The sequence below is a fragment of the Myxococcus guangdongensis genome (assembly GCF_024198255.1).
Classification (GTDB): Bacteria; Myxococcota; Myxococcia; order Myxococcales; family Myxococcaceae; genus Myxococcus; species Myxococcus guangdongensis.
Genome location: NZ_JAJVKW010000014.1, coordinates 114,660 through 228,794, shown reverse-complemented (window position 1 = coordinate 228,794; position 114,135 = coordinate 114,660). Strand labels below are relative to the sequence as shown.

Below are 114,135 nucleotides of genomic sequence, written 5' to 3'. Positions count from 1 at the left end.
TCACGCTCAAGGTGGATGGCGTGGACGCGGGCGAGCTGCCGGGGGGTGTGGCGCTCCCGGAGGGAAATCGTCGCCTGGGGCTGCACAAGGGCGGCGCGCTGCTCTGGGAGGACACGGTGGTGCTGCGGCCCGGTGAGCGTCGGGCGTTGGACGCGATGCTGCGCGAGCAGGAGGAGGGGCCTCGGCGCACCGTCTCGCTGGACATGGGGGTGCTGGGCTTCCTGGATGCCCGCAGCCGGCGCGAGGTCCTCCCGCGGACGTTGATGGCGGGCGCGGGCTTGCGGTGGCGTGGGGTGCTGCTGGATGAGCGATTGGATGTGGGCGCGGACCTGGCCGTGGGGCAGGGGCGTCAGGCGCTCCAGTTGGACGTGGGTGGGACGGTGCCGGTGCGACACCGGGCGGTGATGGTGGGGGTGACGGTGGGGCCGTCGTGGGAGTGGGGGAGGCTGGGCGTGTCCACGGGGCCGCGTGTGGCCGCTTTGTGGATGGAGCGCTCCTTCCAGTTGGAGCTGTTGAATCAAGATGAGCGCTACTTCACGGTGTGGCCTGGCTGGATGGCGGGAGTGTCATGGCGGCTGGCGACGCGGTGGGTGCTGGAGGCCAAGGGGCAGCTGCTCTGGGCCTATGTGCCCGTGGACGGGCGCACGCGCGCGGTGGGCTTCGGTGGCTTGTGGCTGAGCGGAGGGTATCGCTTCTGATGCGTGCGCCTGGACAGCCGTGGCTCCTGTCGATGCTCGCCCTGGTCCTCGCGGGGGCCTGCGGCGGCTTCAACAACGGACAACTGGGGGAGGGCTCCGTGCGCGGGCGCATCCTCGGCGCCGACGTGGACGTGGCGTGGGTGGGCGTGTTCGGTGAGTCCGAGCTGATGACCCGCGTGTCGTCGGACGGGCGCTTCGAGCTGGAGGGCGTGCCGGCCAGGACGGTGGAGCTATTCGTGATGGCCTCTCGGACGCGGGCGGCCCGGGTGCGGGCGGTGCCGCAGGGGGCTCGCGTCATCGACGTGGGGGACATCGACGCGCCGCCGGGCGCCTTCATCACCGTGAGGCTGCGGGGGGATGACGGCAACGTGCCCGAGGAGGGCGAGGTGGAGGTGGATGGCACGCCCTTCGATGACCTGCCGGTGGACCCGTCGACGGGCGAGGTGCGCGTCGGGCCCCTGCCCGCGGGCTGCTATGCGGTGGAGGTCGACGCGAAGCAGCACGCGAAGAAGGAGGAGCAGGTCTGCGTCCGCGAGGGCGAGGAGCGCCTGTACGACGTCGTCCTGGCCAAGGTCGACGACGATGACGGTGACGATGACGACGACTAGCGACCTCAGACGCCCGTGACGCCCCGGATGAAGGCGAGCATCTGGTCGCACGTCGCATGCAGGTCCATGCGCTCCTCGGCCATGCGGCGGGCCTCCTGGCCCATGTCGCGCAAGGTGTCGGGGCTCGACACGAGCGAGTCGAGGGTGCGCGCGAGCGCCGGGTAGTCGCCCGCGGTGACGAGCCGCCCGTCCACGCCGTCCCGCACCAGCTCGCCCACGCCGCCGACGGGTGTGGCCACCACCGCGAGGCCCGCGGCCTTCGCCTCCGCGATGGCCCAGGAGGACATGTCCGCCATCGTGGGCAACACGAACAGGTCTGCCGCCTGCGCCAGTCCAATCAGCTCCGGCGAGTTGGGCCTGACGCCAGTGTGAACGCGGACGCCGGGCGGCGCCTCGAAGGTGTCGGAGGTCACCAGGTCCAGCCGCCAGTTCCTCAGCCGCGTCTCCCGGGCCCAGCGCAGGAGCAGGTGTCCGCCCTTGCGGCCCAGATCCCCGCCGACGAAGAGCAGCCGCACCACGCCGTCCCGTGACTTGCGCTCCGGGGCCGGACGCCACAGCCGGGTGTCGACGCTGGGCCAGACGACGTGCACGCGGGAGCGCGGGACGCCGTACTCCTCCACCAGCGAGCGCTTGGTGAACTCCGAGAAGGACAACATGCCCTTCGCGATGGAGTAGGTGCGGCGGTGCAGCGCGTTCTTCGCCTTGCCCACCCAGCCGCCGTGCTGCGAGCGCAGGCCGTAGTACCGGAGATAGTCCTCCAGGCCGCTCGGCGTGGCGTCCGTGGAGACGACGCTGGGCACCCGCCCCATGAAGTCGTGCGCCAGGTGCGCCATGCGCTGCGTGTGGACGACGGCGGCCTGCACCGGAGCCTGCGCGAGCGCCTGATTCAACGCCGAGCGCGTCCTCAGCCCTCCTCGCAGCGACAGGCGCGAGCGGACGAGCGGGAGCTCTTCCCAGAGGTCATCCGCGTGCTCGTCGATGGGCAACCACACCGGCGTGATGTCGGTGCGCGCGGCCATGGCGCTCTTGAGGTTCTGCAGGAAGACGGCGTTGCCGAGCGTCGTCTCGATGGCGAATGCAATGCGTGGGGGCGCCGACATCGCTTGCACGTTCGTCCGTCGCGGCTCGCGGCGACATGCCGCGCACGGCATTCAACTAACTTCAGTCCGAGCGTCTTGTTAAGGCCCATGTTTCGCCAAGGGGTGGTTCTCAACGTGCGAGAAGATGCCCGGCGGATGTCCCGACATCGTCACACCAACCTGAACCGTCCTTCAGTTATCTCCCGACGCACGGTGTCCACCGTGGCGGGTCATCCTGCGCGCGGGTGTCGGGCACCTGACCCTCCGGGAGGGATGCGTCCCTGACGCGCGTCGGCATGGAAGTCATTCCTCCGCCGCCATGACGCAACGATGACCGTCTCGTGGAGGCGGCCATGCCCTGGCTCCGTCCGCGCCGCGTACCTTGATTCGCGAGTGCTCGAGTCGTCGTTCCCCCAGTGGCTCCATCGCGGGGCCAACGCGCGAGGAGGCGCGTCCTGAACCACCATGAACTTCACCCTCATTGGTTTGTGGGGCCACATGGGCCCCTTCGCGAAGCTCATCGTCATCGTGATGGGCGTGATGTCCGTGCTGTCATTGGTCATCCTCGCCGAGCGTGCGCTGGTCTTCCGGGCCGCGCGTCGCAACTCACGCAGGTTCGCCACGGAATTGGCCACGTTGCTCTCCAACGGTGACTTCGACGCCGCCGCCCACGTCAAGCTGGGGCCCGACGTGGGTTACCTCGGCCGCACCATCCGCGCCGGCCTGACGGCCTATCGCACCGCCTCCGATGACGACCGCAACGAAGTCATGGAGTCCGTCGCCCGGAACCTGGAGCGGCAGGCGCAGCGCGAGGTGCAGAGCATGAAGCGCGGCCTGGGGCAGCTGGCGACGGTGGCCTCCACCGCGCCCTTCGTGGGGTTGCTCGGGACGACGATGGGCATCGTCACCGCGTTCCAACAGATGGGCGAGGCGGGCGCGGGCGGCATCGGGAACATCTCCACCGGCATTTCCGAGGCGCTGGTGACGACGGCCTTCGGCCTGCTCGTCGCCATCCCCGCGGTCATGGGCTACAACTCCCTGCAGGGCTGGGTGGACGCGCGCGCCGTGGACCTGGCCGAGGCGAGCAACGAGTTCCTCGACGTCGTGGCCCGAGTCCTCAAGCGCTCCCGCGCCGTGACGGGCTGAGCCCGGCCCCGCGGGCGACTTCCGAATCCTCCGGAAAAAGACGACCGGGAATATCCGAACCCAGGTCCGTTCAGGTTGCCGAGGCCGGGAAACGGAGCGCCTCACGCTCCTTCCCGTCCCCGGCGTGCCATGTGGGCACGCCCTCTTTCGAGGGGGACCTGGACCATGAAGATTCGGACTCAAGACAAGCAGTGGCTGGCAGGCGCGCTCGCGGGCGCCCTGATGCTGCCGGCGGCGGCGGTGGCGAACGAGGCGCATGCCTACGGCGTCGCCAACTTCGGCGGCTCCGGACAGTGCTCGGGCTCGTCGCACTCCGTGCACACCCAGACGGCGTCGGCGTTCGCCAGCTACTTCACGTCGCTGCGCAACCTGGGCCTCTGGTCCGACGTTCGCACGCTCACCAACATGAACGTGACGCGGGACCTCTGGACGGACCCGGCCAAGGGCGCGGTGGGCGAGTCCAACGACGCCGCCCTCAACGCGGGCGTGGACGACGCGGACGTCATCTTCATCCACACGCACGGCAGCCACAACGAGAGCACGCCCCGCAGCTCGCTCGTCATGGGCAGCAGCAGCCCCTCCTGCTCGGCGCGCACGAACGAGCACATGCGGCTGGGCAACGGCAAGCTGGACATCGCCGTCATCAAGGCCTGCCAGTCCGGCAACATCGAGGTCTGGGAGAAGGGCGGCTACCGCCAGCAACTGGTGACGGCCACCAGCGGCTTCAGCGTCTGGAACGCCTTCCACGGTGACTCGTCGTGCGGTGGCTTCGTGAAGGACTACCTCGAGGACTACCTGGAGGGCTCGCGGAACGACGGCGTGGGCGAGAACTGGATTGATGAGGCCTACGACTGGGGCCTCTTCTATGACGACTGCCCGGTCTCCATCGTCTTCGGTGACACGAAGGCGAAGCGCAAGAGCATGTACGAGGCGGGTGGGTGGAGGGACCGCAAGAACACCGGCAACAAGACGGGCTCCACCTACTTCTACGTGAGCGGTTGCAACCCGGACAACGGTCGCAAGCTGCCCTGAGCCTTCCTCACTCCCCACCCTTTCTTTTCGGACATCGAAATCATGAAGACCCAACTCATCCGATTCCTGACGGCCCTTCCTCTCACCGCCCTGCTCGGCTGCGACAACGCGGCGCCCCTGGCGGAGGAGGGCCAGGACATGGCCCCCGCGCAGGTGAGCCAGGCGGCGACCGCCGTCAGCTTCTCCTTCGACTCCACCGGCCTCGCCACGCCGCCCTCGGGCGGGATTCCCACCCAGCTGCTCCCGGCCTCGGCCTTCAACGAGGCCATCGTCCAGCGCGGGCTCATCGGCACCACCGAGCCCTTCACCGTGGCGGAGGAGCTGGGGGCGCGCCGCGATTTGGAATCGCAGACGTGGCGGTACGAGCGGGACAGCTCGTCCGGCCGCGTGCTGGTGGTGAACAAGGTGGAGAGCGGCCCCGCGACGCCGCAGGAGCCCGGGGTGTTGCAGCGCAACGCCGTGGCGCGGCTGCAGCGCTGGGGCGTCCCCTCCGCGGAGATTGGCGAGATTCGCCAGGTGCAGTCCTTCCTCCAGAACGAGGAGGTGGGGGAGGTCGCGCCCGCGGAGCTCCACCGCTACAAGACGTTCGTGCTGCGCGCCATCAATGGCATCCGCGTGCAGGGGCACCGCGCGGTGGTGACGCACGGCGTGGATGGTGGCTTCCAGCGCGCGCTCATCCGCTGGCCGGCGCTGGCGCGTGAGGGGCACCTGCTGCGCACCCGTCTGAGCACGACGGAAATCGAGCGCAAGGCCACCGAGGCGCTCGTGGCCGAGGGCCTGACGACGGGCCGCGTGCGGCTCAACTGGAAGTACGTGCCGCGCCAGCTCACCGACGGCACCTGGGCGCTGACGCTGCAGGTCAACGCCTCGCTGCCCTCCATCACCACGGACACCCACACCGAGGAGCCTCGGGTGATTGACGTGGACGTGAACGCCGTCCCGTAATCGCGGTGTGTCACCTGCCCGCCTCCGGCCTCCCGTGGCCGGGGGCGGTTTCGATTGACGCCGCATCGACTTGAAGGGGCTCAATCCCCTCATGGGGACGGGCCTCTGCTCACATGCCGGGCTGGAGGCGCTACACGGAGGCCCAGCTTCCAGACGGCTGGACTATTCCAGTGTGTGTTGTCCTTGGTCGGTAGTGATTCGGCTTTTTGGACCTGTCACGTCGTTCAGGTTTGGAAGGGCTGGTAGTACCTTGAGTCTGCCTTTGCGCGACCCCTGTTGCGCTGGCACTCGGAGCGTCCAGCCCATGTCCAATCCGTCTGATTCTCGGCCCGCCGGGAGCGCTGTCCTGTTCACCCACGGCGACGCCTCCTGCGAGTCCTTGACGAAGCCGCCGACCGCGTAGCGGCGGCACCTCTTTCCTTCACCACCGTGGAGCCACCACCGGCCCGGCGCGAGTCGCTCGAGCCGACTGGGAGGCGTGTGTTCTTCGTGCCTCATCCCGGGGCGCGCACAGGAGGCGTGTATGCACAGGACGCGAAGCTGTCTGGCCGCCGCGCTGCTGTTGCTGTTGCCGGCGACGGGAGGGGCCTCGGAGCCTTTCGCCACGGAGGAAGAATCAGCCACCGCCTCGGCTGCACCACCCACGCGCAAGTGGCACTACCTGACGCGCGTGGAAGCCACGTCGTTCGCGTTGCGGCCTCGCGCTGGCGCGGGGGAAGACGAGGGCTTCGTGCAGGTGGAGCCCACGTTCATCCTCGACGGTGGCCCCGAGTTCGGCGTCAACCTGGGGGCGCCCGTGCGCTTTCGCCTGTGGGGCGGGAGCGACGGCGGGGCCCTCGTGCGTCGCGAGGACTGGGACACGCTCTCGGACTGGGGGCAGCTCGTTCGCGGCCTCAAGTTGGGTTCCGACGACGCGCCGGTAGGTGTCTGGTTCGGCGCGCTGGAGGAGTACCGACTCCTCTCCGGCCATCTCGTCCGTCGCTACTCCAACCGTACGAACCCCGACTACCACCCGGCCGGGGGCATCTTCACGGGCACGTTGGGCCCGCTCTACACGGAAGCGTTCGCCTCGGATGTGCTCGGCGCGCGGTTGTTGGGCGCGGAGTTCTCCCTGGACCTGGAGCACATCCTCTTCGGGCAGCCCGAGCAGCGGGGCCGGTACACGTTGGCCGTGTCCGCCGCCCACGACTGGGGGAGAGCGGGAGGCACAGCGCCGTCGATGACGTTGGCCCACCTGGATGCCATGGCGGTGAGGGTGGTGCGGCCCGGCATGGAGGCATACGTGAACGCGGGGTGGGGCGGCCGGCCCGGAGAGGGCGGTGCTTGGGGCGCTGTCATGGGCGGCGGGGTGGACTCGCTCTCCGAGAGGTTCAACCTGCGCCTGCGACTGGAGGAGAGGCGCCAGCATGGCGGCTTCCGGCAAGGCTTCTTCGGCGCGGACTACGAGCTGGCGCGCTTCCAGGCGGCGGGCCCCCACGGCGTGTCGCTCGCGGATGCTCGCTTTCCGGACGGCTACTCCGCATTCGCGGAAGCCCTCGTGGAGTGGGACGCCGTCAGCTACGGCGGGCTCTACAAGCACCTGAAGGCGTCGCTGGGCGCGGAGGCGTTCTCCTGGGGCCGCTTCGACCTGGATGGGCGCGTGGCGGTGCAGCTCTTCGAGCGTGCCTTGGAGGTCGCGTTGAAGGGGCTCGCCGTCGGGGCCGGGAAGCCCGGGGCGCGCTACCTGGGCGCGGCAGAGGTCCGCTGGAGGTTCCTCGGCGGGAAGCTCTACGCGATGGGGACGGCCGGCACGCTGCTGTTCCCCACGTCGGAGGGGATGCTGCGACCTGGGGCCTTCGCCTCGGTGGGCCTGGGGGTGGACAATGCGCGCTGACGCCCTGCTTCTGGTCGTGGTCCTTGCCACGGGATGCGCGTCGGTTCCCCATGCTCCCGGGCGTGGCGGAACGTTGAACTACACGCCTCGTGGAGCGACCTCTCCCGAAAGAGCGGACGCGCTGAGTGGCGAGCGTCCTCATGCCTCTGGTTCCCCGCCGCACTCTCTCTCGGGCTCTGGGGCTGGGCAGCGCTTCATCCGGCATGTCGGGCCTCGAGGCGATGCAACGCAGGCAGCACCTGGCACCGCATCAGGAGCTGTCGGAAGTGGGGGTCCGCAAGCCGCCTCGGCCCGTCAAGCGGTCCGCGGCGCCATTGACGAAGTGAAGCGCACCCTGGAGAGAAGCGACGCGACGCGCTCACGGCTCGCTTCGCGTTCATCCTCTTCCGGTACTCGGAGCCTCGATGGTGTCTTCACGCGCTATCTCGACCATGGCTCCAACCAACTGGCGTGGCTACGAGATGCGCTGCGGAGTGCCACCGCGCTGGCGCAAGTCGCGTCGGAAGTGGAGGACTCGGACATGGAGCTGGGCGTCCTGCGCATGGCGGGGCCTCGACTCCAAGGCGCGATGTTCGGAACCCTGCTGTTGGCCACCTGGGTGGACTTCCTCCAGCTTGCTGACGCCCTGCTGCGAGACTGCCCCATGTGCGGCACTGAGAAGCTGTTCGTGGACCTGAATCGCGTCCAGGGCTTGATGGAGCCCGCGTTGAAGGAGTTGGCGTCCAGGGACTCCGAGCGCATCGAAGTGGCGGCGACCGAGATGCCGGAGTTGATGGGGAAGTTGACCCATGAGTTCGACGTGATTCAGCGAGACGCGCGCTCGGCCATGGAGCAGGGCGGCAAGGTCATGGTCGCGGTGCAGGTGATGGAGATGCTGGCCCTGATTTCCACGCTGAAGATGTCACTGCCCCGGCCCCCGCCATCCGCGCCCGCGATGCTCGGCGTGGGGCTCGTGATGAGTTCGGGCGGCGTCATGGCGGGCTCGCGGCTGGTCGTCTCCGCCGAGTGGGTGGAGATGATGCGAAGGCTGGTGCAGGCGGGTGTCATCTCACTTCCCGTCGTGAGCGCTGCGGTCCGCATTCACGGTGGGCAGGTGATGATGGCCCAGGCACACCAGGACTTGCCCGAGGGCGTGCGAGAGGCGCTGGGGGACAGCCCCGAGGTACGCGGCATGCGAGTGACGGGCAGGGCGGGCGCGGGCATGTCCGAGGCCCCGAAGCATCACGTCATGCCGAAGGAACACCGCGAGTGGTTCGAGCAGCGCGGCTTCAAGGGCGACTTGGACATCGACCAGTTCTGCGTGAGGCTGGAACAGGCCCACCACGAGGCGATTCACGGCGGCGGGAACTGGAAGCTGGGGCGCATGTGGCCCGGTGAATGGAACAGGCGGATCATGGAGGCACTGCGCGAAGCTGAAATTGATGCTGGCCGCATGTTGACGCGAAATGAGATCTTGAGCGAGGTCGCGGAGAACATGAATCGCTACGACATCCCGATGAAGTTCACGATGGGGACGAGCCGATGACCGATGGTCGTTCGTGGCAGGGGAATTGGAAGGCTCGCCTGTATGAGCGCGTCCACGAGCGTGGTTGCGACTCGCTCACGGCTTTTGCCGAGGCCCGCCCCACTGCCTCTCTGGTCGAGCTGGCCGAGGCACTAGGTAAGGACGACATCGCGGGGGTGCAGGTGTTCAGCATGCTGGTGGAGGAGGCGGCGCGGAGCAAACAGCTCACGCGATTGGTGCGTGGGCAGTTCGTGCGCGAACTGTACACGCGCCTCCCCAAGGGCTGGCCAGACACCCTGGACGACGCAACCCGTGGTGAGGTTGCGCTGGCGCTCGGCGCGTGGACCTCCTACACCCCAGAAACGCATAAGGGGCGTGTTCGGCAGGCCAGAGCGGTGCTTCGTGCGACCCCGCCTCCAGCAGGCTGGCGCCCGCTCGGTCCTGATGACGAACTGCTGCGCACGCTCCTACCGGACGACGAAGCCTGAACGAAGTGGGCAGCCTCCCGTAACCGAGAGCATCGGGAACTGGCGGCGGGCTTCGGGTTCGATTAATGCTGCGGGGAATCAGTTGGGGGGGAACGCTCGTGAACCTGCAAACCGAGTTCGCCGCGGCGGTTCGACGTCAAGACATCCACTTCGCCGTGCGCACGCTGCTCGACCCGGACGTCCAGCCTCAGACGGCCGCGTTGGACTCCCAATTGCTGGCGTCCCTGCTCGAGCTCTACTGCCAGCCGCTGCTCGTCGACATCGCGGACCGCAACGGCCTGCGCGTCGTCGATTCGCCGCCGGAGGTGTATCCCCACTTCACGCTGCTGAAGGACGAAGGGGCCCGGGAGAAGGTCGCCGTCGACATCGAGGTGAGCTGGTTCACCGGCATGTCCGGGGGCGCGGTGATTCGCGAGCCCCTCGTGAGCAGCCGCTTCCCACTCGATGAGTACACCGAGCACTGGGTGATTGGCTTCTCGCTGGACGTGCGCGGTCTCTCCGAGCGCATCGAGTGGCGCGTCGAGAAGCGCAGGCCCGGTGAGCGCTCCTCCCTGAATGGCTGGTACCCGGAAGCGCCGCCCGCGCCGGAGCTGGCGCCCCGACTCCGATAGTCCTCGTTCCCTATGGCGCGGACCTGGGTGTCGTCGCCTCCCCGCTGGCCGCAGGCGTGGGCGCCGCGGGAGCCTGGGGCTTCGCGGGCTCGGCGGCCGGCGTCTCCGGCTCGTGTCCTCGCAGCGCGATGGCGGGCAACGACACCGACAGCGCACCCACGTCCAGGAAGCCGTGGAACCCCTCCGGGTGCACCTCGGGGAGCATGCGGACACCCACGGACGTCTGGGGGCGAATCTCGACCACCGGGCCCGGGGTGATGCCCATCACGTTGCACGTGATGTCCCCGTTGAGCTCCACGTCACACCCCCAGCGGCGGCCCTGCGCGTAGCCCACCTCCAGGACCTTCACGTCCGGGCGCTTCTCCACGACATGCCGCGACAAGGGCACGAAGTCGTCGTTCCAGTCCGCGTCCCCAAGCCGCGTGTGGGCATTGCCCGCGAGCACCAGGAACACGTCCTGGGGCCGCGCGGCGCGAGGCTTCAACACCTTGCCCGCCATGTGCGCGTCACGCGCCTTCCCCTGGCTCATGTCCGTGTCCATCGCCACCACGGAGATGGCGCGGCCCTGGGCCTTCAGCGCCCGCGCCCGGTCCAGCAACTCCATCATCGCGCGGCTGCCTCGGCCGTCCTGCTGCACCTTGCGCCAGAAGTGCCCCCCGAGCAGCGCGTCCTGGTCCGAGGGCTTGCCCGCGCTCGCCAGGTACGCGTCGACGCGCGCCTGCTCCTTGTCGGGCAGGGTGAGCGCGAGCGTGACCGCATGGCCCGCCTGCGAGGCCTCGCACATCAGGTCCCCCACGCTCGTCGGCACCTCCCGCGTCCCGAGCTGCTCGCCGATGAGCACCGTGAGCCCGGCCTTCAAGAGCGGCTGGAAGCCCGGGACCTTCCGCTCACAGGGCTCCTGCACCGGCTCCTTCCACCGCTTCAGGTAGAAGGTCGGGTCCCTGGCGAACGAGTCGTCCCGCGACAGCTTCAGCGAGCCGGTGAGCGTCTCCAGCGACGGGCGCGACTCCAGAATCAGGGTGAGCCGCCGCTCCAGCTCCAAATCTCGCGTCCCCTGCGTGGCGCCGTCCAGCTCCACCCATCCCGCGGTGTCGCGCTCGCGCTGCGCCAGCTCCACCGGCGCGCCCCGGGCGCGGAATTGCTCCTCGAAGCGCTGCATGCCCACGAAGCGGTTGCTGAGCGCGCCGCTCGCCTCGGGCTTGATTTCGACGTCGTTGCTGAAGGCGACGCGCTTCATCCGGAAGATGCGGAGGATGCACTCGCGCTCGGAGAGCGACTCGCTGGACACCAGGTAGCGCGTGTGGTCGCCGTCGCTCTGGTAGCCCCAGGACTTCGTGCCGATTTGTGCCGCGCGCCACTCGGTCAACAGCAGCCGGGGGTCCTCCATGGGCTGGAGCACCCAGCCCTCGTTCTTCAAGAGCTTCGCGGCCTCGGCGAGCGCGCGCTCGGGGGACATCAGGAAGATGTGCTCATAGCGCGGCTGCTCCGGCTCCACGGGCGGGGCGGCCTGGGTGGCCTCGGCCTGCTCGGGGGGACGGACGTTCCTCGCACAACCCGCGAGCAACAACACCAGACCAGCCAGGGCTCGGTGCATCGATGGCCTCCCTTGTCGCGTTCGGAGAACTCGGTGGCGGGACAGGAACGCTCGGGGGCGGAAAGGATATCGGTGAACCCCGGGCGCCCAGCGCGACGCACCACGTCGAGCACGCCCGCTCCCCGAGGAGAGGGCCCAGGGGCGCGAAGGCCCCGTCGCCCGTCATCGCGGCGAGCGGGCGTGCCCGAGGGGCGTTATCCAGGCGCCCTACCTTCAGTGCAGGAGGAAGCGTTCCATGAGCGGCACCTCGTCACGACCTGTCGAAAAGAGCGGAGTCTTCAAGCTGGGCGGAGAGCTGCCCATCCACCGGCTGGGCTACGGCGCCATGCAGCTCACCGGCCCCGGCATCTGGGGACCGCCGAAGGACCGGGCGGAGGCGGTGCGCGTGCTTCGCCGCGCGGTGGAGCTGGGGGTGGACTTCATCGACACCGCCGACTCGTATGGCCCCTATGTCAGCGAGGACCTCATCGCCGAGGCCCTGCACCCGTACGCCAAGGGCCTGGTCATCGCGACCAAGGCGGGCCTGGTGCGCACCGGCCCCAATCAGTGGCACCCGGTGGGCGCGCCCAAGTACCTCCGCCAGGAGGTGGAGATGTCCCTGCGCCGCCTGAAGCTGGAGCGCATCGACCTGTTCCAGTTGCACCGCATCGACCCGAAGGTCCCCGTCGAGGAGTCGCTGGGCGAGCTGAAGGCGCTCCAGAAGGAGGGGAAGATTCGCCACATCGGCCTGTCGGAGGTCTCCGTCGAGGACATCCAGCGCGCGCGCAAGGTGGTGGACGTGGTGTCGGTGCAGAACCGCTACAACCTCACGGACCGCGTGCATGAGCAGGTGCTGGAGTACTGCGAGAAGGAGCGCCTGGGCTTCATCCCCTGGTTCCCGCTGGCCACCGGTGGGCTGGCGAAGCCGGGCGGCGCGCTCGACTCGGCGGCGCGCAAGCACCAGGCGAGCCCCGCGCAGATTGCCCTCGCGTGGCTGCTGGCCCGCTCGCCGGTGATGCTGCCCATCCCGGGCACATCCTCCGTGAAGCACCTGGAGGAGAACCTCGCGGGCGCGGAGCTCTCGCTGGGCAAGGACGAGCTGGCCGCGGTGGACGCCCAGGCCTCGGGCCACTGAAGACGACGGCGCCCCGGTGGGCGGCCCCCCGTGCTCGGGGCCGACCTCCGGGGCGCCATCACCCTCGAGTCAGGACTCAGGGGTTGGTCCAGATGCCCCAGTTCAGGAAGAAGTTCCGGATGGAGTTGCGCAGGCTGGTGGTCTGCGGCGTGCCCTGCGACGTGCCGTAGGTCCACACGGCGGCGTGGCCATAGGGCCCGTACGGGCACGAGGACTGGCCGTGGATGGCGATGGAGTAGCCATTCGAGACGGACGCCGAGGCGAAGTAGGGGAACGCCGGGGAGTAGGCATACACGTAGCCGTAGGCGTCCACGCGGCCGATGCTGCCGACGTTGGAGGCCACGGACGTGCCACTGATTTGATTGAAGAACCCGCCGTTGCTGGCGGCCGTGTTCAACAGGAACGTGCCGTCCACGCGATAGGAGTCCTGCTCATACGCGGTGGCCGCGCCGGGGCTCGTGTAGGCGGCGAAGGTGGAGCCGCTGATGCGGCCCTGGTGGTCGAAGCGCACCCGGCAGGTCGAGGTGCACGGGACGATGCTCAGGCGGGGGACGAGGATGCCGAAGCGCGGGCCACCCGGCCAGGTGACGACCCACTCGATGTAATAGGTGATGACCCACCGCGAGCAGTTGAGCCGGAGGTTGACCTGGCTGATGCCGTTGAACGCGTGGGAGATGCCGTTGCGCCCCAAGGCCGTGAGCGCGTGCTTGGCGCCCGGGCCATTCGTGCCGCTGACGATGCCCCCGGCGTTGTTGATGTAGACGCTGTACCCGGAGCCCGAGGGGTTCTGCGAGTACACGGCCTGCCACACGCAGGTGCAGGGGCCCTGGACCTGGAGCTTCGAGAGCGCCAGGGAGTAGGCCACCGCCTGGCCACGCAGGTGGGGGTTGATGGCGACGACCTCGTCGAGCAGGTCGACCTCCTTGCCCTCACCGGACTTCTCGGCGATTTGCGTGAGCGCCGCGTCCAGCTCCTCGCTCACGTGCAGCACGTCGCCGTCGGTCCCCACGCCCGGCGCCACGGTGACCTGGCACTCCTTGTCGTCGGGGCACTCGAGGTTGAAGTTGAAGGGCTGGGTGAGGATGGGCTCGCCGCCGTCCTTGTCCGCGAGGACCAGCCGCTGGGACCAGCCCTCCTTCCAGAACTCCTTGGAGGCGCCATGCAGCTCGACTTCCGTCTCCTTGCCGGGCTCCGGGTGCACCCCCACGCTGTCGGTCGGCTCATCCTTGTAGCCATAGGAGGTGAGCACGAGGTCGGAGGGCAGCTCCGCCTTCTCGGCCCACTGGATGCGGACCTTCAGTCCCTCCCCCACCAGGGAGAGACCGGTGATGGTCGCCTGGGCGCCTTTCTCCGCCTGCGGGTCGGGGTCGGGGTCGGCGGCGTGGGCCATCGGGGCCAGCAGCAGCCCTCCGAGCGCGAGCACGGAGAGGGGCAGCGAGCGCAGCGGGTGCAACACGAGGTCCAGGAGACCTCGCGGGGGACGGTAGGACATGGGGAAACCCCTTATGAGACAGGAGGCACGGCCGACAGGGATTGTCGGTCGTGATGTCTGTCAAAGCAGGTCTCGTGCCCATGACATGGATTGTTTGTTTTCCTGGGACGGCTCACCGACCTCCCCGACCCGCCGGGAGGTGGGAGTGTTGACGGGTGGACGAGAGGGTGTGGCCCATTCCGCCACGAATCCGCTGGAGTCGTGGCCTGGCGCGCTACAGCCGGGTGATGGTTTGAATGACAAACTCGTGGTGATGTCTGGCTCAACCCGGGATGAGCATGGATTGCCCCGGGCCCGTGATGAGATGCGGGCCCGGGAGCGGGAGCCTCAAGGCGAGCCGAACGCCTGCGTCCAGTAGTGCTTGTAGGTGCTGGAGGGCGCGTTGTAGTAGCCGACGCCGATGTGCACGAGCTGCGGGTTCATGATGTTCACGCAGTGGCCGCTGCTGGTCATCCAGCCGTTCACCACCGCGGTGGGCGTGGCGTAGCCCGCCGCGACGTTCTCCGCGGCGCGCCGGTAGGAGTAGCCCGCCGCCGTCATGCGCTGCCAGGGCGTGGAGCCGTCCGAGCCCGTGTGGCTCATGAAGTTGTTGACGCCCATGTCCTTCGAGTGGCGCCGCGCCGCGCACCGCAGCTGGTCGTTCATGGTGAGCGGGGGCGCCGCGGCATACGTCGTGCCGCCGCAGACCGCGCCGGCCGCGCGCTTCTGGTTGACGAGCGTGAGGACCTGGTCCTCGAACGCGGCCCAGGCCGGGTCCCACGTCGCCACGTCGCTACAGATGGCGCTGGCGGTGACGGAGCCGGTGCCGGAGGGCGCGCCTCCCGTCTCCACGTGCATGGGAGGAATCAGGGTGCCTTCCTCCTGGGAACCCCCCGGGCCGCCCACGGACGGCGTCTCGGGCCCACCACAGCCGCCCATCAGCGCGGCACCCATCAGGAACACGGGGACGGAGCTCCATCGCATGGCAAATCCTTTCGAGTCAGAGGTGTGGCCATCTCCCGACGAGATGGTCTCCTCATCCTGGCCAGGACCGACGGGATGTCGAGAGGGAACCCGGCGCCCGGCTGCTCGGGCGAGGGGCCATGCGCTCAATGTGATGCAAATCTTACCAGGACATCGTGGCGCTCCTGGCCCCGTTCCTCACACGTGGCTTGTCTTCCTTTGTCGGCCGGAATGTTCCATCACCCCTGTCCACGTGACTTCGTGGGAATGAAGCGCGTGCGGGGCTACCGGGGCCCTTCGCGGAAGATGGCGCCGGCCAGGGTGGCCACGCTCGTCACGGCCGCGAAGGCGACGAGGGCGGCGGAGACGAGGGCGAAAAGGGTGGGCAGGCCCGCGCCGAAGTGCGAGACGGCGAGCCAGCCCAGGCCCGCGGCGATGAGCATGCGCGCGGTGCCACCGACGACGGGCCAGAAGACCCGCGCCACGCCCTGGGAGGCGAACCCCAGCACGAAGCCCAGGCCCAACAGGCCGTAGAACGGCGCGACGATGCGCAGGTACAGCGCCCCGGGCGTCAGCACCGCCGGGTCCTGGCTGAACAGGTGCAGCCAGAGGCCGGGCGCCACCGCCACGACGAGGCCGATGGCGGACGTCACCCCGAAGCCCAGCCAGGCCCCCACCCACGCGGTGCGCCGCGCCCGCTCCATCTGCCCCGCGCCCGCGTTGGTGCCCACCATCGTCAGCACCGCCGTCCCCAGCCCGAAGAGCAGCGGCACCAGCAGGTAGTCCAACCGGGACGCGATGCCGTAGCCCGCGAGCGCCTCGACGCCGAACAGGCCCACCGCGCCGGTGACGACGATGACCGTGAGGTTCGGCTGCACCGCGCTGAACGCCGTGGGCAGTCCCACGCGCAGGATGTCACGGATGAGCCGTCCCTCCAGGCGCGAGGGCGCGAGCCGCAACGAGGTTCGCCCCGACGCCAGGTGCTTGAGGAGCCAGAGCGCGGCGCCCAGGTAGAACAGGTCCATGGCCAGCCCCGCGCCCGCGATGCCCAGCGCCGGCAGCGGCCCCACGCCGAAGATGAGTGCGGGCGAGATGACGAGCAGGACGCCCGCGCCCGCCAGCGTCACCGTCGCCGGCAGCTTCACGTTGCCCGCGCCTCGCAGCGCCGCCGCCAACAGGTTCACCACCCAGAACGGAATGGCCCCGAGGAACAGGACGTTCGAGTACTCCACCGCCGCGTCCAGCGCCCCCGCCTCGCCCCCCAGCGCGCGGTAGAGCGCGGGGCCTCCCAGCCACGCGAGCAGGGTGGAGACGACCCCCAGGCCCACGCCCATCACCACCGCGTGCCACACCAGCGCGTCCGCGTCCTGGCTCCGGTGGGCGCCCACCGCCCGCGCCACCGCGGAGGCCACTCCGCTGCCGATGCCCCCGTTGGACATCATCGTCATCAACATGAAGATGGGGAACACCAGCGACACGCCCGCCAGCGCGTCCGTGCCCAGGAAGCTCACGTACCAGGTCTCCGCCACGCCCACGAAGGACTGCGCCACCAGCACCACCGTGGTGGGCACCGCCAGCTTCAACAGCGTGGGGAGGATGGGCCCGTGCAGCAGCGCCTCCCGGACGCCCGCGGCGCCCGCCTTCTGCTCGCCGCTGGCCCCGGCCTCCGAGCCGAGTGCGCTCTTCACCTGCATGGTTCCCGCTCCTGTGTGACGTATGATGAGCGTAATATGGTGTCGCGCGGGAGACACCGGAAAAATCCGGCGGGGCTCAGGTGAGCAGGAAGCTGTCGTCGGGCCGTGTGGGTGGAGGGAGGGGCTCGCCGGCCAGCTCCAGCACGGCGCGCTCGATGTTGCGCGTCAGGGCGTCGAGGGGCAAGTCATTGGGCTCGGTGCCGAAGGGGTCCTCCAGCTCGGAGGTCACCATGTCGAGCGCGATGAAGGTGTAGCTGACGAAGACGGAGACCAGGGGCGTGGACCAGCCCAGGCTGCCGGCCAGGGCGAAGGGCAACAGCAGGCTGTAGACGTAGACGGTGCGGTGGAGCATCACGCTGTAGACGTACGGGATGGGGGTGCTGGCGATGCGCTCACAGCCGCCGAGCACCTCTGAGAAGCGGTCCAGGTTGGCCTCGAGCGGGGCGACGAGCAGCTCGCCCAGCCGTCCCTCCCGCCGCATCCGGGCCACCCACTCCGCCAGCGCCAGGATGACGCGCGGGGCGCGCTGGCCGGTCTGCTCCACGCGCGCGCGCACCCCTGGGGGCAGGGTGTCGAGCACCAAGGGGGTGCCGCGCAGCTGGTGGTTGAGCGTGAGGGCGAGCGCGCGGAGCAGGTCCGCCACCTCGCGGCGCTCCTCGGGCAGGAGCGCGGGCGTGGGCAGCGAGAGGGCCTGGCGCATGAAGGAGCGCGAGACGATTTGCAGCGAGCCCCACAGCTTGCGCGCCTCCCAGAAGCGGTCGTACGCCGTGCTGTTGCGAAACCCGAGGAAGATGGCGAGCGCCACGCCCAGCAGGCCCAGCGGGCCTTCGCGCAGGTTGAACTTCAGGTTGTAGGGCAGCGGCTGCAGGACGACGGCCAGACACGCCAGCGCGAGGAAGAAGCCGAGCCGGGGGAGGATGCGTGGCATGACCGAGCCACGCCAGACGAAGAGCATCCGAAGCCAATGCATTCGCGGGCGGACAATCATGCCGTCCCTGTAACACGCGAGGCCGGGGACGGGTGGGGGCGCCCCGGCCTCGTCGGAGACGGACTGAAGACGGGCTCATCGGGGGCATCCGCGCGGGCGAGCCCCCGGCCGTCGACTCAGCGCACCTCGGGGCAGTCCCAGGCGCGGCGTTGGGTCAGCGTGGAGAGACGGCAGGTGCAGACGTAATCGCTCCAGATGCCGTCGGTGCAGTTCTGGGTGGCGTTGAGGCTGGTACAGGCCGTGTTGTCCTGCTCCCAGCAGTACTGGAGCAGCGGCGGGATGAGCCGGGCCTCCTCCGTCGACGCGAGCTCCTCGCTGGTGAGCTGCTCGGCGGCTTCGTCACTCCCCGTGTAGTAGTCCTCGGCACTGGCGAGGAACGGCACGCACAGCGCCACGGCCAGCAAGATGCGCTTCATCATCGATGTCGACTCCCTGGGTGGAATCCCCTGTGACAGGGGCTCTCGGTGTGTCCCGAGTAACCTGTAAACGCCACCCGGTGACAGAAGTCTCATCCGTGCCGCGCGGGCCCGTGCGTGGAGCCCGCGCGGCATGGGGGCCTAGTCGTTGTAGTAGGAGGCCTGGGCCGTGATGATTCCGGACCACTGCCCCGTCCAGTTGTCGTAGACGCGCATGCGCATCGTCAGCGTCTGGTTCCTCCCGATGACGCTCATGCAGCTCCAGCCCGTGTCAAGGTAGTAGCCGTGGCCGTAACAGGAGTCGTGGAACTCGATGATGTAACGGTCCGCGGTCTGGTCGATGCCGAGCACGCCCCAGCTGACCACCGAGGAGGCCGCGCTGCCGTTCGCACTGCATGCGTAGGGAGAAAGGTAGTCGAACTCCCACGTGTCCACGAAGCAGGCGGGCATGGCATTGGAGACGTTCAGGGACTGAGGCTCCTCGGCCAGGGCGACGGAGGACAGCGACATCGCGGCGGCGACAGCGACTCCGGCAAGCGAACGGTGCATGGACACCTCTGCTGTGGGGGAGGTGCGAGGGTAGTGATGGGCCTCCAGGATGACAATCATTGGGGGGATGAAAATGTCTGGGTATTCGATGACACCGAACACAGGGCCGGTGTCCGCGGACTTTTCTGCCCGGTGTGTCAGGTCTGTCGTTGGGAGCGACGTGTGGGCTTGTCGTGACGAGGCGGGGCGAGTGTCACCTCGCGCAGCCGGGTGCCCACCCGGATGATGGCGTGGAGCACCGGCACCAGCTCTTCGCCGAGCGGGGACAGGGCGTACTCCACCGAGGGCGGGGACGTGGGGCGCACCTCGCGCGTCACCGCGCCCTTCTCCGTCAGCTCCCGCAGCCGTGTGGTGAGCACCTTGGGCGAGATGCCGGGGATGTCGTGCAGCAGCTCTCCGAAGCGTCGGGGGCCGCCCGACAGCTGCCAGACGACATTGGTGGTCCAGGCTCCGCCCAGCAGCGACATGCAGGCGTGGATGGGACAGCCGGGAGGCGGGGGCGGGGCGTTGCTCTTGCGCAGCTTCAGGGACATGGGGTGGTTACCGCGCGGTGAGTGGAGTTACCGCCAGGTGAGTGGAAAGTGCGCTCACCTTATCCTCGCTACTTTCCAAAGGTAACCCCGCCCCGTTACTGATGCGCCGTCGTTCCCACCCACCACGAGGAAGCCGATGAAGCTCTATTTCGCGCCGGGCGCCTGCTCGCTGTCCCCCCACATCGTCGCGCATGAGGCGGGCCTCACGCTGCAGCTCGAGAAGGTCGACACGCAGACCAAGGTCCTCCAGTCGGGCGGCGACTTCTGGAAGATCAACCCCAAGGGCTATGTGCCCGCGCTGGAGCTGGAACCGGGAGACGTCCTCACCGAGGGCCCCGCGCTGGTGCAGTACCTGGCGGACCTGCGGCCCGAGGCGGGGCTGGTGCCTCCGGCGGGCAGCCTCGAGCGCTACCGCGTGCAGGAGATGCTCGGCTACATCAACTCCGAGCTGCACAAGGCCTATGCCCCGCTCTTCCGCCCCGACACGTCGAGCGAGGTGCGCGCGGAGCGCACGGCGTACCTGTTCAAGCGCTACCAGCTGCTCGAGGAGCGCCTGGCCACGCGCGCCTATCTCTTCGGGGACACCTTCGGCATCGCGGACGCGTACCTGTACACCGTCACCCGCTGGGCGAAGTACGTGAAGGTGGACATGTCCGGCTTCCCGAACCTGCTCGCGTTCATGGAGCGCGTCACCGCGCGTCCGGCCGTGCGCAAGGCGCTCGAGGCCGAGGGGCTGCCCGCCTGACGGCCCGGCTTCACATGCGGGACAGGATTTCGGTCCGCTTCGCCTCGTACTCATCCGGGGTGATGTGACCCGCGTCGACCATGCGGCGCAGGTCCTCCATCGCCTTCACCGGGTCCGCCGACGGGAGCGCGGTGGCGGGCGTCTGGAGCGGGCCCACGACGAACACCTTCTCTGGGTGGTTCGGGTCCAGCTTCACCTGGACCTTGTTGCCCTGGGCCACCCAGCCCGTGGTCAACCGGTGGGCGACGGTGGTCCAGGCGTGGGCCTCGTAGGGCGGGTGTCCCTTGCGGTGCACCCGCAGATGCAGCTTGTACAAGGGCTTCTTCTGGAGGCGGATGGCGGTGTTCGACTGCTCGAGGATGGTGGCCTCGGCGACCTCGCCGTTCGCGAGCACCCGGCTCTTCATCACGAGGTATCCCAGCGGTCCCTCGCCCTTCGCGATGACCCGATAGAAGAGCTGCGCCGCGACGGAGAGGATGACCAGGAGGATGAGCAGGTTCTGGGGCGTGAGCTCGGGCATGGCGGCCCCGAGTCTACCCTGGGGCCTCCCTCCGTGAGGCGGGCCTCAGGCTCGGGCCTGGCCCACCAGGATTCCCCCGGCAATCACCAGGGCGACGCCGATGAAGACGAGCACCAGCTCCTTGCGCGTCTTGTGCTCACCGAGCAGGAAGACGCCACCGAGCGTGGAGATGATGACGCCCATCTGCGAGACGGTGAAGCCGGTGGTGACGCCCACGCGCTCGTCCGCCAAGAGCAACGCCAGGTTGCCTGTCGCCCAGATGAGGCCGGGGAGGATGTTGAGCCAGGTCTTCTTCACGAAGGGCCGGCCCTCGCCGCGCAGCGAGAGCAGGAAGGCCGTCGTCAACAGCCCCACCGACTGGGGGAGGATGGCATCCCAGCCGCTGACGCCGAACCACTTGGGGATGATGACGTAGGCGACCAGCCCCGCGCCGCAGAGCCCCAGCGCCATCAATCCCGCCCGCTGCTCGGACCGGCTCTTGATGTCCCGGACCTCCTTGTAGGACGTCATCGCGACGCCCAGCATCACGATGACGAGCCCCGTCGTCCCCAGCGCCACCTTCGCGCCCGTGGGCCACTCGTGGAACACCAGGACACCCAGCAACGAGGTGCCGAGCAGCTGGAGGCAGACGATGGCGGGCATCGCCGTCGACACGCCGAGCAGCGCGAACGAGCGGAACTGGTTCGTCTGTCCCACCGCGCAGCACGCGCCGGAGGCGAAGCCCGCGAGCAGCACCGTGCGCGACAGGTGGGGTGAGACGACGTTGAGCGCGACCAGGGCCAGCACCAGCGCGCCCATCGTGCTGCCCAGGACCTGCTGCTTGGGGAGGCCGCCCACCTTCGCGACGAGCAGCGGCTGGATGCCCCAGCACAGGGGAGGGATGAGCACGACCCAGTTCTCCAGGCTCATCCCCATGCTCCCCGCCTTCGGCCCCCCGGAATCTAGGCCTGGAGCACGCGGCGGGAATCGGTCCCGTGGGCAAGGGCCCTGTGGGGCGGGGGACAGTGACGACGCGGTCCCTCCGCCCGGGGGCCGCCTACGGGCGGTGGCTGCGGCGCTGCTGGAGCAGCCAGTCGTAGAGCTCGGGCGTGGCGTAGGCCGTGTCCCACGTCGAGCCGTCGTGACGACCGCCCGGGATGACGGTGGCGCGCATCGCGCTGGAGCCCGCGCCGCAGCGGGTGTCGAGCCAGGTCTTGAGGTTGCCGGGGCGGCTCGGCGCGTCGAACTCACCCTGGAAGCCCCAGATGGGCAGGGCCTTCAGGTTGCAGACGTTCGCGTCATTGGTGGGCGTGGAGGTGAAGGCGACGGGGACGATGGCCGCGAGCAGCCCGCTGTCCGTGATGGCCTGCTCGAGGCTCCGGTTGCCGCCGCCGCTCAGGCCGGTGAGGTAGATGCGGTCCGTGTCCACGCGGTAGTCCTTCTTGGCGTCCTCGACCAGGGCCATCACCGCGTCGTTGCTGAACCAGCCCGTGCCCGAGTTGCTGAAGGGCAGCCGCTGATTCGGCGAGATGACGATGGCCTTCATCGTCGTGCGGAAGCTGGCGGAGTTGAACTGCCGCGCCAGGCCCTCGGGGTTGGCCAGCACGCCCGAGCGGTCCGTGGCCAGCGTGGCGCCGCCCAGGCCGTGCAGCGCGATGATGAGCGGCCAGCGGGTGGTGCGGTCCGCGTTGTACTGCTGGGGCAGGAACAGCGCGTAGTCGTAACGCACGTTGCGCACCAGCGTCTGCTGTCCGGCGGAGCACGTGGTGGGCGCCGTCGACGCGACGCCGGGCCGGCCCGACAGCTCCAGCTCTCGCAGCCGGCAGTGGGGCTGGTCCTTGCACACCAACCGGACCTTCGTGGTGGTGACGGGCGCGGTGAAGGTGACCGAGCGCTGCGTGTTGTTGGTGGGGTTGCCCTCCACCACGGAGCCGGGAATCGTCTTCCAGCAGCCGCCGTCCCAGCTCTGCAGCTCGAAGGCCGTCATCGCGTAGGACGACGTCGCGTTGATGGACAGGTGCAGCGTCGCGCCGTGCACCTCGTGGGCGCTCCCGAGCTCGACGTCGAAGTAGTTGTGCGTCTGGAAGTGGTAGCCGGACTCCCAGCGCGTGGAGAGGTTTCCGTCCACGGCGTTGGAGGGCGGCAGGGTGGCGTTGCTGCTGCCGGCGGAGACCGGCTTGCCGAGCGCCACGTTGGTGAGCGCCTGGGGCGCGGGAGCCACCGTCACGCTGACCTCGTCCGTCCCGATGGCGCCGTCGTCATCGGTGGCGGTGAGCCGGAAGACGGCGGTGCCCGCCGTCAAGCCGATGACGCTCAGCGTGGCGGTGCTGGCGCCGGAGAGCGTCGCCGTGGGGCCGCTCACCTGCGTCCACGACAGCGAGACCACCGTGCCGTCCGCGTCGGTGGCGCCGCCGCGCAGGGTGACGCTGTGGGTGGGCAGCGTGATGGCCTGGTCCGGACCGGCGTTGACCACCGGCGGGATGTTCACCTCGGCGCCGTGCGGCGTTCCGAAGACCCACAGCTCCTTCACGCGGCAGTTGTCCGCGAGCGGGTCCTTGCAGGAGAAGCGCACCTTCTTCGCCGTCACCGGCTGGGTGAACGTCGTCGACACCGCGACGCTGGTGTTGTTCGTCTGGCTCGCGCCGGGGACGGGCTTCCAGCCCGTGCCGTCGTCGTAGAACAGCTCGTAGCTCTTGATGGGGCGGTCGGCGCGGAAGCCCGTGTAGAGCTCCATGCGCACCAGGTCGAACGTCCCCTGCAGGTCGATGTCCAGCAGGCGCGTCTCGTTGTAGATGCCGGGGCACCAGCGCGAGTCATCGGTGTTGATGTCCCCATCCACCGCGTACTCCGGGAGGAAGCTGCCCTGTGTGGAGCTGGCGGTGGCGGGTTTGTGGAGCGTGACGTTGATGGGCTCCGCGAGGGCCGTGGCCTGTCGCGAGAGGGCTTCGGGGATGCCAGCTTCGTCGGGGGCGCCACAACCCAGCAGCACGCCCATCACCAAGGTGCACAGTCGAGACGGAATCCTTCGCATGGTGTCCTCCTCCTGAGGCTCATGGGTGAGAACGGAACCACCCCGGACATGTCTCATGGCCTCCGCGATTTGGGCGGGTGTACCGTCCGGGTCACGAGAGGTGGGGACCATGCGCGTCGCAGTCGCTCCGGGATGTCTCGTGGTGTTGCTCGTGTCCGCGTGTGCCCACCGCGCCTCGGAGCGGACGGGGTCCACGGGGTGCTCGGCGCCGGGGACGCTGTGCTGGGACTTCGAGGAGGGGCGACTGCCGGACGGTTGGACACCGTTTCGTGACGAATTCGGCGGGCGACTCCTCGTGGATGACACGCGCGCGCATGGGGGCCGGTATGCGCTGCACGCGAGCCAGCTCGCCGGAGGCCGCGAGGGTGAGCAGGGCGGTCCGAAGAAGACGGTGCGCTTCCAGCTCCCGAAGGACTTCGGCCCCGTGCTGTGGGGGCGTGTTCACGTCTACGTGACACCCGCGCGGCCGGCTTCACACGCGGGGCTCTTCAATGCGCGCTATCCTCGCCCGGAGAGCGAGGACACCGCGTTCGAGGCGCTCGACTGGTACGAGGTGGCGACGTACCAGGAGAAGTACATGGCCATCTGGCATCCACCGGAGCCGCCCGGCTTCCCGGAGTGGGTGCAGGTCTCCGACACGCCGCTCGTGTTGGACCGGTGGACCTGCGTGGAGTGGCTCTTCGACGGCGCGAACGGTGACGCGCCCCAGGCCGCCGAGCCTCGCGTGTGGCTCGACGGCGTGGAGCTGGAATGGCCACGCAGGTTCGTGTTCGCCGACCCGCCCACCCAGACACCGCCGACGCGCGAGAAGGCCGGCGACTTCACGGTGCTGGAGGCGGGGGTGTTCCTCTACCAGGGGCTCTCCGTGCCCACGGACTGGTGGTTGGATGACCTGGCCGTGGGCCCCCGGCGCGTGGGCTGTGAGTGATTGCGAGCCTCAGGCTCCGCCCGTGGGGCCGTGGAGCTTGAGCACGTAGAGGAAGTCCGGAACGGTGAGTCCGCGCGCCACGACGAGCCCGTCACGCAGGATGAGCGTCTCCTCCAGCGAGTCGTGGAAGTGCGCGAGCGGCGTGGTGTCCATGCGGCGATGGAACGCGACGGGCGCGTCGCCGAGGACCTCCCAGTACGCGCGGCGGGTCACCTCTTCGGGCGGCGCATTGCCCTCGAGCACCTCCCTGGGCGCTCCCGTGGCGAGGTCGAAGAAGCGCGTCTTCTGGTCATCCGAGCGGGTGACCAGCACGTCCCCCTCCATGGCCACCTCGAACGGCAGCGCGGGGTGCGGCACCTCGTACAGGAGCCGCCCCGTGTCCGCTTCGTACAGGCGCACCCGGTCATCCAGCGTGCACACCGCCACTCGCGAGCCCTCCGCGGAGAACCGCGCGGCGATGACCGGCTCCTCGGAGACCTGGAGCACGCGCCGGAAGCCCGCGGGCAGGTCGAGCAGCTCGAGCTCACCCGTGGCCCGCCCCACCGCGATGCGCGGCACGCGCTCGGCCGCCGTGAACGCCACCGCGGGCTTCATCAGGGCCTGGGTGTCGAGCACGAGCCGCCCCGTCTTCACGTCGTGCACCTGGAGCCGCGAGAGGGCTTCGTAGCCCGACACGACGTAGGCGCCGTCCGGCGTGAACTCCACCATCGTGACGACGGCCTCGGGGCCCTTCAGCGTGTGGAGCAGACGTCCATCGGCCACGCGCCACACGCGCACCACGCCCAGTTCGAACGTGCCCGCGAGCAGCGTCGAGTCCGGGGAGAAGGTCATCACCTGCTCCATCGTCATCTTCCTGGACGCATCCCGCCCCTCCAGCGGCTTGTCGGTCAGCTCCTTCGCCGGCGCCATGCGCGCCACGTCGAACAGCTGGATGCCCCGCCGCCACCCGTCGTCCAGGTAGCGCGTGACGGGATAGGCGGCCCACGCCTCGTTCGGGCTCAAGCGCCAGGGATGCAGGCCGGAGTCATGGGCCTCGCGAGGCGGCTCGCGCACCTGTCCGTGGGCGTCGATGACGAGCATGCCGTCCATCCGCTTCGCGATGGCCAGCCCGCCCTCGCCCCGTCCCCACAGGTGCTTCACGCGGTGCTGTTCGGCCAGGAGCATCGGTGGAGTGGGCGCGTCGAGCCTGCTCACGAGCACGCCGCCATCGACGGCCGTCAGCGCGAAGTGCTTCAGGTCCGGCGAGAAGGCCGCGCCGCGCTCGTGGCCGTCCGAGGCGTAGGGACGCGACCACACCGTGGCGCCGTCCTTCACGTCCAGCACCTCCAGCCGGTCGTAGCCCAACAGGCCCAGCCGCGAGGTCCCCAGCCACTGCACGTGGGAGTAGCGCGAGCCGCCCTGCAGGCCGCGCACCCGCTGCCAGGTCTTCGTCTCCGCCACGCCGACGTCGTCGAGGTCCGCCCACGCGAGCCACTCGCCGTCCGGACTGAAGGCCAGCGTGCGCACGGAGGTCTGCGCGTCCAGCCGCGCCACCTGCTCGCCCGTGGCCACCTCCCACACGCGCACCGTGTCGTCCGACGCGCCCGACGCGAGCCAGCGACCCGAGGGATGGAACGTCACGCTCAACACCGACTGCTGGTGCCCCTTGAGCGTGGTGACCTTCTCGCCCGTGTCCAGGTCATACAGGTGGATGCGCCAGCCCAGGTTGCCCACCGCGAGCAGCGCGCCGTCCGGGCTGAAGGCCACCGACGTCACCTGTCCCTCCTGGCGTCCGAACGCGTGGAGCTGCTCGCCCGTCTCCACGTCCCAGACGCGCGCGTCGTGGTCTCGCGAGCCCGAGGCCAGTCGCTTTCCGTCCGGGCTCCAGGCAATCCCACGCACCTCGCCCTCGTGGCCCTCCATCGTCTGGAGTCGCTTGCCCGTCGCCACGTCCCAGACCTGGACGTTGCCGCCGTCCTCGTGCGAGCCGGTGGCGAGCCGCGCCCCCGTCGCATCGAACGCCGCGCACAGGACGTGGGACTCGTGCCAGAGGTACGTGTCGGCGCCGTCCAGCGCGCCTCGCAGCGGCAGCAGGGACTCCACCCAGGCCGTGCCGCCGGAGGACTCGCGCTGCCGTCGCCACCACGACGCCAGCTGGTACAGGTGGGCCTCCGGGTCGTTCCAGGGGGCCTGTCCCGACGTGGCGTAGTGGGGCGCGGCGTCCGGCGCGTCGTGCCAGCGCAGCCGGTTGTAGAGGCACTGGAAGAGGGCCTCGGGGTGCTCGCGCAGGAAGTCCGCGTCGAGCGCGACGGCCTTGCGCAGCACGCCGAGCGTCCGGGGGCCCACGGTGGGGCCGTCCTCGTGCAGCACGCGCGTGTCCGCGGGCGTCCGGGCGAGCACGTCGTCGAGCGCGGCGAGCAGTCCGTCCACCCCTTCGGCGGTGATGAGGGCTTCGAGGTTGGAGAGCTCGGTGAGGGATGCGAGGTCTTGGGGCATGGAGGGCCGCATTCTCACGGCGACCCTCCATCGGGTTCAATGGGGGCGGCGTGCCTTCCCCGTGTCGGTGGCGCGCGAGCCCTCGGTCGCGGGGGTGTCGCGAAGGGCGTGGACGGCCTCGACGATGTGCGCCGCGTCGATGCCCGCCGCGCCGAGCAGCTCCTCGGGCTTGCCGGAGCCGGGCAGCTTGCGCACCGCGAGGCGCTTCACGCGGGGCAAGGGCTCGGTCCCGTCCGCGAAGGCCTCCAGCACCGCGTCCGCGAGCCCGCCCTCGGCCCAGTGGTCCTCGACGACGAGGAGCCTTCCTTGGGTCTCCTTCGCGGCCTGCCGCAGCGTCCTCACGTCCACGGGCTTCACCGAGTACAGGTCGATGACGCGCACCGCCACGCCTGCGTCCCGCAAGCGCGCGTGAGCCTCCAGCGCCTCGTGCAGCGTAATCCCGGCGGCGACGATGGTGACGACGTCCCGGTCCGAGCGCCGGAGCACCTTGCTGCCGCCGATGGGGAACTGCTCGGTGGGCGCGTAGAGCACGGGCGTCTTGGCGCGCGTGGTGCGCAGGTAGCTGATGCCGCGCAGGTCCACCAGGGCGGCCATCAGCCGGGCCGTCTGGTTGGCGTCGCTCGGGTAGAGCACGGTGCTGCCGGCGACGGCGCGCATCATCGCCAGGTCCTCGAGCCCCATCTGCGAGGGGCCGTCCTCGCCGATGGACACGCCCGCGTGGCTGCCGCACACGTGCAGCGTCGCGTTGGAGACGGCCGCCATGCGGAGCTGGTCATACGCGCGCGACAGGAACGCGGCGAAGGTGCTGACGAAGACGCGCTTGCCCAGCACCGCCATGCCCACGCCGCTGGACACCATGTTCTGCTCGGCGATGTACATCTCGAAGTACCGGTCCGGGTGCGCCTTGCGCAGCTCCTCCGAGTACGTGGAGTTGGACACCTCCGCGTCCAGCGCGACCAGGTCCGGGTGCGCGTCGCCCAGCGCCGCGAGCGCGTCGCCGTACACCTTGCGCGTGGCGACCTTCTCGTCCGTGGCGTAGGTGGGCAGCTTCAGCGGCCCAGCCGGGGCCTTCGCGGTGGGCTTCGTCACCTCCGGCTTCCTCACGTCGAAGCGCAGGTCGCGCTCACCGCCGAGCTGCTGGATGGCCTCGCGCGACTTGTCCTCGGGCAGGGGCTTGCCGTGCCAGCCGTCCTTGTTCGCGATGAGGGAGTATCCGTGGCCCTTCTCCGTCTTGAAGACGAGGCACGTGGGCTTGCCCTTCGTGGCCTGGGCCTCGGCGAGCGCGCGGTCGATGGCGCCCAGGTCATGTCCGTCCACGGCGAGCGCATGCCAGCCGAAGGCGCGCGCGCGGGCGACGTAGGCCTCGCCGTTCCAGCCCAGCTCCGTCGCGCCGCTCTGGCCCAGGCGGTTCATGTCGATGAGCGCGCACAGGTTGTCGAGCTTGTAGTGGGCGGCCTTGTCGAACGCCTCCCAGACCGAGCCCTCCGCCGTCTCGCTGTCGCCCATCATCACGTACGTGCGGAAGTGGCGCTGGTCCAACCGGGCGACGAGCGCCATGCCCACGCCGATGGCCAGTCCCTGGCCGAGCGAGCCGGTGGCCACGTCCACCAGCGGCAGCACGTGGGGGTTGGGGTGTCCCTCCAGGCGACTGCCGAACTTGCGCAGGGTCAGGAGCTCCGCGTCGTCGATGGCGCCCGCCGCCTTGAACGCGGCGTAGAGGACCGGGCAGGCGTGGCCCTTGGAGAGCACGAAGCGGTCATTGTCCGGTGCGTGCGGGTGCTGGAAGTCGAAGCGCAGGTACTTCTGGAACAGCACCGCGACGATGTCCGCCGCGGACATGGATGAGCTCGGATGTCCGGAGCCCGCCGCCGTCGTCGCGCGGATGCTGTCGACCCGCAGCTGCGCCGCGAGCTCTGCCAGGGTGTCTGCCATCGTCTCTCTCCAGGCTGGGGGACCTCCGTAGGGTGTTGATGGCGGAGCCTTGGGTGAAGCGGCCTGGGCGCTCGAGGTGAGTGGCCGGCCGAGGGGCCTCTCTTCGCAGGGCAGCCCGGCGAGGGGGCTCCCGTGTGCAGGCCCGCTCACGCTCCGGCGCGCGTGGGCAGATTCAGGGACAGGGGGTGTGAACCGCATGAATCCACTGCGTCAGCTCGAGGAATTCGGCCAGGCCGTCTGGGTGGACAACCTCCAGCGGAGCTACATCACCCAGGGCACGCTCCAGAAGCTCATCACCGAGGATGGGCTCAAGGGGCTGACCTCCAACCCCACCATCTTCCAGAAGGCGGTGTCGGGCAGTGAGGACTACGAGGACCTCTTCCGCGCCGCGCGGGGCCAGGGGCGCTCGGCCGGTGACGTCTACGAGCAGCTCGCCGTGCGCGACGTCCAGGGCGCCGCCGACATCCTGCGCTCCGTCTACGACGCGCTGAAGGGGCGCGATGGCTTCGCGTCGCTGGAGGTCTCCCCTCGGCTCGCGAACGACACGAAGGCCACGCTCGACGAGGCGCGCCGACTCTGGAAGATGCTGGACCGGCCCAATGTGATGGTGAAGGTCCCGGGGACGGAGGCCGGAGTGCCCGCCATCGAGCAGCTCACCGCGGAGGGGCTGAACATCAACGTGACGCTCCTGTTCAGCCAGGAGCGCTACCGGCAGGTCACCCACGCGTACCTGACGGGCCTGGAGCGCTTCGCCAAGGCGGGCGGGGATTTGAGCAAGGTGTCCAGCGTGGCCTCGTTCTTCGTCAGCCGCATCGACGTGGCGGTGGACAAGGAAATCGAGCAGCGCCTGAAGGCGGGCGTCACCGCGGAGCAGCGCAAGGTGCTGGAGTCGCTGCACGGCAAGGTGGCCATCGCCAACGCGAAGCTCGCCTATCGCATCTACCAGGAGGTCTTCAGCAGCCCGCGCTGGAAGGCGCTCGCGGCGAAGGGCGCCAAGGTGCAGCGGGTGCTGTGGGCGAGCACCAGCACGAAGAACCCGAAGCTGCGGGACGTGCTCTACATCGAGGAGCTGATTGGCCCCGACACCGTGAACACGATGCCGCCGGCCACCATCGACGCGTTCAGGGACCACGGCCAGGTGCGCACCACGCTGCTGGAGGACCTGGCCGGCGCGAAGGAGATGATGCGCCAGCTGGAGGCCGGTGGCGTGTCGATGAAGAGCGTCACCGAGCGGCTGTCGGTGGACGGCGTGCGGCTCTTCGAGGAGTCGTTCGACGCGCTCCTGAAGGCGGTGGAGGCGCAGCTGAAGAAGACGTAGGTGCCAGGGCCTCGAGGGACTTCCGATGGGGCGTGTCCCGGAGGTAGTCCCAGGCCTCGGTGTCCTCGAGCCGCGTCTCCGTCTGGGACAAGAGCTCCAACAGGAGCTTCACGAGCGAGCCCTCGTCGCGAGGCGCCGCGTGGGAGTTCTTGCGCAGGGCGCGCTGGAGGGCGACGGAGACCTGCCGGGCATGGTGCTCGGACGCGCTGGCCACCCGCGTGAGCGTCGTGGCCCAGCGCTTGAGCTTCACGAGACCCGTGGTGCGCAGCTCGCCCATCGTCGCGCCCAGCTCCTCCGGCGAGAGCCTCCCGGTGGCGAGGGCATCGATGGCCGCGTCCACGCTCACGCCGGACTCTCCGGGCTTCTTCGCCGCGAGCCCGAGCGCGAGCACCAGCCGCCCCATGGGGCCCAGGTGCAGCCAGGGATGGAGCAGTTGCTCGTAGCACGCGGTGTTTCCCCAGCTCGCCTCGAACCAGTCGAGGTTCGCGGCCAGCCCCTCCGCGCGGCTTGCGAAGTAAGCCTCCATGTCTGAGGGCCAGAGCGTCGCCGTCCAGCGCGCGTAGGGCTTCTCCACGCCATCGATTCTCGCCGAGAGCATCCAGCCCGGGAGGTCTTCGCGCGTCGCCTTGAGCTTGGGCTTCGTGGACACGTGCAGGTGGTGGAACGTGTACTCGCCGGACTGCCGGGCCTTGACGGTGAAGGTGTGGACGGAAGGCTCGGTGACGCCCCGGAGCCTGCGCGCCACGGCCAGGAACGCTTCGGGTCCACGAGGCTCCGTGCGTCCGAGCCCCGAGGTCCAGTCGATGAGCTTCAACGTCTCCCCATGGGGCTGGCCCTTGCGCGATGGTGGCTGGGCCGCGCGTGACTTCTCCGCGGGCGCGAGTCGGCTCAGGGCGACGGACAAGTCCGTGTGAGAGGGCTCGGTGGCTCGCGCGAGCACCCGCTCCACCAGTCGCTCCGGCGCAATCCATCCACCCGCGTGCGAGGGGAGCGACAACAGTCCGTCGGTGTGACCCGCGTCGAGCGCGCGAGCGATGTCCAGGAGGCGCGCGTCCAGCAGCGGGAGGAAGACCTTGTGCGCGGGCGAGAGCTCGGTCTTGGGAAGCTCGCGCAGCGCGGCCACGGCCTGTCCGTGAGGCGCGAGCCACGCGAGGGCGAGGCTGGCCAGGCGGAAGGCCATGGGCTCCTGATAGGGCTTCGCGCACGACTTCTTCGCCCGCTTGCCCAGCGCGGAGGTCCGGCGCGCGAAGTCGTCGGGCCGCTGTCCTCCGAGCCGGGCCACGCCATCCAGGAGGCGCTCGACCTCCATCGGGTCGCTCGCGTCCTCGAGGCCCGAGGAGAAGGCCGCGATGAGGGAGTCGAGGTCCTCGATGGGGGACACCGCGAAGCGGGGCTCACACGGCGACACCGGTGCGCTGTCGACCTCATTGGGGGGCGAGGGTGGGACGGGCGCCGCCTTTGACGGGGGCGCGCGGACCGACTCCGCGCCGAGCCAGGTCTGGACCTGCTTCTTCAGCGACGCGGCGACTGCGTCCACGCGCTCTTCGACCGCGGCACGAAGGGTCGCATCGGGAGGGCTCGCCAGGGTCGTCAGGGCCTTGAACACGGCCTTCTGCACATCCACGTCCTCGTGAGAGAGGCCGGTGGCCAGCGTGTGCAGGACGCGCTGACGGGCGTCCGCGGTCTCCCGCTCGGCGAGGGCCAGCAGCCGCTTCGTCGCTTGTTGCGCGGCGGCCTTGTGTCGGGCGAGGAGCACGGGCTCCAGCGCGGGCCGCAAGGTGGACTCGGGGTAGGGGCGGCGCGCGTCCAGCGTGCCCACCACCTCCAGCGCGAGGCTGACCGTCGCCGGGATGGTGCTGCCCAGCAGGCGCAGGTATCGCTCGCGGTGTCGCTCCAGCTCCGCGTGCGTCGGCTCCATCGATTGATGGAAGCGAGAGAACCAGCCCGCCCGGAAGGCCGCGAAGTCGCGCTCCAGGGCGCCCAGCGTGGCGTCCAGCAGCCGCGCGCGGTCGAGGGTCCCCTGGCGCATGTGACGCAGGAACGTCTGGGCCCAGGTCTTCGCGTCGGGGGTGTACTTGTCCCTCGCGGCGAGGCTCAGCTCGCCGCCACCTTCGACCTCGAAGAGGTGCCACACCTCGTCCTCGCGCACGCGCGGGTCGGCGTCGAGCGGGTTCGGGCTGAAGCGCACGTCCACGCCCAGCAGGCTCAGGATGTAGTTGTCGTGGGTGGGGCGCCGCGACACGCCCGCGCGCACCAGGTTTCGGGCCACCGCGCCGAAGGCGGTGTCGAGCTCGACCAGTCGCTCGGCCGCGTCCTCGAGCCCCGGGGCCTCCAGCTTCAGGGCCACCTGGGCGGTCTCCTCGGGCAGGCCCGACAGGAGCCTCCGCTTCCACTCGGAGGGCGGGACGCAGAAGAAGTACAGCAGGGTCAGCGCGTGGAGGCGTGGCGGGAGCGTCTGGGTATAGGGCTCGTCATGGAGCGCCTTGAGTCGGCTCGTCACCTCGGCGCCGAGCTTCCTCCGCTCGGCTTGGGACAGGCGCTCCAGCAGGGCGGTGCTGGCTTCGAGGCTCGGCGCGGCGAGGAGGGGGTCCAGCAAGGAGGCGCTCATTCCGAATCGTCGTCCTCGGCGCGATGGGCGTGCAGCCGCGCCGCGAGAAGGTGTTTGCACGGCCCTCGGTCCAGCGCGTGCCGGGAGAACCAGGGGCAGCCACAGCGCAGCGGCTCCCCCTCTGCGTCCAGGAGCACGTGGTACGTGACGTCCGAGCCGCGCACCCAGAAGGCGCCAGGCTCCTTCGCGTCCGCTTCCACCGCCCCCGCAGCGAGCAAGGCCCGGGCATCCGCGAGGCGCGGCGCGAGGGCCTCGACCTGCGCGAAGTCGAAGGGCAGCTCACGGTGGAAGAACGCGGCCGTCTGCGAGTCGAACCCCACCAGCCCTCGCACGCCGAGCACCTGGAGCCCCTGCCGGACGAGCGCCTCGGGAGTGCCCAGCTTGCGTGCCAGCGCCCGCGGTTCCAGCACGGCCTCCCAGCGCAGCTCCGCGCGCAGCGTGCTCAGCACCTGCTCCACCTGGGCCTGTTGCGCCAGGGCCGTCAGCGCCTGTCCCTCGCCGGAGAAGCCACGCCAGACCTCGCTCGAGAGCGCCAGCGTGAAGCGTGGAGCTCCCAGGTCGAGCACGAAGACGCTGGCCTGTCCTCGCGGGTCCGCGTGCAGGACGAGCCGCTTCGCGAAGGGGACCAGGTCTTCGAGCACCCGAAGTCGCTCCAGGCCGGTGATGCGCATCGCGTCCTTCGCCGCAGTGGAGCTCAATCGCACGCTGCGCCCCTGGGGCACCAGGTAGTGGACGCTCTTGTCGCCGCGAGTCCGGGGGAGGCCTCGGAGGAAGCGCAGGGCCTCCGTCGCGGACAGCTCGGCGAAGGGCGTGAGGCGCGACAGGTAGGCCTGCACCTCGGCGAAGCCCTTGAGCCAGCGCAAGGGGAGGGGGACCTTGCGCTCCACCACGCGCGTGTCGCCTCGCTGGAGCGCGACCTCCGCGTGGCCGACGGACAGGGACAGCGGCTCCTCCTCGCGCACGGTGGACAGGGCCGCGCGCATGGCGGCGTTGAAGTCCACGTTCGTCGTGCCGAAGGACGCGACGTCACCCTCGTAGGCGGCGGGGGTGAGGTCCACGCGGGCGTAGGTGCTGGCGCAGCCGGAGAAACCCTCGAAGCGCAGCATGCCTCGCCCGCACGTCACCACCGGGTCGGCCTCGCGCAGGATGCGATTCAACATGGCGGGCGGGATGAAGAAGCGCGAGCCCACCACGCGCGAGAGGGCCCGCAGCGACAGCGCCGTCAGTCGGGGCTGCAGCAGGCGCCCCTCGAAGAAGTACGGCTGGGGCGCGCCGCCGCCCGACGTCATGAGCCGCAGCGCGTGCCCCTTCTCCACGGGGACGAGCTCGGAGGGGCCCGCGTACAGATAGGTATGGTTCAGCGCAGTCATGGTGTCCGGTGGCCCAGGCTATCGCGGTGATGTGACGGGACCAACCGCGTGGCGCTCGCCTGCTTTGTCTCCTGGGCCCCACGCATCGGGAGCGGGCTTCTGGCATGGTGCCGCGGACATGCGACGACTCTACCTGGCCTGGTTGTTCTGCTGCGTCCCGTCCCTCGTGCTCGCGCAGTCGGTGGTGAAGGAGGAGTGGGTCGTCACCACGGACATGTGGGGCAACGCGCTGTACCAGGGGCTCACGTTGGAGCGCTCGGGGAAGACGCTCGCCGGTACGTTCGACGGTGACGCGCTGGAGGGCGAGCGCACGGGCAATGAGGTCCGCTTCACCGTCACCGACTCACGTCAGGCTCGCTATGTCTACACGGGCAAGGTGCGGGGGGAGCGGCTCGAGGGCACGGCGGATGTGCCGGACACGAACGACAAGAAGGCGCGGGTGAAGCGGGCCTTCACGGCGCGCCGGATTCCGGAGCGGCCTTCGGGCCCGCCGCGTCGGCATGAGTTCACCCCGACGTCGTGGTCGAATGAGTTCTCCGCGGACCGGGCGCCGGTGCTGACACTGTGGTCCGGGGACACGGTGAAGACGACGACGCTCGACTCCGGTGGAATGGATGAGCACGGTGTGTCGCGCGCGCTGTATGGCAATCCTCAGACGGGGCCGTTCTTCATCGCGGATGCACGGCCGGGGGACATGCTGGCGGTCCACTTGAAGCGCCTGCGATTGAACCGGCGGAGCGCGGACAGCCTGGATAGCATCGTCGGACGGGCGATGACGCCGCTGTTGGCGTCGAAGGCGACGGAGCTGGGCAAGCCGGTGCGCTGGACGTTGGATTGGGAGAAGGGCGTGGCGCGGCCGGAGTCGCCCACGGAGAAGCTGAAGGACTTCACGGTGCCGCTGCGGCCGATGCTGGGCGGGCTGGCGGTGGCGCCGGGCTTCGGCTCGCCGCCGGTCTCCACGGGGGACACGGGCCGCTTCGGCGGGAACATGGACTTCAATGAGGTGGTGGAGGGGAACACCGTCTTCCTGCCCGTGTTCCAGCCGGGAGCGCTGCTCTACGTGGGCGACGCGCACGCGGGGCAGGGGGACGGCGAGACGTCGCAGTTCGCGCTGGAGACGTCGATGGAGGTGGAGCTGACGGTGGAGGTCATCCGAGGCAAGGCGCCGTCGATGCCGCGAGTGGAGTCACCCACGCACCTGATGGTGTTGGGACAGGCGGGCTCGCTCGACGATGCCCTGCGCCAGGCGACGAGCGGCCTGACGCAGTGGCTGGCGCAGGACTACGGCCTGTCGCTCTCCGAGAGCGCGCAGGTGATGGGCACGAGCGTGCAGTACGTCGTCGCCAACCTCGCGGGGCGCAGCGTCGGTGTCGCGGCGAAGCTGGACAAGGCCCGGCTGGCCACGATGCGACGCCAGGGTGGGAGTCCGTGAAGTCTGGGCCTCAGAGGTCGTGCTCGCCCTGAATCCTCGCCGGATGTCCCGACATCGCCCGTGACGTCTGCATGCCCGCCATCACGGCCGCCTCGACGCAGCCGACATTCAAGCCGGTCTTGATCCAATCCCCTGTCAGGAACAGGTTCGAGAACCCGGAGGCGTCGGTGGCCAGCCGGTACCGCGAGCTGCCCACCACCGACAGCACATAGCGGTCGGACGGGTCGATGTTGGCGCGCCAGAACTGGCGGTCGAAGCGGGCGGGCCCACTTCCATCCTGAGGGTCGACGACCCAGGACCATGGGAACGCGCCCGCCAGACCCGCGGCCGGCCACAGCGCATGGACGTGCTGCTCCAGATGCTGGATGGCACCTTGCTTCGCCTTCGCGGCACACCGCGCCGGGAAGTCGGTGTCGCTCTCCGGTGGATAGGCATCGACCGGGAACACACTGCAGAAATAGGACACGCCTCGAGGCACGTGTCCCTCCGGCCATGCTTCGCGTTCCACCAGGGAGTCCAGGGGCGCCCAGGTGTCGAAGGGATTCGTGAACGCGGTCAGGACGGGTGCCTGCCCCAGGGGGAAGGCCGGCCAGCCCAGCCTCGAGCTGTCTCGGTCCAGCCACACTTGATAGGCCTGCGTCGCCACGCTCTGGACCTTCTCGGCCGTGGCCTTCAACGCGGGGCTGCGCTCCAGGAGGCGCGGGCACAGGATGGGCAGCGACGCGACTGGAATGCCATACACGACCTTGTCGAAGTCCACGCCTCGCTTCAGGACGGTGGAGGGGAGCGGCGCGCCGAATCGTTCTTCGTACAGGCGAGGCCAGTGGCTCCAGGAGGACTCCAGGTTGACCTGATGTTCGCGCAGCAGCGCCGCTTGCCCCGGGTCGAGCTGGTCGAGCTTCGGCTGGCTTGGCCAGCACTCCAAGCCCTTGACCATCACGAGTGGGTCGTAGCTCTGCTGTGAGGAGGCCAGCTTCACCTGCTCCGTCATCCGGATGGCGCCGATGGTGTCGCCCTCCGGCACCAGCTCGTCCACGCGCTGGAAGAACTTGAACTTCACGCCCCGCTGCTTCAGCACCTGGTAGAGCGGCGTGAAGAGGGTGTCCCCCATCCCCGCCTGCATCTTGAACATGATGCCGCCCTTATAGGCCAACCCGATGCGCGCCATCGAGCGCAGCAGCGTGCCGGCCTCCGCATTGGGCTTGTCGGGATTGCCACCCTCGTAGGCGAACACCAGGTCGTAGACGCCGCGAACCGGCGCCGAGTCGACGCTGAGGGACTCGTCCGCGCCATGCTTGCGGAGCCAGTCCCGCAGGTCGATGTCGTTGATGACGTCGAAGCCACGCGCGATGACGCCATCCTCGAACAGCCCCTTCATGGTGGTGAGGCTCAGGTCGAGTGTCATCAGCAGGCGCCGCACGTCGTCGCTCCGACGGCTCCACTTCCCATAGCGCAGGTGGAGCAATCTTCGGATGCCCCGGAGGGTCGTGGCGATCACCTGATGTCTGATGCCGTCGAGGCTCCTTGCCACTGGCACTTCGTCGCGGACCAGCGCCATCAGGGTTCCGAACTCGAGCGTCACGTCCACGCCGAGCTCGCCCACCCGGTCCATCACCTCATCGGTGATGCTCCCCATCCACCCGGGCCCGTTCCCGTCCGCCACCGCCGACTGTCTGCACACGCGGGTGGCCTGGCGGAGCTGCGCGATCCAGCGTTCGATCCACCCCACCATCAGCACCGCCATCTGCTTGAGGGGCAGTTCCTCGCCGCCCTCTCCCGGGTCTCCAGGCACGCTCGGGAACACGACGGGCCAGTGGCGCCACTGACCGTCGACCTCTTCCGCCACGGCGACATGGTCGTGCTGCTTGAACGCATCCCGCCAGGTTGCCAGCGGCGCGCCGGATGGCCGGTTCAGGTGGGCGTACGCCTGTTGAATCAGCTTGAAGGCGTTGGCGTAGAAGCCGAACCAGATGTGCAGGCCGTGCTCCTCGATTCGCTGACCCAGCTCCGGGTTGCGTCCACTGGCGCCCTTTCCACCCAGACGCCAGCCGAGTTGATACACGGTGATGTCGTAGCGGTTCTCCCATCCGGGCGAGTCGGTCAGGTAGTACGCGGCCGTCATCGAGCCGAGGCCACCTCCGAGGATGGCGATCTTCTCCCCCGGGACGGAGGAGTTGTCGACGCGCTCGACGCCGGGGTGGACGGTGAAGTCGAAGTGGAGGAAGAACGGCAGGATGACGTCCTGAGGGCCCGGCTTCAGTCCCAGTGTCTTCGCGAGCGGGAAGCTGTCGAGCGCGTGCAGCGTGCACACGTAGTCGTGGTCCAACCTGCGTCCACTGTGGAAGCGGTCGATCACCGAGGGCGCCACGACGAGTGCCTGGTACACCGCCTTGACGCCGGCGCTGTCCGGGAACTGCTTGAGGAAGATCTGCTCGAGGCGGGGTCTCCTCAGCAGGGAGAGGGCCTCCGCCCAGAAGGCCCTGTCCAAATCGAAGAGGTCCGGCAGCGTGCGCAGGAGGGCGAAGGACTCGTCGAGCAGGTCGACGAGCCGGGTGAACGGGGGGTGGTTTCCGGACCGCCCGGTGGCATCCACCTCCAGCAGGGGATGCGAGGCGAGCGGCGTCTCGGGCGAGAAGGACTGGAAGGCCTTGACCGACAGCGCGCAGCGCAGGGCCTCGGCGCCGGCCCGTGGCATCTCGTACTCGCACAGGTACTTCGGATAGCCGAACAGCTCGCGCCCGTTGACGAGCGCCATCGTGTCATCGACGAAGATGTGACACGGATACAGGTAGACGTGTTCCAGCTTGCCCGCGGGACTCATTTCGCCCACGAGAATCCAGGTGACGATGTCGACCTCGGTAATCCAACCCTTGCGCTGGTCCGCGGGGTGGAGGGAGCTCGCGTGGCCGACGCGCGTGAAGGTCAGCAGGACGTATGGTGAGAGGGCCTTGAGAGGCATCCGACCGGACGCCACCGCGTTCAGGTTGGCGTCGACGGTCGCCTGCAGGCGGGACAGCTCGCCCTGGACGAAGAAGCCATACATCTCCGCCTGCTGCAGCCGCAAGGGCGAGTGCATCAGGGCCGAGCCGTCATGATGGATGTACGAAGGTCGTACGGGCATGGTCGTCTCTCCCGGTGTTTCAAGACACGCCACGAGGGGCGTGTCCCGGAACAATCTGCGAGGACGATACGGGCGCGGTGCCGCTCACGCTGCGTGGGGAGTTCGCGCGGAGGCTCAATTGACAGACGTCACGGGGGGAGTGTCGGGGAGAGCGCACCCCTCCCCGTACCCGGGTCCAACGCAGGTGACTTGGCGTTCTCCCGCATGCGTCGTGAGTCGTTGGCCGGCGTGATGTCGGACCGGCCTGAGGACCTCTGACCGTCTTCATCCCCCTGGAGGTAGCGCCATGATGAACCGCATGAAGTGGTTGGTCGCGTTTGGCTCCTTGATGCTCGCGGCAGGCTGCGGGCACCATGGAGCTTGAACAAACAGTGAATGCGCCTCGGATGGCCCTTCGGTGCTTCTCGGGAGGCAACCATCCCTGACGGACGCGGACCTACTCCCAGGTGGTCCCGTTCCACGTCCGGGTGACATTCAGCGTGGAGCCGCCCTGGGTCTCCACCCAGCGCAGCACGGGGCGCTCCTGCACATCCCAGCTCAACACGGGCTGCGACGCGACGGAGTCGGGCGCGTCGTTCACGTTGAGCACCCCACCCAGCGGGTGCCACGCCTGTCCATCCCAGCGCGACGCACGCAGCTCGACGTTGCTGAAGTGGGGCGACGTCTTCTTCAGCCACGCGACCGTGGGGAAGCCCCGCTCGTCCAGCGCCAGCGTGAAGGTGTTCACCGCGCTCCCCGGCGGCCCGCCCAGCCGCAGGTCCACCGGACCCACGCCGTCCCCGAGCTTGCGGTACACCGTGTTGTTGAGCACCGGCCCCGAGCGCTTCACATACACGCGATAGACATCCTCCGCGTAGTTCGTGTTCACCTCCAGCGTCTCACCCGTGTCCCCAATCCAGGCAACGACACACCCGTCGAACCCCTGGTTCGAGTAGTACGCCTGGAGCACGTGTGGCGTCAGGTAGTCCTTGTAGAGGCCGCAGTACGGAAGGTTCGACCCCGCGTCCCGGATGGCCTGCAACGTCAGGCCCACGCGGGGCGGCAACGCGGTGAGTGCCTGTGACGACGAAGCCGCGTCACCCGACGGTGACACGACGCCTCCGTCCGCGCAGCCCGCGAACACCACCGCCATCAACAGACCCCGAGCCTTCCTGCTTGGAACGAATGCCGCCAATCGCATGAGAGCCACTCCTGTGGGAGGTGAAGCGGCGTCAAGCTAGGTATGCAAGGATTGCAGGGCTCGTGGGCCGGCTGGGTCTGTTCAGCAGCGGAACCCGTTGCCGATGAGGCCGTCCTGGCCCGCGCCGTTGTCACCCGATTCCACCAGCGAGCGGGCGTATCAGCACATCCCATTTTCGGGCACCCTGCCCCCGGATGTGGGAAGGCGGAGGCGTGCCCCGGGTGGTGTCTCCCCGTGGAAGGCCGGTGGCACCTGCCTTGCTGTCGGGAAGCGGCGAGTCGCTGATTCAGCTTCGGAGAGTGGCATGACGGGCCTGGTCCAGGAGTTCCGCCTCGCGCTGCGCAGGTTGCGCGGCGCACCGGGGTTCACGCTGGTGGCGGTGTTGACGCTGGCGCTCGGCATCGGCGCCAACAGCGCCATCTTCAGCGTGGTGGACGCGGTGCTGCTGAGGCCGTTGCCCATGGCGGAGTCGGAGCGGCTCGTGCGCCTGTATCACTCGGACGGCTCGCCCGGTGACTCGCCTACCTCCGGGCCGGACCTGGTGGACTTCCGCGAGCGCACCCGCTCCTTCTCGGGGATGACGGCGCTGCGCAGCGGCGAGCAGAGCCTGGCCAGTGACGGCGTGGCGCCGGAGCGGCTGCGAGGCACGACCAGCACGGCGGACTTCTTCGACGTGCTGGGCGCGCGGGTGGCGCTGGGCCGCGGCTTCCGTCCCGAGGACGAGCAGCCGGGGCAGGAGCGCGTGGTGGTGCTCGGCCATTCGCTGTGGAAGCGCCGCTTCAACGCGGACCCGGGCGTGCTGGGTCGCTCGCTCTGGTTGGGCGGGGAGCGGCACACGGTGGTGGGCGTGGCGAGCGAGGGCTTCGGCTTCCCGCTGGAGACGCAGCTCTGGGTGCCCTTCGTCTGGGATGAGTCGCTCACCGGTGCCAAGATGCGCTCCACCCACAGCCTGCGCGTCTACGCGCGGCTCAAGCCGGGCGTCACCCTGGCGTCGGCTCGCGAGGACGTGGCCGCGGTGGCCCAGGCGCTCGCGGTGGCCTACCCGGATTCGAACGGTGGATACCGCGCCACGCTGGTGCCCCTGCGCGAGGCGCTGTTGGGCAATGTCCGCCCCGCGCTCCTGTTCCTCCTGGGGGCGGTGGGGCTGGTGCTGCTCATCGCCTGCGCCAACCTCGCCAACCTGCTGCTCGCCCGCGCGGTGAGTCGCCGGGGGGAGCTGTCCGTGCGCATGGCGCTGGGCGCCAGCCGGGGCCGCATCCTGCGTCAGCTCCTGGTGGAGAGCGCGGTGCTGGCGGCGCTGGGCGCGGGGCTCGGGGTGCTCCTGGCCGGGTGGCTCCTGGATGTCCTCGTGGGCCTGGCCCCCCAAGACATCCCAGGGCTCGCGGAGGTGGCCATCGACGCGCGCGTCGTCGCCTTCACGTGCGGCCTGGGGCTCGTCACCGCGCTGCTGTTCGGCCTGTTGCCCGCGCTGCAGGCGTCACGTGAGAGCCCCGCGGTGAGCTTGCGCGAGGTGGGCGCCAAGGGGGGCACGCGGGGTGGTGCGCGCGCGCGTCACCTGCTCATCGTCGGCGAGACGGCGCTGGCGGTGGTGCTGCTCGTGTGCGGTGGGCTCTTGCTCAAGGGCTTCCATCGCCTCTCCGACGTGGACCCGGGCTTCCGTCCGGACGGGGTGCTGAGCTTCGAGCTGGACTTGCCGGAGAGCGCCTATGGCTGGGCCTCGGCGCGGAACCAGCGCTTCTACGACGAGCTGCTGGAGCGGCTGCGCGCGCTGCCGGGAGTGCAGGCCGCGGGCGCCGCGCTGGGTGTGCCGCTGGATGGTCGCTACATGGTGACGGGGATGTGGGACCCGGCGCTGCCGGAGCCCGGGCCGGGACAGGGCTGGGGTGTGCAGGTGGGCGTCATCACCCCGGGCTACGCGGAGGCGCTCGGTCTGCGGCTGGTGTCGGGCCGGTGGCTGACGTCCGCGGATGGCGCGGGCGAGGGCGTGCGCGGGGTGCTGGTCAGCGAGGAGGCCGCGCGGCGCTACTGGCCCGGGGAGAGTCCGCTGGGGCGCACGGTGGAGATGGGCATCAACTTCGGCCTGGGCCGCCTCGGCGGTCAGGTGGTGGGCGTGGTGGGAGACACGCGCAACGACGGGCTGGAGAAGGCCTCCTTCCCCCAGGTGTACGTGCCGTTCTCCCAGGCGCTGTACGGGAAGATGACGGTGGTGGTGCGCACGAAGGACGCGCCGCTCACGCTGATGGGCCAGGTGCGAGACGAGGTGCGCGCCCTGGACGCGGGCCTGCCGCTGGGCAGCGTGCGCACCCTCGAGGACCTGATGGGCGAGGCGCTGTCCCGGCCGCGCTTCTACATGCTGGTGACCACGAGCTTCGCGTTGCTGGCGCTGGTGCTCGCGGCGGTGGGCCTGTCGGGGGTCATCGCCCACGCGGTGAGCCACCGCACCCGGGAGTTCGGCATCCGCATGGCGTTGGGCGCGCGCGGCGCGGAGCTCCTGAAGCTGGTGCTGGGCCAGTACCTGCGGCTGACGCTGGTGGGGCTCGGCGTGGGGCTCGTGCTGGCGCTGGTCGTCAGCCGGTGGCTGGAGGGCCTGGTGTACGGCGTCGCGCCGTGGGACCCGCTGACGTATGGCGCGGTGGCGGCGCTGCTGCTCGTCGTGGCGCTGCTGGCCAGCTATGTGCCCGCGCGTCGCGCCACGCGGGTGGACCCCATCATCGCGCTCCGTCAGGAGTGAGCGCCTGGCCGGTCGCCTGCTCCAGGGCGGGCCGGCCGCCGCGGGCCCGAGCCCCGGGTTGTCCTCTCCGGAACAGTCTCCAGCTTTCAGGGAACCATCCCTTCCCAAGGAGACTTCCATGAAGCTTCCACTGATGGCGGCCGTCGCCGCGTTGTCGTTCTGGGGTTGTTCCAGCCACTCGGCGAGCACGCGGGCGGACAACCCGTCGGGCTCCAACATCCCGAGCGCCACGGGCGGCTCGGGCTCGGTGGACGCGGCCGAGCAGGAGCGCCAGGAGCGCGAGGATGCGCGTGACGCCAACGAGAGCCCGGGTGAGGCCGCGGACGTCGTGGACAACGAGCGCCGCGACCGGGGCGGGGCGCCGACCATCTACGACAACGAGGCCACGGGTGGCTCCGGCACGGACACCCAGGTGACGACGCCGGATGGCGAGAAGTGGGACGTCATGGAGGAGCCGGGGGGCTCCGAGCCGCGTGACTCCAGCTCCAGCGAGGGCACGGGTGGCTCCGGCGTGGACGAGGCGGACGGCACCGAGGGCAGCCTCGATGACGACCCGGCTCCCACGGGGGCCGAGGAGAGCCAGTAGTCCGTCGGGCCTCGCCTGACACTCCGCGCCGGTGGTCCCGGCGCGGAGCCTGGGACCCCTAGAAAATCGAGTCCTTGTCGGTGAGGTTGTAGACCTCCTGCACGCCGCGCAGCAGCTGGGGGAAGTCCAGCTCCAGGTCCCTCAGCAGGCCGGTGCGCATGTCGAACACCCAGCCGTGCACGGTGGGGAATCCCGTCTCCACGTACGAGCGCTGCACCGCGGCCGTCTTGATGACGCTGATGCACTGCTCGGTGACGTTGAGCTCCACCAGCCGTGCATAGCGCGCCTCGCCGTCCTCGAGCGCGTCCAGCTCCGCCTTGTGCAGGCGGTAGACGTCGCGCACGTTGCGCAGCCACGGGTTGAGGATGCCCAGGTCCCGGGGCTGCATGGCGGCCCGCACGCCCCCGCAGCCGTAGTGGCCGCAGACGATGATGCGCTTCACCGACAGCTGGCGCACGGCGTAGTTGATGACCGACATCACGTTCAGGTCGACGTTGTTGATGAGGTTCGCGACGTTGCGGTGGACGAAGACGTCCCCGGGCTCCACGCCCATGATTTCGTTGGCGGGCACCCGGCTGTCGGAGCAGCCGATGTAGAGGTACTCGGGGTTCTGTTCCGCGGACAGTCGTTCGAAGTACCGCGGGTCGTCCTTCGTCTTGGCGGCGGACCAGCGGCGGTTGTTCTCGAAAATCTGTTCGTAGGAGGGCACGAGTCGGGGGCATCCCTCCATGGGCTCCCCCGCGTCAACGGGGAAGTGTGTCCCGTGGGCGCCAGCGTCAGCGGGCGAGCTGGATGGGCCGGGAGGTGGCCGTCCGCAACTGCCTCATGTCGACGAGGATGTCGTAGGCCCGCGCCTGGGGTAGCACCGGTCCGGCGTCGAAGCGGTAGTCGACGCGCACGTCGGGGAAGCGCTCCCGGACGGCCAGGGCGAAGAGCTCCTTGGCCACCCACTCGGTGTCGACGGACACCGAGCCGAACTCGTCCAGGTAGCGCAGCGGCGCGGAGGAGTCCGTCTGTCGGGCGGTGAGCACGAAGACGCGCGGCGTGCGCGCGGGGGCGAGCGCGGCGGCCCCCTGGCGCATCAGCTCCAGCTCCCGCAGCTGGGGCCAGGCGAACAGCTCCAGCGACTGTTGATGCGCGAGCAGCGCGCTCACCGCGACCAGCAGCGCCAGCACCGCGCCGGCCACGCGCGGCCCGTGCCGGGGCCACTGCTCACCCAGCTTCACCACGCCCGCGAAGAAGAAGGCGCTCCACACCCCCGCCAGCGCGAAGAGCGTGCGGTAGGTGGGCCAGCGCTCACCGGCGAGCAGGCTGGCGCAGTACGCGACGCCCGACAGCCCCACCAGCGCGAGCAGCCACGTGGCCACGCCCGTGCGTCCCGCGCGCCGTCCCTCGACGACGAGCGTCAGGAGGAGCACGCCCAGCGTCACCCCCACCATGGGCCAGTAACCCCACGCGGGCGCGGCGTCCGTGTCGTCGATGGCCGTCAGCGCCAGGGCGTTGGGCAGCACCTGGGTGACGAACCACGCCGCCTTGTCCAGCAGGTGCCGCTCCAGCGCCATGCGCGGCGAGGGGGTGAACATCCCCACCGCGAAGCTCAGGCGCGTGACGACGTACGCCAGCCCCAGGCCCACGCCCAGCACGGACACGTGGCGCAACAGCCAGCGCGTCGGCGCTCTCGCGTCCTCGTGTCGCCGCGTCACCAGCACCGCCGCGAGCAGCACCGCGTAGAACGGACCGCTGGCCTGGTAGATGAGCGTCGACGCCGCCAGCGTCAGCGCGCCTCCCACCAGGAGCAGCCGCCCCCGGACGCCACCGCGCCACGCGCCATCCACGCCGATGGCCTGTCTCGTCAGCGCGAAGGCCCCCGTGCTCGCGAGCAGGGCCACGGCCTGCGGCCAGCAGATGCTCCAGTTGGCGACGACCTGCGCGGAGGGAATCAGCGGGATGAACGCGGCCAGCAGCGCGGCGGGCACCTGCTTCCAACCCTCGGCGCGCAAGAGCAGATAGAGCGCCACGGCGAGCAGCCCCAGGCCGAGTATCGCCAGGGCCCGCAGGCCGCGCAGCCCCTCCAGGTCCTCGGCCGCGCGCGTGGTGCGCTCCAGCATCCAGCCATACAGCGGACGGCCCATGGCGCCGCAGACGCGGAGAATCTTCCCGGGCTCCTCGCGCGCCTCGCGCAGAATCGCGTAGTCGTCCCGCAGGCCGTAGCGCAGCGAGACGGTGCTTCCGTAGACGACCCAGGGAAGCAGGAAGAGCAGGGCGGCCGTACCCCAAGCCCGGAAGAAACCTGTCGTGAAGCGTGTCCGCAGGGGAGAACCTCTGAAGGTCGACACCCTAGCAGAGTCATATGACGCGTCTCGGTATGCGCGATGTCTCCCTGAAAGGTGAAACACCAAACATCCGCTTTCACGCGGAGGCCGTCCAAGCCCAGGCCACATGGCCATCCGGACGCACGAGCAGTCCGTCCACGCCCTTGAGCGGGCCAGTGTCGGTGGAAGTCTCCAGCGCCAGGACATTCACGCGGGGGCGCCAGCCCGGGGCGGGCTCCCAGTCCGAGGGCGGCGCGGCGGTCTGTTTCGCGTGCAGCCACAGCCAGTGGCCGTCATGGAGGCCGGAGTAGAGCGAGCGCTGGCCTCCGCCGGCGAGCCGCAGCGTCCAGTCGGGGAGCCTGCGTCCCGTCCATCCTGGCAGGGGGGGCGCGGGGATGGGCGCGTCGGGGAAGGCGACATCCAATCCGCCGAGCTACTCGGCCAGCCGCTGGTTGATGGCGGGCAGGCGCAAGAGGCCGTTCATCAGCTCGCGCAGCGCGAGGACCTCCGGGGTGAAGCCCATGAGCGCGGACTGGGCCTGCGTGTTGCTCAAGCGCGACTGTCCCACCGGGTGGCGCTCTTGGTGGTAGCTGTCCAGCAGCGCGGGCGGGGCGCCCTCACGCAGCACGACGGCGAGCTTCCAGCCCAGGTTCATCGCGTCCTGCAGGCCCACGTTGAGCCCCTGTCCACCGGCGGGGTCGTGCATGTGCGCCGCGTCTCCGGCGAGCCGCACGCGGCCTCGCCGGTAGTGCTCCGCCAGCCGCGTCTCGTCGCCGAAGCGCGACAACCACCGGGGCTCCTTCATGCCGAAGTCGGAGCCCGCCACGCGCGTGAGGCTCTCACGCAGCTCCTCCAAGGACAGCGGCTCGCGCGAGGAGGTGTGCTCGCGCTGGGCGTCGGTGACGATGGCGCGGTACTGGCCGTGGCCCAGGGGCACGACGACGGCGTTGCCGCGCGGGTTGGACGACCTTCACGCTGCTCGACGACGTCCTCGGGTTCACCCTCGAGGAGCAGTCCTTGGGCGCGCGCGACGCCCAGGCGCCCCCGGTGGCGGAGCAGATGCGGGCCCTGGCCACCTCGCGCTTCCCCCATGTGGCCCGGGCGGTGGAGGCGCTGGTGGACCCCGACTTCGACGCGCGCTTCACGTTCGGCCTGGAGCTGCTGCTGGCCGGAGTGCGCGCTCGTAAACCCTCACGCGCGCGGTGACCAGGCGACAGCAACCCTGCCCTGGGGGCGCGCTCTCGGGGGCGCCGCGTCTGCTCTTGCACGACCGGATGACAGACTCTTGGAAGCGCTCCTTGACGTCGCCCCTCCACGCATCCACCTCAGCCTTGGTGGCCGTGCGTGCGCGACGAGAAGGACGTGGTGAAGCTCCGAGTCGATGACCGAGAGGTGTCCTGGGAGCGCCCGTCCCGGCCGGGGCTGTCCGAGTCACGGCTGCCTGCTCACAATGTGACCATCGAGGGTTGGGTGGTGGAGTGGCTCGCCTTGCATTGGCAGATGCCCACCGCCTCCATCGACACCCGGCGCCCCCTGGTGGAGCAGGGCCTCGACTCGATGGGCGCGATGCGGCTCACCCACGACTTGGAGCAATGGCTGGGGCTGCCCCTCACCCTGTCGTTCCTCTGGGAGCAGCGCACCATCGAGTCGCTGGCGCGCGCGCTGGCTTCACCCGACACGCTGTTCAACCTGTCGCCGGTGAGCGAGGCGAATGAGCTGGCGGGAGCCCTGGCGTCGGACACCGCGCTGGCGTCCTCGGGGCAGCGGCGGCTGTGGCGGCTGATGCGTCCTGTGCCCGACAGCCCGCGCTTCCACGTCCACTTCGGGCTGCGGTTCGACGGCCCGCTGGATGTCGACTCGCTGAAGCTCGGCCTCCAGGAGCTGGTGCGTCGGCACGAGTCCCTCCGGACGACATTCCACGAGGGCGACGGCGCGCTGACCCAAGTCGTCTCGCCGGTGTCGCGGCTGGAGCTGCCGGTCATCGACCTGCGGGGTGGAGGCGGGGCCGCGCCGGAAGAGGCGCTGGGCTCCTCCTCGTTCCGCGCGATGAACGACGCCCAGGCGCGCGCGCCCTTCGACGTGGCGTCCGGGCCACTGATTCGCGCCGCGCTGCTCGTCCTGGCCGAGCAGACCCATGTCCTGCTGGTGACGCAGCATCAGCTCATCACGGATGGCCCGTCGCTCGGCGTCTTCAGCCGGGAGCTGGCCTCGCTGTACCGCGTCTTCCAGGCGGGGGTGCCCTCGCCGCTGGCGCCTCCCGAGCGTCAGCCCGTGGACGTGGCGCGCTGGCAGCACCGCTGGTCGACGAGTGAAGCGGCCCACCAGCAACGTGAGTACTGGCGCGCGCGACTGGAGGGCGCCCCGGCACTGTCGCTGACGTCGCGAGGGGCGCGCGAGGAGGACGCGCGAGGGCAGGGCGGGCTGGTGCGCTTCGAGGTGCCCGTGGCGCTGACGGCCGCCTGGAAGTCGCTGGCGAGCACGGAGGGCGCCACGCTGTTCACCGCCCTGTCCGCGGTGTTCGCCGCGCTCTTGCGTCAGGTGTCCGGCCAGGAGGACGTGCTCGTGGGGACGGTGGTGGCCAACCGGGGACGCCGCGAGCTGCGGGACGTGGTGGGCCTGCTCTCCAACACCGTGGCGCTGCGCTGCGACTTGACGGGCAACCCCTCCTTCCGCGAGCTGCTCCGGCGCCACCGCCTGCGCACCACGGAGGACCTGGGGCACCAGGAGCTCCCCTTCGACGAGGTGGCCGCGAGCCTCCCTCACGGGCTGCAGGCCGCGTGCGTGTTCGAGAGCGCGACGGGCGTCGACCTGTCCATCCCCGGCCTGTACTGCACGCTGCTGTCGGACACGCCGGACGCGTCCGTGCCGGGGCTCGCCCGCCACGCGCTGACGCTGCTGCTGCGCGAGGACCTGGCGGGGCTGCGCGGCGCCTTCGAGTACGCCTGCGCCGTGTTCCAGCCCGCCGAGGTGGAGCGGCTGTCCCGGACGTTCCGTCACCTGCTGGGGCGCATCGTGGAGACGCCGGACGCGCGGCTGGACGACCTGGCCCCGCCTGACGAAGCGCCGCGCTGACGCCGCGTCAGGCGCCCGACGGAGGGGTGTCCGGGCCCGCGAGGACCTCTGGCACGGCGGTCTCCAACGCCTGACGGGCCTCGTCGAAGTCCCTCTGCGCCAGGTCCACCAGGTCTCGCAGCGGCTCCAGCGGTTCGTGCGGAGCGCGGGTCTCCAGCTCCTCGCACCGGCGCGACAGCCGGGCCGCGCCGAACAGGGCCGCGCTGGAGCGCAGGCTGTGCGCGTGGCGGGTGAGCGCCGCCGTGTCGGAGGCCTCCAGGGCCTGTCGGAGCGAGGCCAGGTGCTTGTCGGCGTTGCGCAGGAAGTCGCGCACCAGCGTGGCCAGCTCGCCGCGGTCCGGGCCGGTCAGCAGCTCCAGCTTCTCGAGCGCCGAGGCATCGAACCCGGGCGCCTCGGGCGGCGCGGCCGGCGACCCGGGCGGGAGGTCGGGCAGCTGCGCCGCGTTCTCCAGCGCCGCCATCAGCAGGGTGGCGTCCACCGGCTTGGTCACGAAGTCGTTCATCCCCGCCTGGAGACACAAATCCTTGTCACCCTGGATGACGCTCGCGGTCATCGCGATGATGCGGGGGCTGCCATACCGTGGGGCGTCCGCGCGGATGCGGCGCGTGGCCTCCAGGCCATCCATCTGCGGCATGTGCACGTCCATGAAGACGACGTCGTAGCGCTCGCGCTCCAGGGCGCCCAGCGACTCCACGCCGTTGCCCGCCACGTCCGCGTCGTAGCCGAGCTTCTTGAACAGGCGCAGGCCGACCTTCTGGTTGATGGGGTTGTCCTCCACCAGGAGGATGCGCAGGGGCAGCCGCTGTCCCAGCGAGGCGTCCAGCTCCGGCGAGGAGCGGGTGGCCACCTCCTCGCCTTCGCGCAGGATGACCTCCACGCTGAAGGTGGAGCCCAGGCCCACGGTGCTGTGCACGCGGATGGTGCCGCCCATCAGCTCCGCCAGCCTCAAGCTGATGGCGAGCCCCAGGCCCGTGCCGCCGTAGTGGCGACTGGTGGACGCGTCCACCTGGCTGAACGAACGGAACAGCCGGTTCATCCGCTCCGTGGGGATGCCGATGCCGGTGTCCTGGATGTCGATGCGCAAGGGCCAGCTGTCGGGCTCGAGCCCCGGCTTCATCTCCCCGCGCGACACGTGCACGGTGACGCCGCCCTCGTGGGTGAACTTGAGCGCGTTGCCCACCAGGTTGACCAGCACCTGCCGCAGCCGCGTCTTGTCGCCCCACAGCGCGTCGCGCACGTCCGCGTCCACCGTGTGCTTCAGGTACAGGCCGCGCGAGGCCGCCTGCGGACCCAACAGGCCCAGGCACTCCTTGAGGGTCTGGCGCAGCGAGAAGGACTGTCCGTCGAGCTCGAACGCGCCCGCTTCGATTTTGGAGAAGTCGAGCAGGTCGTTGATGAGCCGCAGGAGCGCCTCGCCGCTCGTGTGGATGACGTCCACGCTCTCGCGCTGCTCCTCGGTGAGGGACGTCTCGCGCAGGAGCTGCGCCATGCCGAGCACGCCGTTCATGGGCGTGCGAATCTCGTGGCTCATGTTGGCCAGGAAGCTGGACTTGGCGGTGTTGGCGGCGTCGGCCTCCGCGCGCGCGGCGTCCAGCGCCAGGTTCTTCTCCCCCATGCTGGAGAGCGCGTCCTGGGCCTCGGTGACGTCCAGCAGCGCCCACAGCCTTCCGCGCGCGGAGCCCCGGCGCGCGGGCACGCAGGAGACGGACAGCGTCTGGTGGGGCGACTCGAAGCGCCAGAGCATGTCGCGCAGCTCCGGCTGGCTGCCGTCGAACAGGCGCGCCATCCGCGCCTCGATTTGCGCGCGGTTCGTCGCGCGCTCGCGCAGCGACGCCATGGCGCGCGACATCTGGTGGGCGGGCACCTGGCCCTCGGGCAGCCCGAGGAGGGCGGCGCCCGGCTTGTTCACCCAGGTCTCCACGCGGTTGTGCTCCAGGAACACCAGCGCGCAGGGCACCGCGTCGGTGATGGCGTCCACGCGCGCGCGCAGGGTCTGCGTGGCGCTCTCCAAGTCACACTCCCGCGCGCAGGTGAGCAGCAGCCCCGTCAGGGCCAGGAGGCAGGCGCGCTCGGAGGCGGAGAAGCCCTCGGGGCCCTGGCGCACCAGCACGAGGCCGCCCTTGCGGTCGTCGACGGAGTGCCACGGCAGCACGGCCATGGCGCCGCGCAGCGCCTCGGGGACCCCGCTCTCCGGGGGACGGGGCTCGTGGAAGCGCCACGCCGAGTCCTCCCCCAGGGGGCCCCGGAAGAGCGCCTCGCCCAGGTGCGCCAGGCGGGGGCGCTGGGCGGGCGTGCCCGCCAGCTCGAAGACGGTGAGGGGGTCGATGCGGCGCAGGCTGACGGCCACGTCCGCGCGGCATGCCTGACGCACCACCTCCAGCAGGCGCGTGAGCTGGTCGCCGTCGCGTGTGCCGAGCGCCCGCACCGCGGCCACCATCAGCTCGGCCACCGCCGGGTCCGCGGCCCGTGCGCTGGCGGAGGTTCCCGACTCCGTCACCTCGGTCGAGGAATCACTCACGCCGCCGCGAGGGCGCTTGTCGCGAGGGCTTCCGCGATGAGCTGGTTGACCTCGTCGGGCGCGCTCAAGTGCGGCAGGTGCCCCTCGTTGGGCACGTAGCGGATGTTGCCGCTCGGCAGGCTCCTGGCCAGGTACTCGCCCACCGCGATGGGGACGGCGAAGTCGTTGCGCGGCTGGACGACCCAGGTGGGGACCGTCAGCCGGGTGATCTGCTCGCGGTAGTCCGACTCGAAGATGAGGCGAATCACGCCCAGGGCGATGTCGGGACGCAGCGACAGGAGGGAGGAGGTGAAGTCCTTGACCATCTCTGGCGTGGCGGAGGGGCCCATGGCGGCCTGCGCGAAGCCGCTGGCCCAGGCCTCGAAGTGCTGCTCGATGGTCCTGTACAGCGCGTCGATGTCCTGGCGCTCGAACCCGCCCTTGAAGTCGGGGGAGTTGAGGTAGCGAGGCGAGGCGCCGATGAAGAGCATGCCCCGGAAGTACTGTGGGCGGACCAGCCCCGCGAGCAGCCCAATCATGCCGCTCATCGAGTGGCCCACGTAGAACACGTTGCGCGCCTTGACCGACTCGAGCACCTCGAGCAGGTCCAGCGAGTAGCTCTCCAGGCCGGCATAGCGATGCGGGCTGTAGTCCTCCAGGTCCGTGCCATGGGTGCCCACATGGTCGAACAGGACGATGCGGTGCGTGTCCTCGAAGGCGCTCACCTGGTGGCGCCACGCGGTGTGATTGGTCCCGAAGCCGTGGGCGAAGACCAGCACGTCGTCGCCTCGGCCAATGACCTGCACATTGTTTCGAGTGGAGACCGTCTTGGACATGCGGCGAGTGTAGACGATGCGGGACACCCGGGACGACCGAGCCCGCATGCTCGCAAGTCGACCACCCGACGGAACGTCGAGTCACGCGCAGGGGGGCTCACGTTGCCGCACAAGGCGGCAGTGTACCGAAGGCCGGTTGACCCGGAGGGCCCTGGGGCGCGCGGGGCATGCAGACGGGTCATGGCGGACAGTGGCCACGTCGACCCGGGCACATCGCGCGCGAAGTCTGTCCGGGGGCGCCCACTCGCGGGCCCGGAGGGTTGAGGGACACGGGGCCGTGCGGGGACAACGGCGCGTCGGGAGGAGCGCTCATGGGGCTGTCGATGGTCCTGACGATGTGGGTGGGGCTGATGTCCGCCGCTCCGGCGGGCGGCGAGGCCCGGCTGGCTGGCAGCACGCAGTGGGCACTCAGCCAGCCGGCGACCGGCGCGCAGCTGGAGGGCTACGCCAGCGCGACGAGCGTGCAGCGGGGCGAGCCCATCGACATCCACGTGCGGACCGACAGCCCGCGCGCGGTGCGCTGGGAGCTGTACCGCATGGGCCACTACGGCGGCGCGGGCTCGCGGCGCATGGCGTCCGGAGGTCCCGTCACCCTCGGCCCGCAGCCCACGCCGGTGGCGGACAAGACGACGGGGCTCATCGAGTGCCGGTGGCCGGTGAGCTTCACCGTGGCGACGCAGGCCTCATGGCCCAGCGGTGTGTACCTGCTCAAGCTCGTGCGCGACGACGGGCCGCAGTCCTACGTCATCTTCGTGGTGCGGGCCGACGAGCGGAAGAACACGGGCGTGGTCCTGATTCCGTTCACCACGTTCCAGGCCTACAACGCCTGGGGCGGGGAGAGCCTCTACGCCACGTCCCTGGGACTGTCCGGAGGCCACGCGAAGGTCGCCTCGTTCGACCGTCCCTACGTGGATGGCAACGGCGCGGGCGAGTACTTCTACGCCTCCCACCACTTCGTGCTGTGGGCCGAGTCCAAGGGCTACGAGCTCAACTACGTCACCAACGTGGACCTGGACCGGGACCCCTCGCTGTTGATGGGGCAGAAGCTGTTCGTCTCGGTGGGGCATGACGAGTACTGGTCGCGTCCGCTCAAGCAGGCGGTGGACGCGGCGCTGGCGTCGGGGGTGAACCTGGCGTTCCTCGGCAGCGACACGAGTTGCTGGCTCATCCGCCTGGAGGCCGGGCCCACGGGGACGTCGCGGCGCAGGCAGGTCTGTTACAAGGACGAGGCGCCCCAGGAGGACCCGAAGGCGGGCACGAACCTCATGACGGTGCGCTGGCGCAACGCGCGCCTGGGTGAGCCGGAGAACGGCCTGGTGGGCGTGATGTCCGACGCGTGGGGCCTCATCCCTCAGCCCTACGTGGTGCGCACTCCCGGCGCCTGGCCCTTCGCCGGAACGGGGCTCGCGCAGGGCGACTCCATCCTCTCCGTGGTGGGCTACGAAATCGACCGTGCGTGGAGCAACGGCGCCTCTCCGCCGGGGCTCGTCGCGCTGGCCGAGTCACCGGCCATCAGCAACAAGGGCGAGCCCAACTGGCACACCTCCACCCTCTACACCGTGCCCTCCGGCGCGTTCGTCTTCGCCAGCGGCGGCATCTCCTGGTCTCACGGCCTGTCGCATCCGCACTTCGCGGACCTGCGCGTGCAGCGCATCACCGACAACGTGATGCGCAAGGCGGGCCTCGTGCCCCCGCTGGCGGGCGACACCTTCGGCGCGGACGACCCCAAGCCCGTGGACCGCACCGGGCAGTCCGCGGGCGTCTCCACCTTCGCGGGGACCGCGTTCCAGGAGGGCTTCGTCAACGGCCCCGCGACGCAGGCGCGCTTTCGTCGGCCGGTGGGCGTGGCGGTGGACGCGCAGGGCAACGTGTTCGTCGCGGACACGGGCAACCACGCGGTGCGACGCATCGCCAACGACGCGGCGCGCACCGTCAGCACCATCGCGGGCACGGGCACGCCGGGCGTGGGCGAGGGGGCCGGCGCGACGACGGCGCTGCGCTCACCGCAGTCCATCGCCATCGCCACCGACGGCACGCTCTACGTGGCGGACACGGGCAACCACCGCATCGTCCGCATCGCCCGGGACGAGCGCTGGACGGTGAGCACCTTCGCGGGCTCGAAGGACGGACGGCAGGGCAAGGTGGACGGCGTGGGCACCGCCGCGCGCTTCCAGACACCCTCCAGCGTGACGTTCGCCGGGGCGGACCTGTACGTGGCGGACACCTTCAACCACCGGCTCGCGCGCATCTCCCCGGACGCACGGGTGAGCACGCTGATTGGCGCGCGCGGTTCGGGCAGCACCAACGGCCCCGCCAGCCAGGCGAAGCTCCACCGGCCCACGGGCGTGGCCTTCGGCGGCGGCGCGCTGTGGGTGGTGGACACGGGCAATCGCCTCATCCGCCGCGTGGCGATGGACGCGGGCTTCACCACCTCCACCGCGGCGGGGGCCGTCACCGGCGGGTTCTCGGACGGCGCGGGCAGCGCGGCGCTGTTCCTGCCGATGCTCGGCGCGGCCCATGTCCAGGACCGGCTGCTGGTGACGGACACGGGCAACGAGCGCATCCGCGCCGTCGTCTCCGGCCGGGCGAGGACGTACGCGGGCACGGGCGCGCATGGGGCTCGGGATGGCGCGGCGGAGCAGGCCACCTTCAGCCTGCCCGCGGGCATCGCGGGCCTGCCGAACGGGGACGTGTTGGTGGTGGACCAGGGCGCGTCCACGGTGCGCAAGCTGCTCGCGCCCGCCGTGGCGGGGGGCTCGCGCCCCGTGCCGCGCATCACCGGCGGGCCCTTCTCGGGGACGAGCGCGCCCTTGAACGTGTTCCTCGACGCGACGACGAGCACCGCGACGGGCGCGGGGCGCTGGATTCAGCGCTTCCGGTGGGAGCTGGGCGACGGCGCCACGTCCGACGCGGCGCACCTGGAGCACCGCTACACCCGCGTGGGCCGCTACACCGTCACGCTCACCGCGACGGACGACCTGGGGGCGAGCGCCTCCGCCACCCAGGTCATCCAGGTGGGCCCGCCCTGACGACGGGCCCGCGCGTGCTCAAGACTTCAGGAAGGCGAGCAGGTCCGCGTTGAACTGCTCGCGGTGCGTCACCGTCAGGCCGTGCGGAGCGCCGGCATAGACCTTGAGCGTGGAGTTCTTCACCAGCCGGGCCGCCGCGCGCGCCGCGCCCTCGATGGGGACAATCTGGTCGTCATCGCCGTGGATGATGAGCGTGGGGACGTCGAACTTCTTCAAGTCCTCGGTCTGGTCCGTCTCGGAGAACGCCTTGACGCAGTCGTAGGCGGGCTTGAGGCCGCACTGCATGCCGGCCAGCCAGAACGCGTCGCGCGCGCCCTGGGAGACCTTGGCGCCGGGGCGGTTGGCGCCGAAGAACGGCGTGGTGAGGTCCTGGAAGAACTGGGAGCGGTCGGCGAGGACGCCGGCGCGGATGTCGTCGAAGACCTCGATGGGCAGGCCGCCCGGATTGCTGGCCGTCTTCGCCATGAGCGGAGGCACCGCGCCCACGAGCACCGCCTTGGCCACGCGCTGGGTGCCGTGCCGCGCGATGTAGCGCGCCACCTCGCCGCCGCCCGTGGAGAAGCCCACCAGCACCGCGTCCTTCACGTCGAGCGCGTCGAGCACCGCGGCCAGGTCGTCGGCGTAGGTGTCCATGTCGTGACCGGACCACGTCTGGGTGGAGCGGCCGTGGCCCCGGCGGTCATGCGCGATGGCGCGATGGCCGTTCGAGGCGACGAACTGGAGCTGCTCGTCCCAGCTGTCCGAGTTCAGCGGCCAGCCGTGGCTGAAGACCACGGGCCGACCCGTGCCCCAGTCCTTGTAGAAGATGCGCGCTCCATCCTTCGTCGTGACGATGCTCATCGTGCCGGCTCCTTCGGGGAAGTGACTTCCGCGCGAGCCACCGTAGCGATGTGCCGGGTTGCCCCCCACCCCAAGCCGAGGCGTGCTCGACTCCCCCGGACGGGGGAGCCCGCGGGGCGCGCGGCGTGTCCCCACGGAAGCCGCGCATCATCCGAGAGGGCGAGTCGACGGAGGGGCCTGGACGGAAGGGCCTCCGAGCGTGTCTGGAATTGAGAGGGCCCGCGCGCTCCTCCTGGAGTCGGCTCGGCTTCGTCGGTTATGCGCCATTGCGTCCGCCAAGCGTCCGATGACCAACGTGACGGGGGACTCCGTCCGACGTGTGCGGGGTGGCTGGCCTAGGGTCCGACGCGTGGACCCCGTGGATACTGGAGACGCGCGCGCGAGCGCGGAGGAGGGCCGGAGTCGGACGCCTCGGCTGGACGTGGGTGCCTGGAAGAGCGCGGTGGCGCGCGTCGTCTTCCTGGCCCTGACGTGGTGGGCGCTGTGTGACGGCGACCCGAGCAGCCTGACGTTCGGCCTGGTGGTGGTGGGCGTCGTGTCCGCGGTGAGCTTCGTGTTGAGCCCGCCGCGTCGCCATGCGTGGACGCCGCTGAGCGTGGCGGGCTTCGCGCTCTTCTTCCTGAAGGGCTCGGTGCACGGTGGCTTCGACGTGGCGAAGCGCGCGCTCTCGCCCAGCCTGCCCATCTCCCCCGTCTTCGTCCGCTACCCGATGCGCCTGCCCCAGGGCGCGCCCCAGACGCTGTTCCGCATCACCCTCAGCCTGATGCCCGGCACGCTGAACGCGGACGTGGAGGGCGAGGAGCTGGTGGTGCACGCGCTCGTGGACCGGGGCGAGGTCATCCACCACGAGCTGGAGGACCTGGAGCGCCGCGTGCGCCGCCTGTTCGGCCTGGAGCCCTCACCCCCTCCGCCGGAGGGCGCTCATGCATGAGCTGCGCACGGGCCTGGCCCTCTTCCTGCTCCTGAACATCCTGGCCGGGATGGTGCGAGTCGTTCGTGGGCCCACGCTGACGGACCGCTTCATCGTGGCGCAGCTGTTCGGCACCACGGGCGTGGGCGTGCTGGTGCTGCTCGCGGCGAACGAGGGGGGCGCCCCCTTGCGAGACGTGGCCCTCATCTTCGCGTTGCTCGCGCCCGTCACGGTGGTGGCCTTCGTGCGCTTCGCGGTGGGCCGCGACTCGGAGGACGCGCGCGCGCGCGGAGAGGAGCCGCGCGGATGAGCCTCCTCGACGGTGTCGCCGCGGCGTTCATGCTCGCGGGCGCGGGCTTCTGTCTGGCGGGCACGGTGGGCGTGCTGCGCTTCCCGGATGTGTACTGCCGGCTGCACGCGCTCACCAAGGTGGACAACCTGGGGCTGGGGCTGGTGGTGGTGGGCCTGGCGCTCCAGTCGGGCTCCTGGGCCACGGCGCTCAAGCTGCTGCTGGTCTGGCTCTTCGTCCTCGTCGCCAGCGCCTTCACGTGTCAGCTCATCGCCCGCGCGGCGCTGCGGCGGGGCACGCCGGCCTGGAGTGGACGGCGGGAGTCATGATGGACGGGCTGCTCGACGCGACCCTGGCCATCTGTCTGCCGCTGCTGGCCTGGCTGGTCCTGAGGACGGAGGCGCTGTCCCAGGCGGTGGTGCTCTTCGTGGCCTTCGGCCTGTTCTCCGCGCTGGGCTGGGCGCGGCTGGACGCGCCGGACATCGCGCTGGTGGAGGCCGCGGTGGGCACGGGCCTGACGGGCGCGCTGTTGATGCACACGCTGAGCTGGACGGAGGAGGACTCCTCGGACGTGCGCGCCCGCGCGAGGCGGAGGCCCTGGGCGCTGCTGTGCACGGTGGCGCTGACGGCGCTGCTGGGCTGGGCGGTGCTCGCGCTGCCCGTCGACAGTCAGGGCCTGGGCCCCCTCATCGCCGCGCGCCAGGAGGACAGCGGCGTGGAGCACCCCGTCACCGCGGTGCTGTTGAACTTCCGGGGCTACGACACGCTGCTGGAGATCGCGGTGCTGCTGGTGGCCGCGCTGGGCGCGCGCGCGGTGAATCCGCGCAGCGAGCGGCCGGACAAGGAGGCGATGGAGGACCCGCTGACGGGGGAGCTGTTCCGGATGATGACGCCCGCGCTGCTGCTGGTGGCGGGCTACCTCGTCTGGGTGGGCGACCACGGGCCGGGGGGGGCCTTCCAGGCGGGCGCCATCCTCGCGGGCGGCGGGGTGGTGGCCATCCTCACCGCGCGCATGGGCACGCCGCGCATGTCGTCCGCGCGGGTGCGCTGGGCGCTGCTCACCGGGCCGTTGATGTTCATCCTGGTGGCGGTGGCGCCGCTGGTTTCTGGAGGGCGGCTGTTGGAGTACCCCCCGAAGCACGCGGGCACGCTCATCTTCGTCGTGGAGGCGGCGCTGACGGTCTCCATCGCCATGGTGCTGTTGATGTTCTTCCCCGGGACGCGGCCGCCCCGGGCGCTGCCGGAGGAGAAGCCGTGAGCCCGTGGGCCGTCTATGCGCTTTCGGGCGTGGCGATGTTCAGCGTGGGGCTGGTGGGGCTCTTCTCCCATCAGCACGTGGTGAAGCGCATCCTCGCGGCGAACATCGCGGGCTCCGGCGTCCTGCTCGTGCTGGTGGCGCTCGCGCGGCGCGTCCCCACGGGCGTGCCGGACCCGGTGCCGCACGCGCTGGTGCTCACGGGCATCGTGGTGTCGGTGAGCGCCACGGCGCTCGCGGTGGCGCTGGCGAGGCGCATGGCGCGGCTGCAGGCGCAGAAGGCCCATTCCCCGGAGCGGGAGCCCGTCTCCGATGGGGAGCGCTCATGACGGGAGCCTCGGCCTTGATGGCGTGGCCCGTCATCATCCCTCTGCTGGGCGCGGTGCTGGCGCTGCTGGTGGGACGGCCCGCGGTGCGCCTCATCGCGGGCGTGACGTCGGTGGCCACGCTCAGCGCGTCCGCTGTCCTGGCCTGGGAGGTGGCGCACCGGGGTGTGCTGCGCCAGAGCATCGGCGGCTGGGGCGTGCCGCTGGGCATCGAGTGGCGCGCGGACGGGCTCGCCGTGCTGATGCTGTTGACCATCGCCCTGGTGGGCTCGCTCACCAGTGTTCACGCGCTGGACCACCTCCCGGACCGCGAGGACCGGGAGTTCCTGCCGCTGTGGCTGCTGGTCTGGTGCGCGCTCAACGCGCTGGTGCTGTCGGCGGACGCCTTCAACCTCTACGTCACGCTGGAGCTGACGACGCTGGGCGCCGTGGCGCTCATCGCGGTGCGCAGGGACCTGCCGGGGCTGGACGGAGGGCTGCGCTACCTGCTCTTCGCGCTGCCGGGCTCGCTCTGCTACCTCCTGGGCATCGCGCTCCTGTACGGGGCCTATGCGGCGCTGGACGTGGGGCTGCTCGCCGAGCGCGTCCAGCCCGGGCCGGTGACGTGGGTGGCGGCGGCGCTGGTGACGGTGGGGCTGTGCCTCAAGACGCCCCTGTTCCCGCTGCACGTGTGGCTGCCGCCGACGTACGCGGGCGCGCCCACGCCGGTGACGGCGCTGCTGTCCGCGCTCATCTCCAAGGGCTCCTACTACGTGCTGTTCCGGCTGTGGATGGAGGTCTTCGCGCCGGTGATGGATGCCCAGGTGGCGCAGCTGCTGGGGCTGCTGGGCGCGGCCGCCGTCATCTGGGGCTCGTTGCTGGCGCTGCTCCAGTCGCAGCTCAAGCGCGTCGTCGCGTACTCGAGCGTCGCGCAGATTGGCTACATGTTCCTCGTCTTCCCCATGGCGACGGAGGACGCGCGGGCGGGGGCCATCTACCTGGTGGTCTCCCACGCGGCGGCGAAGGCCTCCATGTTCGTGGCGGTGGGCAACATCCACCAGGCGGTGGGCATCACCGCGCTGGGCGGGGTGCAGGGGCTGGCGGGGCGGATGCCGTTCACCTTCCTGGCGCTCGGGCTGGGAGGCATCAGCCTGATTGGCATTCCCCCGAGCGGGGGCTTCATCGCGAAGTGGCTGCTGCTCAACGCGTCCATCGCCACGGGCCAGTGGTGGTGGGGCGTGGTGCTGCTGGTGGGCAGCCTGCTGTCGGCGGCGTACGTCTTTCGCATCCTCCGAGGCTCGTTCCTGCCGTTGCCGGAGGGCGTCACCGTGCGCGCGATTCCGCTGGGCAATGAGCTGGCGCCGTTCGCGCTCGCGCTCATCGCGTTGGTGCTGGGGCTGGTGCCCTGGTTCCCGTTGGACTTGCTGGCGGTGGGGGCGGCGCGATGAAGAACACCTGGCTGCCCATGTGCGTGCTGCTGAGCTCGCTGCTGCCGGGGCTCATCATCTTCCTGCTCTCCGAGGAGGCGCGGCGCACGCGCACGGTGCTCAACCTGACGGCCGCGGCGACGAAGCTGCTGCTCACGGCGGCCATGGCCTGGGGCGTGTTCCAGGGGCGTCAGTACGAGACGCGCGTGTCCTTCTTCCCCAACGCGGACCTGGTGTTGAGGGCGGACTCGTTCAGCCTGCTCTTCATCACGCTGTCCGCGGTGCTCTGGTTCGTGACCACCATCTACGCGGTGGGCTACCTGGAGGGCACGGGGCATCGCAGCCGCTTCTTCGGCTTCTTCTCGCTGTGCGTCGCCTCGACGATGGGAATCGCCCTGGCGGGCAACCTCCTGACGTTCTTCCTCTTCTACGAGATGCTCACGCTGTCCACGTACCCGCTGGTCATCCACCGCGGGACGAAGGAGGCGCTGCGCGCGGGCAACGTGTACCTGCGCTACACGCTCAGCGGCGCCACGCTGCTCCTGGCGGGGGTGGTGCTGCTCTACACGTTGGCGGGCACGGTGGAGTTCACCGAGCGGGGCGCGCTCTCGGCCGTGTCGGGTCACCGCACGGAGTTGGTGGTGGCCTTCGGCCTGCTCATCGGCGGGCTCGCGGTGAAGGCGGCGCTGGTGCCGTTCCATGGCTGGCTGCCGGTGGCGATGGTGGCGCCCGCGCCGGTGAGCGCGCTGCTCCACGCCGTCGCGGTGGTGAAGGCGGGAGCGTTCGGCATCACCCGCGTCATCTACGACGTGTATGGCGTCTACCTGGTGCACGACCTGGGGGTGACGCGGCCGTTGGCCGTCGTGGCGGCCATCACCATCCTGTATGGCTCGCTGAAGGCGCTCCAGCAGGGGGACTTGAAGAGGCGGCTGGCCTACTCGACGGTGAGCCAGGTGGCGTACATCGTGTTGGGTATCTCCATCTTCGGCACAGTGTCGACGATTGGGGGGCTGGTGCACCTGGTGCATCAGGGGGTGATGAAGATCACGCTGTTCTTCTGCGCGGGGAACTACGCGGAGGAGCTGCACCTGCACCGGGTGAAGGAGCTGCGCGGAGTGGGGCGGCGGATGCCGCTGACGACGGCGGCGTTCACCATCGCCGCGTTGGGGATGATTGGGATTCCTCCCGTCGCGGGCTTCATCACCAAGTGGTACCTGGGCATCGGCGCGCTGGAGGCGAACGAGCCGTGGCTGGTGGTGGTGCTGCTGGTGAGCAGCCTGCTCAACGCGGGCTATTTCCTGCCCATCGTCTACTCGGCGTGGTTCCAGGCGCCGCGTGAGGACTGGAAGCCGAGCACGCGCCCTCGCGGGTGGGAGATTGGCTGGGCGTTGTTGTTTCCGACGGTGGTGACGGCGGTGCTGTCAGTGGCCGCGGGGCTGTTCGCGGGCGCGGAGCTCAGCCCCCTGGGCTGGACGCGGCTCATCACGGACCGGGAGTTCCGGCCATGAGCGGATGGGAGGAGGTGCCCTCGCTGCTGGTCATGGCGACCCTGGGCGTGCCGCTCGTGCTCCTGGTGGCGGTGATGCTGCCGGCGACGCGGAGGGTGGGCGTCCTGCTGGCGCCGTGGTCAGCGCTCCCGACGGTGGTGTTGGGCGTGAGCGCGGGTGCGACGGTGTCCTGGCCGTCCGTGCTGCTCGGCATGCGGCTGTACGCGCCGGACGAGGTGACGCGGACGTACCTGCTCTTCACCGGTGTGTTGTGGCTGTTCTCCGGGCTCTTCGCGCGAGGGTATCTGCGCGAGGACGGGCGGAAGGCGTCGTTCTGGGGCTTCTACCTGGCGACGCTGATGGGGAACGTGGGCGCGGTGCTCGCGCGGGACATGGCGAGCTTCTACCTGTTCTTCGCGATGATGACCTTCTGCGCGTATGGGCTGGTGGTCCACTCGCGAGACGAGCGCGCGGCCCGGGCGGGGCGCGTGTACATCATCATGGCGTTGGTGGGCGAGGTGCTGCTGCTCGCGGCCTTCTTCCTCATCGCGGGCACGCGCATCAACCTGATGTTCGACGAGGTGCCGCGCGTGGTGGCGCAGTCGCCCGAGCGCACGCTCATCTGCGTCCTGATTCTCGCGGGCTTCGGCGTGAAGGTGGGCGTGCTGCTGTTGCACATGTGGTTGCCGCTGGCGCATCCGGTGGCGCCCGCGCCGGGCAGCGCGGTGCTCAGTGGCACCATCATCAAGGTGGGCGTGCTGGGCTGGCTGCGCTTCCTGCCGCTGGGCGAGGCCCGCGTGCCCGAGGTGGGTCAGGTGTGCGTGGCCCTGGGCCTGACGGCGAGCTTCTACGGCGTGCTGGTGGGGCTGACGCAGAAGGAGGCGAAGACGGTGCTCGCGTATTCGAGCATCAGCCAGATGGGGTTCCTGACGCTCGCGGTGGGGCTGGCGTTGAGCGCGCCGGAGGCGGCGCCGGTGTTGGTGGGCGCGGTGCTCGTGTACGCGGCGCACCACTCCCTGGCGAAGGGGCTGTTGTTCCTGGGCGCCGGGCTGGTGCACGAGACGGGGCGGCGGGGCTGGCGCGCGGTGGTGGTGTGGGTGGGGTTGGTGTGGGCCGGGCTGGAGATCTCCGGAGCGCCGCTGACGAGCGGGGCGCTGGCGAAGCTGTCGTTGAAGTCGGCGGAGGCGGTGGCGCACGCGCCGGAGGTGGTGCCGACGCTGTTGTCGCTGGCGGCGGTGGGCAGCACGCTCATCATGGCGCGCTTCCTGGTGCGGGTGCTCCCCGATGCGCCCGAGCAGGGGACTCGCGACACGGGAGGGATGTGGTTGTCGTGGGTGGTGCTGCTCGCCGTGGACACGGCGCTGCTGGTGTGGCCGCCGGTGGGCTCGGAGTTCTTGCCCAAGCTCCTGGAGCCGAAGAACCTGTGGTCCTCGGCCTGGCCCGTGGCGGTGGGCGTGGGGCTGAGCGCGGTGGCGTGGCGCCTGGGCCGGAGCGTCCCGGAGATACCAGCGGGGGACGTACTGTGGCCGTTGTCGAGGCTGGTGCTCCCCGGGTGGCGGCTGTTGACGCGAGGGGCGGAGCGCGAGGAGTCGACGCCGAGTGAGCTGACCGTGCGCACGCTGCGCTGGTTCGCCCGACTGCGGGACCTCTTCCTCCGCGAGGTGAGTCGCGGGGAGGAAGGGCTGAGCCGGCTGAGCAGCGTGGGCTTCCTGCTGCTGGTGTTCCTGGGCGTGTTCCTGTTCCTGCTGGTGCGCTGAGCCGGAGCGCGCGCCCCGGGGCGTCATCGCGGGGCTCCGTGCCTCACCGCGAAGTCGCCTCCGGGAGCGAGGCCCGCGTGTCGAGCACGCGGGCCGTTGAGCCTCAGCCGCGCTGGACGCGCAGGCGGGCCGGCAGGCCGTTGAGGCTGACCTCCTCCTCCTGGCCGGTGAAGCCCTCGGGGCCCACGTGGATGGCCGAGGCGAGCGTCTCCCGCGCAATCAGCGCGCGGCCCTCGTCCGTGACGCGCTTCACGCGCGCATCGCCGTCCACCCACAGCTGGATGGTGTCCGTGTAGCCCAGCTCCAAGTCCTTGCGAGCCCCCTGCACCCGCGCGAGCAGCTCACGCACGAGCCCCTCGTCGATGAGCGCCTCGGTGAGCTGCGTGTGGAGCACCACCACGCCCGCGCCCGTGCCCGCCGCCGCGAAGCCGGGGTTGGCCTCCACGAGCGTCTCCAGCTCCTCGCCGGTGAACACCAGCTTCTCGCCGCCGAGCTCCAGCGCCACCTGCCCCGTCTGGAGCAGCTCGCGGTGCAGCGCGCGGCCGTCGCCCGTGTCGAACGCCTTGCGCACCGGCGCCAGCTTGGGGCCGAGCCGCCCGCCCACCGCGCGCAGGTTCGGCCGCACGCGGAAGCGCACCACGTCCGCGTCCGGGCTGCCCGGCTCCACGAAGCGCACCTCGTGCACGTTCAGCTCGTCCGCGAGCAAATCCTTGTACGCGGCCAGCCGCTCCGTCAGCTCCTTGCGCGCGAGGATGATGTCCGCGCGCGCCAGCGGCTGACGCACCTTGAGCTTGTTGTCCGTGCGCACCTTGAGCCCCGGCGACACCAGCTCGCGCACGGCCCCCATGTCCGCGGCCAGCTCCGCGTCGATGAGGCTCACGTCCGCCTTGGGGAAGTCCGCCAGGTGCACGCTCTCCGGCTGCGTCGCCGGCCAGGGCTTGCGCACCAGGTTGCCCCACATCTCGTCGGCGAAGAACGGGATGAACGGCGCCGCCACCGCGGTGATGGTGGTCAGCGCCTCGTACAGCGTGAAGTACGCGTCCTGCTTGTCCTGCTCCAGGCCCGCCGTCCAGTACCGGTCCCGGCTGCGACGCAGGAACCAGTTGGACAGGCCGTCCACCAGCGCCACCAGCCGCTGGGCCGCGTCGTACACCTGATAGGTGTCCAGCGCCTTCTCCACGTCGCGCAGCGCCAGCTGCACCTCGGAGAGAATCCACCGGTCCAGCAGCGGCCGCTGCTTCACCTCGCGCCAGCCCTGGCTCTGCTTCACCGCCTCCCACGGCGCCGCCTTCGCGTCCGGGTTGCCCTGCGCCGGATTGAAGCCGTCGATGTTCGCGTAGATGGTGAAGAACGAGTAGACGTTGCGCAGCTTGATTTGAAAGTCCTTCTGCAGCAGCCGCACGTTCGCCAGCGAGTGGCGCGTGTTGGACCACGTGGGGCTCGCCGCGTAGAAGAACCAGCGGAACGCGTCCGCGCCGGGGGCCTTGGCGTTGGGGTCCTTCACCGTGACGCGCTCGGAGGCCGCGAGCCTGGGCACCTCCACCGGCATGACGCCCGCGCCCTTGGCGGACGGCGCCACGCCCAGCGTCTCGTGCTCCGTGGGCCCGAGCAGCACCACGCGGCGCTTGAGCTTCTTGTGCGCCTTCACCGTCACGGTGACAAAGACGTCCGGCCGGTCCGGACGGAACACCTGCACCTTGGCGCCCTCCACCAGGTCCAGGCCCTCCAGGTCCTCACGCGCGATGAGCGCCACGCCCGGCTCGCCCGGTACCCCCGCCTCCGCGGCGGTGAGCACGGCGAAGTCCATGCGCACTTCGTCGAGGATGATTTCGGGCGGCGTGTAGTTGCCCTTGGACTTGGACTCCTTGCGGCCCTCCTTGTCGGAGACGTGGCCCAGCACGATGCAGCTCTTGTACGGGTGCGGCCAGTCGCGCTGCGGCGTGAGGCCCAGGCGCGCCTGCGTCTCCTCGTCGAAGACCAGCGTGCTCACCATGAGCAGTGAGTAGAACCAGCCACGCGTCTGGTCGATGGCCTCGGAGATGAAGTCCGCCGGGAAGGCGCGGTTGAAGAGGGCGTGCGAGCCCTCCGCATGCGGGAAGCCCCACTGCGCGAAGGGCATGCAGCCCGAGTCGAACCACACATCCACCACCTCGGGCACGCGCACGAAGCGGCCCGGGGTGCCCGGCTTCTCGTACGTCACCTTGTCGATCCAGGGCTTGTGGACGATGAGGTGGCGCGCGTTGGCCTCGTGCGGCTTGCCCTTCAGGAACGCGGCGAGCTCCGACTCCACGGCGCCCAGGTTGCTGCCGGGCTTGGCGCGCAGCACCTCGAGCGAGGGCACGGCCTCCACCTCCCCCGTCTCCGAGTGGATCCACAGGGGCAGCGGCGTGCCCCAGTAGCGCTCGCGCGACAGGGCCCAGTCGACGTTGTTGGCCAGGAAGTCGCCGAAGCGGCCCTCCTTGATGTGCTCCGGCACCCAGTTGACGGCGCGGTTGTTGGCAATCGCGCGGTCCTTCACCTCGGTGGTGCGGATGTACCAGGCGGGGCGGGCGTACTGGATGAGCGGGTCGTCGTCCGCGCGCCAGCAGAACGGGTACTCGTGCTTGTACTGCTCGGTGACGAGCAAGAGGCCCCGCTCCTTGAGGTTGCGCTGGAGGTCCTTGTCCGCGTCCTTCACGAACTTGCCGGTGACCAGCGGCACGTCCTCGGAGAAGGTGCCGTCCGGCTTCACCGCGCAGAACAGCTCCAGCGCGTGCGGCTGGGCGAAGCGCTCGCGGTCCTTGCGGAAGGCGTCGTAGTCGTCCTCGCCGAAGGCCGGGGCGATGTGGACGATGCCCGTGCCGCTCGACAGCGTGACGAAGTCCGCGGCCAGCACGCGCCAGGCGCGCACGTCGTCGCCGCCGTCGCGCAGCGCCAGCCGCGTGTCCCCCTCCTTGGAGAAGTACACGTCGAAGGGCGGCAGGTAGCGCTGGCCCACCAGCGCGCGGCCCGGCTGCGTGTCGAGCACGGGCAGGTCCTTCTTGAGCTTCTTGGCCAGCTCCTCGCGCAGCGCGGCGGCGACGATGAGCTTGCGGTCGCCTGCGTCCACGGTGACGTAGTCGACGCCCGCGTTGACGGCTGCGTACATGTTGGACGGCAGCGTCCAGGGCGTGGTCGTCCAGACGAGCAGCGAGGTGTCCGGCGCGTCGCGCAGCGGGAAGGCGACGTAGACGCTCGGGTCGTCCACCGTCTTGTAGCCCAGGCCCACCTCGGCCGAGCTCAGCGCGGTGCCACCCTGCGGCCACCACCAGACCACCTTGTGGCCCTGGTACAGCAGGCCCTTCTTGTGCAGCTCCGCCAGCGCCCACCAGACGCTCTCCACGAAGGGGCGGTGGTAGGTGACATAGGCCTGGTTCAGGTCCACCCAGAAGCCGATGCGCTCGGTGAGCCGCTCCCACTCGGAGGTGTAGCGGAAGACGGACTCGATGCAGCGCTCGGTAAAGGGCTCCACGCCATAGCGCTCGATCTCCGCCTTGCCGTGGATGCGCAGCTCCTTCTCCACCTCCACCTCCACGGGCAGCCCGTGGGTGTCCCAGCCCGCCTTGCGAGGCACGTAGTGGCCGCGCATCGTCTGGTAGCGGGGGAACAAGTCCTTGATGACGCGGGTGAGGACGTGGCCGTTGTGGGGCAGGCCGTTGGCGGTGGGCGGGCCCTCGTAGAAGACGAAGCTCTTGGCCCCTTCGCGCGCCTCGAGCGAGCGCTCGAAGATGCGACGGTCCTTCCAGAAGGCGAGGATGCGGCGTTCCTCGGCCGGGAAGTCCATCTCCGCGGGCACGGCGTCGAACAGGGAGGGGGGCGCTGACTCAGGCATGGTGGGTGCTTGATAGCACCCGGAGCCACGGAGGGAAGGGGGCCCGGAGGCAGGATGCGCCCCTAGTTCCAGGGATAGGACGGCTCGTAGGAGCTCTTGCCGCCCATGTGGAAGGGGAGCTTGCCTGTCAGGACGAGTCCCACCTCACGGCCCTGTCGGACGCGGCCGGGAACGCCGTCGGGGCCGGGCCTCCCGCCCTTGTCGCTCAGGGGGACGCTGAAGCGCACGCCCAGGGAGGCGTAGATGCCGGTGACGAAGGGGGTGATTTGCAGCCCCGTGGTGGGCAGGTGCTCGTCGGTGCCGGTGAGGTGGTAGGCGCCCAGCTCCACGCCGCCGAAGAGGAGGGTGCCCTGGACGCCGCCGGCGAGGCGGGCGTGTCCCTGGGTCATCCACTGGGCCTGGGCGAAGAGCCCCAGGCTGTGGGCGTCGTTCAGCACGTTGAGGGTGCCCTCCAGGCCCAGGCCGAAGCGGGGCTGGCCTGGGAGGTCGTCGATGCTGACGAGGGGCCCGACGGTGAGCCAGGTCTCGTCCTTGGGGAAGGAGACCTGGGCCCGCGACGCGAAGGGGAGGAGGACGAGGAGGGCGCAGAGGAGGCGTGGGTTCATGGCGTGTCGCAGTTGCAACGCACGGACCCGGTGGAAGTTGCATTCAGGGGATGTCACTGGGACGTGTGCAGCGGACTGCACGGTGCGCAGCGACTGGCACGCGCTCATGAGCCGGAGCGTGGGGCGCGGACGAAGAGCCGACGCGCGGTGCGCAGCAGCAGGTCCTTGTAGCGAGGTTGGGAGTAACCGCGCTCGAGGGTGAGGTGCTCCCAGTTGCGCACGGACAGGAGCGTCCAGAGCAGGTCGGTGGCCTCGCGGGCCGTGTAGTCGGGGGAGAGGGCGCCGTCGGAGCGCAGGGCCTCGATGGCGGCGGCGCAGCCCTCGCGCATGTCCTCCATGCGCTTCGTCCAGGCCTCGGCGGCCTCTTCGTCGGTGTCGGCCATGGCCATCAGCGCCTTGGCCACGCCGCGAATCTCCGGGATGTAGTCGGCCCAGGCGCCGACGTACGCGTCCAGGCGCTCCGCGCCGCTCTTCGCGGTGCGGCTGGGGACCAGGCGCGCGCGGACGTCCTTGAGCTCGTCCAGGTAGAGCGTGGTGGCGACGAGCAGGGCGGCCCGGGTGCTGAAGTGCAGGTAGACGGCTTGTCGGCTGACCCCAGCCTTCTTCGCGATGTCGCTCATCCGGACGGCCTGCCCCTGGCGCGTCTCCAGCAGGTGCAGCGCGGCCGCGAGGATGCGGGTCCGGGTCTCCGGCGGTTCACTTGACATGATGTAAAGTCGCGAATATCTCTCGCGGAGTCAATTGACACGGTGTCAAGCGAGGACGGCGATGCGAAACCAGGTGACGAAGGTGGTGTTGCTGGTCGTGGGCGCAATCGGTGGCTTGATTGGCGCGGCGTTGTTGTTCACGCCGCAGGCCTTCCATGGGTGGAGTGGAATCGACCATGGGGGGCAGGTGAGCCTGTTGAGCGAGGTGCGCGCGCCAGGAGGGGCGTTGCTGGCGTGTGGGCTGCTCATCATGGCCGGCGGAATCTGGAGCCGGCTGACGTTCACGTCGCTGGCGGTGTCGACGACGCTGTACCTGTCCTACGGCGTATCACGGATGTTGAGTCTGGCCGTGGACGGCACGCCCGCGCCGGAGCTGGTCGCGGCGATGGTGGCGGAGTTGGTGATTGGCGCGCTCTGCGCGGTGCTGTGGTCGAAGAGCGCGCAGCCGCTGGTGCGCGCTGAGTCACTGCCGGGCGTCTGACTCAGTCGATGGGCAGGTCGTAGATCTTCTGATCGAACCACATGTCCACGTAAGGCCCATCTGTCAGGAACCGCCATCCAGGGGGGAGGCCCAGGAAGGGCAGCGCGAGGGGGCACCAGGTGTCCAGATGCTCTATGCACACGGGCACGAAGTAGTCCGTGTCCTGGCAGAGTGGGCCTTCTCCGGGCCAGATGAACCAGCCCACGCCGCCCTGTTTCACCGCGTGCCTCAACCCGTTGACAGGCATGACGCCTTCGCGGATGTCGCGCGCGACGGCCACTCGCATGCCTGCTTCAGGGGGAACGAATGCGGCCCCGGCTTTCTGGCAGGTGCGCTGCTGGAGCTCGAGCCACGTCTTTCCTTCGGCGCCATTCTGGATGCTCATGTCGGGGCCGACACGGATAGCGCGCGGTGTCGTGCTCCGGCAAGTGATGGTGTGGCCTGACGCAGACCCACGCCAGGGCTTTGCCTGGATGTCGGGCTTGTTTGGCATTCTGCCCGGTGTGGCACCAATGCTCATCCGGGAGCGTGCGTCATGAAGTGGCAATGGTTGTACGTGGTGTGGGCGCTGCTGGTGGGGTGCTCCACGACGCGAGGCGTGCGGTTGGAGACGGATGAGGGGCGGACGCTCGTCGTCACCTCGGACGTTGACGCGGCTCCTGTTGACCTGGAGGAAGACGAGTTCGTCGAGGCATTGGTTGCCGAGAGCAGACACTCTCGCCCAGCGCGGTCTCCGGAGGAGGCTGCGAGGCGGCTGTTCGAGATGGACGAGCGGGGTGGGGTGTACCGCTTCGATGTGCGAACGCGGCAGGTGACGCCCGTGGGCGCTGGCGCACACCTGGAAGGAGATGGCGCGGACGCGGAGCTGACACGCGCCTACTTGCGGTGGTGTGAGCGCACGGGCCAGTCCGGGGACTGCCTGCAACTGTTGGTGGGGCGCTCCACGGTGGAGGGGGATGGGCGTTATGCGCTGGCGTTGGCGCTCGCGCATGGCGCGGTGCTGGATGAGATGTGGGAAGCGTTCGAAGACATGGCGGACCCGGGCGCGATGGTGGCGGCTGCGATGTGGACGGGGACGATGTACCTGGTCCTTTGGAGCGTGCCCGAGCCGGTGTCGAAGGGGCTGGCGGCGGTGATGACGGCCACGTTGATTGCCTATGTGGGAGTGGACACGTTCTGGAGCCTGGTGGCGGGCTTCCAGAGGTTGATGGAGGCGGTGGACCAGGCCCACACCTTCGACGAGTTGCGCGAGGCGGGGGAGGGCTACGGGCGGGTGATGGGCCGCAACGCGGCGAGGGCCTTCGCGATGCTCGCGACGGTGGCCATCGGGAACACAGCGGCGGGCTTCGCGGGGCGAGTGCCGACGTTGCCGGGGTCCGCGCAGGCGTCCGTGCAGGCGAGCGCGAACGCGGGCATCGCCCTCTCTGTGGTGGGAGAGGTGCAGGCGGTGGCGATGGCGAGCGAGGTGGTCACTCTTTCGGTGACCACTGGCGCGGTGTCGGCGATGGCGCAGGGAGGCGGCGCTGTCGGGCCCGTGGATTCAGCCGGGCATGACCACCACATCGCCACGGACAAGTGGTGGGAGTCCGACAGGAACGGAGGTCCGTGGTCACCGCTGTTCCAGAAGCTCTTCGACAAAGCCGGGATGTCCCTGAACGACCGCGCCAACGTCGTGAGGGTGAACGGGCACAAGGGACCACATCCCCAGGCATATCATCAGCGGGTCCTCAATCGGTTGACGGAGGCGCTGGAAGACTGCGGGACCCTGCGGCAGTGTCGGGAGGCGCTGACGACGGAGCTCAGGCGACTCGCGAAACAAGTCTCCACTCCCGGCTCCGAGTTGAACAAACTGGTGACGCGTACCTGAAGCTCACGACTCAATGTCCATGACGAAACGGTTCTTCGAGCTTGCTCCCGACATGTTGCTCCCTGGGCGATGTTCACTCGGAATCCCCACGGACCTGGGGGGCCGAGAGGTCGAGGACCCCTGGGTGTTCAAGAGGGGGCGCCGCATCGAGAACCCGGGTCGACTACGGATTCCTGTGGACGTACCGGGCAGGACCTTCGATTTCACCCTCGCGGGGATCTCGACACCGGTCGTCCACGTCCGAGTGGCGACGCTGCTCACGGAGCTGGCGCCCGAGGACGTGCAGGTCATCCCCGTGGAGATTCCAGGGCAGCCCGAGCAGTACAGCATCCTCGTGGCAACGCGGCTCATCGAGTGCATCGACGACGCGGCGTCCCGGGAAGTGGAGCGTTGGACGGCCGAGGACGGACGGCCAGAGAAGGTGGGCCAGTACCGGGACGTGGACGGGCTGAGAATCGACCCGTCGAAGGTGGGTGACGCGAAGCTCTTCCGGACCTGGGGCTGGTCCGTGGCGCTCATCGTCTCCGAGGACCTCAAGCTCGCGCTTGAAGGACTCGGTGTCACCGGGATGCGCTTCACCGAGGTCTGAAGTCCACCGTATGGTGGCGCATGGGAACGAAGGAACAGGACGCTCGGGAGCGCATCCTCCGGGCGACCATCATCTGCATCGAGCGCGACGGGCTGGACGCCACTGGCATCCGCGAGATTGCCCGCGAGGCCCAGGTGAACAGCGCCGCCATCAGCTACTACTTCCGCAGCAAGGAGAAGCTGATCACCCAAGCCCTGGACTCCACCCTGGACCAGGCCTTCACCCACGTCCTCCTCGACTTCGACAAGCTCCTCGACGAGGGCCTCGCCGTCCGCGAAGCCTTCGAGACCCTGCTCGAGGACGTCGTCGGCAACGTCGGCCGCTACCCCCGCATCGCCCATGCCCACCTGCACGACGCGCTCGTCCACCAACGCTACGACGGCCCCGCCGTCCAACGCCTCAACACCTTCCTCGAAGCGCTGTCCCGAAAGCTCGCCCCCGCCACACCCCACCTGAAGGAAGCACGCCGCAGGCTCGCGCTCACCCAGGTCTGGTCCTCCATCCTCCTCGTGTCCATGCTCCCTCGCGTGTTCGACCAGGTCCTCCTGCTCGACTTCCGCACCCTGGACACCCGCCGCGCCTGGGTGAAGCAATACACACGGCTGCTCTTCCCTGCCTGAGCCTCGTCCCCGGCGCGAAGCGTCAACTCCAGTGCAACGGCTGCTTTCCCGCCGTCTTGAACGCGTGAGACTCGAAGTCCTTGTGAGTGTTCACTCCTGGGCCGTCCAGCTCCGCGTCCCCAGAGGGGTTTCCGCAAGTCAGACAGTTCCTGAAAGTAGCGATTTTCATGGCCCGCAGATGCGGGCTCGATGGGGCGCGTGCTCCCAGGGGGGAGCGTCTGTCTGTCTTTCGCGTTTCGCGGGAGGACCGCATGCGTCAATCGTCGAAGTGGGTCGCCTGTCTCGTGCTGTGTTGCAGCGCGCTGGCATGGGCACTCCAGCCCTCACAACCGAGCCCGTTGGCGAGCCAGGCGTTCTTCACGCCGGAGCTGTACCTGCCCGTCTCCAACGTGTCCCTCGACGACGCCCGCTCGAAGCTGAAGGGCGCGGCGCCCGGCGCGTGGGACGACTTCTTCGCCCGCAACGGACGCGACTTCCACGTGTACCTGGACCCGCTGACGGGCATGCCCTCCGCCGTCCAGGGCGCCATTCCCCTCATCCCCGGCAAGGGCGTGGGCAACACCGTGACGCTCGTCTCGCTCCAGCAGCAGCTGGGCCGCTCCGCCGGCGAGGTCGACGAGGCCGTCGTCGCCGACGCGCTCTTCAAGTTCCTGAGCGACAACGAGGCCGCGCTCGGCGTGGACCTGCGGCAGCTGGGCCAGCCCCGCGTGAAGCAAGTCACCGACGTGCTGTGGCACGTGCTCATCCCGCAGGAGGTGGACGGCGTCCCGGTGCGCCACGGCAAGCTCGTCGCCACGCTCAGCCACGGCAACATGGTGCTCCTGGGCACGGAGGCGTGGAGCAACGTCACCGCGTCCACGAAGCCCACGCTGAGCCCCGAGCAGGCCCTGACGCTCGGCGGTGAGCGCTTCGGCCTGTTGGAGACGCCGAGCGCGCTGTGGCAGGAGCCCACGCTGGAGCTCGCCCCCCTGGCCCGCGCCGACGCGGCCTTCGGCGAGGGCTACCGTCACCAGCTCGTCTGGACGTATGGCTTCCAGAACCCCGGTGAGGTGGAGCGCTGGAAGGTGACGGTGGACGCGCACTCCGGCGAGGTGCTCGCGCTCGAGGACGACAACCACTACCTGGACGCCACCATCAAGGGCGGCATCTATCCCCTGAGCAGCACCGGCATCTGCCCGGCCAACACCACGTGCGGCACCATGCAGCTGGACACGCCCATGCCCTGGGCGAACACGGGCCTGGCCTCGCCCAACAACTTCACGGACGGCGCAGGCGTCTTCAACTACTCCTCCGGCAACGTCACCACCACGCTGGCCGGCCGCTACGTGCGCGTGAGTGACACGTGCGGCTCGCCCAGCACCAGCTCGGCCACCGGCAACCTCAACCTGGGCGGCGCCAACAACCAGCACGACTGCACCACCGGCGGCGGTGGCGCGGGCAACACGCCGGCCTCCCGCTCCGCCTTCTACGAGCTCAACCGCATCGCCGAGCTGGGCCGCGGCTGGCTGCCCACCAACACGTGGCTGCAGAACCAGCTCACCGCGAACGTGAACATCAACAGCACGTGCAACGCCTTCTGGAACGGCTCCACCGTGAACTTCTACCGCAGCGGCGGTGGCTGCCGGAACACGGGTGAAATCGCGGCCGTGTTCGACCACGAGTGGGGTCACGGCATGGATGACTTCGACTCCGGCGGCGCGCTGAGCAACTCCAGCGAGGCGTACGCGGACATCGCGTCCATCTACCGGCTGCAGGCCTCGTGCGTGGGCTATGGCTTCTTCGCCACGACGAACCTGGGCTGCGGCATGACGCCGGACGGCACGGGCTACAACCAGAACGAGGCGCAGACGGGCGCGACGTGGTGCAACACCCGCTGCTCCGGCGTGCGCGACGCGGACTACCTGGCGCACGCGAACCAGACGCCGGCCACGCCGCAGAACTTCGTGTGCTCGCGCTGCTCCTCCGGCACCGGCCCCTGCGGCCGTCAGGTGCACTGCGCGGCGGCGCCCGTGCGTCAGGCCGCGTGGGACCTGGTCGCTCGGGACTTGCAGGCCGCGCCGTTCAACTACGACTCCAACACCGCCTTCATCATCGGCAACAAGGTCTTCTACCAGGGCAGCGGCAACGTGGGCTCGTGGCACGCCTGCAACTGCTCGGCGGGCACGTCCGACGGCTGCGGCGCGAGCCACGGCTACATGCAGTGGCTGGCCGCGGACGACGACAACGGCAACCTCAACGACGGCACGCCGCACATGACGGCCATCCACGCGGCCTTCAACCGCCATGGCATCGCCTGCTCCACGCCCGCGCCCGCCAACTCCGGCTGCGCCACGGGCCCGAAGACGGCGCCCACGGCCACCGCCACCCCGAGCGACGGCCAGGTGGCGCTCGGCTGGAACAGCGTGCCCGGCGCCAGCGAGTACTGGGTGATGAAGACGGAGGGCTACGCGGGCTGTGACTTCGGCAAGGTGCGCGTCGCCACCGTCTCCGGCACCACGTACACGGATGGCGAGGTCGCCAATGGCCGGCAGTACTGCTACTCGGTCGTCCCCGCCAGCTCCAGCGCCTGCTTCGGCCCCGCCGCCGCGTGCACCTGCGCGACGGCCGGCGGCCCGTGCACGCCCCCAGGCGTCGCCACCCTCGCCACCCCGGCGGATGGCGCGGCCAACGTGGCGCTGTCGCCCGTGCTCGACTGGGCGGATGTGGTGGGCGCGACGTCCTACGAGGTGCAGGTCGCCACGGACGCGGCCTTCAACACCGTGGTGCGCTCGGCGACGGCGCTCGCGAGCAGCACCTGGAGCGTGACGCCCACGCTGACGGCCAACACGCAGTACTTCTGGCGCGTGCGCGCGGTGAGCGGCTGCGGCACCGGCAGCTACAGCGCGGCCTTCCGCTTCACCACCGCGGACACCACCTGTCAGCCCGCGGCGGCCCCGGTGCTCGCGACGCCGTCCAACGGCGCCACGGGCGTCGCGCTGTCGCCCGTGCTCGACTGGGGTGACGTGACGGGCGCGACGTCCTACGAGGTGCAGGTGTCCACCGACGCGGGCTTCTCCAGCGTGGTGCGCTCGGCCTCGACGCTCGCCACGAGCACCTGGAGCGTGACGCCCGCGCTGACGGCCGGCACGCAGTACTTCTGGCGGGCGCGTGCGGTGGATGCGTGCGGCGCCGGCAACTACAGCGCGGGCTTCAGCTTCACCACCCAGACGGGCGGAGGCGGCACGTGCACCACGCCGCCCGTGGCCACGTATGACGCCGCGCTCGGCACGCCCGTCTGTGGCAACGGCTGTGGCTGCGACACGGGGACGCTCGTCAACAGCCGTGGCAGCCAGTTCCTCGCGGCGGAGCCGAACGAGCCCAACACGCTGGATGGTTGCCCGGACGGTCCGTTCGGCTTCTACCACATGGACGAGAGCATCGACCGCGTCGTGCTGCGCAGCGTGGACGGCGGGCCGATAACGCCGGGCAAGCAGGTCAAGGTGGACGTGACGGTGTGGTGCTACGACGCCACGGACCGACTCAACCTCTACTACGCCCCCGTGTCCGGCTTCCCGCTCTGGTCCACGCTCGTCACCGGCCTGCAGTGCACGGGCCGTGGCGCGAAGACCTTCAGCCACACCTTCACCGCGGGCAGCGGCGTGGGCCAGCACGTCCTGCGCGCCCAGTTCGTGGAGGCGTCCAGTCCGCAGCTGAGCTGCACCTTCGGCCTCTTCGATGACAACGACGACGTCGTGTTCGGAGTCTCCGCCGCCGTCGCGTCCAGCCCCACCAGGCCCCAGGCCGTGCAGGGCCGCGCGAACGTGACTCGCTGAGCTTCACCCGGTGCCGCCAGCCCGCTCGTGTCGGGGCTGGCGGCACCGACCCTCCTCAAGGCGCGCCGTGCGGCGCCGGGGTGACGGAGAAGTCGAAGTCCTCTGTGGGGAGGCGCTCCGCGAAGCGCTCCACCGGATGGAGCCGCAGCCCGTAGCCGAGGACATGCAGCGGCGCTTCCAGGCCGCTGAACCCGCTGATAGCGGCGAGATACCTGCCCGGAGCGACGTCCAGGGAGTCGTTGTTCATCAGCCGGTCCTGATGGTGCTCCAGGTACGCGCCGAAGAACTCCGGCTCCCAGTGCATGACCGCGTTGAGGTCCGCTGCTATCAGCAGGCCCGAGGTGACGTGCAGCGGTGCGCCCGCATAGGTGAAGTGCCGGGTCGCTCGCGGCCCTGAAGGGGCCTCCTCCAGGAACACCGAATAGTCATCCGCGGGTATCGGGTAGAGGGGGAAGATGACGCCCTGGCGGATGGCCTCGTTCCCGACGTCCTGATGCGCCAGGAAGTGGTCGAACACCTCATGGGTCTCGACGCCGAGGGCGCGCAGGTACTCCGCCAGGGTCCGAGGGTCGAACAGGACGATGCCGGGCGCATCGAGGCTGATGTTGGCGTGAGTCTTCATGCCGCCCCATCTTCCCACCCGCGCCACGTTCGCGCGCCCCCGTGAATTTCCAGGGAATCCCCGCGTCGGCAGGCCCACTTGCTACGCTGGCGAGGCCCTCGGCGCGTTCATGCACGCGCCACCGCGCCGACACCTGGAGAAACACCATGAAGCCGAATCGACTGGGGGCGCTCCTCGCGCTCGTGCTGACAGTGGCCGTCCTCCCCGCGTGCGGCGATGGGGACGACGTGACTCGGGGCGGCATCACCGGGGAGGTGGTTCTGGACGATGGCGCCACTCCGGAGGGCTCCGAGGTGACGCTGGTCGACACCGGCGACACGTTCACCCTGAACGAGGACGGCCGGTTCATCTTCGAGGACCTGAAGCCTGGGACGTACGGCCTCTCCGCCCTCGTATCAGGCTACGAGCCGATGCTTCAGGAGGTGAGGGTGGAGTCCGCCCAGGTCGCTTCGGCGCACTTCGCGTTGAAGCGCATCAAAAGCAAGGTGTCGGGCACCATCCAATTGGAGGGCGCCACCTCGCACGAGGGAATCACCGTGACGTTGGAGGGGACGTCGTTCACCACCACTACGGATGCCGCGGGCAACTTCGTCCTGGAGGGGGTGCCGACCGGAGCGCACTTCCTCGAGGCCTCCAAGGAGGGCTACCTCTCCGCGCTCTCGCTGGTGGCGCTGACGTCCGAGCCCGAGACGGTGTCGCTCACGCTCCAGCGCAAGCCCTTCATCGCCATCACCGGCGTCATCATCCTCCAGGACACCACGGACAGCTCGGGTGTCCGGGTGGTGCTCCAGGGCACCAGCCACATCGCCTTCACGCTGGACTCCTACGGCGGCTTCGCCCTGGTGGACGTGGCCCCGGGCGTCTACACGCTGGTGGCCTCCAAGGAGGGCTACGTCTCGAAGTCGGAGGAGGTGACCGTGGTCGAAGGCAAGACGGCCTACGTGGTGCTGACGCTGAACCTCGCGACCGTCGGAACCGGCCTCACGCACTGAGCCCGGTGTCAGTGGGGCGCGGGCAGGGCCTCGTGCTCCCGGCACAACAGCTGGCTGTCCTCGCGGGACAGCGGCTCGCGCGTCAGTCCGCAGCGGAAGCGCCCCGCGCCCTCGCGTTGGAAGTGCTTGCAGGTGGCGCAGGCGCCGAAGCTCCGCTGCGCATTCGCCGCCTGCAGGGCGCTCAAGAGCCCGGTGAGCGCCTCCTCGAGCCCCTCGCCATCGCCGGGCAGCCGCGCGAGGGCCCGCTTGAAGAGCTCCGGTGGCAGGGCCGCCCTCAGCACCGCGCGGCCAGCTTCCGTCAGCAGCAGGTGGACCACGCGCCGGTCCTCCGTGTCCGCCTCCTTGCGCAAGAGCCCCTTCTCCTCCAGCAACAGCAACGTCTGCGACACGGTGCCCTTGGTGAGCCCCAGGTACTCCGTCAGCGCCGCGGGCGTGTTGCTGTAGCGATTGCACGCCTGCAGATAGCGCAGCGCCTGCAGGTGCACCGGCTGCAACCCATGGGGCAGCCCCGCCGCCCGCTCCTCCGTGCGGAGCAGGTTCCCGAGTCGCTCGAGCAGCGCGTAGAGGCGGTCACCGGCCATGGGTCAAAAGGTATCGTGTCGATACTGAGTTGACAAGTCGAAGGGCGCGGCGCATTTAGTATCGAGTCGATACCAATCGACGACCGAACCACCCGCTGTCCCCGGGAGTACCCCATGACGACGCCCCTGATTGCCCCCGTTGGCCCCTCGAACACGCCCGCCGCCTCCGAGCCCACGCTCGCCGCCCTGAAGACGAAGTTCGGAGGGGTGCCGAAGATGTTCTCCACCTTCGCCCACTCGCCCGCGGCGCTCGAGGCCGTGGCGGGCTACTTCAACGCCATGGGCGGCGCGAAGCTGTCCGCGCGCACGCAGGAGGCCATCGCCATCGCGGTGGCGGAGCTGAACCGCTGCACCTATTGCCTCTCCGCGCACACGGCGCTGGCGAAGGGGCAGGGGGTGAAGGCGGATGAGCTGACGGGGTTCCGCGCGGGGCGCTCGGCGGATGCGCGTGAGCAGGCCATCCTGGACCTGGCGGTGGCCATCGCCCGGACGCGGGCGGCGGACGTGGGCCCGCAGCTGGCGCAGGCGCGCCGGGTGGGATTGAGCGACGCGGAGCTGGTGGAGGTGGTGGCCGCCGTCGCGCAGAACGTGCTCACCAACTACCTCAACGTCGTGGCGGGCACCGAGGTGGACTTCCCCCGCGTCGCTTGAATCCCGCCGCGGGCCCCGACGGTCATCGCGCGTGCGGAGGAGTCGCGCACGTCGGCTGTCGGTCGGGGTATCCATCCTCGAGGTCGTCGCACGTACAGCCGCGACGGCCATCCGGGCCCAGGCTCCACACCTCCATGGAGTCGCCCTCCACCGAGTAGCCATAGGGCCGCTCCCAGGGGTCGAGCGGTATGGGCCCTGCGAGGTGCCCGCTCGTCACCAGGGACTGGAGCCCCTCTTCTCGCGTCGGATATCGCCCTGTCCTCTTCCGGTAGTTGACCAACGCACTGCGGAGGTTCTTCAGGTCGAGCCGGGCCCGGTCCTGCTGCGCCGCCTCGTATTTGGGGAGAATCACCGCGAACACGTTGAAGCCGCAGCAGGACAGCAGAAGGAGCGCCACCACCCAGGGCCACCTCGCCCGTGGAGGCGGGGGAGGGGCCGGTAAGGGCGGTCGGTCGTCGGGAGCATTCATGGGGACGTCGTGATTCAAACCCCATGCCTCCAGGCCTTCCGATGCGCCAGGCCAGGGGGCCTGGGCCCCAATGCGTCATCCCGTCAGGGCCGGGCCCCTGGCGCGCGCCGGATTGGCAGACGGCATGCAACGGCTCCGTCAGATGAATGGGCCCGGCGGCACGCGTGGCGCATGCCGACCGGGCCCGGTGCTTCAAGGGGTTCCCGCGCGGCTACGCGCAGCCGCCCAGCATCACCTCGCCCAACGAGTGGTCCGAGGGCGGCTCCCGCGTCTGGAGGCTCCCCTCATGGCAGCGCTCGCAGGTGGGATTCGGGTCGTAGAAGGGGTTGCCGTTGCGGTCGAGAGGCCAGGGTGGCCAGCCCCGCCGCCGCTCGTAGGTTTCGTACCGGAACAGGTCGTAGGAGTTGATGACTCCGTCGCAATTCCAGTCTCGCACCGGAGACATGTCATCCCCGCTGTTCGCCAGCGCCGGCGGTGCGGTGCACAGCAATGCCAGCCCCCAGGCGGCAATCGCTTGTTTCACACTCATGGTTTCCCCAATCCCCCAATCAACTGCATTTAGAACTGCCTTGTCCGCATAGCATGCAAAAGCAGGAGGCGCAACGCGGACCCCCGTGACCCGGGTGGGCGTGAACCCGCGTGGGTACTCCGGCGTCTGTGATTGGGTGGGGTGGCCCGGAGCACCTTCCTCCGGGCCACCCGTTGCCGAGGTGAGGACTACGGGCTCAGGGAGATGCTGCCCTCCCAGTAGCCGTAGGAGGACGAGGTGACGCCGTAGCGGTGGGTGCTCGTGTAGCTGCTCTGGCCCGGCTGGATGGTGACGGTCACGTTTCCACCGGAGGCGGGAATCGCGCCCGCGTGCACGGCGGCTACGCAGACATCCGAGTCATCGGTGTACAGGTCCGTGCCCCAGAACGACGCGCCCAGGCTCACCGAGGGGCAGCCGCAGCGGATGGCCCTGCCGGTCTGACCGCGGTAGGACATCATGTTGAAGGTCGAGCAGAGCGGCGCCGGCTGCGGCTGCGGAATCTGCGGCCCGATGAAGCGGTAGCTCCCGCCCCAGTAGCCGTAGGAGGACGTGGTGACGCCGTTGCGGGTGGTTCCGATGAACGTGTTCTGGGCCGGCTGCACCTCGATGGTCACCGTCCCACCGCTGGTGGTCATCACCCCCGCGTGCACCGCGGCGCGGCAGATGTTCGAGTCATCGGTGTAGAGGTTCGTCCCCCAGACCGAGCCCGAGCCCCCCGAGGAGCAGGTGCACTGAAGCTGCTTCCCCGTCTGCCCACGATACTCCATGACGTCGACGCTCCCGCAGCTCGGGGTGACGCTCTGGCCATAGAGCTTTCTCAGCGCGAACTTGTCCCAGTCGGTGAACTCGCCGCTGCTGTTGGCGTGGGGGCAGGCGTTCATGACGGACCCGTCCCACACGGCGTCCACCGGCGTCCCGTCGATGTGGACGATGCCGACGTTCTCGGGCCCTTCGACGCCGTCGTAGGGGGGCTGGCAGCTGACGCTGCGGTTGTAAAGGTCCGTGTGGCGCAGGCCGAGCGTGTGGCCGAGCTCGTGCGTGATGATGTGCTCGCTGACGTCCAAGGTCTGATACCTCATCGCGTCAACCATGTTGATGGAGCCGAAGGGCAGACCGCCCTCGGGGAACCCCGCCCAGTTCTCGGGGCGAAGGGTGGACATCTGCGCGACGATGGTGGCGGAGCAGCCGGTCGTCGAATCGCGCACCATGGTGAAGCGCAGGCCCAGCGCGTTGTAGTTCTCGATGGCCAGGTTGAGTCCCTGGTCCAAGACGAGGATGTTGTTGAAATCGGCCGTGGGGTTGATGCAGATCCTCGTGACCTGGGGACCGACGAGGTTGGTCGAGCTGTAATGCTCCTGGCTTCCCTCGGGCGCCTGAATCATCTCGCGAGACGCCTGGAGCGTCACGCGCGTGTCGCCGCCCACGAACACGGCCTCGTCGACGACCTGGATGTCGCGGGTCGAATAGCCCGCCTCGATGAGGTTGGAGATGATCTCCTCCTGCTCCATCTGCGGTTCGTCGACACCACCACAACCGGCCAGCAATGCGACACCGGTCGCCGCGAGGACTGCTGCCTGCTTGAACATGGATGCTCGTCTCTCTGACTGCGGGGGGAACGCGCCGCCCGGGGTGGACGTCGCGCCCTGTTTCATAGCGCGCCCCCACCCCAGGTCCCCTGTGGCATGTTTGAATGAGACGTCTGTCTCGACTCCCGAGATTCGAGACAGCCGCGCGGTGTCAGCACTTGTTGCTGAAATGGTTCCACAGGCTTTCGAAGACCTGGTCCGCCATGGCGGCGCGCGTGGCCCCGGTGGCGCTGGCCACGTGAGGTGTCAGGACGACATTCCCACAGGCCGAGAGGGCGGGAGGGATGTCCGGCTCGTGCTCGAAGACATCCAGGCCGGCGCCGGCGATGCGCCCCTCCTGGAGCGCGCGGATGAGCGCCGCCTCGTCGACGATGGACCCGCGCGCGATGTTGATCAAGAACCCCCGGGGTCCCAAGGCGTCCATGACCTGCGCGTCCACCAGGCCCCGGGTGCCCGCGCCTCCTGGCAGTGACAGCACCAGGAAGTCGACCTGGGCCGCGAGCGTCTTCACGTCGGCGACGTGGCGATAGGGCACGCCGTCCCGGACCGAGCGGTTGTGATACGCAATCGTCATGTCGAAGCCCTCGGCCCGCCGCGCGATGGCCAGGCCGATGCGCCCCAGTCCGACGATGCCCAGCCGGGCCCCGCTGACGCGCGTGCTCAACGGGAAGGGGCCCTGCTTCCACGCGCCCCCGCGCGCGAAGGCGTCCGCGCGGACCACGTCGCGGGCGACCGCGAACATCAGCGTCATCGCCAGGTCCGCGACGTCGGCGGTGAGCACGTCCGGCGTCGTCGTCACGCGGACTCCGCGCTCGCGCGCCGCAACGGTGTCGATGCCGTCCACGCCCACCCCGAAGACGGCGATGAGCTCCAGCGCGGGGAAGCGGGCGAGCAGCTCGCGGGGCAGCCGGCTCGAGCCGCTGGCGACGATGGCGCGGATGCGGGGCGCAAGCTGCGCCAGGGCCTCCTCCGACAGGCCGTCCCGCGCGTGGCACTCGTAATGGTTCCCGAGCCGCTCCTCGAGGGGCCTGGGCAGCCGCGCCACGATGAGCACGGCGGGGCGCGAGGCCCCAGGTGGGGAGGACGGCGTCATCGGGAACGACCTCCGTGAAGGCTCCAGCGGGACGCGTGAACAGTAGCCCCGGGCCGGGGGCGCCGGTGTTGGGATGGCCCCTCCCTCCAGGGCTGGTGACAACCCCGTAGTCGCCCCGCCATGACGGATTGCGCCATGCCAGTCTTTGTCCCGGGATACAGCATCTGTGTTCATTTGAAGGCAGGGCGGTATCGCGGGGTGTCTGAGTCGTTCCCGGGTCCAGGTAGAATTTCAGCTTGCAGGCAATTCGAGCCCTGCCGACCAGGAGCGCACATGCAACGACTTCCAGCCCCCGCGTTCGTCTTCAACCTCACCACGGCGTATCTGGCCCCGCGGTGTCTGTATGCGATTGCACAGCTCGGCGTGGCGGACGTGTTGGGGACGACGCCGATGAGCACCGACGAGCTGGCCAAGGCGACGGGGGCGCACGCGGACTCGCTGCACCGGATGCTGCGCCTCTTGGCGGCGCAGGGCGTGTTCGAGCGGCGCGCGCAGGGCTGGGCGCACACGGACTACTCCGAGCACCTCAAGGCCAACCACCCGCACTCGCTCAAGGCGCTGGTGCTGATGTTCAACGACGACATCAACTGGCGCAGCGCCCAGGCGCTGTCGGTGTCCGCGCGCACGGGACAGACGGCGTGCGACACGGTGACGCCCGGCGGCCTGTGGCCCTATCTCCAGGCCCACCCGGAGGAGGCCCGCATCTTCGACGCGGCGATGACGGGCAAGTCGCACATGGCCATCGCGGCGATGCTCCAGGCGATGGAGTTCCACCGCTACGAGCACATCGCGGACATCGCGGGAGGCCGGGGCCACGTCCTGTCGGCGGTGCTGGACGCGACGCCCCGCTCGCGCGGCACGCTGTTCGACCTGCCCCACGTCGTGGAGCACGCGCAGGGGCATGCCCGCATGCAGAAGCAGGGCGGGGACTTCTTCGTCGGGCCGCTGCCCCGCGCGGACGCGTACATCGTCAGCAACATCCTCCACGACTGGGCGGACCCGCAGGCCATCTCCATCCTGCGCAACATCCGTCAGGTGGCGCCGGCCCACGCGGAGCTGCTCGTGCTGGAGATGATGCTGCCGGAGGGACCGGAGCTCCACCCCGCACTGGTGATGGACATCGTCATGCTGTCGCTGGCGGGCGGACGCGAGCGCACCCAGGTGCAGTACGACGCGCTCTTCGCCGAGGGCGGCTTCAAGCTGGACCGCGTCGTCCCCACCCAGGGCCCGTACTCCATCATCGTGGGCAAGGTGGCGTGAGACGCCCGCACGGCGAGAAAACCGTAAACCCTCAATTTCGTTGAAGATGTCACTGTGTGACAAGAACTGACCCGCGGGCCCGCGTGCAAGTCGCGCGGCCCCGCGTGGAGTCGGGCTAGTCTGGTGGTCTCCTTCCCCTCAGGAGCCACATCATGATTCGGAGTCTCTCCGCGCTGTGTCTCGTCGTCTGCCTCACGTCGGCCTGCTCGTCGGAGGATCCGCCCGATGAGGGCCCGGACTTGCTGGGTGACGCAGGCACGGCGGATGCCGGAACCACGGATGGTGGGCTGACGGCGGACGCCGGCAACCCACCCGCGGATGGCGGCGCGGGCAACGCCGATGGCGGTGGCGTCCCCGAGGCCGCGTGCGAGCCGTTCGGCCGCTTCGGCCCGCCGGGCAACACCCTCACGCTGCCGGGGCCCAACGCGACCAACGGGGAGATGTACATCCCCAACGTGCAGACGCGGTACCCCAACGTGGACTGGAGCACGTTGGACCGGCTCTACATCCCCGCGGGCAACTACACGCTCATCAACCTGGGCAACCTGCCGCAGCGCCCGGCGAGCCGGCCGCTGGTCATCACCAACAAGGGCGGACAGGTGGTCATCCGTCCCAAGGCGGGCAGCACGCAGGGCTACATCTGGTCCATGGACGGTGGCTCGAACTGGGTGCTCACCGGCCGGTATGACCCGGACTCCGGCACCGGCCACGCGGACTTCCCCGGCCACCGCTGCGGCCAGTACGCCACGTCGCGCAACCGCTACGGCATCCTGAGCGATGGCATCTTCCTGAGCGATGGCCACATGGGCGTGGGCATCGGAGGCGCGCACAGCTTCGAGCTCGAGTACCTGGAGGTCACCCGCTCGGGCTTCGCCGGCGTGCGCATCAATCGCGCGGCGAGCGGCGGGGTGGCGCCTCCGCTCAATGACATCAAGCTGCACGACCTCTACATCCACGACACCGCCAGCGAGGCCATCTACTTCGGCTCCACGCAGGGCGCGCCCACGCCGCTCGCCAGCAATCTGAAGGTCTACAACAACCGGCTGGTGCGCACCGGCAGCGAGACGCTCCAGATTCAGAGCCTGGGCGACGGCGCGGAGGTTCACCACAACGTCTTCGCCTTCGGGGCCATCGACTGGCGCGCGGTGTTCCAGCAGTACCAGGACAACAACTCCCAGGCCACGGTGCGCTCGGGCCGCATCCGCTTCCACCACAACGTCTTCGTGGGGGGCGCGGGCGCGCTGCTCAACTTCTTCGCCCAGCCGGAGACGGGCGACGGGCCGCTCGACGTGGACTTCACCGACAACTACTTCGCGGACACGCTGTCGCTGGGCATCTGGTTCGGCGGCACCGTGGGGACGGGCTCGAAGTTCCTCTGGGAGCGCAACGCCTTCCGAGGGCTCGAGTTCGGCTACCAGAGCGTGTATCCGACCTCCACGGACCCGGGCGTGGTGCTGAGCAAGGCGAACACCGTCACCTCGCCCATCACCTTCAAGGACAACCGCTGGGAGGGCAGCCGCCGGCTCGTCTCGGGCCTCACGGGCGGCACCGGCACCGTGGGCACCGTGACGGCCACCGGCAACGTGAACGGCGCCGTCCCCGCGCTCACCTTCGTGAACACCGGCCTGCCCGCGGGCACCGCGACGCGAGCGCTGGAGATGTGGACCGACCGCGCCGTCCGCGCCCCCAACTCACCGGAGGTGACGTACGCCACGGGCGCGCTGGTGATGCACGACGGCCAGCTCTACCGGGCGCGGGCGCAGAACACCAACAAGGTGCCGCCCCAGAACGCCGCCCTCTGGGAGCTGCTGTCGCCCCCCGCCGATGACCTTCGCACCGCCCCCGGCACCGAGTGGCACACCAAGGGCGTGGGGCTCCTCGACGTCGCGCCGTGAGCATGGCGTGAGCACGCCGGGAGCCGCCGCGGGCTCCCGGCAACACGCCGGTGTGTCAGGTGCTGGTGCCGTCACAACCCCAGGCGGCGCCGTCGCAGCGAATCCAGTTGCCGCCGTAGTCGCACTCCCAGGCGCCGTTGCACCGGAGCACCGAGCCGTTCGGGCAGATGAGCTCCAGGAAGCACGGGCCGGGATAGGCCGAGGGGTCCGTCTGCTCGTGCTCCTGCTCCGAGGCGCCTGCGACGGCCGCCGGGGGAACCACCGCCGCCGCGAGTCCAACCACCGCGCCCAACGTCACCGCGAGCCACGTCTTCATGGGGGACCACCTCTTGTGAAGGGGAGTCCAAAGACTAACATCATCCGGTGACTGAAGTCTCAGGGTGGCGGCTGTTCCAGCCTTGTCGACAGTCGATGGCTGGGGACGCGGATGTTTTCATTCAGGTAAGAATCATGGGGTCCCGGGGACTCCCTCCCTGGGCCCTTCGAGGACGACGTCATGGACCAGCTCACCGCGATGCGGGTGTTCGCCCGGGTGGTGGAGGCCGGCACCTTCACCCGGGCCGCGGACACGTTGAAGATGCCCAAGCCCTCCGTGACGAAGCTGGTGCAGGGGCTGGAGGCGCACCTCCAGGTCAAGCTGCTCCAGCGCACCACGCGGCGGGTGACGGTGACGCCGGAGGGCGCGGCCTACTACGCGCGGACGGCCCGGCTGCTGGCGGACCTGGAGGACATCGAGGCGGACGTGTCGAGCGCGCGCACGCGGCCCCGGGGGCGCCTGCGGGTGGATGCGGGCTCGTCGGTGTCCAACTTCCTGCTCATCCCCGCGCTGCCGTCGTTCCGGGAGAAGTTCCCGGACATCCAGCTGGAGCTGGGGGTGGGGGACCGCTCGGTGGACCTGGTGGGCGACGGCGTGGACTGTGTGATTCGCGGCGGCGTGTTGCCGGACCCGGCCCTGGTCGGCCGACGCATCGGCGAGCTGGAGTTCGTGTCCTGCGCCACGCCGGGCTACCTGAAGCGCCGAGGGACTCCGGCGCATCCCACCGGCCTGCAGGATGGCCACGACATCGTGAGCTACTTCTCCACGCGGACGGGGCGGGTGATTCCGCTGTCGTTCCTGCAGGGGGAGGAGCGGCTGGAGGTGCTGGGGCGCGCCAGCGTGGCGGTGAACGAGAGCACGGCGCACCTGTCGGCGGTGTTGGCGGGGTTGGGCGTGACGCAGCTGCCGGAGTTCGTCGCGCGTCCCCACCTGGCGAGTGGCGCGCTGGTGCGGCTGTTCCCTGAATGGCGCTGCGAGCCGTTCCCGGTCTTCATCGTGTATCCGCAGAACCGGCACATGAACGCCAAGCTGCGCGCCTTCGTGGACTGGGCGGTGGAGCTGTTCGCGCCCTTCCGCGCGCGGGGGGAGGTCCGTCAGGCCGCGTCGGGACGGTGAGCGGGTGGGGTAGGGTGGCGGGATGGCCCGTACCTCCAAGTCCGTCACCGTCGAGCTGGGACACGTCGACCTGCCCGAGGGCATCCTCGTCATCCTGGACCCCGGCCTGGGGCGCTTCTGGCGTCACGACGAGCCGCCCGCGTCGCCGCGCAAGAAGGACCCGGAGGCGTGGGATTTGCGGCTGGTGGGCCGCGACGCGGAGGCGGCGGGCAAGGCGTATGACCGGGAGTTCGACGCGCGCTTCCTCTTCGACCGCACGAATCCCCAGGACGCCATCGCCCACTTCGACGACTTCGCGAAGCAGAAGGGCTTCGATGCGCGCGCGGAGGTGCTGTCCGAGCGCGTGACGCATGTCGAGCGCGCCCGTCGGGCGGTGGAGTTCGGCGGCGGGTTGGGGGTCGTGAAGTACAACGGGCTGTGGGCGGTGGCGGTGGACGGGCTGCCGAAGGACCGGGGGCTGCGGGTCGTGGGGGTGCCCATGCCCGAGGGGGAGTTCAAGGGGCGCTGGCGCTCGGTCGACGTCGTCGTGGAGGAGGGCGCGAAGGCGGTGCGCTCGGACGAGGTCGCCGGGGTGATGGTGGAGCACGGGCAGCTGTTCTTCGCGGGCCTGCTGCCGCTGGGGAGCTTCCGCATGTGGCAGCCGGCCGATGGGCTGGCGGACTTCGTGTTCCATGGCCAGGACGCCGCCGCGCTCGCGAAGCAGGTGGGGGCGACGGACTTCGGGGAGGGCGTCTTCGGGTGGAAGGACGTGCCGATGGAGGCGGTGGGGGAGAAGGCGACGCCCACGCAGGAGCGCATCGAGAAGGAGAACCTGGACGTGGGCGTGGACTACCGGCCCCACTGCAACCTGGAGAAGTTGAACGCGCTGCTGCGCGCGAGCCCCGAGGACGCGGCCTTGCTGGAGCTGGCGGGCGCGAGGACGGTGGGGTGCGGCAACCGGTGGGGCGATGGTGTGTTCACCGTCAGCCGTCACTTCGATGCCGAGGGGCGTGTCGTCCTCATCCGCGTGGAGCTGGGCACCGAGGAGCGGCAGCGGACGATGCGCAAGCTGCGGCTGCTGAGCCAGAGCGCCATCGTCACGCGGACCCTCCTGGAGGGCGGCAAGCCCATCCGCTTCGCGGAGCGGATGAAGCCGCACAACCCCCGCGACAGCGGCTGGGCGTTCTCTTCGGGCGAGGAACCCAAGGGCTCGACGAATGATGCGTCGACGCTCGTGCTCGTCTCGTTGCGTGAGCTGGTCCGTCGTGCGCCCGCGCTCGAGGCCATCCTGGATGCGCCTGTCGGAGCGCTGTTCCGGTTGGAGGCGGGGCGCTACGTGGAGGACGACGGGTAGCGGTCCGTCAGCGCGCGGCGCGAGCCAGGGCGGAGGCGTCCTCGAGGAGCTGTTCGAGCCCCTGGGGGTCCTCCGTCACGCGGTAGTAGCCGCGGAGCCGGCCGGTGGCGTCCACCAGGATGAAGTGCTCGCCGTGGAAGAGGGAGAGGAAGTCGTCCTCGTCTGCTTCCTCGGCTCGGCCCATCATGACGCGGAAGCCTTGCAGGACGGTGGTCTCCACCTGTTCCAGGGGGCCTGTCACCAGGCTCCAGTTGGCGGTGTCGAGGGCGTGGTCCCGGGCGTAGGCGGCGAGTCGCTCGGGCGTGTCGTGGCGCGGGTCCACGCTGAAGGACACGAAGTGCACCGGGACGTCCTGCTCGCGAGCGCGTCGCTGGAGCCGGGCCATGCGCTCGGTGAGCAGCGGGCAGACGGTGGGGCAGCGGGTGAAGAAGAAGTCCGCGACGACGACGCGGCGCTCGAGGTGGGCCTGGGTGAAGGCGCGGGCCTCCTGGTCCTGCAGCTCGAAGTGGGGCAGGGGGCCGAAGTCGGGGAGGCTCCGGGCCTTCGCCTCGAGGGTGCGTGATTGGAGCCAGGGCCACGCACCCACGACGAGCAGGCTGAGGCTCGCGCAGACCGCGAGCACGGGGAGGAGGTGACGGCGGGGCCGGGTGTTCATGGACAGGTGCTCAGCGCTGGAGCCCGCAGGTGTCGAGGCATCGAGCGTCCTCCTCCACCTGACGAGCGGTTTCGGGTCGGGTGAGGGCGTCCGTGTAGATGCCGCGCACGGAGCCGAGGGGGTCCACCAGGAGCAGCAGGGACGTGGCGTCTGGTGCGGGATGTCCACGTGTCACCCCGCGCACCGCCTGTTCCAGGGCGTCTGCGCGCCACAGCCTGCGCCAGCCGCGAGGCAGGGGACTGGGGAGGGGAACGGGTGGCTCATCCCGCGTGACGAGGAGGATGTCCACGCCGAGCCCGTAGGCTTCCAGCCTCGAGTGCACCGCGAGCAGGCCCGAGGGCTGGAGGTCGGACGCGGAGAGGAAGTGGAGCAGGGTGACGCGGCCTCGGAGGTGTTTGTTCTCGAGCGGGTGGCCCGCGTCGTCGCTCAGGGAGAAGGCGGGCAGGGGGCCGTAGTCGGGGAGCACGGCCGCATGGGGGGGCGCCGGACGTCCTTCGTGCAGCGTCCTCCCGATGACGCCGACGAGCGCGGCGCACGTCAGCACGAAGAGGAGGATGCCCAGCCACTCCAGCAGCGTGAGGAACCAGAGCATCGCCGAGGAGGGGCGACGATGTGTGGGTGGATGAGCGGGCGCGGACATCGTGCTGACGACCTTGGCTCAAGCCTCGTCGTGGCGAACGCGGTGAATTGTCGCAGGGGCGGGACGCATGCCTGGTTGCGGCAACATGCCGCAAGGGGACGGTGGACGTGTCTGGGTACAGTCACCGTGGGGCGTGGTGATGACACGCGTCCATGGAGCGTCGACGTGAGGACATGGGTCGTGTGGATGATGTTGTCGGGGGCTCCGGCGTTCGCGACGCCACGAGCCCAGGCCGAGGCGAGCGCCGCGGAGTCGGTGGTGGGGATGACGCAGAGTGCTTCAGGGCGGTGGCACGTGAAGGTGCTGTCCACCACGACGCCGTTGAAGCGCGGACCGCAGCGTTTCACCGTGCGCGTCTCGGATGCGGCGAACGGGAAGCTCGCTCAGGGACTGGCGCTGAAGGTGCAGCCGTGGATGCCGTCCATGGGACATGGCATCGATGAGGCACCACGCATCACGTCGCGCTCGGAGGGGGTGTTCGAGGTGTCGGAGCTCGACCTGTTCATGCCGGGGACGTGGGAGCTGCGGTTCACGCTCGCGGGACGGGAGTCGGACACCGCGAGCGTGACGCTCAAGCTGGGGAGGTGAGGACCGCGCTCAGGTAGGGCGTGGCGGAGGTTGAGGCTTCCGCGCGATGAGGGGCCTGCGGCCTGCCGCATCGCGTGTCGTTGTCACCGCGACGTGGTTCGCTGTGTCGTCGTCAACGCCAGCCCTTCTGAAGGTGCCTCGGGACTGAGGCATCGCGGGGTCTTCGGTGCCAGCCCCTTGCCGTGTCGTTGTGTCCGCGTCGCGATTCGCTGCGTCGCCGTGGACGCGACGCGTGGTGCCCGCTACGCGGTGCGAGTCCTGCTGGAGGCGGGCTTCTTCCCGGGACCTGCCTTCTTTTTCGTCGCGGCCTTGGCCGTCTTGTTGTTCGTTGGCGCGGCTCGGGTACCCGCCTTCTTCACCGGGGCCTTCCTGGCGCCTGCCTTCCGCTTCGAGGCTGCCTTGGCGCCGGTCTTCTTCGTGGCCCCGCCGCGAGCGCTGGCCTTCTTCTTCGCGGGCTGGGAGGTCAGGCCGCTCAGCGCCTTCTTCCACTGTTGGATGTAGCCGGCGCGCGACGCCGCGTCGGGGAGCCCCTCCATGTGCAACGCGACGGTGTGCCCTCGCGCGGCGGGGAGGACGCGGAGCTGCGCGGTCCTCGGACGCGGCCAGTCCGCGCGCGTCAGCCGGATGCGGAGCAGGGCCGGCGGCCGCACCCGCACCGCGAGGACCTCCGTCCCATCCTTCAGCGTCGTCCGCTCGCCCTCCTTCAGCGCCGTGCGCGGAGAAGACAGCCAGCGCCCCAGGCCCGAGCCCTCGGCCCAGTTCCTCCAGGCGTCCTCGGCGCTCACGTCCATCGTGTGGCGAGCCCCTGCCGCATACGTTCCATCCGCTGCGAGACCTGCGAGCATTCACCTTCTCCTTTGCCGCCCACGATGGTCAGGCGCGCACGTCCGGGCAATCGGGAAGTGACGCTGCGGCCCACCGCGTCCTTGGTGTAGAGGAGCCTGGTGACCCCACCACCGTCCATCGCCGTCGACTTCATCGCGGAGGAGACCCGCCGCTATGTGCGGAGCTATCGCTCGGCATCGTTGTGCGCCGGAGTCACCTGGCGCGGTGAGGGCCATGTCCAGACCTACCGGAAGATGGGCAACCCGCCTGCCTACGAGGCGGTCTTCGGCCTGGGCGGCCTCACGCAGGTCTTCACCGGCGCGCTGCTCGCCCTGCTCGTGGACAAGGGACAGGCGCGGCTGGACATGACGCTCGGCGAGGTGATTCCCCGCGCGCTCCTTCCTGACGCCGACGCGGGGCGCATCACCCTGGAACAGCTCGCCACCCACACCTCCGGGATGCCTCACCTGCCGCCCAACCTGGACGCGCCCGAGTCGCGGCCGGAGGACCCGTTCGGCCACTACTCCGCCCAGCGCTTCGGCGACTTCCTGCGCGGCTACCACCCAGCCTCTCCACCCCCGCGCCCCTTCTCCGAGTCCCTGCTCGGCATGGGCGTGTTGGGACATGCGCTCTCACGCCGCGCGGGCGTCAACTACGGGCACGCGCTCCGTGACTGGCTCTTCAAGCCGCTGAAGATGAACGACACCTCGGCGCGCGTGACGGAGGAGATGGCGCCCAGGCTCCTCCCAGGCCACACCGCGCGAGGCCGCCCCGTGCCCGCGTGGACCTTCCCCGCGCTCCCCGGCGCCGGCGCGCTCCACTCCACAGCGCTCGATGTGTTGAACTTCCTCGACGCGTGCCTCGGCCGCGAGGACGCGGGCCTTGCGCGCGCGCTCTCGATGACCTGGGTTCCTCGCGCGGAGGCGGGCAAGGTGCGCATGGGGCTGGGCTGGTCGCTCTCCCAGGTGAGGGGCCACACCGTGGCGTGGTGCTCGTCGGTGATGGGGGGCTATGTGGGCTTCATCGGCCTGGTCCCCACGGCGGACACCGGCGTGGTGCTCCTGGCGGACCACGGGTGGTCGCTGTTCGCCGCACTCCGGGGACGCGTGCCCCTGGAGGGCCCGGGCTTCGCGCTGCTCTCCCGTCTCATCGCGCAGCCGCCGGAGTAGCTGGCGCGACACCCCTTCCGAAAAAGGTTGCGGCCCCCTGTCGAGGGCGTGGCAGGTTACGCCCCCCGACACCATGGTTGAGTACGACCCGCATCGTTGGTGGAGTTACTTCCACTACCTCAAGGGCTCGATGGTCCGCGAAATCGTGGCCCGAGTCATGGTCTGCGTCCTGTGGTCCCTGGGCGTCGCCCTCTTCCACACCCACGTCCGCTCGGTGAGCATCCCCGCCACGGTGCACACGCTGGCCGGAATCTCGCTGAGCCTCCTGCTCGTCTTCCGCACCAACTCCTCCTACGACCGCTTCTGGGAGGGCCGGAAGCTCTGGGGTGGCATCGTCAACGAGACGCGCAACCTGGCGCGTGCCTCGGGCGTCTTCCTCCAGGCGCACCCCGTCCTCTACACCGCGATTCTGAGGTGGACCGCGGCCTTCCCCTTCGCCTCCGCGTCGTCGCTGCGAGGCAAGGCGTCGCTGGGGCCGCTGGCGCAGGAGCTCCCCGCGGACGAAGTGGCCCAGGTGATGGGCGCCCAGCATGTGCCGTTCGCGGTGACGCGCAAGCTGAGCGCGCTGCTCGACGCCGGCCGTCGCGAGGGGCGCTATTCCGAGTACGTGCAGATGCAACTGGACCAGAATGTCCAGCTCCTCCTCGACTACCTCGGCGGCTGTGAGCGCATCCGCAAGACGCCCATCCCCTTCGCGTACGTGATGCACCTGCGCCGCGCGCTGCTCGTGTATTGCTACACGCTGCCCTTCGCGCTGCTGGATGCGCTGGGCGGGCTGACGGTGCTGGCCACGTTCTGCGTCGCGTATGTGTTCTTCGGCATCGAGGAGATTGGCGTCGAAATCGAGGACCCCTTCGGCCACGACGACAACGACCTGCCGCTGGACCTCATCTGCTCCACCATCTACGCCAACCTGACGGCCATCATCCCCGCGCAGCCGCAGCCGCAGCAGTCGCCCCCGACGACGTGAGCCCTCAGCGGCCCGTCACCGGCGCCGCGTCCGAGGGCGCGTCGTGGACACACATCCACAGGCCATCCTCGGGCGTGCAGCGCGTGCCCGGGATTCGCTGGAGCTGGGCGACGCGTGCCGGGATGGACAGGTAGACGGTGCGCGAGTCCAGCCGGCCCGCCGCGACGTCCGCGTCCAGGCCCAGGCAGTATTCCTGCGCGCGAGCGTCGTCGAGCCGTGTCACGTAGCCGCTGTTGAACGTGAGGCCGAGCAGGTACGCGCGGTAGGCCCAGCGGTGGTAGTCCGAGGGGCCCGCGCGGCAGCCCCGTCCCGAGCTGTCGTGCATCTGCGGCGGATAGAGGACCAGGTGCTCGCGTCCCTTCGCCGCCGCGGTGAGCTCGGGGGAGGGAGACGTGCCCCAGCGGCCCGTGCCCTGGTTCGCCTGCCGTCCCTCGCCCAGGTTGAGGTCCATCACCTGGAGGCCGAGCAGCACGCCCGCGAGCAGGGTGGCCCGCGAGGGGCTCAGCCTCCGCGCGAGCACCAGCGCGCCGCCCAGGAGCACCAGGTAGTACAGGGGCCAGATGAAGCGCCCCGAGGAGCGGAACGCCTCGACCCACGGCAGCACGGGCCGATAGAGCGCGGACAGGTCGGCGACGTCCTTGCCCAGGAAGGTCACCCGCCAGGACAGGGCGAAGAAGGCGAGCCCCACCGACAAGACACTCACGGGGAGCCAGCGTCGCCACAGCGCGAGGTGTGGCGCGGGCTGGCGCGCGAGCAGGACGGCCGCGAGCAAGGCCCCGAGAAGTCCTCCGGCGCCGAGGTAGCCGAACCCCTCGTACTGGCCCCCGAGCCGGGGCAACAAGGGCAGCAGGCGCGACCAGTTGTAGTGGTGGCCGTGCGGGTTGAAGAGCGTGTTGAGGTCCGCGGAGAACTCGCCGAAGCCGCCCGCGCCCACGGGCGTCCGGGTGCCCAGGTAGCCGAACACGAAGAAGAGCCCCAGCATGGCCGCGACACACGCCACGGCCGCGAGCAGCGGCACCTTCACGGGCAGCTGTCGTTCCAGCGCCGTGCGCACGCAGAGGGAGACCGCGAGCGGCAGCGTCATCACCGCGATGACGGGGTGGATGCCCGCGGTGAACGCGCAGAGCGCCAGCGCCAGCCAGAGGGCTTGTCGTGCCGCGCGCGCGTCCGGCTGGGGGACGAGGTGCAGCCCGACGAGCAGGACCAGGGGCCAGTGGGTGCAGAGCGCGACGTGCGACAGGGCCATCCGCGACAACAGCGTGGGGGACAGCACCAACAGCGCGCCCACGCACGCCTGCTGCAACCTGGAAGCGCCCAGGCGCCGGGCGACCCAGGCCGCCGCCGCGCCCTGCAGCATGAGACACAGGCACAGCCACGGGCCGACATATTGGAAGGTCGTGGGCAGCAGCGGGGAGAAGGGCCTCAGCAACAGGCCCACCCAGGGCATCGAGTCCGTGTACCCGAGCGAGGTCCCCAGCGGATGGATGTAATTGGGTGTCGCCCCCAGCGGGAAGCCCAGCGGGGCCTGCCGGAAGTAGAGCCACCCCATCAGGTGCTGGCTGAAGTCGTCGCGGATGAGCCAGCCGATGCGGCCAGGCTGGAGCGCTCCGGCGCCGAGCGTCACCAGGAACGTGAGCAGCCCCGCGAGCGCGCCCAGCAGCGGGCCCTGCTGCTCGTCGCACCACTGGAGGAAGGACCGTCGGCGCGATGCCCCCGCGGGCGGTGACGGCGGGGCGGCAGGAGGCAGGGCGGTGCTGGAGTCACTCGCGTCCGACATGGGCGGTGCTTGAGCACGGGACTTCCCACCCCGTCAAGGCGAGGCGGGGCGGAACGCGCCAACCCGGGCGGTCGTGAGGACGAGGCTCGAAAGCCTGTCCTCCGGCGCTGGCGACGGGGTCTTGAGCGCCCGGCTTCTACAGTCCCGCGAGCCGTCCCAGCACGCGCGTGGTGTCCTTCTCGAGGAAGTCGACCAGTGCCGCAGCCTGCGTGTGCCGGATGAGGGGCGCGTTCTGTCCCGCCCACAGCGACAGCAAGTCCTCGCGTCCCTGCCGGGCCGCCGCCTGGCGCAGCGGCTGGGTGAGCCAGTTCTGGATGGGGTAGGGCGGCACCTCCCGCTCGTGCGGTGTCAGCTCCCGCAGGAAGCGGTTCTTGATGCCGCGCGCGTAGCGTCCGGAGAACACGCGCGTGAGCACCGTGCCTCGCGCGGACTCCTCGCGCAGGGCCTGACGGTAGGCGTCGCTCGCGTTGGACTCCTCGCACGCGAGGAACGCCGTGCCCACCTGCACACCCTCGGCCCCCAGCGCCAGCGCGGTGGCCACCGTCCGTCCGTCCGCGATGCCACCCGAGGCGATGAGCGGCGTCTTCACCCGGTCCGCCAACTGGGGCACCAGCGCCGTCGTCGCCGGGGACTCCTCGGCGGGGCGGAGGAACGAGGCCCGGTGGCCTCCCGCCTCACTGCCCGAGGCGACGATGAGGTCCACGCCCGCCGCCTCCAGCGCCAGCCCCTCGTCCACGTTCGTCGCCGTGCCCGCCGTGATGATGCCCGCCGCCCGGCACGCCTCCAGCACCCGCGCCGAGGGGATGCCGAAGATGAAGCTGAACACCGGCGGCTTGAGCGTGAGCACCGCCTCCACCTGCGCCTCGTAGTCCTGCGAGAACGCGCTCGGATACGTGGGCAGCGCCAGCCCCAGCTCGTCGTACCAGGGCTTCAGCCGGGCGACGGCCGCCTCGAACTCCGCGGGCGTCGGGCGCAGGGCCTTCTCACCCTCCAATGGCACCCACAGGTTGATGGCGAACGGGCGCGAGGTGAGCCCCCGCAGCTCCCGGACGGTGGCCTCGATGTTCGCGGCGCTCAGGTGGTGGGCGCCGAACGAGCCGAGCCCTCCCGCCTCGGACACGGCCGCCGCCAGCCGCGTCGAGGACATCCCTCCGCCAAACGGCCCCTGCACCAGGGGGAGCCGGGTTCCCAGCCTCCGTGCCACGCGCGTGTCGGTCCACATGGAAAAGCCCTCGTCGTCGTTCCAGGTGCCCTGTCGTAGCGAGCCACCCCGGCGATGTCCGGGCAGGCGGCCGGACATGCCTCTTTTCCGATAAAGGCGCGAAGAAGCCCGCCTTGTGGGCACGGGCCTCGCGAGGGCTCCAGGAGCGCTTGCCCCAGTGGGGGCCGGGTGCCACCCTCCCGCGCCTTGGCTCTTCGCGAGGAACCCCATGCAAGCACCAGGACCGAGGATTGAAACCGCGCGCCTCCTCCTGCGCCCCACGGCGCTCGAGGACTTCGAGGGCTTCGTCACCCTGATGTCCGACCCGGACTCGGCGCGGCACATCGGTGGGGTGCAGCCGCGCTCCGTCGTCTGGCGCGGCATGTGCGGGATGGCCGGCGGCTGGGCGCTGCAGGGCTTCTCCATGTTCTCCGTCCTGGAGCGCTCCACGGGCCGGTGGATCGGCCGGGTGGGCCCCTGGTGCCCCGAGGGCTGGCCGGGCACCGAGGTCGGCTGGTCCTTGCTGAAGGACACCTGGGGCCGGGGCTACGCCACCGAGGCCGCCAGCGCCGCCATGGACTGGGCGGTGGACCACCTGGGCTGGACGGACATCATCCACTCCATCGCCCCGGAGAACACGCCCTCCCAACAGGTGGCGCTCCGGCTGGGCGCGCGCCTGAGGGGGCCCGGCAGACTCCCCGCCCCCTTCGAGGCCGCCACGGTGGAGCTCTGGGGACAGAGCCGCGAGGAGTGGCGGGCCCGCCGCGCGGGTCCGTCCATTGGCTGACCCCACGCGTGGGATTCCAGGGCACGTCGGGGGCCCTGGTGTTATGTCCGCCGGTGGGCTAGTCCTCGCCCCGGGGGCGTGTACACCCCGCCAGCTCCCTTTCTCACCGGGCAAGGGAGCGATTAGATTCAAGGTTCGGTTCACCCGAGCCATGCCGTAACTTCGCGACCTGCCACACCCTTGGGTAGCAGGTCCTACACCCCTTCGAAGGAGCGCAACATTCTTCGTGATCAGAGAAGCAGCCGCGGCCAGAGCCGCGACCAGAGGACCAACCGCCGCATCCGCGCCCGTGAAGTCCGCGTCATCGGCTCGGGGGGCGAGCAGCTGGGCGTCATGCCGCTCGAGGCCGCGCTCGAGAAGTCGCGCTCCGAGGGTCTGGACCTCGTCGAGATCAGCCCGATGGCTTCGCCGCCAGTCTGCAAGATCATGGACTACGGCAAGTTCAAGTACGAGGAGAAGAAGAAGGCCTCGGAAGCCAAGCGTGCCCAGGTCGTGGTCCACCTGAAGGAAGTGAAGCTCCGTCCGAAGACGGAAGACCACGACTACGACTTCAAGGTCCGCAACACGCGCCGCTTCATCGAAGAGGGTGACAAGGCGAAGGTCGTCATCCAGTTCCGCGGGCGTGAAATCACGCACAAGGAGCAGGGCACCGCCATCCTCGATGACGTGGCGAAGGACCTGAAGGATGTCGCCGTGGTGGAGCAGCCGCCGCGGATGGAAGGGCGCTTGATGTTCATGATTCTGGCGCCCAATCCGAAGGTGGCCCAGCGCGCCCGCGAGCAGGTCCGCGCCGCCGCGGCCGAGGCCAAGCGCAGCCCGCCGCCCTCCGCCGAGAAGCCCTCGGCCGAGAAGCCCGCCGCCGCCTCCGCCGAGAAGCCCTCGGCCGAGAAGCCCGCCGCGGCGAGCAGCACCACCCCCGCCGAGGAGACCGCGCCCGCGCCCGCGTCCGCCCCGACGGAGACTCCCGCCTGAGAAGACGCCCCGCACGCGGTGGATGACCTCCACCGCGTAGGGGAAACGCTCCCGGCCCGCGCCGGTCCTCTTCCAGTCTCCCTGGAATGAGGTGGCGCGGCGGGAGGGCCAAGGCGGGCGGTCGCCGGGTTGTCCGGTGGATGCGGTCCAGGCGAACAACCGCTGTCGAGCCGGTGTAGGCTGATAGGTTGGAAGCACCTGTAAACCGAACTCAGCCCCATGCAGCAGAAGCTCGCCGCCGACATGTCGACGACCGCCGTGCAGACGAAAGGCTCACCCGCGACGGCCCCGCGGAGTGTGCCAGCGCTGACAGTCGTGTCCCATCCCCACCCCCAGCGCATCGGGGAGCGGCTCCTGTTGGAGGTGCTCGCCAGCGTGGGCCGGACGGCGGCGTTGTCGCGCAATGCCCCGGACTTCTCGCGTCCCGGAGGGCTCCTGGCGCTGCCGTTGGGAGACCCCTTCCTGAGCCGGACGCCGGTGCTCTTCGAGCCCGCGTCCCACGGGGGCCTGCGCCTGCGCGTGCCGGAGGATGGCACCCAGGTGTGCGTGGCCGGTGAGTCGGTGGCCGGGGGCCGGGAGTTCACCCAGGAGGAGCTGGTGGCCGGGGTGCCGCTGGTGCTCGCCGAGCGCGTGGTGCTGCTGCTGCACCTGGCGTCGACGGTGCCCCCGTCGGTCCATCGGGACTTGGGGCTGGTGGGGCAGAGCCAGTCCCTCCAGCAGCTCCGCGACGACATCCTGCGGGTGGCGGACCTGGCGGTGCCGGTGCTCATCCGCGGCGAGACGGGCACGGGCAAGGAGCTGGTGGCGCGCGCCATCCACGAGCAGGGGCCGCGCCGCTCGGGGCCGTTCGTCAGCGTGAATCTGGGCGCGCTCTCCAAGGAGCTGGTGGCCGCGGAGCTGTTCGGCGCGCAGCGCGGCGCGTACACGGGCGCGAGCCGCGACCGGGATGGCTTCTTCCGCGCGGCGCACGGCGGCACGCTGTTCCTGGACGAGGTGGGCGAGGCGCCCGCCGAGGTGCAGGCCGCGCTCCTGCGCGTGCTGGAGACGGGCGAGGTGTACCCGGTGGGCGGGCACACGCCGGTGCCCGTGGATGTGCGGCTGGTGGCCGCCACGGACTCCAACCTGGAGGCCCGCATCGAGGAGCGCCTGTTCAAGGCGCCGCTGCTCCACCGGCTGGCGGGCTTCGAGCTGCGCGTGCCGCCCCTGCGCGAGCGGCGCGAGGACATTGGCCCGTTGTTCCTCCACTTCGCCCGGCAGGAGCTGGAGACGACGGGCGAGGGTTGGCGGCTGGCGCCCACGGACCCGCGCGCGGCGCCCTGGCTGCCCGCGTCCGTCGCGGTGCGGCTGGTGCGCTACGCGTGGCCCGGCAACGTGCGGCAGCTGCGCAACATCACCCGGCAGCTCGTCATCGGCAGCCGGGGCCTGCCCGGTCTGCGCGTGGACTCGCGGCTGGAGCAGACGCTGGACGCCGAGTCGCTGCCGGTGCCCGGGCGGGTGCTGGCCCCGGCCGGGGCGGGTGTCCCCGAGGCGGCGGGGGAGGCGAAGTCCTCGCGGCGCAAGCCCTCGGAGGTGGGCGAGGCCGAGCTGCTCGAGGCGCTGCGCGCGTGCTCGTGGGACCTCAAGGCCACCGCGGACTTCCTCGGCATCCCCCGCCCGTCCGTCTACGTGCTCATCGACAAGAGCTCGCTCATCCGCACCGCCCGGGACTTGAGCCCGGAGGAAATCACCCGCTGCTTCCAGGAGTGCGCGGGAGATCTGGACAAGATGGTGCAGCGGCTGGAGGTCTCCCGCCGCGCGCTCCAGCGCCGCGTGCGCGAGCTGGGCCTGTCGGACGCGTAATCACTCCGGACACGTCAGTCCTCGGGGATGACGCGTCGTTGACGTGTCCGCGTGCATGCCGCGTGAGCAGGTGACGCCTTCGCTTCGAGGGACGGGCACGTCGGTCGCCTCTGGTACGGTGCCTGCAATCCACACCGCGTCTGCGGTTCCAACCCGGAAGGAGTCACGGCCCATGACTGTCACCGTCACCATCACGTCCGACGACATCATCTACAGCCCCTCGAACATCGTGAAGCACGGCGAGGAGGTGGAGTTCAAGCTGCACGGCGTCGCCTCCGCCCAGGTGGTTTTCAAGGACGGGACCACCTGCCTCTCGGGGTCGAGCTCCTTCGTCCTGGACACCTCCAGCCCGCTGGCGCAGGAGAGCGACCAGCACGTGACGCAGACGTGCCTCAAGCGCGTCTACCCGTTCGACGTCGTGATTCCCGCCCCCCCGCCTTCACAGCAGGCGAAGAGCTTCATCGGCTCCAACGCGGAGACGAAGAAGGGCGGCCTGGACGTGACGACGGACCCGCCCGAGGAGCCGAAGAAGTAGTCGTCGGGCGCACGCCTCAGGGCGCGGCGGGCCGCGCGGACAGCTCCAGGTCCGGTGCCAGCCGCGCCTTCCATGTCGAGGCCAGGTGCGGGTTCTTCGCCAGCGCCTGCTCCGCGTCGGCGCGGGCACGCGTCGTCCACGCCTGACGTTGCTCGGGCACGGCGGAGCCCTCCGCCAGCGCCCACAGGAGCCCGGCGCGCAGCAGCTGCGCCCGGGCCCACTTCGGCCGGGCCGCGAGGATGCGCTCGACGTCCTCCAAGGCGCGCGTCAGCACCTCGGTCGCGTCCTGTCCCGCGCGCGCCTTCCAGCGCCCCCAGGCCAGCGCGAGCTCGCTCGCGGCCAGCACGTACTCGTGGCGGCGGGGGGACAGCTCCACCGCCTGGGCGAGCGCCTCCTGGGTCCGCCGGAAGTCCTCCTCCCTCGCGGTGCCCAGGCGCACCCGCTCGCGCGCGTGCACGTCGAAGAGGGCGCCCTGGTAGCGCCACGCGTAGCCCAGCCGTGGGTTGAGCTCCCGGGCGCGGTCCAGTGCCTCCTGCGCGCGGGTGAGCCGGGGCGCCACGTCGCGCCGCTCCTGCAGCGCGTGCGTGGCCGCGAGCACGTGCACCCGGGCCAGGTTGGTCCACACGTCCGCGTCGCCGGGCATCATCTCCAGCGTCTTGCGGTAGGCGGCCTCCGCCGTCTTCAGGCCCGGGGACGGGTCCTGCCCGCGCGCCAGGAGGAAGCCCGCGCGCACCGCCTCCACCTCGCCCAGGTTGTTGTAGGCGTAGCTCTGCTGGGGGGCCGCCTCGCGCGCCTGCTCGAAGGCCGCGCGCGCCTCGCTCAGCAGGGCCTCCACGTCCTCGCCCTCCTCCCAGCGCTGCTCGGCCCACCACAGCAGGGCCCCTCCCAGGCCGTTGGTGAGCTGGGGCAGCTTGGGGTTGATGTCGCGGCCCTGGCGGTAGAGCGCGAGCGCCCGCTCCAAGTCAGGCCTCGGGTCCTGGCCGTGCTCCTGGCGCCAGCGCGCGAGCTGCTCGGACACGTCCGCGCCCTGGTAGCAGGCGATGACGTTGCGCGGGTTCAGCGCGAGCGCGCGCTGGATGGCCTCCAGCGCGCGGGTGAGGTCCCCCTGCGCGTCCGGCGCCCGGGTGAGGCCCGCCCGTGCGCGGTAGGCGTTGCCCAGGTTGATCCAGGCGTCGGCCTGCGTCTCCCGCAGGCGGATGGCGGCCAGGTGCGCGTCGATGGCCTTGCCCTGGTGCTCCAGTGAGTCCAGGCCCAGCCCGCTCTCGTAGTCCGCCCACACCTGATGCGTCACGCCCAGGTTGGCGTAGAAGGCGTAGTCGCGCTCCCCGGGCCCCAGCTGCTCGAAGGCCTCGATGGAATGGCCCAGCTGCTCGCGCGGGTCCTGCGAGAGCCGCTGCAGGTGGCGCGCCCAGAGCCGGTGGATGATGGCCAGCTCCAGCGTGACGCGCTCGCTGGGGGGCGCGAGCTTCAGCGCGGCGCGCGCCGCGTCGATGGCCTTGCCGAAGAGCGCCTCCACGTCCGTGGCGTTCTGGTTGGCGTGCTGCTCGCCCAGCCGGCGGTGCAGCCGCGACAGCACCACGAGCGAGCGCGGGTGGCCGGGCGCGGCCTCGAGCGCGCGCCCCAGGGCGACGAGGCCCCGCTCGTACGGCGGCTGCACGTCGCCGGAGCCGTACAGCTCCATCACGAGCGCCGCCAGCTCCAGGCGCCCCAGCGCGTAGTGCGTGTCCGGCTGGCTCTCCGCGGTGGAGATGGCCTGGGCATACGCGCGCCGCCCCGCCTCCAAATCCGACTGGGAGCCCGCGCTGTCGCCCTGGTGCCAGCGCGCGGTGGCGCGGGCCAGGTGCACGTCGCCGCGCAACAGGGGCGCCTCGTAGAACCAGGGCAGGGTGTTGCCCATGGCGTCCAGGTGCGCCAGGGCCTCCTCGTGGCGCCCTTCGTGGAAGGCGAACAGGGCCTTCACGTACTGCGGCGGCGCGGGCACGTCCGGCCCCTCGGCCTGGCGCAGGTAGGCCAGCGCCGGGTCGCGGTAGCGCTGCTCCAGCTCACGCCGGCGCGCCTCGCGCTGCTCCTGGCTCCGCCGCTCGACGTCCAACAGCAGCTTCTCGCGGTACTGGTCCCCCAGCACCAGCGCCAGCGCCCAGGCCGCGCGGGGCTCGCGGTAGCCGTGGCGCCACGCGGACTCCAGACGCGCCCGGGCGCCCTCCACGTCGCCCAGCGCCAGCAGCGCGCGGCCCAGCGCGTAGTGGCCGGGGCCCACCGCGTGCTCGCCCGCCTCGCGCACCTCGACCTCCAGCGCGTCCATGCTGGCGCGCAGCGCCTGCTGGTCCTCGCGCGTGTCGTGCAGGCGCGACAGGAAGGAGTAGCGCGCGGCCGCCTCGATGCGCTCCACCCGCTCGGTGAAGCTGCGGGTGAGCCGCTCGCGCTCGGCCACCTCCTTGCGCGCCACCACCGCCTGCCCCAGCGCCAGCGCCACCACCGTCAGCGCCGCCACCGCCAGGCTCAGGGCCACGCGGTGCTTGCGCGCCTTCTTGCGCAGCCGGTAGCCCACGCCCCGCCGCGCGTGCACCGGCTCCCCGCCCAGGAAGCGCTCCAGGTCATCCGCCAGCGCGCGCGCCGAGTCGTACCGGGCCGAGCGCTCCTTCTCCAGGCACTTGAGGACCACGGCCTCCAGGTCCTCGGGGATGTCCCGGTCCACCGCGCGCGGCGGGAGCGGCTCCTCCGTCTGCACGCGGGTGATGACGTCCTGGCCACCGCCGGCGAAGGGCGTCTGGCCGGTGAGCAGCACGTACAGCGTGGCGCCCAGGCCCCAGACGTCCACGCGCCGGTCCAGCCGGGAGGTGTCCCCGCGGGCCTGCTCGGGGGCCATGTAGTGGGGCGTGCCCATCACCAGGCCGCTCTGGCCCGCCTCCTCGCGCCAGTCGCGCGCCAGGCCGAAGTCCATCACGAAGGGCGCGTAGCCCCCGTCCTCGGTGCGCTCCACCAGGATGTTGCCGGGCTTGATGTCCCGGTGCACCAGGCCCGCGCGGTGGGCGGCGTGGACGCCCTCGGCGGCCTGCCGCAGCACGAGCACCTTCTGCTCCGGCGTCAGCGTGGCGGCCAGCTGCCCGAGCGACTGGCCGTCCACGTAGCGCATGGCGATGTAGCCGCGCCCCTGCACCTCGCCGACCTCGTACACCTCGCACACCCGCTCGTGGCGCACCCGGGCCTGGGCGCGCGCCTCCGACAGGAAGCGCTTCGCCAGCTCCGGGTCTCCGCCCTTCACGAACTTGAGCGCGACGTTGCGGCGCAAGAGCGGGTCGTACGCCAGGAACACCTGCCCCATGCCGCCCTGACCCAGGAAGCGCACCGGCTGGTAGCGGTTCCAGTCCGGCACCGGGAAGACGGGGGCCTCGCTCGCGTCGTCCGCCAGGGCGGCGACGGGGGGCGCCACCGGGGGCGTGCGCGGGTCCAACGTGGTGGCCTCCAGCGGGGCGCCACCACTGCCACTGGAAGCTTCCTCCAATGGAGGGCCCAGCTCCTCGCGCAGGGTGCTCAGCGTGTGCTCGCTCACCCCGCCCCGGGCGCGCAGGAGCTCCAGCGGGCTGCGGCCCAGGCCGAGCGCCTCCTCGCGCAGGGCGGTCGCCTCCTCGGCGGAGACGAGCCCGTAGTCCAGCGCGAGGAGCAGCTCCTCTTCGTACCTCTCCTGCGTCTTCCCCGCCTTGTCCACGGCCCCCAGCATACGGGGTTGCGCGACGAGGCGGGGAGACCCGCCGGGAGGTCCACGAGTCCCCGGGGCAGGGGACTGGGGGAAGGGATGTGGACCCCCCGGCGGTGGGAAGACGGACTACCGACGCGCCTTGCGACGGCGCAGGCCCAACAGGGTCAGCAGGGCCAGGCCCGCGGACGAGGCCGGCGCCGCGCTGCAACCGCCGCCCGCGAAGGCGCGCGAGTTGAGCACCGTCCACCGGTGCTCGGCGGGGGTCGGGTCCACGTTGCCCGCGCTGTCGATGGCGCGCACGCGCAGGACGTGCTCACCCTCGCTGACGTCGTAGCTGTCCCGGCAGGGGACGTAGGGCCCGTTGTCCAGGCTGCACTCGAACGTCACGCCCACCTCGTTGGAGGCGTAGGCGAACGGGGCCTCGGTGCTCCCGGAGCTCGCGCCCGGGGTGCGGCTGAAGGACGTGTCCGGCGGCACCGTGTCGATGATGAACGTGTCGACGTTGGAGGGCCCGCTCGTGTTGCCCGAGGACGGGTCCGTGGCGGTGGCGGTGATGTCGTGCGGGCCGTCCGCGAGCGGCGTCGTGGGCGTGCAGCTCCAGTGGCCGCTGGCGTCGGTGGTGGCCGTGCAGACCACCGTGGTGCCCTCGCGCACCGTCACCGTGGTGCCCGGCGTGGCCGTGCCGGAGATGGCGGGCGTGGAGTCGGCCAGCACCGAGTCATTGGCGGGCCCCGTGATGACGGGCGCGCCAGGGACGACGGTGCTGACGGTGAACGTCACCGGCGTCGAGGCGGGGCCGGTGTTGCCGGCGCCGTCGGTGGCCGTGGCGGTGAGGGTGTGGGGACCCTCGGCCAGCGGCGTCGTGGGCGTGCAGCTCCAGTGGCCGCTGGCGTCGGCGGTGGCCGTGCACACCACGGTGCCACCCTCGCGCACCGTCACCGTGGAGCCGGGCTCCGCGGTGCCGCCGATGGGCGGCGTGCCGGTGGACACGGTGGAGTCGTTGGTGGGGCCCGTGATGACGGGGGCGATGGGCGCCACCGTGTCCACGTTGAACGTCGACGGGGTGGAGGTCTCGCTGGTGCTGCCCTGCGGGGTGACGGCGGTGGCGGTGATGGTGTGCGTGCCGTCGGGCAGCGGCGTCGTCGGCGTGCAGCTCCAGTGGCCGCTGGCGTCGGTGGTGGCCGTGCACACCACGGTGCCGCCCTCGCGCACCGTGACGGTGGTGCCCGGGTCGGACGTGCCGCTGATGGGCGGCGTGTTGTTGGACACCGTGGAGCCGTTGGCGGGGCCCGTGATGACGGGCGTCGTCGGCGGGGTCAGCTCGACGGTGATGTTCACCGGCGGAGCCGTCTCCGTGGCGCCCACCTCCGTGGAGGTGAGGACCACCGAGTGCGGACCCTCGGGGATGTTGCCCAAGTCACACGTCCAGCGGCCCGCGGCGTCCACCACCACGGTGCACACCGGCGTGGTGCCACCGTCGACGTAGACGTCGATGGTGGAGCCCGGCGAACCGGTGCCGCCGATGACCGGGTCCGTCACGCCGCCCGGCGCCGGGTCCGTCAGCACGGGGATGAGCTGGCAGATGGACAGCGAGTCCACCCGGTAGGCCACCTGCGTCTCCGTGTTGTTGTTGTCCGCGCAGTCGGTGTCCACGAGCGCCAGGCGCACGTCGCCGCTCAGCGCGTCGAAGTCCTGGTGATGCCCGAAGCCCAGGCCCATGGCCGCGTCACGGGTGGCCGAAACCGTGCCCGACGCCGGCAGACGGCCCAGCGTGAAGCGCTGGGTCCCCGCGCCGGTGACGTGGTTGAAGCCGAACAGGCCCGGGTACCAGGTGTCGGTGCCCGAGTAGCTCACCGCGCCGGAGACATAGGCCGCGCGGTAGCGGCCCGGCACCGTGAGCGTCGCCTGGGTGGCGGCCGCCGCCAGGTCCGGCTGGGCGATGTCCGTCACGCTGGTGCACTGCGAGCGGCCCAGCCGCGTGTAGATGGCGTGCACGTTGGTGTTCTGGCAGCCGTGGCCCGCCTCGATGGTGCAGGTGGCCGAGCAGCCGTCGCCCGCGGTGGTGTTGCCGTCGTCGCACGCCTCGGCGGCGGCCTTGACGCCGTCGCCGCACGTCACCGCGCACGCGGAGGGGATGCCCGCGCAGGTGTAGCCCGTCTCCACGGTGCACGTGGCCGAGCAGCCGTCGTTGCCGGTGGTGTCACCGTCGTCGCACTGCTCACCCTCGTCGAGCAGCCCGTTGCCGCACACGTTGGGGCTGACGCAGACGTTCGAGTGGGGGTTGCACAGGCCGCTGTCGCAGACGCCGGACGCGGCGCAGGGCTGGCCGTTGGACCACAGGCAGCGCGGCGAGCAGGTGTCACCGCTCTCCAGATTGCCGTCGTCGCACACCTCGCCGCCGGCCACGGTGCCGTCGCCGCAGGTGGTGGCGCAGGTGCTGGGCTGGCCACTGCACGTGTAGCCCGGCTCCTGGGCGCACGTGTTGGAGCAGCCGTCGCCGGAGGTGGTGTTGCCGTCGTCGCACGTCTCGCCGGCGTTGAGGACGCCGTTGCCGCACGTGGCGAAGCACACGGTGCCCGGGGGCGGGCAGGTGTAGCCCGGCTCCACGGCGCAGGTGGCTGAGCAGCCGTCGTTGCCGGAGGTGTTGCCGTCGTCGCATGTCTCGGCGCCCGCGCGGATGCCGTCGCCGCAGAGGGTGGTGCACGTGGACGGGGCGCCGGAGCACTGGTAGCCCGCCTCCACCGCGCAGCCCTGGCTGCAGCCGTCGCCGCCGGAGGTGTTGCCGTCGTCGCACGTCTCGTTGGCGTCCAGCGCGCCGTTGCCGCAGGTGGCGACACACACGGACGGGCCGCTGGAGGGGCGGCTGCACGAGTAGCCCGGCTCCGGCTTGCACTCGGTGGCGCAGCCGTCACCCGAGTTCAGGTTGCCGTCGTCGCACTGCTCGCCCGGGTCCACGGTGCCGTTGCCGCACGTCTTCACGCACGGCTGGCCCACGGTGGGGCAGGTGTAGCCCAGCTCCAGGGTGCAGGCGTTGGAGCAGCCGTCACCCAGGTTCGTGTTGCCGTCGTCGCACAGCTCGCCCGGGTTGAGCACGCCGTTGCCGCACGTGGGCGCGCAGTTGGAGGGCGCGCCCGAGCACTCGTAGCCGTTCTCGATGCGGCACGCGTTGGAGCAGCCGTCACCCGACATGTTGTTGCCATCGTCGCACAGCTCGCCCGCGTCGATGGCGCCGTTGCCGCACGTGGCGACACAGGCCTGGCCGGGGGTGGGGCACGCGTAGCCGGACTCCACGCGGCAGGACGCGTTGCAGCCGTCGTTCGGGGTGAGGTTGCCGTCGTCGCACTGCTCGCCGGGGTTGAGCAGGCCGTTGCCGCACGTCGCCGCGCAGGAGCTGGGCTGGCCGGTGCAGCCGTAGCCGGGCTCGATGCCGCACGTGGCGCTGCAGCCGTCACCGTTGCTCGTGTCGCCGTCGTCGCACTCCTCGCGGGGGGACACCACGCCGTCGCCGCAGCGGTCGTCGTAGGCGTCCACGAAGAGGTAGCGGAACGCGTTGGGGGGCGACGCCTCGTTCTCGTTGCACAGCTCCAGCCGGTTGAGGCCCGTCTTCCAGGCCGCCGTGGTGCCGAACTCACGGATGATGCTCTTCTGCCACGGCTGGCCCGCGGGCTCGCTCACGGTGACGGGCGTGAAGGCCTGGCCGTTGACCGTGGCGCCGTCGAACGAGTTGTCGTTGAACGTGGCGATGCGCATGCGGAACTGCGCCACGTTCGTCGTCGAGGGGATGATGAAGTCCTGGTAGACGCACGTGGGGGCACCCAGCGGGGCCACCATGAAGGTGGCGGTCTGGATCTCCTGCGGCCAGTCATTGGCGCTGCGCGCGCCGATGGCCGCGCCCGTCGTCGTGTTGGAGTAGAACCAGTGCGGGTCCGCGCCGGACTCCAGGCGGCGGTTGTTCTGGTCCACGCCGGTGTTGAAGAAGGCGATGCCCGCCCTCACGCAGCGGCTGGGCGTGCCGGTGCAGGCGAAGCCGGGCTCCACCTCGCACATCCGGTTGCAGCCGTCGCCCTCGGTGCGGTTGCCGTCGTCGCAGATCTCCTGGTCGAAGTTCGGCCACTGGCGGTTGTTGAACGCGCCGTTGCCGCACAGGGACAAGTCACACGTGGCCGAGCAGCCGTTGGTGCCCGCCGCGGTGTTGCCGTCGTCGCAGGCCTCGCCCGGGTCGACCGTGTTGTTGCCGCACAGCGAGGCGAGCGAACAGGCCCGTCCGGGGACGTGACACAGGTAGCCCGCCTCGATGGCGCCGGTGGACGAACAGCCGTCCCCGCTCGCCGTGTTGCCGTCGTCGCACTCCTCTCCGGGCTGGATGCGTCCGTCACCGATGACGGGGCCGGCCAGCTCGGAGCGCTGGGCGTGGGGCGCCTCGGTCGAGGCGAGCGCGGTGGGCTGCTGCTCCTGGCAGCCGGTGAGGGTGGTGATGAGCGCCAGGGCGAGCGCGGCCACGGACGGGCCTGTCCGGGCCCGCTTCATGGCGATGGGATGCATGGATGATGATGGCATGAGAGGTCTTTCCTCACTTCTCGAGGGTGTCGGTGGGCTCGCCGCTCTTCGTCTCGACGCCATCGGCGTCACCGACGATGCGGAACTCCACGCGGCGGTTCTTGGCGCGGCCGGCCTTGGTGGTGTTCTCCGCGATGGGCTTCTGGGGACCGAAGCCGCGCGGCTCCAGCCGCTCGCGCTTGACGCCCTTGCCCTCCAGGTACTTCGCCACCGCCTCGGCGCGGCGCTGTGACAGCTCCAGGTTGTAGTCGGCCTTGCCCGTGTTGTCGGTGTGGCCCTCGACGCGCACCTTCTCGATTTCGGGGTGCGACACGAGGATGGCGGCCACGCCGTCGAGCAGCTTGAAGCTGCGCGGGCTGATGAGGTCCTTGTTGTTCTCGAAGAAGACGGCCTCGAGGATGCGAATCTGGCCCTCGCCAATCTGCGCGAGCTGCTTCTGCTTGCAGCCGTGGTTCTTCACCGGTCCCGGCTCGTCCGGGCAGTTGTCCAGCCGGTCCACCAGGCCGTCGTTGTCGCGGTCCTTGTCCGGGCAGCCGCGGTTCTCCTTCGGGCCCGCCTCGTTGGGGCACGCGTCCTTGGCGTCGGCGATGCCGTCCTGGTCATTGTCCGGGTCCGGGCAGCCGTCCTCGTCCTGGAAGCCGTCCTTGTCCTCGGGCTGGTTCGGGCACGCGTCCTTGGAGTCGGTGATGCCGTCGTTGTCGGAGTCCGGGTCGTCCGGGCAGCCGTCCTCGTCCTGGAAGCCGTTGATGTTCTCCGGCTGGGCGGGGCACTTGTCGGCCAGATTGGGGATGCCGTCCTTGTCGTCGTCGCCGTCCGGGCAGCCGTTGAGCTCGGCGAGGCCGGGCGTGGTGGGGCAGCGGTCCTGCGCGTTCGTCACGCCGTCGCCGTCCGCGTCCAGGTTGGGACAGCGCGCGGGCTCGTGGGGCTGGCCCGCGACACATGCGGGCGCATCGTCACGCGGCCCGAAGTTGACGCCCGCCAGCACGCGGAACTCGGGCGTGCCGGGCGTCCGGCCGAAGCCCGGACCGCCCATGATGTAGAACTCGGTGCCCGCCTTGGCCGGCGTGCGCAGGCCCAGCAGCACCTCCATCGACTCGGGCGCGTCCGCGAACGGCAGGGTGCCGCGCACCACCAGCTCCTCGCGCAGGCCGAACAGGTTGGCCGTCAGGTTGACGCCGCCGTTCATCTCCACGCCCAGCTCGTCCCGCAGCGGGTCCGCGTCGGGCGTCAGGGCGTACTTCTTGGTGCGCACCAGCGCGCCCACGTCCGCGCCCACGCGCCAGCCGTCGCCCAGCTTCTTGCCCAGGCCCAGGCGGGGGGTGAAGACGAAGCCCTGGTCGCGCGTGAGGGTGTCCTTGCTGCCCAGGGGCAGCGCCGCGCCCAGGTGCAGGCCCACGTCCAACGGGCCACCGCGCGCCTCGGACAGCAGCCCCGCGCGCGCCTGCGCCCACGGCGTGCCCAGCGCCAGCGTGGACGGCGTCTGGAAGCCGAGCGCCGTCGTGTCCGGGCCCCACTGCGAGACGATGGGAACCTGAAGACCCAACTCCAACCAATCCGTCACGGCGTAGGCGCCGCTCAGGTGCACCGTCACGCGGTTCGAGACGATGGTGCTCACCTCATCGTCATTGCGCAGCAGCACCAGCGGCTTGTGCTCGTAGTGGGCCGTGAGCCCCAACCGGAAGGTGCCGTCCGGCAGCAAGTCACCCGTGGACAGCACGAGGCTGTCCTTGGCGCCGGGGTTGAGCTGCAACCGCTCCAGCTCCAGGTTGGGGATCCGCTGGACCTGCGCTTGAGCGGAGAGGGCCCAGAGAACGGCCAGCCCTCCGAGCAGGGAATGATGACTTCGAGAATTCAAGGGTTCCTCCACATCCGTGCGTCGCACTGAGCGCGCGCACGGCCTTCTGCCACGACTGTGTGGCTATTCACAGTTGCATGGCACGGGCCATCACGTCACAGATGGGACGCGGGGCCCTGCGAGGCTTTGCTGACGTGTCAGGAGGGGGCCTGGCCCGCACGGACGCCGCGCTGACGTGTCAGCGGCGGGGGCGGGTATTCACACACCCTCCCGGAATCTTCACCTCCGAGAGGGTGGGAACGCGCGAGGCTAGCGCAGGGGCAAATCCAACCAGGACGGGCCGCCCAGGCTCAGCGTGGCGTTGGGCGTGTTGGCGCCGAAGTAGAGCGGGTCCTCGGTGTCCACCACGAGCGCCAGCGAGTGCCAGGCCGGGACGTCATACGCGGTGACGGGGAACACCAGGTCCAAATCGAGCGGGGTGCCCGGCGTGGCGCCGTACCAGCTCAGCGGCACGTGGGTGATGAGGCCGCCGAAGTCCCCCACGACGTCGTAGAGATAGGCGACCACGGTGCCGGAGGCCGTCGTCGGGGTGATGCGCAGCCGCAGCGCGGTGGTGCCGCGCAGGGCCAGCTCTCGCGAGGCCGGCGGCGAGGTCCACACGCCCGCGCGCAGCCGGTTGACGCCCGGCAGCCACACGATGGGCGGGATTCCCGTCAGCCCCTGCAGGCCGTTGGTCAGCAGCGCGACGCCCGCGTCGGCGGTGGTATCGATGCCGCCCCAGACGGTGCGTGAGCCGCCCGCGGTGGGCGCGCCGCCGAGGGTGCCGGTGCCATCGAGCAGCCGGATGGCGCCCAGGCCGTGGCGCTGGGTGCTGGAGGTGACGGCGGCCCAGGAGGCATACCCCTCCACGTCGCCGTCGTAGGTGCGCAGCACGAGCGGCGGCTCGTTGCCGATGCCCGTGTCGATGCCGGCGACGTGCTGGTCCAGCCACCGCGTCACGCTGGTCCACACGTGATTGGGCAGGCCGACCAGGCCCGTGGCCTCGACGACGGCGTGGTCCCCGGGCGCGAGTTCCAGGCGCTTGGGGCCGGTGAGCCGGTTGAAGAAGGAGATGAGCTGGTTGGGAGGGAAGAGGCTGTCGCCGTACGCGTTGGCGATGAGGATGGCGGGCGCGTGGGCGTTGATGCGGTCCACGTAGGTGGCGGCGGAGCGGATGCGGCCCCACTGCTTGATGCCCTCGATGTCCCGGTTGGCGAAGTAGTTGTCGATGGTGGTCCGCAGCTCGGGGCTGGGACGGCCGAGCAGCCGCGCGGCCACGTCCAGCAGGGCCACCGCCTGGGGCCTGCGCGTGTCGCCGCCGTACAGCGACGCCACCAGGTCCGTCCATCCGGAGAGCGCGGCCACGGCCTTCACGCGCGAGTCGAAGCCGGAGGCGATGAGGGCGATGCCCGCGCCGTACGACACGCCCGACAGGCCGATGCGCGCCGGGTTCGTCGGCGTGTTCGCCAACAGCCAGTCGATGACGTGCGAGGTGTCCGCGATGTCCGTCGGGCCCGCCGTGTCGATTCCACCGCCCGACGCCCAGAAGCCCCGAGGCGTGTACGACAGCGCCACGTAGCCTCGCTCCGCCAGCGCCTTGGCCTGGGCCAGGTACTCCAAGTCGTTGAGCCCCCAGCTCGAGATGAACACGACGGCCGGGTGGGGACCGGGCGTCGCCGGGGCGATGTGGTTGGCCTTGAGCACCACCCCGCCGCCCACCGGGATGTCCACGAACTTGAAGCCCGTCGTCGCCGCCGCCGTGAGCACGCCGTGGGCGACGGGGAGGGCAGACGGCACGGCCGCCGTCGCGAGGACGGGTATCAACACCGCGACCAGCAGGGAGCAACGGGGGAACCACCGCGAGAGGAGACGCTGCGCCATGGAGCACCTCACTGGACTGCGAATGGATGGGGGCGCTCACCGTAACGGTGGATTGATTCGTCAATCAAGGATTTCTGACATGGCGTGTTAAGCAGGTTTCATCGCGCTGGGAGGGTGTAGCGCCCTTCCTTGTGGAGTTCGCGGTGGATGCCGTGGAGGAGGTCCGCGGCGCGCAGCTGTTGGGGCGTGCGGACGACGGCCTTGAGGCAGGCGTGGCGGAGCACGTTGATGATGGCGCCGCCGGACAGCTCGTGCTCGCGGGCGAGCTTCGGGAGGTCCACGTCGGGGGCCAGCTGGAAGGGTTTGTCCTTGAAGCACGCCTCCCACAGCCGCAGGCGCTGGGCGGGGCCGGGCATGGGGAAGTGAATCATCGACTGGAAGCGGCGGGCGAAGGCCTCGTCGAAGTGGGCGCGCTGGTTGCTGGCGAGGATGGCGATGCCAGGGAAGTCCTCGATGCGCTGGAGCAGGTAGGAGATTTGTTGGTTGGCCGCGTGGTCATTGGCGTTGCGCGACTCGGTGCGCTTGCCGAAGAGGGCGTCGGCCTCGTCGAAGAAGAGAATCCAGCGCTGGAGCTGGGCGTGGTCGAAGAGGCTGGCGAGGTTCTTCTCCGTCTCGCCGATGTACTTGGACACCACCTTGGACAGGTCGACGCGGTAGACGGGCAGGCCGGTGGCCTTGCCGAGCAGCGTCGCGGTGAGGGTCTTGCCGGTGCCAGGGGGGCCGTGGAAGAGCGTGCGGTAGCCGGGCTTGAGCTGCTTGCCCAGCCCCCAGTCCTCCAGGAGCGTCCCCTGGTAGCGGGCCCAGGTGATGATGTCCTCGATGTCATCGCGCAGGGGCCCGTCGAGCACCAGGTCCTCCCAGCCCTGCTTCGTGGAGATGCGCTGCGCGGGGAACTCGGGGCCGAAGGGGGGCTGGTAGTGGGCGCCGGTGGTGAGGCGCTCGAGGGCCTCGGGGGTGAGCTGGAGCGCGGCGGACAGGGAGGGCTCGTCCGCGTGACGGCGCTCGAGCCGAAGCACGCGGCGCGTGAACAGCGGGTGGTCGGGGTGGAAGAGGTGCAGGTGTGTCAGGCGCGCCTGGAGGTCGTCTCCGGCGAGGAGGAACAGCGCCGTCTCGCCGGTGGGGAGGATGCCTCCGTGGGACTGGCCGACGACGCCGCCGAACTCGGTGAAGCGGCGGTCCAGGGCCTGGTTGCGCAGGAAGAGCGGGTCCAGCACGGCGGGCTGGAGGTGGGGCAGCGCGGCGAGGATGAGGAGCAGTCGCTCCGCGGTGGTGCAGTCGAGCTCGCGGAGCAGCTCGGCGTAGGGGGCTTCGTGGGTGGGGAGCGGCGGGGGCGGGAGGGTGTCGAGGAGCGGCGCGGGGAGGAGGCTTCCGGCGTGTTGTTGGAGTCGGAGGTCCAGCCACTGGGTGAGCCAGGCGACCTCGGCGCGGAGGCACTCGGCGTTGGTGGAGAGCGCGTGGGGGGCCATGTCGCTACCAGGAGACGTAGAGGGGTTGGGGCATCCACGGGTGGGTGAGGATGGAGAGGCTCCAGGGGACCTGGTCGACGAGCACGTCGAGCGTCTTGCGTTGCACCTGGAGCTTCCAGCGGTCCTCGAGTTGTTCGAGGCGTCCTTCGCGTTGGAGGAAGGTCTCGCGCAGGCCGGCGACGGAGGTGCCGGAGAGGATGGTCCAGTGGGCGATGAGGGCCTTGAGGAGCCGGTCGCAGAGGGACTGCTCCTGTTCGGTCATCTCGATGCCGCTGGGGATGGGGGTGGGGACGGGAAGGCCGCAGAGAATCTTGTTGAGGACGAGCAGGGGCTCGGGCGCGGAGGTGCGGCCGTCGACGAGGTACTGGAGCAGGTGCACGGCGCGCATGGCGGGCTCGGGGTCCAGGCGTGTCTTGCCCTGGTCATCCACGTGCGTGAGGCCCAGCTCGCGGAAGAGGTGGGGCAGGAAGGGGCTGGTGAGGATGAGGCC

At 70.3% G+C, this 114,135-nt stretch carries 91 protein-coding genes and 1 pseudogene (2 of these 92 running past the window's edge); 45 read left to right on the top strand and 47 right to left on the bottom strand.

Annotation, left to right across the window (positions count from 1 at the left end):
• On the top strand, positions 1-698 hold the final stretch of the coding sequence (locus tag LXT21_RS35115) for a caspase family protein (protein WP_254042597.1). Its footprint begins 967 nt before the window's first position; the window shows 698 of its 1,665 coding nt (coding positions 968-1,665); its start codon lies off the left edge, out of view; its stop codon occupies positions 696-698.
• The gene (locus LXT21_RS35110; RefSeq protein WP_254042596.1) at positions 698-1,306 is read left to right on the top strand and encodes a carboxypeptidase regulatory-like domain-containing protein; all 609 of its coding nucleotides are present in this window, start codon (positions 698-700) and stop codon (positions 1,304-1,306) included. The genes LXT21_RS35115 and LXT21_RS35110 overlap by 1 nt, the downstream gene beginning before the upstream one ends.
• Before the next feature lie 5 nt (positions 1,307-1,311).
• Here LXT21_RS35110 and LXT21_RS35105 read toward each other — a convergent pair whose 3' ends face one another.
• Positions 1,312-2,406 carry a glycosyltransferase family 4 protein gene (locus LXT21_RS35105; protein WP_254042595.1) on the bottom strand — a complete coding sequence of 365 codons (1,095 nt, stop codon included), beginning with the start codon at positions 2,404-2,406 and terminating at the stop codon, positions 1,312-1,314.
• A 444-nt stretch (positions 2,407-2,850) separates the two neighbouring features.
• Here LXT21_RS35105 and LXT21_RS35100 point away from each other — a divergent pair, with 444 nt between their 5' ends.
• From LXT21_RS35100 to LXT21_RS35070, 7 genes are all read left to right on the top strand, one after another.
• A complete protein-coding gene (locus LXT21_RS35100) occupies positions 2,851-3,531 on the top strand; it encodes a MotA/TolQ/ExbB proton channel family protein (protein WP_254042594.1) in 681 nt (226 codons plus the stop codon).
• A 165-nt stretch (positions 3,532-3,696) separates the two neighbouring features.
• On the top strand, positions 3,697-4,563 hold the full coding sequence (locus tag LXT21_RS35095) for a DUF6345 domain-containing protein (RefSeq protein ID WP_254042593.1): 867 nt from the start codon (positions 3,697-3,699) through the stop codon (positions 4,561-4,563).
• 42 nt (positions 4,564-4,605) lie between these two features.
• Complete coding sequence (locus LXT21_RS35090; RefSeq protein WP_254042592.1) at positions 4,606-5,508, top strand: hypothetical protein; 903 nt, start codon at positions 4,606-4,608, stop codon at positions 5,506-5,508.
• 523 nt (positions 5,509-6,031) lie between these two features.
• Positions 6,032-7,381, top strand: a complete 1,350-nt coding sequence (locus LXT21_RS35085) for a hypothetical protein (RefSeq protein ID WP_254042591.1) — start codon at positions 6,032-6,034, stop codon at positions 7,379-7,381.
• 520 nt (positions 7,382-7,901) lie between these two features.
• Positions 7,902-8,906 (top strand): DUF2380 domain-containing protein, encoded by a 1,005-nt coding sequence (locus tag LXT21_RS35080; RefSeq protein WP_323395366.1) that lies wholly within the window; start codon positions 7,902-7,904, stop codon positions 8,904-8,906.
• Entirely contained in the window at positions 8,903-9,373 is a 471-nt protein-coding gene (locus LXT21_RS35075) for an NUDIX hydrolase (protein WP_254042589.1), read from the top strand. Before LXT21_RS35080 ends, LXT21_RS35075 begins: the two co-directional genes overlap by 4 nt.
• 98 nt (positions 9,374-9,471) lie before the next feature.
• On the top strand, positions 9,472-9,984 hold the full coding sequence (locus LXT21_RS35070; RefSeq protein WP_254042588.1) for a PDDEXK family nuclease: 513 nt from the start codon (positions 9,472-9,474) through the stop codon (positions 9,982-9,984).
• A gap of 10 nt (positions 9,985-9,994) precedes the next feature.
• Here LXT21_RS35070 and LXT21_RS35065 read toward each other — a convergent pair whose 3' ends face one another.
• Positions 9,995-11,578 carry a hypothetical protein gene (locus LXT21_RS35065; protein ID WP_254042587.1) on the bottom strand — a complete coding sequence of 528 codons (1,584 nt, stop codon included), beginning with the start codon at positions 11,576-11,578 and terminating at the stop codon, positions 9,995-9,997.
• 235 nt (positions 11,579-11,813) lie between these two features.
• On the opposite strand from LXT21_RS35065, the gene LXT21_RS35060 reads away from it, so the two are divergent.
• Positions 11,814-12,692, top strand: a complete 879-nt coding sequence (locus tag LXT21_RS35060) for an aldo/keto reductase (RefSeq protein ID WP_254042586.1) — start codon at positions 11,814-11,816, stop codon at positions 12,690-12,692.
• 76 nt (positions 12,693-12,768) lie between these two features.
• Here the strand turns inward: LXT21_RS35060 and LXT21_RS35055 are convergent, their stop codons facing one another.
• The 7 genes from LXT21_RS35055 to LXT21_RS35025 form a co-directional block, all read right to left on the bottom strand.
• Complete coding sequence (locus LXT21_RS35055) at positions 12,769-14,184, bottom strand: hypothetical protein (protein WP_254042585.1); 1,416 nt, start codon at positions 14,182-14,184, stop codon at positions 12,769-12,771.
• A 327-nt stretch (positions 14,185-14,511) separates the two neighbouring features.
• Positions 14,512-15,147, bottom strand: a complete 636-nt coding sequence (locus LXT21_RS35050; protein WP_254042584.1) for a CAP domain-containing protein — start codon at positions 15,145-15,147, stop codon at positions 14,512-14,514.
• A 263-nt stretch (positions 15,148-15,410) separates the two neighbouring features.
• Positions 15,411-16,820, bottom strand: a complete 1,410-nt coding sequence (locus tag LXT21_RS35045) for an MATE family efflux transporter (protein WP_254042583.1) — start codon at positions 16,818-16,820, stop codon at positions 15,411-15,413.
• Positions 16,821-16,896: 76 nt separating this feature from the next.
• Positions 16,897-17,808: a bestrophin family protein gene (locus LXT21_RS35040; protein ID WP_256572247.1), complete on the bottom strand. Its 912-nt coding sequence runs from the start codon at positions 17,806-17,808 to the stop codon at positions 16,897-16,899.
• Between the two features lie 116 nt (positions 17,809-17,924).
• A complete protein-coding gene (locus LXT21_RS35035) occupies positions 17,925-18,227 on the bottom strand; it encodes a hypothetical protein (RefSeq protein WP_254042581.1) in 303 nt (100 codons plus the stop codon).
• Between the two features lie 138 nt (positions 18,228-18,365).
• Positions 18,366-18,773 carry a hypothetical protein gene (locus LXT21_RS35030; protein ID WP_254042580.1) on the bottom strand — a complete coding sequence of 136 codons (408 nt, stop codon included), beginning with the start codon at positions 18,771-18,773 and terminating at the stop codon, positions 18,366-18,368.
• 137 nt (positions 18,774-18,910) lie between these two features.
• A complete protein-coding gene (locus LXT21_RS35025; protein ID WP_254042579.1) occupies positions 18,911-19,306 on the bottom strand; it encodes a winged helix-turn-helix transcriptional regulator in 396 nt (131 codons plus the stop codon).
• A gap of 136 nt (positions 19,307-19,442) precedes the next feature.
• On the opposite strand from LXT21_RS35025, the gene gstA reads away from it, so the two are divergent.
• Positions 19,443-20,051: a glutathione transferase GstA gene (gene gstA, locus LXT21_RS35020; RefSeq protein ID WP_254042578.1), complete on the top strand. Its 609-nt coding sequence runs from the start codon at positions 19,443-19,445 to the stop codon at positions 20,049-20,051.
• Positions 20,052-20,061: 10 nt separating this feature from the next.
• Here the strand turns inward: gstA and LXT21_RS35015 are convergent, their stop codons facing one another.
• The 3 genes from LXT21_RS35015 to LXT21_RS35005 all read right to left on the bottom strand — a co-directional run bounded on the left by LXT21_RS35015 (position 20,062) and on the right by LXT21_RS35005 (position 23,581).
• On the bottom strand, positions 20,062-20,571 hold the full coding sequence (locus tag LXT21_RS35015) for an SHOCT domain-containing protein (protein ID WP_254042577.1): 510 nt from the start codon (positions 20,569-20,571) through the stop codon (positions 20,062-20,064).
• A gap of 45 nt (positions 20,572-20,616) precedes the next feature.
• Positions 20,617-21,480: a GRP family sugar transporter gene (locus LXT21_RS35010; RefSeq protein WP_254042576.1), complete on the bottom strand. Its 864-nt coding sequence runs from the start codon at positions 21,478-21,480 to the stop codon at positions 20,617-20,619.
• A gap of 127 nt (positions 21,481-21,607) precedes the next feature.
• A complete protein-coding gene (locus LXT21_RS35005) occupies positions 21,608-23,581 on the bottom strand; it encodes a discoidin domain-containing protein (protein ID WP_254042575.1) in 1,974 nt (657 codons plus the stop codon).
• Positions 23,582-23,690: 109 nt separating this feature from the next.
• Here LXT21_RS35005 and LXT21_RS35000 point away from each other — a divergent pair, with 109 nt between their 5' ends.
• The gene (locus LXT21_RS35000) at positions 23,691-24,509 is read left to right on the top strand and encodes a hypothetical protein (RefSeq protein WP_254042574.1); all 819 of its coding nucleotides are present in this window, start codon (positions 23,691-23,693) and stop codon (positions 24,507-24,509) included.
• Positions 24,510-24,518: 9 nt separating this feature from the next.
• Here the strand turns inward: LXT21_RS35000 and LXT21_RS34995 are convergent, their stop codons facing one another.
• Both LXT21_RS34995 and LXT21_RS34990 read right to left on the bottom strand, forming a co-directional pair.
• Positions 24,519-26,984 carry a WD40 repeat domain-containing protein gene (locus tag LXT21_RS34995; protein WP_254042573.1) on the bottom strand — a complete coding sequence of 822 codons (2,466 nt, stop codon included), beginning with the start codon at positions 26,982-26,984 and terminating at the stop codon, positions 24,519-24,521.
• A gap of 36 nt (positions 26,985-27,020) precedes the next feature.
• The gene (locus LXT21_RS34990) at positions 27,021-28,916 is read right to left on the bottom strand and encodes a transketolase (RefSeq protein WP_254042572.1); all 1,896 of its coding nucleotides are present in this window, start codon (positions 28,914-28,916) and stop codon (positions 27,021-27,023) included.
• Between the two features lie 196 nt (positions 28,917-29,112).
• Here LXT21_RS34990 and tal point away from each other — a divergent pair, with 196 nt between their 5' ends.
• Positions 29,113-30,234 (top strand): transaldolase, encoded by a 1,122-nt coding sequence (gene tal, locus LXT21_RS34985; RefSeq protein WP_254042571.1) that lies wholly within the window; start codon positions 29,113-29,115, stop codon positions 30,232-30,234.
• On the opposite strand, the gene LXT21_RS34980 is transcribed toward tal, so the two are convergent.
• Together LXT21_RS34980 and LXT21_RS34975 are read right to left on the bottom strand one after the other, a co-directional pair.
• A complete protein-coding gene (locus LXT21_RS34980; RefSeq protein ID WP_254042570.1) occupies positions 30,140-32,842 on the bottom strand; it encodes a DUF6493 family protein in 2,703 nt (900 codons plus the stop codon). The genes tal and LXT21_RS34980 overlap by 95 nt on opposite strands.
• Positions 32,839-34,212 (bottom strand): SWIM zinc finger family protein, encoded by a 1,374-nt coding sequence (locus tag LXT21_RS34975; protein ID WP_254042569.1) that lies wholly within the window; start codon positions 34,210-34,212, stop codon positions 32,839-32,841. The genes LXT21_RS34980 and LXT21_RS34975 overlap by 4 nt, the downstream gene beginning before the upstream one ends.
• A gap of 118 nt (positions 34,213-34,330) precedes the next feature.
• On the opposite strand from LXT21_RS34975, the gene LXT21_RS34970 reads away from it, so the two are divergent.
• Complete coding sequence (locus LXT21_RS34970; RefSeq protein ID WP_254042568.1) at positions 34,331-35,644, top strand: acetamidase/formamidase family protein; 1,314 nt, start codon at positions 34,331-34,333, stop codon at positions 35,642-35,644.
• A 10-nt stretch (positions 35,645-35,654) separates the two neighbouring features.
• Here LXT21_RS34970 and LXT21_RS34965 read toward each other — a convergent pair whose 3' ends face one another.
• Positions 35,655-38,765: an NAD(P)-binding protein gene (locus LXT21_RS34965; RefSeq protein WP_254042567.1), complete on the bottom strand. Its 3,111-nt coding sequence runs from the start codon at positions 38,763-38,765 to the stop codon at positions 35,655-35,657.
• A gap of 436 nt (positions 38,766-39,201) precedes the next feature.
• Positions 39,202-39,945, bottom strand: a complete 744-nt coding sequence (locus LXT21_RS34960; protein WP_254042566.1) for a hypothetical protein — start codon at positions 39,943-39,945, stop codon at positions 39,202-39,204.
• Positions 39,946-40,249: 304 nt separating this feature from the next.
• Between LXT21_RS34960 and LXT21_RS34955 the strand changes: the two genes are divergently transcribed.
• A complete protein-coding gene (locus LXT21_RS34955; RefSeq protein WP_254042565.1) occupies positions 40,250-42,676 on the top strand; it encodes an ABC transporter permease in 2,427 nt (808 codons plus the stop codon).
• Positions 42,677-42,794: 118 nt separating this feature from the next.
• Positions 42,795-43,262, top strand: a complete 468-nt coding sequence (locus LXT21_RS34950; protein WP_254042564.1) for a hypothetical protein — start codon at positions 42,795-42,797, stop codon at positions 43,260-43,262.
• 58 nt (positions 43,263-43,320) lie between these two features.
• On the opposite strand, the gene LXT21_RS34945 is transcribed toward LXT21_RS34950, so the two are convergent.
• From LXT21_RS34945 to LXT21_RS34930, 4 genes and pseudogenes are all read right to left on the bottom strand, one after another.
• Positions 43,321-43,971 (bottom strand): carbonic anhydrase, encoded by a 651-nt coding sequence (locus LXT21_RS34945; protein ID WP_254042563.1) that lies wholly within the window; start codon positions 43,969-43,971, stop codon positions 43,321-43,323.
• Positions 43,972-44,038: 67 nt separating this feature from the next.
• Complete coding sequence (locus tag LXT21_RS34940; RefSeq protein ID WP_254042562.1) at positions 44,039-45,598, bottom strand: glucosyltransferase domain-containing protein; 1,560 nt, start codon at positions 45,596-45,598, stop codon at positions 44,039-44,041.
• Between the two features lie 73 nt (positions 45,599-45,671).
• Complete coding sequence (locus LXT21_RS34935) at positions 45,672-45,998, bottom strand: aromatic-ring hydroxylase C-terminal domain-containing protein (protein ID WP_254042561.1); 327 nt, start codon at positions 45,996-45,998, stop codon at positions 45,672-45,674.
• 9 nt (positions 45,999-46,007) lie between these two features.
• Positions 46,008-46,517, bottom strand: a pseudogene (locus LXT21_RS34930) (FAD-dependent monooxygenase); the annotation flags it as partial.
• A 32-nt stretch (positions 46,518-46,549) separates the two neighbouring features.
• Between LXT21_RS34930 and LXT21_RS34925 the strand changes: the two are divergent.
• Positions 46,550-46,780, top strand: a complete 231-nt coding sequence (locus LXT21_RS34925; RefSeq protein WP_256572259.1) for a TetR/AcrR family transcriptional regulator C-terminal domain-containing protein — start codon at positions 46,550-46,552, stop codon at positions 46,778-46,780.
• Positions 46,781-46,918: 138 nt separating this feature from the next.
• Positions 46,919-48,646, top strand: coding sequence for a condensation domain-containing protein (locus LXT21_RS34920; protein WP_254042558.1), 1,728 nt, complete (start codon positions 46,919-46,921; stop codon positions 48,644-48,646).
• Positions 48,647-48,653: 7 nt separating this feature from the next.
• On the opposite strand, the gene LXT21_RS45555 is transcribed toward LXT21_RS34920, so the two are convergent.
• Positions 48,654-51,164: a hybrid sensor histidine kinase/response regulator gene (locus LXT21_RS45555; RefSeq protein WP_254042557.1), complete on the bottom strand. Its 2,511-nt coding sequence runs from the start codon at positions 51,162-51,164 to the stop codon at positions 48,654-48,656.
• A complete protein-coding gene (locus LXT21_RS34910) occupies positions 51,161-52,027 on the bottom strand; it encodes an alpha/beta fold hydrolase (protein WP_254042556.1) in 867 nt (288 codons plus the stop codon). Before LXT21_RS34910 ends, LXT21_RS45555 begins: the two co-directional genes overlap by 4 nt.
• Before the next feature lie 263 nt (positions 52,028-52,290).
• Here LXT21_RS34910 and LXT21_RS34905 point away from each other — a divergent pair, with 263 nt between their 5' ends.
• Positions 52,291-55,008 carry a N,N-dimethylformamidase beta subunit family domain-containing protein gene (locus tag LXT21_RS34905; RefSeq protein ID WP_254042555.1) on the top strand — a complete coding sequence of 906 codons (2,718 nt, stop codon included), beginning with the start codon at positions 52,291-52,293 and terminating at the stop codon, positions 55,006-55,008.
• An 18-nt stretch (positions 55,009-55,026) separates the two neighbouring features.
• On the opposite strand, the gene LXT21_RS34900 is transcribed toward LXT21_RS34905, so the two are convergent.
• On the bottom strand, positions 55,027-55,848 hold the full coding sequence (locus LXT21_RS34900; protein WP_254042554.1) for an alpha/beta fold hydrolase: 822 nt from the start codon (positions 55,846-55,848) through the stop codon (positions 55,027-55,029).
• Positions 55,849-56,206: 358 nt separating this feature from the next.
• On the opposite strand from LXT21_RS34900, the gene LXT21_RS34895 reads away from it, so the two are divergent.
• The 8 genes from LXT21_RS34895 to LXT21_RS34860 are packed head-to-tail and all read left to right on the top strand — an operon-like array spanning position 56,207 to position 63,278.
• Positions 56,207-56,779, top strand: coding sequence for a Na+/H+ antiporter subunit E (locus LXT21_RS34895; protein WP_254042553.1), 573 nt, complete (start codon positions 56,207-56,209; stop codon positions 56,777-56,779).
• Positions 56,772-57,068 (top strand): monovalent cation/H+ antiporter complex subunit F, encoded by a 297-nt coding sequence (locus tag LXT21_RS34890; protein WP_254042552.1) that lies wholly within the window; start codon positions 56,772-56,774, stop codon positions 57,066-57,068. Before LXT21_RS34895 ends, LXT21_RS34890 begins: the two co-directional genes overlap by 8 nt.
• Positions 57,065-57,376 (top strand): monovalent cation/H(+) antiporter subunit G, encoded by a 312-nt coding sequence (mnhG, locus tag LXT21_RS34885; protein ID WP_254042551.1) that lies wholly within the window; start codon positions 57,065-57,067, stop codon positions 57,374-57,376. The genes LXT21_RS34890 and mnhG overlap by 4 nt, the downstream gene beginning before the upstream one ends.
• Positions 57,373-58,305, top strand: coding sequence for a hydrogen gas-evolving membrane-bound hydrogenase subunit E (gene mbhE / locus LXT21_RS34880; RefSeq protein ID WP_254042550.1), 933 nt, complete (start codon positions 57,373-57,375; stop codon positions 58,303-58,305). Before mnhG ends, mbhE begins: the two co-directional genes overlap by 4 nt.
• Positions 58,302-58,631 (top strand): NADH-quinone oxidoreductase subunit K, encoded by a 330-nt coding sequence (locus LXT21_RS34875; RefSeq protein WP_254042549.1) that lies wholly within the window; start codon positions 58,302-58,304, stop codon positions 58,629-58,631. The genes mbhE and LXT21_RS34875 overlap by 4 nt, the downstream gene beginning before the upstream one ends.
• A complete protein-coding gene (locus LXT21_RS34870; protein ID WP_254042548.1) occupies positions 58,628-60,055 on the top strand; it encodes a complex I subunit 5 family protein in 1,428 nt (475 codons plus the stop codon). The genes LXT21_RS34875 and LXT21_RS34870 overlap by 4 nt, the downstream gene beginning before the upstream one ends.
• Positions 60,052-61,542 (top strand): monovalent cation/H+ antiporter subunit D family protein, encoded by a 1,491-nt coding sequence (locus tag LXT21_RS34865; RefSeq protein ID WP_254042547.1) that lies wholly within the window; start codon positions 60,052-60,054, stop codon positions 61,540-61,542. Before LXT21_RS34870 ends, LXT21_RS34865 begins: the two co-directional genes overlap by 4 nt.
• On the top strand, positions 61,539-63,278 hold the full coding sequence (locus LXT21_RS34860; RefSeq protein WP_254042546.1) for a complex I subunit 5 family protein: 1,740 nt from the start codon (positions 61,539-61,541) through the stop codon (positions 63,276-63,278). The genes LXT21_RS34865 and LXT21_RS34860 overlap by 4 nt, the downstream gene beginning before the upstream one ends.
• A 103-nt stretch (positions 63,279-63,381) precedes the next feature.
• On the opposite strand, the gene ileS is transcribed toward LXT21_RS34860, so the two are convergent.
• From ileS to LXT21_RS34845, 3 genes are all read right to left on the bottom strand, one after another.
• A complete protein-coding gene (gene ileS / locus LXT21_RS34855) occupies positions 63,382-67,128 on the bottom strand; it encodes an isoleucine--tRNA ligase (protein WP_254042545.1) in 3,747 nt (1,248 codons plus the stop codon).
• 62 nt (positions 67,129-67,190) lie between these two features.
• A complete protein-coding gene (locus tag LXT21_RS34850; protein WP_254042544.1) occupies positions 67,191-67,733 on the bottom strand; it encodes a hypothetical protein in 543 nt (180 codons plus the stop codon).
• A gap of 104 nt (positions 67,734-67,837) precedes the next feature.
• Positions 67,838-68,440 carry a TetR/AcrR family transcriptional regulator gene (locus LXT21_RS34845; RefSeq protein ID WP_254042543.1) on the bottom strand — a complete coding sequence of 201 codons (603 nt, stop codon included), beginning with the start codon at positions 68,438-68,440 and terminating at the stop codon, positions 67,838-67,840.
• Positions 68,441-68,501: 61 nt separating this feature from the next.
• On the opposite strand from LXT21_RS34845, the gene LXT21_RS34840 reads away from it, so the two are divergent.
• Complete coding sequence (locus LXT21_RS34840) at positions 68,502-68,921, top strand: DUF4345 domain-containing protein (protein WP_254042542.1); 420 nt, start codon at positions 68,502-68,504, stop codon at positions 68,919-68,921.
• Between the two features lies 1 nt (position 68,922).
• Here the strand turns inward: LXT21_RS34840 and LXT21_RS34835 are convergent, their stop codons facing one another.
• On the bottom strand, positions 68,923-69,306 hold the full coding sequence (locus LXT21_RS34835; protein ID WP_456094090.1) for an immunity protein Imm33 domain-containing protein: 384 nt from the start codon (positions 69,304-69,306) through the stop codon (positions 68,923-68,925).
• Between the two features lie 150 nt (positions 69,307-69,456).
• Between LXT21_RS34835 and LXT21_RS34830 the strand changes: the two genes are divergently transcribed.
• The 4 genes from LXT21_RS34830 (at position 69,457) to LXT21_RS34815 (ending at position 75,809) form a co-directional block, all read left to right on the top strand.
• On the top strand, positions 69,457-70,788 hold the full coding sequence (locus tag LXT21_RS34830) for an AHH domain-containing protein (RefSeq protein WP_254042540.1): 1,332 nt from the start codon (positions 69,457-69,459) through the stop codon (positions 70,786-70,788).
• Positions 70,789-70,801: 13 nt separating this feature from the next.
• Entirely contained in the window at positions 70,802-71,377 is a 576-nt protein-coding gene (locus LXT21_RS45705) for an imm11 family protein (protein ID WP_407667080.1), read from the top strand.
• Positions 71,378-71,397: 20 nt separating this feature from the next.
• A complete protein-coding gene (locus LXT21_RS34820; protein ID WP_254042538.1) occupies positions 71,398-71,997 on the top strand; it encodes a TetR/AcrR family transcriptional regulator in 600 nt (199 codons plus the stop codon).
• A gap of 251 nt (positions 71,998-72,248) precedes the next feature.
• Positions 72,249-75,809, top strand: coding sequence for an endopeptidase (locus LXT21_RS34815; RefSeq protein ID WP_254042537.1), 3,561 nt, complete (start codon positions 72,249-72,251; stop codon positions 75,807-75,809).
• Between the two features lie 55 nt (positions 75,810-75,864).
• Here the strand turns inward: LXT21_RS34815 and LXT21_RS34810 are convergent, their stop codons facing one another.
• On the bottom strand, positions 75,865-76,431 hold the full coding sequence (locus LXT21_RS34810; protein ID WP_254042536.1) for a hypothetical protein: 567 nt from the start codon (positions 76,429-76,431) through the stop codon (positions 75,865-75,867).
• A 146-nt stretch (positions 76,432-76,577) separates the two neighbouring features.
• On the opposite strand from LXT21_RS34810, the gene LXT21_RS34805 reads away from it, so the two are divergent.
• Entirely contained in the window at positions 76,578-77,423 is an 846-nt protein-coding gene (locus LXT21_RS34805) for an MSCRAMM family protein (RefSeq protein ID WP_254042535.1), read from the top strand.
• An 8-nt stretch (positions 77,424-77,431) separates the two neighbouring features.
• On the opposite strand, the gene LXT21_RS34800 is transcribed toward LXT21_RS34805, so the two are convergent.
• Positions 77,432-78,004, bottom strand: a complete 573-nt coding sequence (locus LXT21_RS34800) for a MarR family winged helix-turn-helix transcriptional regulator (protein WP_254042534.1) — start codon at positions 78,002-78,004, stop codon at positions 77,432-77,434.
• A gap of 114 nt (positions 78,005-78,118) precedes the next feature.
• On the opposite strand from LXT21_RS34800, the gene LXT21_RS45260 reads away from it, so the two are divergent.
• Positions 78,119-78,655 carry a carboxymuconolactone decarboxylase family protein gene (locus LXT21_RS45260; RefSeq protein ID WP_267145435.1) on the top strand — a complete coding sequence of 179 codons (537 nt, stop codon included), beginning with the start codon at positions 78,119-78,121 and terminating at the stop codon, positions 78,653-78,655.
• Positions 78,656-78,677: 22 nt separating this feature from the next.
• On the opposite strand, the gene LXT21_RS34785 is transcribed toward LXT21_RS45260, so the two are convergent.
• From LXT21_RS34785 to LXT21_RS34765, 4 genes are all read right to left on the bottom strand, one after another.
• On the bottom strand, positions 78,678-79,055 hold the full coding sequence (locus tag LXT21_RS34785) for a type II secretion system protein GspG (protein WP_254042533.1): 378 nt from the start codon (positions 79,053-79,055) through the stop codon (positions 78,678-78,680).
• Positions 79,056-79,335: 280 nt separating this feature from the next.
• Positions 79,336-79,653: a hypothetical protein gene (locus LXT21_RS34780; protein ID WP_254042532.1), complete on the bottom strand. Its 318-nt coding sequence runs from the start codon at positions 79,651-79,653 to the stop codon at positions 79,336-79,338.
• Positions 79,654-79,841: 188 nt separating this feature from the next.
• The gene (locus LXT21_RS45545; protein WP_323395337.1) at positions 79,842-81,239 is read right to left on the bottom strand and encodes a M57 family metalloprotease; all 1,398 of its coding nucleotides are present in this window, start codon (positions 81,237-81,239) and stop codon (positions 79,842-79,844) included.
• Positions 81,240-81,390: 151 nt separating this feature from the next.
• On the bottom strand, positions 81,391-82,332 hold the full coding sequence (locus LXT21_RS34765) for a 2-hydroxyacid dehydrogenase (RefSeq protein ID WP_254042531.1): 942 nt from the start codon (positions 82,330-82,332) through the stop codon (positions 81,391-81,393).
• 273 nt (positions 82,333-82,605) lie between these two features.
• On the opposite strand from LXT21_RS34765, the gene LXT21_RS34760 reads away from it, so the two are divergent.
• Together LXT21_RS34760 and LXT21_RS34755 are read left to right on the top strand one after the other, a co-directional pair.
• Positions 82,606-83,592, top strand: coding sequence for an acetylserotonin O-methyltransferase (locus LXT21_RS34760; RefSeq protein ID WP_254042530.1), 987 nt, complete (start codon positions 82,606-82,608; stop codon positions 83,590-83,592).
• A gap of 152 nt (positions 83,593-83,744) precedes the next feature.
• A complete protein-coding gene (locus LXT21_RS34755; RefSeq protein ID WP_254042529.1) occupies positions 83,745-85,487 on the top strand; it encodes a carbohydrate-binding protein in 1,743 nt (580 codons plus the stop codon).
• Positions 85,488-85,542: 55 nt separating this feature from the next.
• On the opposite strand, the gene LXT21_RS34750 is transcribed toward LXT21_RS34755, so the two are convergent.
• Complete coding sequence (locus LXT21_RS34750; protein WP_254042528.1) at positions 85,543-85,803, bottom strand: hypothetical protein; 261 nt, start codon at positions 85,801-85,803, stop codon at positions 85,543-85,545.
• 180 nt (positions 85,804-85,983) lie between these two features.
• Here LXT21_RS34750 and LXT21_RS34745 point away from each other — a divergent pair, with 180 nt between their 5' ends.
• Both LXT21_RS34745 and LXT21_RS34740 read left to right on the top strand, forming a co-directional pair.
• Positions 85,984-86,919, top strand: coding sequence for a LysR family transcriptional regulator (locus tag LXT21_RS34745; RefSeq protein ID WP_254042527.1), 936 nt, complete (start codon positions 85,984-85,986; stop codon positions 86,917-86,919).
• Between the two features lie 22 nt (positions 86,920-86,941).
• Positions 86,942-88,252: an immunity protein Imm33 domain-containing protein gene (locus tag LXT21_RS34740; protein WP_254042526.1), complete on the top strand. Its 1,311-nt coding sequence runs from the start codon at positions 86,942-86,944 to the stop codon at positions 88,250-88,252.
• A gap of 7 nt (positions 88,253-88,259) precedes the next feature.
• Here LXT21_RS34740 and LXT21_RS34735 read toward each other — a convergent pair whose 3' ends face one another.
• Both LXT21_RS34735 and LXT21_RS34730 read right to left on the bottom strand, forming a co-directional pair.
• Positions 88,260-88,907 carry an SCO family protein gene (locus tag LXT21_RS34735; protein ID WP_254042525.1) on the bottom strand — a complete coding sequence of 216 codons (648 nt, stop codon included), beginning with the start codon at positions 88,905-88,907 and terminating at the stop codon, positions 88,260-88,262.
• A gap of 10 nt (positions 88,908-88,917) precedes the next feature.
• Positions 88,918-89,499 (bottom strand): hypothetical protein, encoded by a 582-nt coding sequence (locus LXT21_RS34730; RefSeq protein ID WP_254042524.1) that lies wholly within the window; start codon positions 89,497-89,499, stop codon positions 88,918-88,920.
• A 213-nt stretch (positions 89,500-89,712) separates the two neighbouring features.
• On the opposite strand from LXT21_RS34730, the gene LXT21_RS34725 reads away from it, so the two are divergent.
• Positions 89,713-90,135, top strand: a complete 423-nt coding sequence (locus LXT21_RS34725; protein ID WP_254042523.1) for a FixH family protein — start codon at positions 89,713-89,715, stop codon at positions 90,133-90,135.
• 242 nt (positions 90,136-90,377) lie between these two features.
• Here the strand turns inward: LXT21_RS34725 and LXT21_RS34720 are convergent, their stop codons facing one another.
• Positions 90,378-90,980, bottom strand: a complete 603-nt coding sequence (locus tag LXT21_RS34720) for a hypothetical protein (RefSeq protein ID WP_254042522.1) — start codon at positions 90,978-90,980, stop codon at positions 90,378-90,380.
• Positions 90,981-91,079: 99 nt separating this feature from the next.
• Here LXT21_RS34720 and LXT21_RS34715 point away from each other — a divergent pair, with 99 nt between their 5' ends.
• Positions 91,080-92,129, top strand: a complete 1,050-nt coding sequence (locus LXT21_RS34715; RefSeq protein WP_254042521.1) for a serine hydrolase domain-containing protein — start codon at positions 91,080-91,082, stop codon at positions 92,127-92,129.
• Between the two features lie 73 nt (positions 92,130-92,202).
• Positions 92,203-93,099, top strand: coding sequence for a bestrophin family protein (locus LXT21_RS34710; protein ID WP_254042520.1), 897 nt, complete (start codon positions 92,203-92,205; stop codon positions 93,097-93,099).
• A gap of 4 nt (positions 93,100-93,103) precedes the next feature.
• Here LXT21_RS34710 and LXT21_RS34705 read toward each other — a convergent pair whose 3' ends face one another.
• On the bottom strand, positions 93,104-94,876 hold the full coding sequence (locus LXT21_RS34705) for a DUF6311 domain-containing protein (protein WP_254042519.1): 1,773 nt from the start codon (positions 94,874-94,876) through the stop codon (positions 93,104-93,106).
• A 136-nt stretch (positions 94,877-95,012) separates the two neighbouring features.
• Positions 95,013-96,098, bottom strand: coding sequence for an NAD(P)H-dependent flavin oxidoreductase (locus LXT21_RS34700; protein WP_254042518.1), 1,086 nt, complete (start codon positions 96,096-96,098; stop codon positions 95,013-95,015).
• Between the two features lie 208 nt (positions 96,099-96,306).
• On the opposite strand from LXT21_RS34700, the gene LXT21_RS34695 reads away from it, so the two are divergent.
• The 4 genes from LXT21_RS34695 to LXT21_RS34680 all read left to right on the top strand — a co-directional run bounded on the left by LXT21_RS34695 (position 96,307) and on the right by LXT21_RS34680 (position 100,210).
• Positions 96,307-96,864: a GNAT family N-acetyltransferase gene (locus tag LXT21_RS34695; protein ID WP_254042517.1), complete on the top strand. Its 558-nt coding sequence runs from the start codon at positions 96,307-96,309 to the stop codon at positions 96,862-96,864.
• Between the two features lie 180 nt (positions 96,865-97,044).
• Positions 97,045-97,836, top strand: a complete 792-nt coding sequence (infC, locus tag LXT21_RS34690; protein ID WP_256572242.1) for a translation initiation factor IF-3 — start codon at positions 97,045-97,047, stop codon at positions 97,834-97,836.
• A gap of 219 nt (positions 97,837-98,055) precedes the next feature.
• Positions 98,056-99,675 carry a sigma 54-interacting transcriptional regulator gene (locus tag LXT21_RS34685; protein ID WP_254042516.1) on the top strand — a complete coding sequence of 540 codons (1,620 nt, stop codon included), beginning with the start codon at positions 98,056-98,058 and terminating at the stop codon, positions 99,673-99,675.
• A gap of 172 nt (positions 99,676-99,847) precedes the next feature.
• A complete protein-coding gene (locus LXT21_RS34680; RefSeq protein WP_254042515.1) occupies positions 99,848-100,210 on the top strand; it encodes a hypothetical protein in 363 nt (120 codons plus the stop codon).
• A 16-nt stretch (positions 100,211-100,226) separates the two neighbouring features.
• Here the strand turns inward: LXT21_RS34680 and LXT21_RS34675 are convergent, their stop codons facing one another.
• From LXT21_RS34675 to LXT21_RS34650, 6 genes are all read right to left on the bottom strand, one after another.
• Positions 100,227-103,928, bottom strand: a complete 3,702-nt coding sequence (locus LXT21_RS34675; protein WP_254042514.1) for a serine/threonine-protein kinase — start codon at positions 103,926-103,928, stop codon at positions 100,227-100,229.
• A gap of 105 nt (positions 103,929-104,033) precedes the next feature.
• Positions 104,034-108,464: a DUF4215 domain-containing protein gene (locus tag LXT21_RS34670; RefSeq protein WP_254042513.1), complete on the bottom strand. Its 4,431-nt coding sequence runs from the start codon at positions 108,462-108,464 to the stop codon at positions 104,034-104,036.
• Between the two features lie 13 nt (positions 108,465-108,477).
• Positions 108,478-110,319, bottom strand: coding sequence for an OmpA family protein (locus LXT21_RS34665; protein WP_254042512.1), 1,842 nt, complete (start codon positions 110,317-110,319; stop codon positions 108,478-108,480).
• A gap of 249 nt (positions 110,320-110,568) precedes the next feature.
• Positions 110,569-112,179, bottom strand: a complete 1,611-nt coding sequence (locus LXT21_RS34660; RefSeq protein ID WP_254042511.1) for a CocE/NonD family hydrolase — start codon at positions 112,177-112,179, stop codon at positions 110,569-110,571.
• A 98-nt stretch (positions 112,180-112,277) separates the two neighbouring features.
• The gene (locus LXT21_RS34655; RefSeq protein WP_254042510.1) at positions 112,278-113,645 is read right to left on the bottom strand and encodes an ATP-binding protein; all 1,368 of its coding nucleotides are present in this window, start codon (positions 113,643-113,645) and stop codon (positions 112,278-112,280) included.
• Between the two features lie 4 nt (positions 113,646-113,649).
• Positions 113,650-114,135, bottom strand: the 3' portion of a protein-coding gene (locus tag LXT21_RS34650) for a contractile injection system tape measure protein (RefSeq protein WP_254042509.1). Its footprint extends 4,572 nt past the window's final position; only the last 486 of its 5,058 coding nucleotides appear in the window; its start codon lies off the right edge, out of view — the gene reads right to left on this strand; its stop codon occupies positions 113,650-113,652.

Coding starts and splice junctions, on each gene's coding strand:
- LXT21_RS35110 (WP_254042596.1), top strand. CDS start 698: ATGCGTGCGCCTGGACAGCCGTGGCTCCTGTCGATGCTCGCCCTGGTC.
- LXT21_RS35105 (WP_254042595.1), bottom strand. CDS start 2,406: ATGTCGGCGCCCCCACGCATTGCATTCGCCATCGAGACGACGCTCGGC.
- LXT21_RS35100 (WP_254042594.1), top strand. CDS start 2,851: ATGAACTTCACCCTCATTGGTTTGTGGGGCCACATGGGCCCCTTCGCG.
- LXT21_RS35095 (WP_254042593.1), top strand. CDS start 3,697: ATGAAGATTCGGACTCAAGACAAGCAGTGGCTGGCAGGCGCGCTCGCG.
- LXT21_RS35090 (WP_254042592.1), top strand. CDS start 4,606: ATGAAGACCCAACTCATCCGATTCCTGACGGCCCTTCCTCTCACCGCC.
- LXT21_RS35085 (WP_254042591.1), top strand. CDS start 6,032: ATGCACAGGACGCGAAGCTGTCTGGCCGCCGCGCTGCTGTTGCTGTTG.
- LXT21_RS35080 (WP_323395366.1), top strand. CDS start 7,902: ATGGAGCTGGGCGTCCTGCGCATGGCGGGGCCTCGACTCCAAGGCGCG.
- LXT21_RS35075 (WP_254042589.1), top strand. CDS start 8,903: ATGACCGATGGTCGTTCGTGGCAGGGGAATTGGAAGGCTCGCCTGTAT.
- LXT21_RS35065 (WP_254042587.1), bottom strand. CDS start 11,578: ATGCACCGAGCCCTGGCTGGTCTGGTGTTGTTGCTCGCGGGTTGTGCG.
- LXT21_RS35060 (WP_254042586.1), top strand. CDS start 11,814: ATGAGCGGCACCTCGTCACGACCTGTCGAAAAGAGCGGAGTCTTCAAG.
- LXT21_RS35055 (WP_254042585.1), bottom strand. CDS start 14,184: ATGTCCTACCGTCCCCCGCGAGGTCTCCTGGACCTCGTGTTGCACCCG.
- LXT21_RS35050 (WP_254042584.1), bottom strand. CDS start 15,147: ATGCGATGGAGCTCCGTCCCCGTGTTCCTGATGGGTGCCGCGCTGATG.
- LXT21_RS35045 (WP_254042583.1), bottom strand. CDS start 16,820: ATGCAGGTGAAGAGCGCACTCGGCTCGGAGGCCGGGGCCAGCGGCGAG.
- LXT21_RS35040 (WP_256572247.1), bottom strand. CDS start 17,808: ATGATTGTCCGCCCGCGAATGCATTGGCTTCGGATGCTCTTCGTCTGG.
- LXT21_RS35035 (WP_254042581.1), bottom strand. CDS start 18,227: ATGATGAAGCGCATCTTGCTGGCCGTGGCGCTGTGCGTGCCGTTCCTC.
- LXT21_RS35030 (WP_254042580.1), bottom strand. CDS start 18,773: ATGCACCGTTCGCTTGCCGGAGTCGCTGTCGCCGCCGCGATGTCGCTG.
- LXT21_RS35025 (WP_254042579.1), bottom strand. CDS start 19,306: ATGTCCCTGAAGCTGCGCAAGAGCAACGCCCCGCCCCCGCCTCCCGGC.
- gstA (WP_254042578.1), top strand. CDS start 19,443: ATGAAGCTCTATTTCGCGCCGGGCGCCTGCTCGCTGTCCCCCCACATC.
- LXT21_RS35015 (WP_254042577.1), bottom strand. CDS start 20,571: ATGCCCGAGCTCACGCCCCAGAACCTGCTCATCCTCCTGGTCATCCTC.
- LXT21_RS35010 (WP_254042576.1), bottom strand. CDS start 21,480: ATGAGCCTGGAGAACTGGGTCGTGCTCATCCCTCCCCTGTGCTGGGGC.
- LXT21_RS35005 (WP_254042575.1), bottom strand. CDS start 23,581: ATGCGAAGGATTCCGTCTCGACTGTGCACCTTGGTGATGGGCGTGCTG.
- LXT21_RS35000 (WP_254042574.1), top strand. CDS start 23,691: ATGCGCGTCGCAGTCGCTCCGGGATGTCTCGTGGTGTTGCTCGTGTCC.
- LXT21_RS34995 (WP_254042573.1), bottom strand. CDS start 26,984: ATGCCCCAAGACCTCGCATCCCTCACCGAGCTCTCCAACCTCGAAGCC.
- LXT21_RS34990 (WP_254042572.1), bottom strand. CDS start 28,916: ATGGCAGACACCCTGGCAGAGCTCGCGGCGCAGCTGCGGGTCGACAGC.
- tal (WP_254042571.1), top strand. CDS start 29,113: ATGAATCCACTGCGTCAGCTCGAGGAATTCGGCCAGGCCGTCTGGGTG.
- LXT21_RS34980 (WP_254042570.1), bottom strand. CDS start 32,842: ATGAGCGCCTCCTTGCTGGACCCCCTCCTCGCCGCGCCGAGCCTCGAA.
- LXT21_RS34975 (WP_254042569.1), bottom strand. CDS start 34,212: ATGACTGCGCTGAACCATACCTATCTGTACGCGGGCCCCTCCGAGCTC.
- LXT21_RS34970 (WP_254042568.1), top strand. CDS start 34,331: ATGCGACGACTCTACCTGGCCTGGTTGTTCTGCTGCGTCCCGTCCCTC.
- LXT21_RS34965 (WP_254042567.1), bottom strand. CDS start 38,765: ATGCCCGTACGACCTTCGTACATCCATCATGACGGCTCGGCCCTGATG.
- LXT21_RS34960 (WP_254042566.1), bottom strand. CDS start 39,945: ATGCGATTGGCGGCATTCGTTCCAAGCAGGAAGGCTCGGGGTCTGTTG.
- LXT21_RS34955 (WP_254042565.1), top strand. CDS start 40,250: ATGACGGGCCTGGTCCAGGAGTTCCGCCTCGCGCTGCGCAGGTTGCGC.
- LXT21_RS34950 (WP_254042564.1), top strand. CDS start 42,795: ATGAAGCTTCCACTGATGGCGGCCGTCGCCGCGTTGTCGTTCTGGGGT.
- LXT21_RS34910 (WP_254042556.1), bottom strand. CDS start 52,027: ATGCGGGCTCGGTCGTCCCGGGTGTCCCGCATCGTCTACACTCGCCGC.
- LXT21_RS34905 (WP_254042555.1), top strand. CDS start 52,291: ATGGGGCTGTCGATGGTCCTGACGATGTGGGTGGGGCTGATGTCCGCC.
- LXT21_RS34900 (WP_254042554.1), bottom strand. CDS start 55,848: ATGAGCATCGTCACGACGAAGGATGGAGCGCGCATCTTCTACAAGGAC.
- LXT21_RS34890 (WP_254042552.1), top strand. CDS start 56,772: ATGCATGAGCTGCGCACGGGCCTGGCCCTCTTCCTGCTCCTGAACATC.
- mnhG (WP_254042551.1), top strand. CDS start 57,065: ATGAGCCTCCTCGACGGTGTCGCCGCGGCGTTCATGCTCGCGGGCGCG.
- mbhE (WP_254042550.1), top strand. CDS start 57,373: ATGATGGACGGGCTGCTCGACGCGACCCTGGCCATCTGTCTGCCGCTG.
- LXT21_RS34870 (WP_254042548.1), top strand. CDS start 58,628: ATGACGGGAGCCTCGGCCTTGATGGCGTGGCCCGTCATCATCCCTCTG.
- LXT21_RS34865 (WP_254042547.1), top strand. CDS start 60,052: ATGAAGAACACCTGGCTGCCCATGTGCGTGCTGCTGAGCTCGCTGCTG.
- LXT21_RS34860 (WP_254042546.1), top strand. CDS start 61,539: ATGAGCGGATGGGAGGAGGTGCCCTCGCTGCTGGTCATGGCGACCCTG.
- ileS (WP_254042545.1), bottom strand. CDS start 67,128: ATGCCTGAGTCAGCGCCCCCCTCCCTGTTCGACGCCGTGCCCGCGGAG.
- LXT21_RS34850 (WP_254042544.1), bottom strand. CDS start 67,733: ATGAACCCACGCCTCCTCTGCGCCCTCCTCGTCCTCCTCCCCTTCGCG.
- LXT21_RS34845 (WP_254042543.1), bottom strand. CDS start 68,440: ATGTCAAGTGAACCGCCGGAGACCCGGACCCGCATCCTCGCGGCCGCG.
- LXT21_RS34840 (WP_254042542.1), top strand. CDS start 68,502: ATGCGAAACCAGGTGACGAAGGTGGTGTTGCTGGTCGTGGGCGCAATC.
- LXT21_RS34835 (WP_456094090.1), bottom strand. CDS start 69,306: ATGAGCATCCAGAATGGCGCCGAAGGAAAGACGTGGCTCGAGCTCCAG.
- LXT21_RS34830 (WP_254042540.1), top strand. CDS start 69,457: ATGAAGTGGCAATGGTTGTACGTGGTGTGGGCGCTGCTGGTGGGGTGC.
- LXT21_RS45705 (WP_407667080.1), top strand. CDS start 70,802: ATGTCCATGACGAAACGGTTCTTCGAGCTTGCTCCCGACATGTTGCTC.
- LXT21_RS34820 (WP_254042538.1), top strand. CDS start 71,398: ATGGGAACGAAGGAACAGGACGCTCGGGAGCGCATCCTCCGGGCGACC.
- LXT21_RS34815 (WP_254042537.1), top strand. CDS start 72,249: ATGCGTCAATCGTCGAAGTGGGTCGCCTGTCTCGTGCTGTGTTGCAGC.
- LXT21_RS34810 (WP_254042536.1), bottom strand. CDS start 76,431: ATGAAGACTCACGCCAACATCAGCCTCGATGCGCCCGGCATCGTCCTG.
- LXT21_RS34805 (WP_254042535.1), top strand. CDS start 76,578: ATGAAGCCGAATCGACTGGGGGCGCTCCTCGCGCTCGTGCTGACAGTG.
- LXT21_RS34800 (WP_254042534.1), bottom strand. CDS start 78,004: ATGGCCGGTGACCGCCTCTACGCGCTGCTCGAGCGACTCGGGAACCTG.
- LXT21_RS45260 (WP_267145435.1), top strand. CDS start 78,119: ATGACGACGCCCCTGATTGCCCCCGTTGGCCCCTCGAACACGCCCGCC.
- LXT21_RS34780 (WP_254042532.1), bottom strand. CDS start 79,653: ATGAGTGTGAAACAAGCGATTGCCGCCTGGGGGCTGGCATTGCTGTGC.
- LXT21_RS45545 (WP_323395337.1), bottom strand. CDS start 81,239: ATGTTCAAGCAGGCAGCAGTCCTCGCGGCGACCGGTGTCGCATTGCTG.
- LXT21_RS34765 (WP_254042531.1), bottom strand. CDS start 82,332: ATGACGCCGTCCTCCCCACCTGGGGCCTCGCGCCCCGCCGTGCTCATC.
- LXT21_RS34760 (WP_254042530.1), top strand. CDS start 82,606: ATGCAACGACTTCCAGCCCCCGCGTTCGTCTTCAACCTCACCACGGCG.
- LXT21_RS34755 (WP_254042529.1), top strand. CDS start 83,745: ATGATTCGGAGTCTCTCCGCGCTGTGTCTCGTCGTCTGCCTCACGTCG.
- LXT21_RS34750 (WP_254042528.1), bottom strand. CDS start 85,803: ATGAAGACGTGGCTCGCGGTGACGTTGGGCGCGGTGGTTGGACTCGCG.
- LXT21_RS34745 (WP_254042527.1), top strand. CDS start 85,984: ATGGACCAGCTCACCGCGATGCGGGTGTTCGCCCGGGTGGTGGAGGCC.
- LXT21_RS34740 (WP_254042526.1), top strand. CDS start 86,942: ATGGCCCGTACCTCCAAGTCCGTCACCGTCGAGCTGGGACACGTCGAC.
- LXT21_RS34735 (WP_254042525.1), bottom strand. CDS start 88,907: ATGAACACCCGGCCCCGCCGTCACCTCCTCCCCGTGCTCGCGGTCTGC.
- LXT21_RS34730 (WP_254042524.1), bottom strand. CDS start 89,499: ATGCTCTGGTTCCTCACGCTGCTGGAGTGGCTGGGCATCCTCCTCTTC.
- LXT21_RS34720 (WP_254042522.1), bottom strand. CDS start 90,980: ATGCTCGCAGGTCTCGCAGCGGATGGAACGTATGCGGCAGGGGCTCGC.
- LXT21_RS34710 (WP_254042520.1), top strand. CDS start 92,203: ATGGTTGAGTACGACCCGCATCGTTGGTGGAGTTACTTCCACTACCTC.
- LXT21_RS34705 (WP_254042519.1), bottom strand. CDS start 94,876: ATGTCGGACGCGAGTGACTCCAGCACCGCCCTGCCTCCTGCCGCCCCG.
- LXT21_RS34700 (WP_254042518.1), bottom strand. CDS start 96,098: ATGTGGACCGACACGCGCGTGGCACGGAGGCTGGGAACCCGGCTCCCC.
- LXT21_RS34695 (WP_254042517.1), top strand. CDS start 96,307: ATGCAAGCACCAGGACCGAGGATTGAAACCGCGCGCCTCCTCCTGCGC.
- LXT21_RS34685 (WP_254042516.1), top strand. CDS start 98,056: ATGCAGCAGAAGCTCGCCGCCGACATGTCGACGACCGCCGTGCAGACG.
- LXT21_RS34680 (WP_254042515.1), top strand. CDS start 99,848: ATGACTGTCACCGTCACCATCACGTCCGACGACATCATCTACAGCCCC.
- LXT21_RS34675 (WP_254042514.1), bottom strand. CDS start 103,928: ATGCTGGGGGCCGTGGACAAGGCGGGGAAGACGCAGGAGAGGTACGAA.
- LXT21_RS34670 (WP_254042513.1), bottom strand. CDS start 108,464: ATGCCATCATCATCCATGCATCCCATCGCCATGAAGCGGGCCCGGACA.
- LXT21_RS34660 (WP_254042511.1), bottom strand. CDS start 112,179: ATGGCGCAGCGTCTCCTCTCGCGGTGGTTCCCCCGTTGCTCCCTGCTG.
- LXT21_RS34655 (WP_254042510.1), bottom strand. CDS start 113,645: ATGGCCCCCCACGCGCTCTCCACCAACGCCGAGTGCCTCCGCGCCGAG.